Source organism: Devosia equisanguinis (assembly GCF_900631955.1).
Classification (GTDB): domain Bacteria; phylum Pseudomonadota; class Alphaproteobacteria; order Rhizobiales; family Devosiaceae; genus Devosia; species Devosia equisanguinis.
The window spans coordinates 57672-156379 of sequence record NZ_UZWD01000018.1; the positions used below are offsets into that span (position 1 = coordinate 57672).

The window sequence follows — 98708 nt, forward strand, 5'->3', positions numbered from 1 at the left end:
CTGGTCGAAGTCGCCCTGCGCTCGGGCTGCAAGATTGCCACGCTGGTGGATCGCGCCAGCGATATCGACTGGTCACTCTATGGCGATCTCAAGTCGCTGGGTGTCAGCGCCGGGGCCTCGGCGCCGGAAAGCCTTGTGGAAGAGGTGATCGACGCTTTTGCCGCCCGCTATGAGGTCAAGGTCGAGACCAAGACCACCGCCGAAGAGCATATCGCTTTCAACATTCCCAAGGTGCTGCGCAATCTGGAAGTGGCCTCGGGGCGATGAGCGATCTCGACCTGTTCGAAACCGAGCGGCTGGTGCTATCGGGCTGGCGCATGGACCAGATCGACGACCTAATGCGCCTGCACGGCAGCGAAAGTGCGACCCGTTATCTGACGTCGCGTGGCGTGCCGTTTACGCGGGCACAGTGCGAAGAGGCAATCGCGCACTGGATCGACCTGTTCGAAACCCGGCAGCTGGGCAAGCTGCGAGTGCGCCGGAAGTCGGATGGCACGCTGGTGGGTCGAGCTGGGTTTGGCGTTTACCCGCCTACTGGCGAGGCGGAGATCGGTTACACGCTTTACGAAGAGTTCTGGGGACAGGGCTTTGCCAAGGAGGCCGCCGCTGGCCTGCGCGACTGGTTCTTTGCCAACGACAAGGGCGAACACTTTATCGGCATGGCGCATGTCGACAATGCGCCGTCTCGTGCCGTCCTGGAAAAGATCGGCATGGAGAAAACGCATCAGGCCGTCGACTATTACGGCCTTCCCTGCCAGTTCCATATCCTGAGGCGCCCCTAGGCCATGTCAGAATCCGTTATCATTCATACTGACGGGGCCTGTTCCGGAAATCCCGGCCCCGGCGGCTGGGGCGCCATTCTGCAGTTCGGGCAGCACCGCAAGGAGCTCAAGGGCGGCGAGGCGCTGACCACCAATAATAAGATGGAGCTGACGGCGGCCATCGAGGCACTGAACGCGCTCAACCGTCCCTGCAAGATCGATCTGCATACCGACAGCCAATATGTGAAAAACGGCGTCCAAAGCTGGATGCATGGCTGGAAGCGCAATGGCTGGAAGACCGCCGACAAGAAGCCGGTGAAGAATGTCGACCTTTGGCAGGCGCTGGATGAGGCGACCAAGCGGCACGAGATTTCGTGGCACTGGGTCAAGGGCCATGCCGGTGACGAACTGAACGAACGGGCCGACGAACTGGCCCGCGAAGGCATGGCGCCATTCAAGGGCAAAAAGCCCGAAGGCTTCACAGCACCGTTTTAAGGCGGTGTGGTTGGGGCCGAAGCGAGCGACTGCCGGTTATATCGGGGCGCTTTCGCTGCGTCTCCGCTTGAGAGGCAGGAGCGCTTGCAGGCCGGCCAGGCTTGGATGAAATAGAACCAAAGCTTTTGGCACGACAGATGCAACGCGCATCATGCCGCCCTCTGGTCAAGCCCGAGGGCGGCGGCATGGTGGGTGTGAAGCATCAACCAGAACGGTGCCTTACGGGCTTACCCAGCTACCTTTCCGAAATCGGCGACCAGATGCATGGTGTCGCGTAGGCGGGCGAGAAGGTTGAGGCGATTGGCGCGAACGGCAGGATCGGCATCGTTGACCAGCACTGCGGTGAAGAATGCATCTACGGGCGCGCGGAGCGTGGCGAGCTCGGTCATGGCGCCCTTGTAATCGTCCTTGGCCACATGCGCCGCCACGGCGGCATGGACGCCATCCACCGCAAAGGCCAGCGCTTCTTCTTCCGCCAGCTTCAATGCGCCCTGATCGATGGCGCCACCATAGGTTTTGCCATCCTTCTTTTCCTCAGCCGCTAGAATATTGGCCGCACGCTTGTAACCGGCCAGAAGATTGGCACCATCATCACTGGCCAGCAGCGAGGACAGGGCCTCGGCGCGCTGGGTGATCTGCAGGATATCGTTGCTGTCGGCAGAAATCACGGCATCGACCAGATCGTGGCGAGCGCCGGCATCGCGCAGCGTCACCTTGAGACGGTCATGGAAGAAGGCCAGCAGATCCGGCTCCACCTGCAGCGGGAATTTGAGATTGTTCTCGCTGACGATGCGGATCACGCCCAGTGCCGCGCGACGCAGCGCGAAGGGATCGCGCGAGCCGGTTGGCTTTTCGTCGATCGACCAGAAGCCGGAGAGCACGTTGAGCTTGTCGGCCAGCGCCACGGCGATCGACACCGGCTCGGTCGGCACGCGATCGGAGGGGCCCAGCGGCTTGTAGTGCATTTCAAGCGCATTGGCGATTTCAGCCGGCTCGCCCTGCGCCGTCGCATAATAGCGGCCCATCAAGCCCTGCAGTTCGGGGAATTCCCCGACCATGCCGGTAACGAGATCAGCCTTGGCGAGCACGGCCGCGCGCTTGGTCTTTTCCACATCGGCGCCAACCTGCGGCGCAATCTCGGCCGCCAGGTTGACCAGGCGCTGCACCATGGCGAACTGGGTGCCCAGCTTGGCGTGGAACACCATGTCTTCGAGCTTGGGCAGGCCGTGCTCTAGCGGAATGGCGAGGTCGCCCTGATAGAAGAAGGCAGCGTCGGACAGGCGGGCGCGAATGACGCGCTCATTGCCCGCGACCACGACCGCGCCGCCATCGGCGGGGATGGTATTGGACGTGATGATGAAATTGGGCGCCAGCTTGCCCGAAGCATCGCGCAGGCAGAAGCACTTCTGGTTGGCGCGGATCGTGGCGATGATCACTTCCTCGGGGAGCTTGAGGAATTCGGGATCGAACGATCCCATCATCACCACCGGCCATTCGACCAGGCCGGCGACTTCCTCGAGCAAACCTTCGTCATGAATGACGCTCAGGCCCTGCGCGAAGGCCAGATTGTCGGCATCGGTGCGGATGATGTCCTTACGGCGATCGATATCGAGCACCACCTTGGCGCGTTCCAGAGCAACCAGATAGTCGTCGAACCGCTTGACGCGAATGGCGTCGGGCGACAGGAAACGATGACCGAACGTGGTCTGGCCGGATTGCAGCCCGGCGGCGGCGAAGGGCACCACGACAGGCTCGTCGTTCTCGGTGCCGAAAGTGGCGGTAATGGCGCGCAGCGGACGCACCCAGGTGAAGCTGCCAGAGCCCCAGCGCATCGGTTTGGCCCAGGCGAAGTCGGCCATCACCTTGGGCAGGATGCCGGAGAGCAGCTCGACCGCGTCAGCACCCGGCTTTTCGATCTGAGCAACGTAGAAGTCACCCTTTTTGGGATCGCTTTCCACCTTGGCCTGATCCAGCGAGCTGAGCCCGGCCGACCGCAGGAAACCGTCGATAGCCGGCTGCGGCGCACCGACCTTGGGCCCCTTCTTTTCCTCGCGCGTGTCGGGCGAGCGCACCGGCAAGCCCGACACGGTCAGCGCCAGGCGGCGCGGCGTGGCGAAGGCCTTGGCACCTTCATAGACGAGACCCGCATCGACCAGTGCATTGGTGACGGCTTTCTTGAGATCATCGGCGGCGCGACGCTGGAAGCGGGCCGGGATTTCCTCGGAGAAGAGTTCGAGCAGGAGTTCGGGCATGAAAATGTACCGGATTTGAAGGCGTGTGCGTGATTAGCGCGGGGGCGCGGGCTTGTCTATGCGCATACGCGCACGCCATTGCGGAATGGCCTCACCTACCCTTCTCACCAGCCCCCGCCGCCTCCGCCGCCACCCCCGCCACCGGAGAAGCCGCCGCCGCTCGAGCCGGAAGAGCTGGCCTGCACAGGCTGCGCGGCGACCATGGCGGCGGCCATGCCAGTGGTTGCGGTGCTGATGGCCTTGGACAGACCGCCCGATGAGAAGGAGCGGCTGCCGGCATACCAGTTGGGCGAATAGTTGTTGGCGGTGGTCTCGGGCACGGCATTGCGCGCCAGTTCCGCCTCGAAATGCTCCGACCAGGGCTTTTCCACGTCGAGCGCAATGGCATAGGGCAGGATGCGTTCGAAGCGCTCCACTGTCATTGGCGGTTCGTCATTGATGTTGAGCCGGTTCTTTTCGGCGGTCTCCAGGTAGAGCTTAAAGCCCTCGATCTGATCCATCACCTTGCGGCCCTGGATGGTCGGCGCGCGCATCAGTGCCGCGAACACCACGCTGATGATGATCAGGGACGCCGCGGCGATTGCCGCATTGTTGATGGTGATGCTGGTCAGCGATTCGATGAAGCCGCCACCCAAATTGAACAGCACGATGCCGACCCAGACCCCGACAATGACCTTCTGGATGATGCCGCTCTTGAATGCCGACATCATGAGGCTGCCGATGATCCCGGCAAAGACCCCGAAGAACGCCGCCCCGACGAGGTAGATCGGATCGAGCACGTCGAACAGCACCATCAGCCCCAGGCAGGCTGCGGAAAGGACGAAGCTGAACACCGCATATCCGGTATTGTTGCGGAACCAGAGCTGGCGGTTCTCGCTCTCGATGGCCTTGACGAATTCGGTGCGCTTGGCGCCCAGCTCAACCCCATTGGCCTTGTCGATGGTGACCGACCGCTTGGACGAAAAGTAGCCGTAGAGCACGCGCTCGCCGGCGGGCAGTTCGCCCCCGGCTTGCTTATCGGTCGCGACCACGGTCAGCGTCTTGTCTGGGTTGTAGATCGTCACCAGCCCCTTCACGCCGAGACTGAAGATCGCCGCAGTCAGCGCCGTCCAGCCGGAATTGGCGAAGCCCCAGCGATGCACATAGTGCGTGAGAGCGGGTGAGAAGCCCTCGGGCGGATGAAACAGTGGAATGATCGTGCCCTTGGGCGGGTCGCGGCCCACCTTGTTCCAGGCGATGAGATTGTAGCCCAGCACCAGCAGCACGGCCAAAATGGGCAGGATGACCTCGCGCAGATCCGATGCCGACTGCGCCAGGGCATCCACGCCCTCGGGATAACTGACGATCCCTTTCTGGAACGACACCGCGACGCTCATGCCTTCGCCGGGCTGCAGCACGGTTTGGCTGCGGAACACAGCTTCATTGTCGGAAACGCGCTTGATCGCGGCGTCCCGCGCGGTCGAGCCCAAAGGCCCGGTATAAACAGCCATGTTGGCGATGACTGCGCCAGCTGGCAGATGAACCCGCGCCTCGGCATTGAGAATGGGGAAATTCCAGTAATTGCCGGTGGCGTTCCAATAGATTTCGTCGCCATCGGCGCTCGGCCGCGCCATGCGCTCGAGCCGATAGGTGATCACGTAGCGTTGTTCGCCGGGGCGAAGCAGCGCGTCGGGATTGCCGATCCGGATCCGGCGGAAATCGCCGTCGCGCTCGACATCGAATTGCTCGGCCTGGCCATTGCGGGTGACGCTTTGCACTTCGAGCGCGATGCGGATCTTGTTTCCTGAATCGCCCAGCATGGTCACCGGAATATCGCGGAAAATGCCGCGCCGGATCTGGTCGCCCTCGGCATTGACCACCAGCGTCTCGACCACCTGTACCGATCCATCGGGCGCCAGGGTCACATCCGACACCATGCTGCGGATTTCCTCGCGCGCCAGGCTGGGCACGGCGAGGGCAAGCAGCAGAAAAAGCGAAGCGAGGATGCGCATGATCATGAACTCGGCATAAGGCCCGGACGCGGTGCCATCCCAACCCCTGGTTGGGACTACTTCGAGACCATCCTTCGATGGTCCGCCTTGCTGGCTGATTTGGCTGCGAAAGGCTTAGAACTTCACCTGCGGCACGGCCCGATCGGCCTCGTTCTCCAGCTCGAAATACTCGCTCTGGGTAAACTTGAACATGTTGGCGATGATGTTGGACGGGAAGCTCTCGACCTGAATATTCAGGTTGCGCACCGCACCATTGTAGTAGCGGCGGGCCATCTGGATTTCGTCTTCCACACCCTTGAGCGCGCTCTGGAATTCGAGAAAAGTCGTATTCGCCTTGAGATCGGGATAGGCCTCGGCAATGGCCAGCAAGCGGCCCAATGCAGCCGAGAGTTCGCCCTCGGCCTTGGCGCGAGCCTCGGGACCGGCCGCAGCGACGCTGGTGGCCTTGGCACGGGCGCTGACCACGGCCTCGAGTGTTTCGCGCTCATGGGCCATATAGCCCTTCACCGTCTCCATGAGATTGGGAATGAGGTCGGTGCGGCGCTTGAGCTGCACATCGATCCCCGACCAGCCCTCCTTGACCATCTGTCGGTTGGACACGAGGCTGTTGTAGATGACGATGGCATAGCCGACGATGCCGACCACCAGCGCGAGAATGACCCATTCCATGGCTTAGACTCCAAAGCTGTCCCCGGCTCCGGCGCGCCCCTTGGGCAGGCGCGGGCAGGCTGACGAATGGGGCGGAGACTGGCAGGTCAAGCGGCCCATTGCAACGGGCCACCAATGGGTCGGGCTTGACTTCCTGCGCGCAATCCCTAGCTTTTATGCCATGACAACGCGCCTCTTCCATCGCTGCACCATTCTGCTCGCAGGATAGACGCCCTAGGCACGCTCTCGCCGGAGCCTGTTTAGGGCTCAAGGTGCATCGCACCGAAAATCCGGCACTCGTCATTCCCATTCATAATTACCGTTCCGCATGTCGCGCTGTCGCGCGCCGGAACCTGAGGAGACTCACATGAACGACATTCGTCGCGATCTCTCGCCTGCCATTATTCTGGGCAAGGCTGATCACGCCAAACTCAACGCGCTGGCCAGCGCCGGGCTTGACCGCATGCCCGAACTGGCCGACCGCCTGCTCAACGAACTCGACCGCGCTCGTGTCGTTGATGACAAAAAGGTGCCCGAGGACGTGGCCCGCATGGGCTCGCGCGTCACCTATCGCACCAATGACGACAAGGAAATTGCGGTCACCCTGGTTTACCCGGCAGAAGCCAATATCGACGAAGGCAAGATTTCGGTGATGACGCCCATCGGCACCGCCCTCATCGGGCTGCGCAAGGGCCAGTCCATCACCTGGCGCGACCGCGCCGACAAGCGCCACATGCTGACCGTGCTGGATGTCGAAGCACCGGTCGCCGCGGAGTAGGACACGCCCCGCCTTCGCAGACACCTGCACACCGCTGGGTTACAACACAAGCCGTCACTCTCGGGCTCGACCCGAGGGTGACGATCTGCTCTTGTGCCGCGTGGGGGTGTGTAGACTAGCCTATTCCGCGCCGCCGCCGGCGGTCTGCAACCAGGCTTCGCCGCAGGCCTTGGCCAGTTCGCGGATGCGCAGGATATAGCTCTGCCGCTCGGTCACCGAGATGACGCCGCGCGCATCGAGCATATTGAAATTATGCGAGGCCTTGATCACCTGCTCATAGGCCGGGATCGCCATGGTCTGCCGGTTGCCGTCGGCGCCCTTGGCCAGGATGGCGCGGCATTCCTTTTCGGCATCGGCGAAATGCCGGAACAGGATTTCGGTGTCGGCGGCCTCGAAATTGTACTTCGAGGATTCCTGCTCGTTCTGCAGGAACACCTCGCCATAGGTGACCTTCTCGTCGCCTTCGCGGCCGTTGAAGTTGAGGTCATAGACGTTCTCTACGCCCTGCACATACATGGCCAGGCGCTCGAGCCCATAGGTGATTTCACCCGGAACCGGCGCGCATTCGAAGCCCGCGACCTGCTGGAAATAGGTGAACTGGCTGACTTCCATGCCGTCGCACCAGCACTCCCAACCCAGACCCCAGGCGCCCAGCGTCGGGCTTTCCCAGTCGTCTTCCACAAAGCGGATATCGTGCACCGAAGCGTCGAGCCCGATGGCGGCCAGCGAGTCGAGATAGAGCTGCTGGATGTTTTCCGGCGACGGCTTGAGGATCACCTGGAACTGGTAATAGTGCTGCAGCCGGTTGGGGTTCTCGCCATAGCGGCCGTCCTTGGGCCGGCGCGACGGCTGCACATAGGCGGCTTTCCACGGCTTGGGGCCCAGCGCACGCAACGTCGTGGCAGTGTGGAAGGTGCCGGCGCCCATCTGCATGTCGTAAGGCTGCAGGATCACGCAACCCTGCTCGGCCCAGAAATTCTGCAACGTCAGGATCAGACCCTGGAAGGAGTTCTTCGGGTCCATGTGAGCGGGGCGAGAGGTCATCGGGCAGTCCTACGGTCTAGAGCCGGACAAACCTCTAGTTTGGCGGGTCCGGGCGGTCAATGGCGCTTGTCGGTGTCGCGCTGATCCTGCGGGCGATAGGTGCCGTCATCGTCGCGCTTGAGATCGATCACGTCGGGGCGCTGGCGTTCGGCCGCGTCGCGCTCGCGTCTGGCGATACGCGCCTGTTCCTCGTCGGTCTTGAACTTGCCGGTCCAGTCCTTCCAGATGCGGCGGATGCCCAGATAGATCAGCACGATCAGGGCAGTGAACAGGAGAATGCGCAGCAGCATCTTGCGGGAAACCTCAGGACGGGTTCGGGCGGTGGCGCAGATTTAGGGGCTCGGTCGGATCATTACCAGTCAAGACGGGCCGCACCGCGAAAAATTGCATCGAATTCTGCCGAGAATGCCCGACCGTCAGTGCCGTGCAGCACCCGGCTGGCCAGAAGTGTCAGCGGCGCGCGCGACCCCTTGATGCCGCGAATGAGCACCCGGCTCGCAGCCTCGTCCGGCCGCGGGCAGAGCGGCAATAGCGTTATGGCCCCGAACCGCGCCGAAAAGCTTGCCAAGAGCGGCGCAAGGGCGGTGGCGGGATAAACGAAAATGACGGTGCCGCCCGCCTTTGCCGAAGCGGCAGCGCTGCGCACCCATTGGTCCAGATCCGCCTCCGGCATATGCCGCGCGCCTGCCCGGCTCGCGTCCGGCGCAGGCGTGCCGCGTCCTGCCGCAAAGAAGGGCGGATTGGCGATCACAGCGTCAAAGCCATTATCCACAAGCCCTGCCGCGCGCCGGGCCGCAGCCGGGGCGGCAATGTCGATGGCATGCGCCTCGGCTCGGGCGGCAAAGCCATTGGCCGCGATATTCTCAGCCGCCAGGGTCAAGGCCTCGGCGTCAATCTCGGCCAGAAGCGCGGTTTCAGCGAGGTCGAGCGCCAGGGCAACGAGCCCTGCGGTGCCCACCCCTGCACCCAGATCGGCAAGTCGCGCCGTGCCCTTTGGTACCGCGGCGCCAAGCAAAACACTGTCGAGCCCGGCGCGAAAGCCGTTGCGCGGCTGCGACAGAGTGAGCCGACCGCCCAAAAAGGCGTCGCGCGTCACCGTTTGGTGTTTTACAAACTCGATTGGCTGGTCTAGGGACATCGCACCCGGATGGCTGGTTCGGTGCGACCTTATATGGGTCGCAGCGATGGTCTCAACCCGATTTGCCGTTGTGGCAACAAGGACGTTACGGCGGTGTCAGTTCTGCCCCAGATGAAAGAAAAGCCGGTGGCCAACCCGGTCGAGCGCCTGATGGCTGCGACGGCCGAGGACATGGCCCGGGTCAACGCGCTGATTCTGGATCGTGCTCACAGCCATGTCGACATGGTCCCCGAACTGGCGCGCTATCTCATCGACAGCGGCGGCAAGCGCCTGCGGCCGATGCTCACCGTTGCCACGGCGATTCTCTTCGGCCGCGGCACCGGCAATGCCGTCAATTTCGCGGCCGCCGTCGAATTCATGCACAATGCCACCCTGCTGCACGACGATGTCGTCGATGAAAGCGACATGCGCCGCGGCAAGCCGGCGGCCCGCATGGTCTGGGGCAACAAAGCATCGATCCTGGTAGGTGATTTTCTGCTAGGGCAAGCCTTCATGATGATGGTGGAAACCGGCGATATCGGCGCGCTGGGCGTGCTCTCCGCTGCCTCCGCCGTGATGGCCGAGGGCGAAGTGTTTCAGCTGGCCAAGACCGGCGACCTCGCCACCACCGAGGCCGACTACGCCGAAGTCATCCGTGCCAAGACCGCCGTGTTGTTCAAGGCTGCCTGCGAAGTGGGCGCCATGTCCGGCGGTGCCGATCAGGCCGGCCGCGAAGCCCTCGCCCTATATGGGCTTGAACTGGGCAATGCTTTCCAGCTTGTCGACGATGCGCTGGATTATGGCGGGCAGTCTGGCACGCTCGGCAAGAATGTCGGCGACGATCTGCGCGAGGGCAAGATGACCCTGCCGGTCATCCTGGCGCTGGCCGACGGCACCGAGGCAGAGCGATCAGTGATCGCCGCTGCCCTGGGCAAGGTAGATGCCAGCGATCTCGAAGTGCAGCAGGTTGTGGCCATCTTCAACCGCTACGACACGCTCAAGCGCACGCTGGACAAAGCCGAGGGCCACGCCGAAGCCGCGATTGCCGCACTGTCCGAGCTCCCCGACAGCGAGATGAAATCCATCCTCGCCGACGTCGTCCGCCACAGCGTCGGCCGCGCGTCTTAGCACTCTGCCTATTGGCAATCTCAGCCTGCCTTGTGGCGATGCCGCCGCTTCAGGCCAGATCGAGCGCTGGCCTGTCGACCTGCGTCGTGGTTTCCACTTGGCACCTTTGGTTTCGCCGCGCATTATCGCGCTCAAATCACCTTGAGGCTTATCCATGTCCGTCGGTCTTCTCGCCCTTCTCGATGATGTTGCGGGGCTTGCCAAGGTGGCGGCGGCGTCGCTGGACGATATTGCCGGACAGGCCGCCAAGGCCGGGATCAAGGCCGCAGGCGCGGTGGTGGACGATGCGGCGGTGACGCCGCGCTATGTCGATGGTTTCTCCTCGGATCGCGAGTTGCCGATCGTCGGCAAGATCGCCTGGGGATCGGTGCGCAACAAGCTGCTGTTCCTGTTGCCGGCCGCGCTGATCCTCAGCCTTGTCGCGCCATGGATCATCACCCCCATCCTGATGCTGGGTGGGGCTTATCTGTGCTACGAAGGCGCAGAGAAGGTCTATCATGCGCTCAAGCCGCATGAAGCCGAGGCGCATGAGGCTAGCCTCGAGCCGGTGGCGCTCGATCCGCAGACCCTGGAAGACACCAAGGTGGCCAGCGCCATCAAGACCGACTTCATTCTCTCGGCCGAGATCATGACCATCGCGCTGGCCGCGATCGAGGTGAACAATTTCTGGACGCGCGCGGCCATATTGGCGCTGGTGGGCGTGGGGATCACAGCGCTAGTCTATGGCGCCGTGGCGCTGATCGTGAAAGCCGATGATTTCGGCGTGCTGCTGGCCCGCAGGGGACGGCTGGACCTGACGCGCAAGTTCGGACGCTGGTTGGTGCGCGCCATGCCGCTGGCGATGCAAGTTCTGGGCGTGGTCGGCACGGCTGCCATGATCTGGGTCGGCGGCGGCATCCTGATCCACGGCCTCGACAGCTTCGGCATCGCGGCGCCCGAGCATATGGTGGAGGCCGCGGCCGAATGGGCCGAGCATGCCCTGCCCGCCATTGCCGGCTTTGCCGGCTGGGCCATGACCGCATTGATTGACGGGATCGTCGGACTGATCCTGGGCCTGTTGCTGATCCCTGTCGCCGGTTATGTGCTGGCGCCGGCATGGCGGGCAATCAAGCGCCTGTTGCCCAAGCGCGCCGCGGCTTGAGGGGAGGGAGGCGAAAGAGTCCAGAGTATGCCTTGTTTGAAGAAATTAGGGCCGCAATAGCGGAGCGGCGGCGAACCAGTGTTGTGGTCGGCGCAGGCGCAATTCGTGCGCGGCGCCATGGGCCTGGCTGGCGGAGCCGAAAAGGCCGAACACCGTAGCGCCGGAGCCGGACATGCGGGCCAGAATGCAGCCCTGGGTCTGGGCGAGGTCGTCGATGAGATCGCCGATTTCAGGCACGAGCTTGATGGCGGGGGGCTGCAGGTCGTTGCGGGTTTCGGCCAGCCACAATCCCAGTTGCGCGGGGCGCGTCAGCGGCGACGGGAGGGCGGGCAGCGGATAATTGTCATGCGCCCGCAGACGACGGAACACATCGGCTGTGACCACCGGGATGAGCGGATTGGCCAAAACAATATGCAGCTCCGGAAAATCCGGGAGCGGCGAAAGGATTTCGCCAACACCGCGCGCCACCAGCGGTCGTGACAACAGGCAGGCCGGCACGTCAGCGCCTAAGGTCGCCGCCAGGTCGGCCAGATCGACCACAGGCACCTGTTCGGACGACAATTCCGCCATCAATCTCAGCGCCGCGGCGGCATCGGCCGAGCCGCCGCCGATACCGGCCGCCACCGGCAGGTTTTTCACCAGATGCATGGCGAGGCCTGCCGGCGCAATTTCAGGCCAGCGCTTCCGAAAGGCTGCCGTGGCGCGCAGGACAAGATTGGTCGGCCCGGCGCCCAGGCCGGATGCAAAAGGGCCGGAAATCTCGAGGCTATCTGCAGCCGCCGGCTTTGCCTCCAACTCGTCGGCAATGTCCGCGAAGACAATCAGGCTTTCGAGGTCGTGATAGCCGTCTTCACGCCGCCGCGTGACATGCAGCGCCAGATTGACCTTGGCCGGCGCTGCCTGAACGGATGGGGCAACCATGCTATTCGGAGGCGGTCTTTTCGGTGAGGCCTTCGGCCAGCTTGGCTTCGGCCCGATCGCGTACATGACCGCCTTCGGTATCCATGGCCTTGGCGATCTGCCACTGGAAGCCGGCCTCGAGCTTGCGCCCGGCCTCCCAATAGACATCGCCGAGATGGTCGTTGATCTCGGGATCGTTGGGGCGAAGCATGACAGCGCGTTCGAGGGTTTCGACGGCGTCGTCGAGGCGGCCGAGCTTGTAGAAGGCCCAGCCGAGCGAATCGACGATGTAGCCGTCGCGCGGCTGCATCTCGACCGCCTTCTCGATCATTTCCAGCGCCCTCTCCAGGTGCATGTCCTGGTCGATCCAGCTGTAGCCGAGATAGTTCAGCACCTGCGGCTGTTCCGGATTGAGCTCCAGCGCCTTGAGGAAATCCGCCTCGGCCTTGGGCCATTCCTTGGCGCGCTCATAGGCAATGGCGCGCACATAGTAATAGCGCCAGTCGGCCGGAGCGTCGCCGCCGGTCAGCTCGATGGCGTGGCTATAGGCGGCAGCGGCGTCGAGATATTGCTCGTCATAGCGCAGCAGATCGCCCAGCGCCGAAACCGCGTCCAGATCGTCGGGATTGGTGGCGACGATATTGCGCAGGCGGCGCAGGGCTTCGGAGCGATTGCCGATGGCATCGAGGTTTTGCGCGATGCGCACCACGGCCGCCGGCTTCATCGGTGAATTGGCGGGAACCGCATCATAGATGCGGTTGGCGGCCTCGTGCTGGCCGGCATTGTCGAGCAGTTGGGCCGCGGTGAGCGGAATGACGTCGGAGCTCGGATTGAGGTAGTTGGCCAGGCGCAGGAATACCAGCGCCAGATCGGAACTGCCATCGCGGGCCAGTGCGGCGCCGATGCCCTGATACATCTCTGCCGCGCCGATCTGCGCATTGGCGACGAAGACGCCGGGGCGCTTGCCGCTGGCAATCGTGGCCTTGACCGCCGTCAGCTCGGGATGGCTGAGCCCCTGGGCTTCGAACTCGTTGATCACATCGAGCGCCGCATCGAACTGGCCGTCATTGGCCAGCATGCGCGCATAGATTTCGACGACGCGGGGCACATAGGGTTCGACATCATAGGCTTTTTCGGCCAGTTCCAGCGCCTTGGCCTTGTTACCCGAGGCCTCGGCCATCAGCGTGCGATGGAAAACCAGAAAATCTTCGAGGCCGCGCTGCCCGAGCTTGGCGAGCAGTTGCTCGGCCTCTTCGCCGCGGCCATCGCCCACCAGGGCCCAGGCCCGCAGAATGCCGGCGGTGATGCCGCTGAACGTATCCTGAGGAACCTGCGCCAGAGCGCGTTCGGCGGCGCCATAGCGACGCTCCTTGAGAGCGACGCTGGCCTGCACCAGCTCCGCCAGTTCATTGCCCTTCTGCAGATCAAGCAGATGCTTGGCCATTTCCGCGGCCTGCGGAATTTGTCCATCGGCGGCGGCGGCGAAGAAGGCGCGCTCGGCCAGAATGGGATTGTCCCAATCGCCCTGCACGGCCTGACCGAAATAGCGCGCGGCTTCGTCGGTGCGCAGGTCTTTCATCGCCTCCTGGCCGGCAATGAACGAACCCGAAATGCTGGGGCGCAGGAGCTTCAGGAAGTCGAGGGCTCCGGTTGGCGCGGTTTCGGCCATGGTGGGCAGGCTGAATGCCGACAGCATCAGAGCCAAGGCAAATGGGCGCGCCAGTCGGTTCTTGAGCAGGATCACGTTACTGAAGTCTCCCTGTGCCGAGTACGGCAGGATTTGGCGGCAAAGATTGTCCGTTTTGCGACTGCGCCGCAAGATCGGCAAGACAAGTGCCGGTCACATTCCGCTGTAGTTGGGACCGCTGCCGCCTTCGGGCGGGACCCAGGTGATGTTTTGCGCCGGGTCCTTGATATCGCAGGTCTTGCAGTGGACGCAGTTGGCGGCCTGGATTCGGAACACCGGCGCCCCGCCTTCCTCGGCCAGTTCATAGACACCGGCGGGACAATAAAGCGGAGCTGGCTCTCCATAGACGGGCAGATTGTCACGCACCGGCACGGCGGGATCGGCCAGGCGAAGATGCACCGGCTGGTCTTCATCGTGAGAAAGATTGGCCAGGAAAACCGAGGAGGCGCGGTCGAAACGCGTGGTGCCGTCCGGGCGCTCATAGACGCGGCCCTGCACCTGATCGCGGCGCTTCAAACCGACATGGTCGGGCTTGCGGTGATGCAGGGTGCCCAGCAAGGACCGGCCAAAAATGGCCGAGGTCCACAGATCGGTGCCGATGGCGAGGCTGCCTGCGATGGTTCCCAGGCGGGACCAGAGCGGCTTGGCGTTGCGCACACCCTTGAGCTCGCGCTCGATGCCGGTCTGCATGATGCGATGGGCGAAATCGTCGATCACATCGTGTTGACGACCGGCGGCTATGGCTTCGCCCACCGCATCGGCGGCGCCGATGCCCGAGAGGATGGCGTTGTGGATTGCCTTGAGGCGCGGCGCGTTCATGAAGCCGGCCGAGCAGCCGATCAGCCCGCCACCGGCAAAGGCCAGGGTGGGAATGGACTGCCAACCGCCAGCGGTGACCACGCGCGCGCCATAGGACAGGCGCGTCGCGCCTTCCAGCAATGGCGCGATGGACTTGTGGGTCTTGAAGCGCTGAAATTCGTCGAAGGGGGAAAGGGTGGGATCGGCATAATCGAGATAGGTGACAAGGCCGAGATAGAGTTTTCGGTCCTCTGCATGATAGGCGAAGCCGCCGCCGGCGGTGGCATTGTCGAGTGGAAAGCCGAGATAGTGATCGACGCGGCCGGGCTGGTGCAGCGCCGCTGGGATTTCCCACACTTCCTTGATGCCGAGACCATATTTTTGCGGATCGTTGGCCAGCGCGTTATCGGCGATGATGTGCTTGGCCAGCGAACCGCGCGCGCCTTCGGCAATGAGGGTATATTTAGCTTCCAGGGCAATGCCTTCGGCAAAGCCGGGCTTGGGCTCGCCCCTGGCGTCGCGACCGAGATCGCCGGTGATGACGCCCCTTACGGCAGCCCCCTCCCCGCCCAGCACGTCGACAGCGGCGGTCATGGGGAAGATGTCGACGCCCAGCTCGGCGGCCTGATCGCCGAGCCACTGCACCAGTCGGCCCAGGCTGACGATCACGGCGCCCGGCGTTTTCATCTGCGGCGGCACCAGCCCATGGGGGATGGCGAAATCGCCGCCGGCGGTGAGGAAATGGAAGGTGTCGCGGGTAACGGCGGGACCGACCGGCGCACCTTTGAGCCGCCAGTCGGGAATGAGCGCGTCGAGGCCCACAGGGTCCATAACCGCGCCGGAAATGATATGGCCGCCGATCTCAGCGGATTTTTCCACGACGGTGACGGCAAGATCGGGATGGCGCTGCTTGAGGCGGATGGCGGCGGAAAGTCCGGCTGGGCCCGCTCCGACGATCAACACATCGGTGGAAAGCGTTTCGCGATTGCCCGCTTGTGCCATGGGGAAAGCATCCTCAACCTCGGGGCAAGACTGGAGCCCCCGGACGGGGTGTGACATAACGGGCCCGATGTCTCAAGATCGCAGCCTCGATAACGCCGAACTACTCGCCGTGCTGGACTGGTATCAGTCCGCCGGTGTGGACTTGGCCGTGGGTGAGGCGCCGGTGGACCGGTTTGCCCAGATCGCGCCGGCGCCGCAGGCGATTGCGCCGCGCCCAGCGCAACCGAGCCAAACCGCCGCTGCGGCGGCGCCGGTGCCTGCCGCGGCGCTGGGCGGGGACCCCAGCGAGGCACGGCAGCTGGCGGCATCGGCGCAGTCTCTCGAGCAATTGCGCGGCATTCTGGACGGATACAATGGCTGTGGTCTCAAATTCCGCGCCACCCAGCTGGTGTTTGCCGACGGCAATCCCGAGGCCAAAATCATGCTGATCGGCGAAGCGCCGGGGGCGGAAGAGGACAGACAGGGCAAGCCGTTCGTTGGACGCTCGGGGCAGCTGCTCGACCGCATGCTGGCGGCGATCGGGCTCGACCGGAGCAAGGTCTATATCGTCAACACCGTGCCATGGCGGCCGCCGGGCAATCGGACGCCGACGCCGGAAGAAATGGAACTCTGCCTGCCATTCCTCAACCGGCAGGTGGAATTGGTGGCGCCAAGCCTGGTGATGACCTTGGGCGGGCCGGCCATGCAAACGGTGTTCAAGACCACCAATGGTATCATCAAGATGCGCGGCAAGTGGCAACGGGTCGCCATTGGCGGCCATGAGGTCGACGCCGTGCCGACGCTGCATCCGGCTTACCTGCTGCGCAATCCCGCTGCCAAACAGCAGGCCTGGCGGGACCTATTGGGCTTGAAGGTCAAAATGGCGGAACTGGGACTGGGTTGATGGCGCTCCCCCGGCGCTCTATATTTGGCGCTTGGATGGAGTATTGGCCATGCCGAATACAGCCAGAACTTATACAGCCGAAGAAGAAGCAGAAATGCGAGCTGCGGGATTGCGGCCGGTGACGATTTGGGTGCCGGATTTCGATTCACCCGAGTTCAAGGAGAGGTGTGCGCAAGAAGCCCGCCTTCTCGCTCGGGCCGACGCTGAAGACCCAACGATCGACAGCTTTCTCGACGCTGCCAACCAGGAATTGGCAGAGTATCTAGACCAGTTGGAAAAGTGAAACGCGGCGATATCGTCATCGTCGCGCTTCCCGGCGATCTGGGCAAACCGCGCCCCGCATTAATTCTGCAATCGGATTTGTTTTCCGAAACAGGCAGCGTTGTCCTGGTTCCGATCACCTCCACCGTCGTTGAATCAATGATCCGACTTACCGTACAGCCCAAACCCGGCAACGGGCTGCGTGAACTTTCCCAGATCATGACGGATCGCATTACCACCACCGGCAGAGTAAAGGTGGGACAGGTCATCGGCCGGCTGGACCAGGAGACTATGCAAGAGGTCAGCAAGCGACTGACGCTCTTCCTCGGGCTGGTCTGATAAAATTCAGAGACCGGGCGCAATCGGCCCTCGCAAACGCGGAATGCCGCGTTATGGTCACGCTTGAGTGATTTGCAACGATTGATCTGCTTACAGACCCGAAAGCGCCATGGCTTCCGTTATCAAGATTTATGCTCTTTTTCTCGGTTCGGCCCTGCTCATGTTTGGCGGTGGCCTGCAGGGTTTGCTGCTTTCGGTGCGCGGCGCCGAGGAAGGGTTTTCGCTACTGTCGCTGGGCCTGATCGGTACCGGCTGGTCGGTTGGGTTCGTGGCCGGTTCGCTGTTCGTGCCGCTGATCGTGCGCAAGGTCGGCCATATCCGTGCCTTTTCGGTCATGGCGGCCATCGGCACCGTCACCATTCTGCTCAATCTGCTGCTGGTCAACGATGTCAGCTGGATCCTGCTGCGGGCCCTCTCCGGCTTCTGTTTTGCCGGTGCTGCCATGATCGTGGAAAGCTGGCTCAACGAGGTGGCGGATAACAAGAACCGCGGAACGGTGTTTTCGATCTATGTGACCATCAACATGGCCGCCTCCACCATGGGGCAGCTGGCCATGTCGGTCACAGGCACGGCGGGGTATATTCCTTTTGTTGTCGGCGCCATCAGCTTTATCTGCGCGGTTCTGCCCACTGCCCTCACCTCCAGCCCGCAGCCGCGGCCATTGCAATCGGCCAAGCTCGATCTCAAGCTGCTCTACAAGACCTCGCCGGTGGCGGCGATCGCGGCCTTTTCCTGCGGCATGGCCAATGGGGCCTTCGGCACGCTGGCGCCGGTTTACGGCTACGAACAGGGTCTAGATGCCAGTGGTATCGCGCTGCTTTTTGCCATCGCCGCCATTCTGGGCGCCGTGGCGCAGGTGCCGTTTGGACGGCTTTCCGACCGGATCGACCGCCGTCTGGTCCTCATTGGCCTATCCAGCTTCGCCGCGCTCGTCGGAGCGCTGACGGCGATCATCAATCCCGATGCGGGCTGGGCCATGTATGTGTTGTTCGCCGCCTATGGCTTTGCGGCCAACCCGATCTATGCGGTCGCGGTGGCCCATGCCAACGACTTCGCCAAGGATGGCGAATTTGCCAAGATCGCCGGAGGCATGCTGCTCATTCTGGGTACGGGCCTGGCCATTGGGCCGGCCGTCGCTTCGATGATCATGGGCGCCTGGAGCCCTGTTGGACTCTTCGTGGTCACCGCCACTTTCCACGGCGCCCTGGCCGGCACTGCCTATCTGCGCATGCGCGTACGCAAGAGCCCCGACGCTTCGAGCCGCGCGCCGTTCCAGCCAATGAGCGACAAGCAGGCGACGCCGGAAAGCTTTGCACTCGATCCGCGCGCTGATAGTGATGCCGACGATTTTCCGGTGACGCGCGAAACAGCGGTGCCGGAAGAACTGATCGAAACGGTTGAGGGCGACGACGATGTTCAAAACGGCAAGATATGAAGACCGTGATCTCAAACCCGTATCGATCGCCATCGTCGTGGTCTCAGACACGCGCACGCTGGAAACCGACAAGGGCGGAAAACTGCTGCAGTCTCTGCTGGAGGCCGATGGCCACCACTGCGCCAGCCGCCAGGTGGTTCGCGACGACATCCAGTTGATCCGCGCCGCAGTGCAGGCTCTGGTCGCAGACCCACAGGTGGATGTGGTGCTGACGACGGGCGGCACTGGTTTTACCGGCCGCGACGTGACACCAGAAGCCGTTGAGCCGCTGTTCGACAAGCGCATGGAAGGCTTCTCGGTGCTGTTCCACCAGTATTCGGCAACCACGGTCGGCACGTCCTCGCTGCAGTCGCGGGCCACGGCCGGTCTTATCGGTGAGACCTTCGTGTTCTGCCTGCCTGGCTCCAGCGGCGCCTGCCGCGATGCCTGGGAGGGGATATTGAGCCACCAATTGGACTACCGCCACAAGCCGTGCAATTTCGTTGAGATCATGCCGCGGCTCAGCGAACGGTGAGGTTTGGCGAACAACGCGTTCGTCAGCGTTCCCTTTAACATTGCAATCAGACTGGGCATCTTTGCTGAAACGGCGCTGAACCAGCGCCCGACAGGAGATTGACCATGTCCAGAACCGCGACCGCGCCCCTGCAGGTGGGCATGGTGACGCTCAATGTGCGTGACCACAACCGGGTGGCCGACTATTACCGGCATCTGCTGGGCCTCGAGAGGATCGGCCAGGATGGCACGACGGTGCAACTGGGCGTGAACGGGCTGGCCTTGCTGGAATTGCGGGGCAATGCAGCCTTGGTGCAACGCAATCCGCGCTCGGCCGGACTCTTTCATACCGCCTTCCTGATGCCGGATCGGCAAAGCCTCGGAGTCTGGCTGCGCCACGTCGCCACTGACCGGATCTCGGTGGATGGCGCATCGGACCATCTGGTCAGCGAAGCCGTCTATCTGCACGACCCCGAGGGCAATGGCATCGAGGTCTATGCCGACCGGCCCCGCGCGCAATGGGATATCGACGGCAAGCAGATAACAATGAGCACCGAACAGCTCGATATTCCCTCGTTGCTGGATCTGGCGCCTGAAAAGAGCTGGGCCGGGGCGCCGGCCGGACTGATCGTTGGTCATATGCATCTGCAGGTGGGCGACAATGCCATCGCAGAGCCGTTCTACTCGGGCGTCCTGGGCACCGACATCACGGCGCACTATCCGGGTGCCAGCTTCTATGGTGCGGGCGGCTATCATCACCAGCTGGCGACCAATATCTGGTCGAGCCGCGGCGCCGGCCCCATCCCGCAGAACCAGACCGGCCTTGTCGGCTTCGAACTTCTGGCCGACGACGACGCGCAGCGCAGCGCCATTCTCGAGCGGGCGCAATCGAACCAAACCACGATCACCGACCCTTGGGGTCTTGCGATCACCCTCAACGTCGCCAGGGAGAGCTGAGCCATGCTCGTCAACGGAAAGTGGAGCGCCAATTGGCAGCCGGTGCAGGCCAAGGACGAAAAGGGTGGTTTCGTGCGCCAGACCTCGAGCTTCCGCAACTGGATCACCCCAGACGGGAGCACCGGGCCAACCGGGGAAGGCGGATTTGCTGCCGAAGCAGGACGCTATCATCTCTATGTGGCACTGATCTGCCCCTGGGCCTCCCGCACCATCATCGCGCGGAAGCTCAAGGGCCTGGAAGACGTCATCTCCATCTCCGTGGTGGAGCCTGAACTGTCCGACCAGGGATGGCGCTTTGCCATGCCGGACCCGATCAACGGCGCAACCTACATGCACGAGATTTATACCAGGGCCGATCCGCAGATCAGCGGCCGCGCCACCGTGCCGGTGCTGTGGGACAAGCAGCGCAATACCATCGTCAACAATGAGAGCGCCGACATTCTGCGCATGCTCAATTCGGGCTTTGGCGGCCTGGCTTCCGACGCCTACGATCTCTATCCGGATACACTGCGCACCGAGATAGACGCGCTGAACGACTATATCTATCCGCGCCTCAATAACGGGGTGTACCGCGCCGGCTTTGCCACCACGCAACTGGCCTATGACGAGGCTTTCGCCGATGTGTTCACGGCACTCGATGCGCTGGAAGAGCGGCTTGCGGGCAAGGCGTACCTGTTGGGGGATGTGCTCACCGAAACCGACATTCGCGCCTTTGTAACGCTGGTGCGGTTCGACGCGGCCTATTACGGGCTGTTCAAGACCAACCTCAAGCGTATTGCCGACTACCCCAATCTGCAGGCCTATATGCTGCGCGTACTGGATATTCCGGGGGTGCGGGAAACGGTGAATATCGACCATATCAAGCGCGGCTATTATTCGATCAAGTCGCTCAATCCCAATGGCATAGTCCCGCGGGGGCCAGATATTGCCGGGCTCGATAGGGTGGCGCGCTGATCGGAGCGGGAACAGCTGCGTTCGCGGCTATCCCCACACCGCGCGAGTGGTCGGTCCCGGCGGGAACTGTCAGGCAGCGCGCTCAATGGCGAGATAGGCGTCGGGCTTGGCGAACATAACCCGATCGCGCCCATCGTCCTTGGCGGCATAGAGGGCGCTGTCGGCGCGCTTGAACGCAGCCTTCCAGTTCGGCTCCTCCGAGAGCACAAGGCTGACGCCGACGCATAGCGTCACCAACCGGTCAACGCCGCACAGCCGCCAATCGCGCTCCGAACAGGCAAGACGAATACCATGCGCCAGGGCGCCCGCCTCGGCCATGCTGAGCCGCGGAATCAACACAGCAAATTCTTCGCCGCCAAAGCGCGAGATAACAGCAGTGCCCGGCAGGATGGAGCGCAGGATATCGGCCAGCCCTGCCAGCACCAGATCGCCGGCCTCATGGCCAAAATCATCATTGATCAGCTTGAAGCGATCGACATCAACCAGCAATATAGCAGCCCCCTGTCCCATCGGGGTCATGGGGGCAGCGACCGCGTCGAAGCCGCGCCGGTTGAGCAGGCCGGTCAGCGGGTCACGTTCGGCCGCGCTGCGATAGCCGGCCAACATCTGAGAGACAATCGATCCCATGGCCGCCAAAGCAAAGCCGACGCTCAGCACGCCTACGGCGACCTGGTTGTAATAGGCATAGGACGAGGCCGCAAAATCGGACAGTGCCGGGCTGATACCCACCAGCACGTTGAAGATGAAGAGACGCACGATAATGTCGAGCACGACAATGCCTGCCACCGCGACGAGCACGCGATCGGGCAAGGTATGGGCGCGCCAAATAACGGAAGCGAGCGGCACGCCGAGCAGTATGGCAACAGAGATGTCCGCGACCGTCAGTTCCAGCGGGAGACTGGCAAAGCCCTCGACGGCCACGATGACCATGGCGTAGGCCAGGAGCGCGAAGATAATACGCGGGGCAATCATGCGCGGCGCACGGAAGTGAAGCAGCAGCGCATCGCCGTAGCAATAAAAGGAAACCAGAAAGGCCGCATTGGCAAGTAGCGATTGCAGGGCGAAAGGGAGAGGCAATATGGGCGCAATGAAGCCTAGCGCGCCGAACAGGAAAGCCAGCCCCCAGGCGCGCGCGGACTTTGGTCCTGACCAGCCAACGGCCAGAAAGGTGATCGCGAACAGGATCATCGTCGAGGGAAGCAGAAACGCGAAGTGGTCCATGGGCCCGGCCAGTGTGGTCGCAAGCCTCAAGTGCTGCCATTCAATCCTACAAACAATGCCGTTAAAAAAGCGGTTCGATGGCGATGACAACTGGCGCCAAAGCGAACGGCGCCCCGAAGGGCGCCGTCGCTGTTTTCAGTGGCCGACCGGGGCCATGCCGCCAGGCGCCACCTCCGGCTTGCGCACGAAAAAGGCGGCCACCACCATGGCCAGCGAGATGATGGCACCGCACAGGAAACCGGCGCGAATACCGGCGGCCAGCGCGTCAACGCCACCGAGCCCTTCGGCGATGCCGGATGCTGTTCGCAGGCTCATCACTGCAACGAAGAGCGCGATACCGGCAGCACCGGCAACCTGCTGGACCGAACCCAGAATGGCGCTGGCGTGGGAGTAAAGCGGCATCGGCACCGACCCCATGGACGAGGTAAAGAGCGGGGTGAATGTCAAGGCCAGGCCGAAGCTCAACGTGATGTGACCGGCAACCACGGCCCAGACCGGAGTGTACTGGCTGACGAAAGTCAGTGCCCACATGACGGCGGAGACCAGGATCACGCCCGGCACCAGCAATGGGCGCGGGCCAATCTTGTCGTAGAGCCGACCGACGATCGGCCCCATCAGCCCCATGAGCAGGCCGCCCGGCAGCAGCAGCATACCAGTCTGCAGCGTGTCGAGGCCAAGCACGCTTTGCGTATAGATCGGCAGCAGGATGGAGGAACCGAGCAGCGCCACCATGGCAATGGCCATGGTGATCAGCGCCATGGTGTAATTGCGATGCTGGAGCGTGCGCAGATCGAGGAGCGCCTTGTTGTCCTTGGCGAGATTGTTCTGACGCCGGATGAACACCACCATTGCAACGACGCCAACCACGATGGGCAGCCAGGCCGGAATGGCCGAACCATGCTCGGCGCCTTCACCAAGGCTGGAGAGGCCATAGACGATGCCACCAAAGGCAAGGGCCGAGACGATGACCGAGAACACATCCAGCGGCGCATAGCGCGGATTTGAGACATTGCGGATGCGCATGGCGCCGAGCACCAGCGCACCGATGGCGATGGGCAGCGTGAAGTAGAACATGAAGCGCCAGTCGAAATGCGCCAGGATGAAGCCGCCAATGGTCGGGCCGATAGCGGGAGCCACCGACATGACGATGGAGATATTGCCCATGGTCTTGCCACGGCCCTCTGGCGGCACCAGGGTCATGACCGTGGTCATCAGCAAGGGCATCATGATCGCGGTGCCGGTGGCCTGCACCACGCGGCCGAAAATCAACAGTTCGAGCCCCGGCGCCAGCGCACAGATCAGCGTGCCCACGGAAAACACGGACATGGCGATCATGTAGATCGGGCGAGTGTTGATGCGCTGGAGCAGGAAACCGGTGACTGGAATGACGACTGCCATGGTCAGCAGGAACGCCGTGGTCAGCCACTGCGCGGCGCTGGCTGTCACTTCGAGATCCTTCATGAGGTGGGGAATGGCCACGCTCATGATGGTCTCGTTGAGAAATACCACGAAGGTCGATACGAGCAGGATGGCGATCACCAGCCGATTGCGCGCAGCATTGTCGGGGTGGTGCGGCGCGCTGGTCGGCGCGGCGTCCATGGTTGCGTCCATTGTCATCTCAGTCCCTCATGGCTGTGCGTGTCGGCAAGACGACGGAGCGACCCATCGGCTTTCGACACCGCTTCCAAAAAATTCGTGACAGACCCTGTCAGCAACAAATCGGGCGCACGCGAAACCGAGATGGGATCGGGATCGCGGGATAAGGCGCAGGACAATGTGTTAACGGGTGGGCCGGCCCAGGCGCGGTTGTCTACGCCAGTGCGGCTGGGCCGTAAAGTCTTGTAATGCAGGCCGGCCATGCCGATATGGTAGGCAGGAAAGGTCACCCAAACAAGTTCGTTCTTGTTTTGTTCTCGTGTTGCTGTTAAGTCTTTTGCGTGTCGGAAGGCAGCGATTCTGCCGCCGTCGCAGGCAGGAGAACACGAAATGGCCCTCTATCAGGCCCCATCCTTCGAAGCCCTGGAACGCTTGAGCCGCAGCCGCGACGCCGACCTGGCGCGGCGCGAGCTGGAAAATCCGGACCGTATTCGCGGCCGCGGTGCGCAATCGAACCGCACGGGCCGGTTCGAGGTGCACCAGCGTGAAGGCTTTGACGATGGCTGGAACAATGTGGAGCCCCTGCCGGTGTTCGAGACCATCGAGCACACTGAGCGCGCCAAGAGCATCATCACCACCAATGACAGCCCCGATATCGGTTTTGATCGCTCGATCAACGCCTATCGCGGCTGCGAGCATGGCTGCTCCTACTGCTTTGCGCGGCCCACCCATGCCTATCTCGGCCATTCGGCCGGGATCGACTTCGAGCGCGATATTTATGTGAAGACCAACGCCGTGGAGGCATTGCGCGCCGAATTGGGGGCAAAGTCCTACCGGCCCAAGCCTATTGCCATGGGCACCAATACCGATCCCTATCAGCCGGCCGAGCGCAAGCACAAGCTGACGCGCGGCATTCTGGAGGTGATGCTGGAGACCAGGCATCCAGTGATGATTACCACCAAGTCAGCCCTGATCCTGCGCGATCTGGACCTGCTCACCAAGCTGGCCAAGCTCAACCTGGTGAAGGTGGCGATTTCGGTGACGTCGATGGATCACAAGCTCAGCCGCAAGATGGAGCCGCGCGCTTCCTCGCCTGCACGGCGGCTGGAAGCCATCCGCGTCTTGTCGGAGGCCGGCGTGCCCACCGCCATTTTCGCCTCGCCGATGATCCCTGCGATCAACGACATGGAGCTCGAACGCATTCTCGATGCCGGCAAGGCGCAGGGTGCCGTCAGCGCACAGATGATCCTGCTGCGGCTGCCGGGCGAAGTGCGCGACGTGTTCCGCGAATGGCTGCTGCGCCATTTCCCCGACCGGGTGCGCCATGTGCTGTCGCTGGTGCGCGACACACGCGGCGGCAAGGATTACGATTCCCGCTGGGGCACGCGCATGACCGGCGAAGGCCCTTATGCCACCCTGCTGCGCCAGCGCCTCGACAAGGCCCGGGAGCGGCTGGAACTCGACGCCAAATTGCCGCCGCTGCGCATCGACCTGTTCGAGGCCCCGACGCTGGAAAGCCGACAGATGAGCCTGTTCTGAAAAGACAAGGTCGGCGCGACTGCAAGGCTCGGGCCCGCGGGTCGGCCCTTAGTACTCCGCCACCTTTCGCGCATAGATGTCCATGAAGTCGAGCGAAGCAAGGACACCTTGCAGGGACAGGCGCACCTCGAGCGGCTGATCGCGGCCGGTAAGGGGCACAGAAAGGGTGACTGCATTGCGGTTTTTCATCTTGTCGATGATCCCGGTCTCGACCACATCATCGGTGATGAAGAACTGATTAATGGTGTTGAAACGGGTTTCGATGCCGGAGCCCATGGGCAGGCTGATGGGAGGCTCACCACCGAAGCGCAGTTCCATGGGACGGGTGGGGTCATAATCGCCCTCCTCGCCGGCAATGGTAATGGCAAGGTCGAGCTTGCCGTCGAGGCGATTGCGAACAAGGGTCAGCTTGTAGGAGGGCAAATTGGCGCCGTTGAGCGTTTGGCTACCGGTGCTGGCAAAGCAGGAATAGCCGTAGAAATCGGTGGCGTCCTCGTCGATCTTGTCGGGACAGGCCGCCAGCCAGTCGCGATTATATTCGCGCCATTCGCCATAGGGGTGGTGAAACGGGGCCGCCACGGCGGGCATGGCCATAAGCAGGCCGACGGCAAAGCATGTCGCTAGGCGCATTGTTGTCTCTCAATCGCTTTGCCCCCCGGCACGGACTCTTATATCAGGGTCAATGTGCTGGGAAAATGGAGGCGACGCCATGGACATCGAAAAGCTTGGCCCCCTGACGCTGGCCTTTTTGCCCAGTGAAGGGCCGCTGCAGGGCAGCGAAGCGGATGCTGTCGACATTATCGGCAACACCTATGGGACCGGCGCCGAGATGGTGGTGGTGCCGGTGGGCCGGCTGGTGCCGGAATTTCTCCAACTCGACACGCGCGTTGCCGGGCTGTTTTTCCAGAAGATGCAGAATTACAGCCTGCGGCTGGCCGTGATCGGCGATATTTCCGAACGCATGGCCGCCAGCAAGGCGCTTCGCGACTTCGTCGGCGAAACCAACCGCATCGGCCACCATTTATTCGTCCCTGACCGGGCGGCGCTGGTCGCCGCGCTCGAGCGAGGGCGCTGATGGCAAGGCGTTTGCGACCAGAGGGCGACGATCTTTTCGCCACCATGCCCGAGACCCCGGACTTTTCGCATGAAACCATGCTGATCGAGCGCGGCGCACGGATCGTGGCGGGCGTCGATGAGGCCGGACGCGGTCCGCTCGCGGGCCCCGTCGTGGTGGCGGCCGTGCATCTCGACCCGCACAATATTCCGGCCGGGCTCAACGATTCCAAAAAGCTCAATGCTGCCCAGCGCGAGGCACTCTATGCCGAGATCATGGCAAGCAGCGCGGTGGCCATAGCCAGCGCACCACCGGGTGAAATCCTCAGCCTTAACATTCGAGGCGCGACGCTTGCCGCCATGGCACGGGCCGTGCGCGCCCTGCCCTGTGCGGCCGATCGGGTGCTGGTCGATGGACGTGACGTGCCGCCGGGGCTGCCCTGCCCCGGCCTGGCGCTGATCGGTGGTGACGGACGTAGCGTGTCGATTGCCGCAGCCTCCATCATCGCCAAGGTGACGCGCGACCGCATGTGCGCAATCATGGATTGCGACACACCGCAATTCGGCTTTGCCGGTCACAAGGGCTATGGAACTGCCGCGCATTTGAACGCGCTCAACACACATGGACCCTGCCGCCACCACCGGAACGGGTTTGCGCCGGTTACGGCGTTGCTGATGCGGCGGACAACGGTTGTGGTTGCCGGTTAACCCCTCGCTAACCCCTTGCGAACGCTCCATTAACCCTGACGGGCTATAACGGGACTGTTAGTACTGCGTTAGGGTTAAGTGTATGTTGCGTACCGCGCGTACGGCCCGCAAGGCCGATGCGGAGAGGGAGGCGACCCGCCTTCCAATCGACACCATTCTCGTGGGCGATTGCATCGACCACATGAATGCCTTGCCGGCCGGCTCCGTCGATCTGATCTTCGCCGATCCCCCCTATAACCTGCAGCTGGCGGAGGGCCTGACCCGCCCCGACCAGTCCAAGGTTGATGCGGTGGACGACGACTGGGACAAGTTTGACAGCTTTGCCCATTACGATGCCTTTACCCGCGGCTGGCTGCGCGCTGCCCGCCGGGTGCTCAAGCCCGATGGCGCCATCTGGGTCATCGGCAGCTACCACAATATTTTCCGCGTCGGCACCGCGCTTCAGGATCTGGACTACTGGATGCTGAACGACGTCATCTGGCGCAAGGCCAATCCCATGCCCAATTTCCGTGGCACGCGCTTTACCAATGCGCATGAAACGCTGATCTGGGCGGCGAAAAGCCAGAAGAGCCGCGTCACCTTCAATTATGAAGCCATGAAGCTGGCCAATGACGACACGCAGATGCGCAGCGATTGGCTGTTTCCCATCTGCACCGGGGCCGAGCGGCTGAAAAACGAGGACGATGGCAAGGTCCATCCGACCCAGAAGCCCGAAGCGCTGCTGTTCCGCATTCTCAATGCCACGACCAAGCCGGGCGATATCGTGCTCGACCCGTTCTTCGGCACCGGCACCACCGGGGCGGTGGCGCGCAAACTGGGCCGGCATTTCATCGGCATCGAGCGTGAACCAGCATATATCGAAGCTGCCCGCACCCGCATCGCCACCATCCGTCCGGGGGTATTCGAGGCGCTGCAGTCGGTGACGCCGAAACGCAAGGAAGTGCGCATTCCCTTCGGCTCATTGGTCGAGCAAGGACTTATTGAACCGGGCGCGCAACTCTTCGACTTAACGAAACGTTACTCTGCCATGGTTCGTGCAGACGGCTCGCTCGTCTCGGGTCCACACCAGGGGTCGATCCACAAGGTCGGCGCGCTGGTCCAGGGAGCCGAGGCATGCAACGGGTGGACCTTCTGGCATCACGACTTCCTTGGCGTCGCCGAGCCCATCGACACCCTTCGGGCCAGCGTTCGTCAAAAACTTGATTTGCTTTCTGCCTGATCCTGACCTCCAATCACGTCTCAGGCTCTATCCACTGGCCGCCGGTTTGCCCCGGCGGCCTTTTTCTTTGCGCAATCGGCCAGTCAGGCGCCTTGAGCATGCGCCTCCCATTCGCGGCGCAAAATGGCGTATTGCATGGTGTTTTCGTAGATGGGCCTACCATCGGCATCGTTCATGAACGTCACATATTCGATAAACATGCCTTCACGCCGCATGCCCAGTTTTTCGCACAAACGCTGCGAGGCGACATTGTGATCCTCGACATAGGCATAGATGCGCCGCGCATTCTGCTCTTGGAAAAGCTGCGCTAAAAACGCCTTGGCCGACTCGAAGGCATAGCCCTTTCCCGAGAAAGCGGGATTGAAATTCCAGCCGACCGAGATCGTGTCCGGCACAGCAGCGAACGGGTCTTCTTCGACATGGGCGAAAAGATCGCCGATCACCTCACCGGTCTGCTTGAGACACACGGCAATATAGCCATCTTCGGCAGCGCGCTTGCTCACCTCGATTTCCGCCGCCGCCAGATCGGCAAGCTTTAGCGAGAGGAAGCAGCCGGCCGTGGGCGCCTCGAGATAGGCGAGCAGCGCCGGGGCATCACCATCGCGAAATTTCCGCAGGGTCAGGCGCTCGGTTTGGATGGCTTGCATTTCTTCGTCTTTCAATCTTTGTGAGTGACATCTCGTCACCCATCAAGCCCGGCCGCAGCCAGCACTTTCCGGAATAGCGTCGGCAAAGCCTCGCCGCCCAATAGCGCAGGTTCGCTCCACCAGCCACCGTCCAACCCTTCGGGTGGCACCACAGCCGACCACACTTCGAGTTCTAATCGAAAGTGGGTGAAAATATGGACCACCTGCCCGCGATGCCGCCAGTTTGCAGGCAGTGGGTATATGGGATCGACGAGATCGGCGCTCCATTCCGAGGTCGGCACCTCGGTCATGCCCGCCAGCAGGCCCTTGCCGGGACGCGACTGCAGATACACATCGCCCGCTGCGTCCAGCATGACAAAGGCGTGGCCTTTTCGGACGGGGCGCTCGGCCTTGGCCGGCTTGATCGGATAGAGCAGCGGATTGCCCTCGCGCGCGGCCATGCACCCTGGCTGAAGCGGACAGATGAGGCAGGAGGCGTTGCGCGGCGCGCAGATGGTGGCGCCGAGATCCATCATGGCCTGCGCGAAATCGCCGGCGCGGTGGGGCACCGCGACCTGCAAAGCCGCGCGTAACTGCTCCTTGGCATCGCGCACCGGCACGGAAAGGGCATAATAGCGGGCCAGCACACGATCGAGATTGCCGTCCAGCACGGCGACGGGCTCGTCGAAGCAGATGGCGGCGATGGCAGCGCTGGTATAGGCGCCGATCCCCGGCAGGCTCTGCAAAGCGACGGAACTTGTCGGAAACACGCCGCCATGGTCGCGAACGACAGTGACGGCACAGGCGTGGAGGTTTCGCGCCCGGGCGTAATAGCCGAGACCCGCCCATTCGCGCAGGACCGAATCCAGCGGCGCATTGGCCAGGTCAAAAACCGTCGGCCAGAGGCTGGTGAAGCGGACAAAATAGGATTTGACCGCCGCCACGGTGGTTTGCTGCAGCATGACCTCGCTCAGCCATATCTTATAGGGGTCCGGCTTGACGCCGGTTCTGCGGTCGGCAGGCGAAACGCGCCAAGGCAGATCGCGTGCATGCAGATCATACCAAGCGAGGACGGCAGACGAATCGAGGGCATGCGGGGACGAAAGGGGCATGGGCGTGGATATCGTCTTGTGGCCGCTGCCGACAAGCCGGACGCTGAGCGGACAGGATCAACCTTGCATGACATGGGCGGCAACAGTACTGCCTAGACATGGCCGAAACCCCGCCCGAACCGAAGCGCCGCAACAAATCCGTCAGCATTGCCGACGCGATTGGGCATGCGCTCGATCCGGTGCTGAAGAAGCGCGGCTTTGCCGGTCGCGACATCATCACCCATTGGGCGGCCATCGCGCCGCCGCCATTCGACAAGACCACCCTGCCCGACAAGCTCAGCTGGCCGCGCGGGGCCAGTGGCGCCGAAGGGGCGGTATTGGTATTGCGCTGCGCTCCGGGCCAGGCGCTGTTCGCCCAGCATGCAGCGCCCGAGATCGCGCAGGCGGTCAACCGCTATTTCGGCTATCTGCTGGTGGCCGATGTCAGATTGTCTGCCGAGCCGTTCAGTCCCGGTTCAGGCCAGAAGCGGCATAAACCTCATCAACCGAGCCAGAGCGAAGTCGCAAAGGTCGGCGCTGTGACCGACAAGGTCCAAGACAGCGATCTGCGGGAAGCGTTGCGGGCCCTGGGCCTGGCGCTCTCCGGCAGATCGGAACAGAACGGCGGATAGACTGTTCACCCCCAAGTGATAATTGTGCCTACTTGCCGACAAGTTCCGCCCGTGTAGTGTCGCGCACAAAGAAAAACAGGAGCCTCCCCGTGAATTTCACTCGCCGCGACACTCTAATTCTCGCTGCTGCCGCTTCGGCGCTGAGCTTGTGCGGTGTCGTCACCGCTCAAGCGGCCGAAGGTGACGTGGTCGACGTCGCCAAGCTGATGGCCCCGGCGGGCGATATTCCCGACAAGGTGCAGGGCAATCCCGACGCCCCCGTTACTGTCATCGAATATGCCTCCCCGACCTGCCCGCATTGCGCGCAGTTCCACAACGAGGTCTATGAGCCGTTCAAGGCCGCCTATGTCGATACCGGCAAGGTGAAATTCATCCTGCGCCCCTTCGTGCGCAACGTGCTCGACGCCGCCATCTTCATGCTGGCGGAAGCGGCCGGTCCCGAGCAGTACAATAATGTGCTCGCCACCTATTTCCGCACCCAGAACAATTGGGGCACCTCGGCCACGCCGCGCGACGCCATCTTCGATATTGCCAAGCAGCTCGGCTTTACCCAGGAAAGCTTCGACACCGCCTTGACGAATCAGGCCCTGTTCACCGGGATGGAAGCGCAGCGCGACCAGGCGCTCGACGAATTCGGCATGACGGGCACACCGACTTTCTATGTCAACGGCAAGACGCTTTCGGGGGCCAAGACGCTCGAGCAGCTCGCTGCCGAGATTGATCCCCTCGTGCCTGCTGACTTCGTTGCCCCGGCTGCGACCACCGAGCAGCCCGCCGCAGGTGCAATGGCTCCGGCAACCGACACGATGGCCCCTGCCAATACGATGGCGCCAGCCAACACCATGGCACCGGCGACCGACAGCATGGCCCCGGCCCCTGCGCAGCAGTAATTCCGACGTCGCCTTCTCCCCTGCATGGGGAGAAGGCAATTTCGCGGATGACGGGCTTTTCGCCGCCTCCGCCGCCAAGACCATTCATGCAATGCGCCGCGTCCCCTTGCCCCTCCCCGGAGGACGCAAGAAATGAAGTTCACGCGGCTCAAGCTTCACGGCTTCAAATCCTTTTGCGATGAGACGGTCCTGGTCATGGAACCGGGGCTGACCGGCATTGTCGGACCCAATGGCTGCGGCAAGTCCAACCTCGTCGAAGCCATGCGCTGGGTCATGGGAGAAAGCTCCTATAAGGCCATGCGCGCGTCGGGCATGGACGACGTGATCTTTTCCGGCTCGGGCAATCGCCCCGGCCGCAACAGCGCCGAAGTCACCCTGGTGCTGGACAATTCCGACCGCACCGCTCCGGCAACGCTCAACACCGCCGATGTGCTCGAGGTCACGCGCCGGATCGAGCGCGAACAGGGCTCAGTCTATCGCGTCAACGGCAAGGATGTGCGCGCCCGCGACGTGCAATTGCTGTTCGCCGATGCTTCGACCGGCTCGCGTTCCCCGTCCATGGTGCGGCAGGGGCAGATCGGCGAGCTGATTGCCGCCAAACCGACCGCTCGCCGCGCTTTGCTCGAAGAGGCGGCCGGCATTTCTGGCCTGCATTCGCGCCGGCACGAAGCCGAACTGCGCCTGCGCGCCGCCGAAGGCAATCTCGAGCGCGTCGATGACATCATTGCGCAAATTGAAACGCAGCTCGAAACGCTGAAGCGCCAGGCTCGACTGGCGACACGTTATCGCGCGCTGTCCGGCGACATCCGCCGCACCGAGGCAACGCTTTACCACATTCGCTGGGTGGCCGCCCGCGCCGCGGAAAAGGAAACCGAAGCGGCCCAGGCGGTGCTGGTGCGGCAATTGGCCGATGCTACCCATTCAGAGCACGAGGCCCAGAAACGGCTCGCTGAAGCCGAGGCGGCGCTGACGCCCCTGCGCGAAAAGGAGGCGGTGGCCGGGGCAATTCTGCAGCGCTACACGATTCTGGCCGAGCAATTGGCCGATGAAGCGCGGCGCATGAGCCAGCGCCGGGTGGAACTGGAAGAACGGTTGCGCCAGATCGCGGCCGATGGCGCACGTGAACGGGAGCTGGTGGCGGAGAGCGAATCGACGCTGGCCATTTATCTCGAGGAGCAGGAAGCGCTGCGCGAGGAGCAGGAAGAGGCGCAGGAGGCCTTCGAAGCGGCCAGCGGAGTGACCGAGGCGGCGCGCGCCGCGGTGATCGAGGCCGAGGCCGAGACGCGAAAGGCAACCGAGGCCCTGGCGCAATTGCGCAGCCGTCGGGCCCAGGCCTTGCGCGTGGCCCAGGACGCTGAAGCCCGCCTGTCTCGACTGGCGCAGGAACGCGCTGGGGTTGCCGCCGAACTCAGCCGCATTGCCGAGGTGCTGGACGCCGACGAGACGGTCACGGCCTGCCGCGAAGCGCTCGAAACCGCACGGGCAGACGCGGCCGAGGCCGAAGCCATTGCGCTGGAGGCCGAGGAAGAATCGGCCATTGCCCAGGCGCGGCTCGATGATGCCCGCCCCAGGCTGGCCGAACTCGACGCGCTGGTGAGCGGGCTCGAGGCTGAGGCATCGACCTTGGGCAAGATGCTCAATATCGGCGCCAGCCTATGGCCTGCTATTGTCGATGAATTGCAGGTGCAATCCGGCTACGAAACGGCGCTGGGTGCGGCGTTGGGCGATGATCTCGAAGCCTCATCCGATGCCGGGGCGCCGATGCACTGGTCGATCGCCATTGAGGGCTATGACGACCCGCCGCTCCCGCAGGGCGCCGAGCCGTTGTCGCGCTATGTCTCCGGCACGCCGCTGCTGAAGCGCCGGCTCGATCAGATCGGGCTGGTCGATGCAGTGGATGGGCCGGGGCTGATGACAGCGTTGTGGCCGGGCCAGCGGCTGGTGACGATCGAGGGTGCGCTCTGGCGTTGGGACGGCTTTGTCGCTGCGGCAGACGCACCGACAGCGGCAGCACAGCGCTTGGCCCAGCGCAATCGGCTGGCGGAGCTGGACGAGGAAATCGCGCGCGCCAAGGCTGAGCGCAATGCGTGGCGACGCGATATCGACATACTGACCAACGCGCTCGATGAGCGACGCCACGAAGAGCGAACGCGCCGCGAGGATTGGCGCAAGGCCCAGCATGCCATCGGCGCGGCGCAGATCGCCTTGGACCAGGCGCAGCGGGCGTTGGGCGAATTCGCCAGCCGCCGCTCGGCGCTTGAAGAAGCGTTGCAGCGGATCACCTCCAGCCAGGAGGAAGCAGAGGCCGCCCGCGCCGAGGCCGAAGACATGCTGGCAGAGGCCGGCGACGAGGACGAATTTGCGGCCGCCGCCGAAGACGGACAGCGCCGCTTGTCCGGTCTGCGGGAGCGGGCCGAGCAGGCTCGGCTCAATCTCGGCACGGTGGAGGCTGCCACGCGCATGCGAAGCGCCCGCCTTGATCAGCTAACCCGCGACGCCGCCGCCTGGCAGCGCCGCCGCGATGGCGCCCAGGCGCAGCTCGATACGCTCGACCAGCGCACCCGCGAGGTGGAGGCGCAGCTGGCCGGCATTACCGAGGCACCGGAAGGCTTTTCGAGCCGCAAGGCCCAGCTCGACGACCAGATCGAAGACGCGCAGATCGACTACAAGGAGGCCGGGGACCGGCTCTCGGCCGCGCAAACCGCCTGGCGCGACGCCGACCGTGCAGTCAAGTCAGCCGGCGATGGGCTCAACGATGTCCGTATCGAGCTGACGCGTATCGACGAGCGCCTCAAGGGCTTCATCACCCAACGCCAGCAGATCGAGCGGCAGACCGAAGAATCGCTTGGCATTCCGGCGAGCAAGACGCTCGAAGCCTCGGGTATTCGCGCGGAAGAGGCCCTGCCCCCCGAAAGCCCGACCGAGCAGAAGCTGGAACGACTCAAGGCGGAGAGGGAGCGCCTGGGCGGCGTCAATCTTTCGGCCGAAAAGGAAGCCGAAGAAGTCCAGGAAAAGCTCGACAAGATGGTGGCGGACCGCGACGACATCATCGAGGCCATCGCCAAGCTGCGCAGCGCCATTTCCTCGCTCAACCGCGAAGGCCGCGCGCGGCTCAATGAGGCTTTCGGCAAGGTCAATGCCTATTTCCAGGAGCTGTTCACGACGCTGTTCGGCGGCGGCACGGCCGAGCTGACCTTCGTGGAGAGCGACGACCCGCTGGAAGCCGGGCTGGAGATCATCGCCCGCCCGCCCGGCAAGAAGCCCCAGACCATGACGCTGCTGTCCGGCGGCGAACAGGCGCTGACCGCCATGAGCCTGATTTTTGCGGTTTTTCTCACCAATCCAGCGCCGATCTGCGTCCTCGACGAGGTCGATGCGCCGCTCGATGACGCCAATGTCGAGCGCTTCTGCAATCTGCTCGACAATATGCGCCAGCGCACCAATACGCGTTTTATGGTCATTACGCACAATCCCATCACCATGAGCCGCGTCGACCGCCTGTTCGGCGTGACCATGGCCGAACGCGGAGTGAGTCAGCTGGTGTCGGTGGATTTGACCACCGCAGAGGGTTTTCTCGAGGCGGTGTAGCCGGCGCTACAGGGTGAGGCGGGCTTCCAGTTCGGAAATGATCTGGCGCGCGTCCTGCAGTTCGGCGCGCAGTTGCGCGTTTTCCCGGCGCAGGGTTTCGATGTCTTCATGGATGGCTGTCGGCGCTGCTATATTGGCCTCCGGAGCACCGGCGGAAAGAATCCGGGCATGAAGAGCCGCGAGATAGTCGAGATCGTCCGGATAGGACTGGCCGGCACGCGCCTCGGCAAGAATGCGTTCGAGATCGGCCGAAGTGTCCTCGTTCATCTCTCCGGTAGCCAGCAACTCGCTGACCAGACGCTCGACTTCCGACAGATCCATCATGCTTTTCCTGTTTTGCTGACATTCACCTCCTGCATTGCCTCAATCGGAAGCAACACACAACCTCAACGGCGCCATGCCTTGGCTGCCTCAGGCGGCCGGCTTGCGCGCGCCGATTGCGGCGAGCAGAGAACAGATCGCAGCCGGAGGCCCACCAAGCAGGCCCCAGAACAGGACCAGCGGCGACCACAGGCCGAACAGCACGACCGGAACGGCAATCGGTACGAAGCTGAAGAGAAATCCCACCACCAGCATGATCGCTGGCCGAAATGGCAGGCTTTTCTCCTCGAGCACCTGGTCGACGCCAGCTGCAGCAATGAATGGCAGGCATCCCATGGCGAGAGCAGGTGGGTAAACAACCACGAGAAACAATGGATCGAAGGCATCCAAAGTGTCACTCGCCAGCACGAACCTAAGAACGCACAAGGATAGAAAGGGGCCAAGAAGGCAGAATAACAGCAGCCGCTTTTTGCTCATGGGGGCCTCCGCTCATGCCTTCCCTATCGCTTCGATCCTGAACGGGAGCTGACATCCGCAGACACCCAGCAGGGACCAAGAATCCCCCAAGCGCGCCATGACTCTGCCACGATCACGGTGTGGACAGCATGCCGCACCCCGGAAATGGTTCGAATACCGCTGAAAATACAAAGGCTTATGCCTTTTCAATGCGCCTTGACACCTTTTGGGGCCACCACTATGTTGCGCCCAACTTGAAGGGCAGCCCGGAATCCCCGGGGAATGCGGCCGGCCGGAGGAAGCAGCGGGTGACCAAGCCGTCTGACGACCAGGGTAAAGCCGCACATGCTCGAGAGGCGACGCGCGATCTTGCATCGCGTATTGCTTCGGCCAAGCGGGAGCGGGATCTGGAGGACAACAGAGCCTCGAGGGACGCTTCCCCGGAAATGACCGGTCTGGCGCGCGGCCTGCGCATCGGCACCGAGTTCATCGCCGCGGTTCTGGTGGGTGCCGGCATCGGCTACCTGATCGACCTTGGCCTGGGGACCAGCCCCTGGGGTTTGCTCATCCTTTTGCTGATGGGCTTCGCCGCTGGAATCCTGAACGTCATCCGCGTGGTGACGGAAATGAACGCCGCATCGCCTGCCCCGAAGGGTGCCGACCTCGGTCCCGACGCGGAAGACGAAGAGCGGAATGAGAATTGATGACGATTAGAGGGCTCCATGGCCGGTACTGACCCGATCCACCAGTTTGTCATCTATGACATTGCCAAGCTTTTCACCATTGGTGGTGACGGCACCGAAGGTTCTGGCACGACCATCGCCTTTACCAATTCGGCGCTGTTCATGGTCCTCACCGTGGCGACCATCGTCGCCTTCCTGCTGCTGACCACCTCCGGCAAGAAGCTGATCCCGACCCGTGCGCAGCTCGTGTCCGAACTGCTCTACGAGTTCGTGGCAGGAATGGTGCGAAGTTCGGCAGGCACCGCCGGCATGAAGTTCTTCCCGCTGGTGTTCTCGCTGTTCACCTTCATCTTCGTGGCAAACATGTTCGGCATGGTGCCATACTTCTTCACCGTCACCAGCCACATCATCGTCACCTTCGCCCTCTCGATGCTGGTTTTCGTGACCGTCATCGTCTATGGCTTCGTCAAGAACGGCCCGAAATTCCTCAAGCTGTTCGTGCCTGCCGGTGTTCCCGGCTATATCCTTCCCATCGTGACGCCGATCGAGGTCATCTCCTTCCTCTCGCGTCCGATCAGCCTCTCGGTCCGTCTGTTCGGCAACATTCTTGCCGGTCACATCACACTCAAGGTCTTTACCGGCTTTGCCGTGATGATGATCGCCGGACTGGGTGCCGTCGGCTGGGTCGCCTCCATCCTGCCGATCCTGATGGCAATTGCCCTCACCGGTCTCGAGTTTCTCGTCGGTTCAGTTCAGGCCTATGTCTTTGCGGTCCTGACCTGCATGTATCTCAACGACGCGATCCACCCCTCCCACTAACCACCAATCTCGGCGGATGGCCCGCCGGAACCCATAGTCGCTTGAAAGGACTTTGAAATGGAAGCTGAAGCCGCGAAGTACATCGGTGCCGGTATTGCTACCTTCGGTATGGCTGGCGCCGCCCTTGGCGTGGCCAACATCTTCGGCAACTTCCTGTCGGGTGCCCTGCGCAACCCGTCGGCTGCTCCGAGCCAGTTCGGTAACCTGATTTTCGGTTTCGCCGTGACCGAAGCTCTGGGCATCTTCTCGTTCCTGGTTGCCCTGATCCTGCTGTTCGTCGCCTAATTCGCGACAGCACGAGACTAACGCGGCCGGGCATCTCGCTCGGCTGCGCTCCCTTCTCCGGTCCTTCGGCCGGATGACCGGATTTAACGGGACCTCGACCAGATGGTAACGCAAGCCTACGCTCAAGAAGCGGAAACCCCGGCAGCAGAACATGCTGTCGATGCTGCTCACGGCACGGACGCCGCCCACGGCGACCCGACCGCTGATACGCATGCCACGACCGAAGCGCATGGCGGTGACCATGGTTCGGGCGTGTTCCCTCCTTTCGATCCCGCGACCTTCCCCAGCCAGCTGGTGTGGCTCGCCATTACCTTCGCCGCACTCTACGTGCTGCTGAGCAAGGTCGCTCTGCCGCGCATCGGCGGGATCCTGGAAAACCGCAAGGCCCTGATCGATGCCGATCTGGCTGCCGCCGACGCGGATCGCCAGAAGACCGACGCTGCCATTGCTGCCTATGAGAAGGCCTTGGCCGATGCCAAGTCCAACGCTCAGGGGATTGCCAACCAGACGCGTGACGCCATCCAGGCGGATCTCGCTGTCAAGCGCACTGCCGTCGAGGCTGATCTCAGCGCCAAGGTTACGGCGGCGGAGGCCCGCATCGCCCAGACCAAGGCCGAGGCCCTCACCCATGTGGACGAGATTGCTGCAGAGACGGCCCAGGCCGTTGTCGGGCAGATCGTCGGCGACGTGTCGGCAGACAGCGTTCGCGCTGCCGTTGCCAAGGTTAAGGGGTAATCGCCATGGCTGAATGGTTGGATAACAGCTTCTTTGCAACGGTCGGCCTCGTCCTCTTCCTGGGCCTGATGATCTATTTCGGCGTGCCGAAGATCATCGCCAAGATGCTGGACGGCAAGATCAAGCAGATCGAGACCGACATCGCGGAGGCCAAGCGCCTGCGTACTGAGGCTGCCGCCCTGCTCGTCGAATACGAACAGAAGCGCGCTGCCGCCGAACGCGAAGCCGAGGGCATCGTGACTGCCGCCAAGCAGGAGGCCGAGCGCCTCACCGTCGAAGCCAAGGCTTCGCTGGAAGATTTGGTGACCCGTCGCACCAAGGCCGTGGAAGACAAGATCGCCCAGGCCGAGGCTCAGGCGCTCGCCGAAGTGCGGTCGCGCTCTGCCGACATCGCCATCGAGGCAGCCCGTGCAGTGCTGTCCGACGAGATGAACAAGAATGGTGGCAAGGTCATCGACGCCGCCATCGCCGATGTCGCAGGCCGGCTGAACTAAGGATCGAACGGTCCACATGAATTTTAAAGGCGGGCAGCGATGCCCGCCTTTTTTGTTTGATGCGAATTGACGAGGCCCCTACCCGACCTCCCCCTCTCACGAGGAGGATAAGAACAGCAGTGGCTCCCAATTGCGAGGACAAGCTGGATGGGCTCCTCCCCCGTCTTCAGGGGGAGGCGGGGTGGGGGCACTTTGGCTGGAAGTCTGGGACTCTGCAGGCGAGTTCCCCGGGCACTGCGGGTTGGATAGCAGAACAATTCTTGACGCAGATTGACGCAAGCAAAAATCTCCACCATGGTGCCGATGACTGCGGGAGAGACTGGCCTTGTGCCGGCGCCGAAGGAGCAACCGCCCCGGAAACTCTCAGGCCAAAGGACCGCAGTCAGGTCAGAAACTCTGGAAAGCAGGCTTAACGGCCTCTCCGAAGGAGCAACCGGTGCTCAGCCGGGAAATCTCTCAGGGCAAGGACAGAGGGGGCACGCATTCCCGCCGTAAGGCGGAGCCTTGTCGTGTCGCCGTCCAGCCAGAGAGAGTTCATGGCCGAAGCCTCCACAGAAGACCTCAAGCAAACCCCACTCTACGATCGTCACGTCGCCGCCGGCGGCCGCATCGTGCCGTTTGGCGGCTATGCCCTGCCGGTGCAGTATCCCACCGGTATCATGGCCGAGCACAAATGGACGCGCGAGCAGGCCGGCCTGTTCGATGTCAGCCATATGGGACCGAGCTTTCTCACCCTCACCAATCCCTCCGGCGACGCCGAGGCGGACCACGCAGCCATCGCCGCTGTCATCGAACCGCTGATCTCTGGCGATATCGCCGGACTCAAGCCCGGCCAGATGCGCTACACGCTGCTGCTCAACGATACCGGCGGCGCTGTGGACGACCTGATGGTGGGCCGCTCGCCGACCACGCCGGGCTCGCTGTTGATCGTGGTCAATGCCGGCACCAAGGAAAACGATTTTGCCATCATAGCCAAAGCGGCGGGTGACAAGGCTATCTTGCACCGCGCGGACGACGGCGGCTTGCTGGCCCTGCAAGGGCCGGAGGCGGTCAATGTCATGTCGGCGCTGGTGCCTGACGCCGCGCAACTCGGTTTCATGCAGTATGGCCGCTATGAATGGAACGGGGTGAAAGCAACGATTTCTCGCTCCGGCTATACCGGCGAGGACGGCTTTGAAATTCTGGTGCCTGGCGACAATGCCGCAGCCCTCTGGGACGCGCTGCTCGCCGATCCGCGCGTCAAGCCGATCGGCCTCGGTGCCCGGGACAGCCTGCGGCTCGAAGCCGGACTGCCGCTCTATGGCCATGACCTCGACGAAACCGTCTCGCCGATCGAAGCCGACCTTGGCTTCGCCGTCTCCAAGCGTCGTCGCGAGGCTGCCGATTTTCCAGGCGCCTCTCGCATACTGGCCGAGCGGCAAGGGGAGTTGTCCCGCAAGCGCATCGGCCTTCTGGTCGAAGGCGCGCCGGCCCGCGAAGGGGCCGAAATTCTCGACGCCGATGGCAATGCCGTCGGCATCGTCACCAGCGGCGGCTTTGCGCCCTCTATCGGGCGGGCCATAGCCTTGGGTTTCGTGCCCCCTGCCCTGAGCGATATCGGCACGGCCCTACAGGTCTCCGTTCGCGGCCGTGCTCAGAAGGCCGAAGTCGTCGCGCTTCCCTTTGTTCCCCACCGTTACTTCCGCAAATCAGCCTGAGGCCCCCCTATGACCACCAAATTCACGCCAGACCACGAATATATCCGCGTTGAGGGTTCGACCGGGATCGTCGGCATCACCCACTATGCCCAGGAGCAGCTGGGGGACATCGTCTTCGTCGAGCTGCCCGCCCTGGGCAAGGTGCTCAAGAAGGGCGACGAAGCGGCCGTGGTCGAGTCGGTCAAGGCTGCTTCGGAAATCTACGCGCCGGTGTCAGGCACTGTCACCGAGGTGAACGAAGCCCTCAATGGTGAACCGGGTCTGGTCAATTCCGCCGCCGAGGCCGGCGGCTGGATGTTCAAGATCACCATTGCTGACGCCGGCGAAATCGACACCCTGCTCGACGCCGACGGCTATGCCGAGCTGACACTCTAAGACCTGGACATCATGCGCTATCTTCCCCATTCCGCCCATGAGCGCGCCGAGATGCTCGGTGTGATCGGTGCGCCCAGTGTCGAGGCGCTGTTCAGCGCCGTGCCGGCCAGTGCCCTCAAATCCTTCACACTCGACCTGCCGGGGCATAGCCCGGAATTTCTGGTCGAGGCGCATATGCGCGCCCTTGCCGGCAAAAACCACGCCGCCGGCGATGGTCCGTTCTTTGTCGGGGCCGGGGCCTATCGCCACCACGTCCCAGCGACGGTGGATCATCTGATCCAGCGGTCGGAATGGCTCACGGCCTATACGCCCTACCAGCCGGAAATCTCGCAGGGCACCCTGCAGATGCTGTTCGAGTTCCAGACGCAGGTGGCCAAGATCACCGGAATGGATGTGGCCAATGCCTCGCTCTATGACGGCTCCACCGGCACTGCCGAAGCCGTGTTGATGGCGCGCCGCCTCACGCGCAAAAACCGGATCATCCTTTCTGGTGGCCTGCATCCACACTACCGTGACGTGGTGAAAGCCTATCTCAAGGACGACGCGGATCTGGTCTGCCTGTCGCCGTCCCCCGAGGGCCAGGGTGATATCCTCAGCCAGATCGACGGCAACACCGCTGCGATCGTCATCCAGACGCCAGATTTCTACGGCCATTTGCGCGACCTCAGGGCAGCCGCCGATGCCATGCATGCACAGGGCGGCTTGCTGATCGTCGTCATCACTGAAGTTGTGTCGCTGGGTCTGCTGGAAGCACCGGGTGCGCTCGGCGCAGATATCGTGGTGGCCGAGGGCCAGTCCATCGGCAATGCGCTCAATTTCGGCGGTCCCTATCTCGGGCTGATGGCGACCAAGAAGGAATTCATCCGCCAGATGCCCGGGCGGCTGTGTGGCGAGACTGTCGATGCCGACGGCAATCGCGGCTTCGTGCTGACGCTCTCCACCCGCGAGCAGCATATCCGTCGCGAAAAGGCGACGTCGAACATCTGCACCAATTCCGGCCTTTGTGCGCTGGCCTTTTCAATTCACATGGCGCTACTCGGCGAGGCGGGGTTTACCCGTCTGGCGCGGCTCAACCATGCCAATGCGATAAAGCTGGCCGATGCGCTGGCCGGTGTCCCCGGTGTGCGTGTGCTCAACGACACATTTTTCAACGAAATGACAATCAGGGTGTCGCAGCCCGCTGCCGGTCTGGTCGAGCGCCTCGCCAACCGTGGCATTCTTGCCGGTGTGCCGGTCAGCCGCTTGCTGCCGGATGAGCAAAGTGTCGAAAACCTGATCATCCTTGCTGCCACTGAACTCACCACTGAGGCCGACATTGCCGCACTGGTTGCCGCCCTGACGGAGGAACTGGCATGAGCATGAACACGCAAGGCCGCCCCACCGGCATCGGCACCCTGGGCACCTCCGCCTCAGGCTCGGCGCTGCTCCCCGACGAACCGCTGCTGTTCGAAATCGGTGACACCGAACATTCCGGCGTCGACCTGCCAGAAGTCGAATTGACCAGTAACCGCCTCGGCGGGTTTGGCCGCAAGAGAAAGCTCGATCTGGCAGGCCTGACCGAGCCTGAAGCCATGCGCCATTATGTGCGCTTGTCGCGACTCAACCACTCGATCGATAGCGGCATGTATCCGTTGGGCTCATGCACGATGAAGCACAATCCGCGCCTCAACGAGAAAATGGCCCGCCTGCCCGGCTTCTCCGACATTCATCCGCTGCAGCCGGTCTCTACCGTGCAGGGCGCACTGGAGCTGATGAACGAACTCAGCCATTGGCTGATGACGCTCACCAATACGGCTGCCGTGGCGCTCTCGCCCAAGGCAGGCGCCCATGGCGAGCTTCTGGGAATGATGGCCATCAAGGCGGCACAGGAGGCAAAGGGCGAGGCGCACCGCACCGTCGTGCTCGTGCCCGAAAGCGCCCACGGCACCAACCCGGCCACCGCAGCCTTCCTCGGCTACACGGTCAAGCCCGTCCCGGCCAAGGCCGATGGCACGGTCGATGTCGAAGCAGTCAAGGCGGCGCTGTCGCCGGAGGTCGCCGCGATCATGCTGACCAATCCGAACACCTGCGGGCTGTTCGAGCCGCAGGTCATCGAGATTGCCAGGGCAGTGCATGAGGCCGGGGCGTTCTTTTACTGTGATGGCGCCAATTTCAACGCCATCATGGGCGTTGTCCGTCCGGGCGACCTCGGCATCGATGCCATGCATATCAACCTGCACAAGACCTTCTCGACGCCGCATGGCGGTGGCGGGCCGGGCGCCGGCCCTGTCGTGCTGTCCGAGGCTCTGGCGCCCTTCGCGCCGGTGCCGTTCGTCCGCAAGGGTGCCAATGGGTTGGAGCTGGTCGAGCATGTCGAAGATCAGGCCCTGGGTCGCGTCACCGCCTTCCATGGTCAGATGGGCATGTATGTGCGCGCGCTGACCTATATGCTGAGCCATGGTGCCGACGGGCTGGCGCAGGCGGCGGAAGATGCGGTGCTCAACGCCAACTATATCAAGGCGCGGCTGCAGGATGTGTTCTCGGTGCCCTTCCCTGACTATCCGACCATGCACGAGGCACTGTTCGACGACAGCTTCCTCAAGGGCACGGGCGTCACCACGCTCGACTTCGCCAAGGCGATGATCGATGAGGGTTTTCACCCCATGACCATGTATTTCCCCCTGGTGGTGCATGGCGCCATGCTGGTCGAGCCGACAGAAAGCGAGAGCAAGCAGACGCTGGATCGCTTCTGCGACGTGATGGCGGAACTGGCCAACGACGCCAAGGCCGGCAATACCGAGCGCTTTACTGCAGCCCCGCTCAAGGCCCCGCGCCGTCGCCTCGACGAGACCCGCGCGGCCCGTCAGCCGGTGTTGAAATGGGAAAAGCCCGTTGAGCTGCCGAAGGCAGCCGAGTAAACAAAAGGCCCGGAGCGATCCGGGCCTTTTTCTTGTCTGCCGCGCTGAAATCAGCCGCGCGTGTCGAACCCGACCCAGATGGTGATGTTTTCGCCACCGAGATAGGGAATATTGACGCTGTTGACGACCTTCACGAATTCAGCCGACTGGGCTGGCGGCGTGATGGCAACAGGAATGGTGTACTTTTCCGAGAAGATGGCCTGGCCGTCGCGCTCGACCGCAAAGCGGATCGGCGCATTGACCGAGGTCTGCTTGCCGGCAGGGCCGAGCAGCACGCGGCCGGTGACACCCATATTGACCGTGATCTGGCCGTTGGAGACGACGCAGTTGCGCGAGGTCTCGTCGATGACGCCCTGATATTGCAGGGACTTGGCATCGCCGGTGCGGCCGCCGCCATAATAGAACATGGCTTCGCCGCCCAGACGCACCTTGATCGGCGGGCATTCGGTGGCGATCACCGGCAGGGCGCTGGTCTGCGCCTGGGCAACGGCAGCCGGGGTGGCCGTGGCATTCTGCAGCTGCGCGGTGTCGCGCGAGCCACCGCCCATGAGGCCGCCCATGGAGCAGCCGGCGAGAAGAACGGCCATGGCGCCGAGTGAGGCAAAACGCAAGGTGGTGGTCAGGGTCGTGGTCATGTCTGTCGCTCCTGACAAATTAGGCTGCAGCGGCCTGGAGGGCCATCAGAATGGCGGGGGCGCCGCTGGCGTTGACGCCAGGCGCATCTTCGACGAACACATCGGAGAGGACGCCGTCGCGAATAATCATGGCAGAGCGCACGAAGCGCAGGCCAAGCCCGCCAAATTGCTTGTCGAGACCCATGGCCTTGGCGAGATCGCCATTGCCGTCAGCGATGAACTCGACCGCACCAAGCGCATCGCTGGCCTCGGCCCACGCCTTCATGACGAAGGCGTCGTTGACGCTGGCGCAGACGATCTTGTCGACACCGGCCGCATGCAGCTTGTCGGCATTGGCCAGGAAACCGGGCAGATGATTGACATGGCAGGTCGGGGTGAAGGCCCCAGGCACGGAGAACAGAACAACTGTGCCTTCGCCCAAAACCGCGTCGCTGGTGGTGTCGCTGGTCCCGGTCGCCGTCACAAGCTTGATCCCGATAGACGGGATCGGATTGCCACGTTCGATCATTGGTGGAAATGCCCCATGCCTCTGGCGGTCAGCGCCGCCTACTCCAAAACTCTGCACCGCGATATGCGGCTTTGCCGCCGCAAGCAAGACCCGGCGGTCTATGGGCGCGGTGCAGTTACGTCGTCCACAGGCTTACCAATGGTCCGGCTGACCTCAAAAGCTCCCATGCCGGTCATGAATGTAAGCTGAACAATCTTCCCTTGCAGGGCACTATTGTCCGTTTTTCCATGGATGGGAAGCGTGACTAGGTTGGTTTGAGGGCTTTTTTGCGGCGCACCGAACACCGGAAAACCCTCCTGGGTGGAGGCAATCAAGCTCGCGGGATCAAAGCCATCGTCATTTATCCACACCCCGATGGCCTTGCCGCCATCAAGCACTTCCACAGCGCCGATCGGCTCATCGGCTTCGGCCCACCTGGCAGGGACGCTGGCCAGGGCTTGGCGGATGCGCAGGCCATTGGCCCGGTCGGGCGCCGCATCGCGGAGGTCAAGGCTGAGACGAGCCTGGGCCGGAATGCAGATTTCGGCACAGACACCAAGGGTCACGGCCGCCTCGACGCGACCGGCGGGGTCATCCACCGTCACGGCGAAGGGCAGCACCACATGACCGAAATAGACATAATCAAGATAATCCGCCTTCTGGTCGCGCACCGGATAGGGCCAATGCATTTCGTGCCCGGAAACGCCGATGGAGCCTGTAAAGTCGATTTGCGTTGGCAGGCCGGTATCGCCGGGCACGCGCCAATAGGTCTTGGTATCGGCAGGCATGTCGATTTCGAGCGCCATCAGGGTGGTGCCGTCGGCCTTGACGATCCCGGTGCTGATCAGCCGGAGGGTCACGCCCGGCGCCAGTTCCTGCCAGGCGGTTTCGCCCGCCAAAGCGGGCGACAGGGCAAGAAACGGCACTGTGAGCAGAGCAAGAAGGGTGCGCATGGTGCTGGCATTAGCGCAGCAGAAGGTGAAGGAATAGCTGATCGGCGATCAGGCCTTCGTGATGCTCAATTGTCCGGCTGCGGCCCTGGTTCGCTTGGCAGGGCGGGCCGGGCCCTTTACACTTGGGATCATGAACTCGCTCGAAGGACATTTTCTGATCGCCATGCCTGATATGGAGGATGAGCGCTTTGCCGAAAGCGTCATCCTGATCGTCGGCCACGGCACCGAAGGCGCCATGGGACTGGTGGTCAACCACGAAATGGCCAATCTGCGCTTCGCCGATATTCTGGACGAACTGGATCTGGGCGATCCCGATGCGGTGATCCGGCTTCCAGACGCGATCCGGCAGCGTGCGGTCATGCGCGGTGGACCGGTGGAAAAGGGGCGCGGCTTCGTACTACACAGCGCCGACTACCAGAGCGGCAATACCTATCAGGTGTCTGAAGAGGTCGGGCTGACGGCGACGCTGGATGTGCTCAAGGCCATGGCATTCGGGCCGGCACCGCGCGCCTCTCTCCTGGCGCTGGGCTGTTGCGGCTGGAGTCCCGGGCAGTTGGAAGACGAGATCAGCGCCAATGGCTGGCTGACTGCGCCGTTCAGCCGTGAACTGCTGTTCGACGTGCCGGTGGAAGACCGCTACGACCATGCGCTGGCCAGCCTGCATATCACCCGCGCCAGCCTCAGCACGGAAGTCGGGCACGGTTAGCGCGGCCACTCTAGCTTGTGAGCGGGTTTACCGCCCCAGCTGCACCGCCAGCTTCTTGCCAAGCTCCACGCCGGTCATGGCCGATCCAAAGACGAAGCCCTGTGCATAGCGGCAGTTGAGGTCGCGCAGGCGATCCACTTCGTCCTGCGTTTCAACACCCTCGGCAATCACCAACAGATCGAGATCGGTGGCCAGGGCCACGACGGCACGAATGATCGGCGCCTGGGTCTGGGCAATGCCGTTTTCGGTGCTCAACCGCACGAAAGGCGCAGCAATCTTGATGGTGTCGATCGGGAAGCGGTGGAGATAGCTCAACGAGGAATGGCCAGTGCCGAAATCGTCGAGCGCCACCCCAACGCCGAGATTGCGCAGTGCCTCAAGCATATGGGCGGAATGTTCGGGATTGGTCATGGCCTGGCTCTCGGTAATCTCGAGCTTGAGGTGGGCGGCCAGTTCCTTGTCGCGGGACAATAGGTTGCGCATGTCGGTCAGCAGCGTCTCCGTCGCCAACTGGGTAGGAGAGAGGTTGACCGAGATGAAGAACCCTTCCGGCAGGCCCGGTGTGGTCATCCATTCGCGGGCCTGCGCCGCCGCCTGCTCGAAGGCCAGGCGTCCCAGCTTTTCAATCTGGCCCGAGCGCTCCGCCAGCGGCACGAATTCGTCGGGCATGACCAGACCGCGGGTGGGATGGGTCCAACGCATCAGGGCCTCGGCACCGGCCATCTGACCGGTCTGCAGATCCATGATCGGCTGGAACTGCACATGCAGCTCGCCCTGCTTCATACCGCGCTCGAGATCTTCCTCGCTGGCTTTGTTGTAGGCCGCGATAGAGCGGGCGGAAGCACGATAGGCTTCGATACGGTCGCCGCCCAGCCGCTTGGCGTAGTACATGGCCAGCTCGGCATCACGCAGCACATCCTCGGCGGTCGAGGGATTGCTGTCATAGATGGTGACGCCAATCGAGGCGGTCAGCACCAGGTCGCGGTCGCCGAAATTGAACGGGGATTTCAGCGCCTTGCGGATCTGCTCGGCGGTTTCGGCGATCTTGCTGGCAGCCTGTTCGGAAGAGAGGATAACGGCAAACTGGTCGCCAGACACCCGCGCCACCGTATCGAGCGGCCGCATGATGCGCGCGATGCGGCGGGAAATGGCAAGGAGCACGGAATCGGCTGCGGAATGGCCAATGCGTTCCTCGAGCTCCATGAAGCGGTCGATGTCTATGAGGAACACAGCCGGCTTGGTGCCGCCGGGGATGCGAGCGCGGACCAGGGCCCGCTCCAGCCGGTCGAGGAAGAGCTGGCGGTTGGGCAGGCCGGTGAGGCTGTCATGCACCGCGTCATGCAGCAGGCGTTCGCGCGCGGCGCGGTCTTCGGTAACGTCCTGCAGGGTGCCGACGATGCGGTTGACCTGACCATCGCCACCCAGCACCGGCTTTACCCGCATGCGGAAGGTGCGGTAGCTGCCGTCGTGGCTGGCGATGCGCATATCGGCGGAAACCTTGCCGCGGCGCAGTTCCACCAGTGTATCGAAGGCGGTGCGGAAACGGTCGCGGTCGTCGGGATGGACACGGTCAAGCCAGCGCTTGATGGCGCCACGCAACGTGCCACGCTTTTCGCCCAGTCTGGTGCCGAGTTCGTCGCTGACGGTGACGCGGTCGCGCTCGATGTTCCAGTCGAAGACAAAATCGCCCGAACCGGTCAGCGCCAGGGCGCGGCGCTCAACCTCACTGAGCGTACCGATAGAGACCTGCCCCTCGGCAAAGGCGTGCTGCACGGCGGTGAAGCCAAGCAGCATGACGATGAGCACGAGGCCGCCGGCCACGGCAGGCTGGGCCACGTCATTGCTCACCTGGCCTGAAATGACCAGCCAGGCGTAGAACAGCCAGGCGATATAGATGATCCAGGTGGGCACCAGGAGCACCGCGCGGTCGTAACCGCGAAGGGCCAGAAGCAGGATCAGGAAGAAACCCGAAACGCCCAGCAGCGCCAGCACCAGCCGGGCGATGCTGGCGGCAATGGCGGGCTGGAAGAAGGCAAAGGCAAAGAGCGCCAGGAACAAGGCCGCGAGGCCCAGCGCCAAATGAATGAAGCGCAGATGCCAGCGATGGAGGTTGAGGTAGATGAACAAAAATCCGGCCAGGGCCGTTGCTATGCCCGCCTCCGCCGCCGCGCGTAAAGGCTGCACGCCACCTGGGGACAGGCCGAACAGGCGCCCCATGATGCCGAAATCGATGAGCAGGTAGACCAGCACCGCCCAGGCTACGGCTGCCGTAGCGGGGAAAACACCGCGTCCCTTGACCACGAACATAATGGTGAGGAACACGGCGGCAAGCGCTGCGACCCCCAGAACCACGCCCCGGAACAGGGTGAAGGAATTCACATAGTCCCGATAGGCATTGGGTTGCCAGAGGTAGAGTTCGGGCAGATTGCCTGACGTCAGCTCAGCAACGAGGGTAACGGTGGAGCCCGGATCGAGCGTTACCTCAAAAACGTCGGCTTCCGGATCGGCGAGGCGGACCGGGCGGATGCCTGCGCTGGGCGTTACGGCAGTGACGCGGCCTTCGCCTAGATCTGGCTGGAACACGCCGGAACCCGGCAGACGGAAGAAGGGCGCGACGAGCAGACGCTCGATCTGCTGGTCGCTGTCATTGCGCAGTGCGATCAGCGCAAAGGCAGGGTTCGTGCCCTGCTCGGCCGCCAGCACTTCGATGCGACGGATGATGCCGGTCGAGTCCGGCGCGGTCGACAATTGCACGCGGCCATCCTGGCCCGGCACGATCTCGACCACGGCGGACAGATTGACGGCGTTGACGTCCTCGGGAACGGAAATGACCTCGAAGGCCCACGCTGAGGTGAGGCAGAGGAAGGCGACGGCCAGGGAGATCGCGGCGGCGAGAAAGTGACGCATCAGGGGCAGTTAAATCCTGCGCTAGGCTTCATTGTGGCGGCGGCGCAAAAGAGGCCGCACAGCCTTGGTTTTTCTTTCTCCTCCCGGAGGGCGGTAACTTGGTACGAGAGATTGCCGCTTGCGACAAGCGTCGTTTCCTGTGGCCAAACTGCCACAGTGGGTTGATGGGCGCTTAAGCCGCTAGGCCACCCAGTGGCGCACACCCATTCTTTCCGCTTCCCAGCGCTCATGGGTCAGCCCCATGAGAACGTGGTCTTCCCAGCGGCCGTTGATCTGCAGATAGCGCTCGGCATAGCCCTCTTCCACGAAACCGTTCTTTTCCAGCACCCGACGCGACGGCGTGTTGGTGGGCAGGAACGCGGCGTGGACGCGGTGCAGGCTCAGGGTGTCGAAGATGAAGGGCAGCGTGACCGAGACAGCCTCGCTCATCAGCCCCTTGCCGGCATAGGGCTGGCCCATCCAATAGCCAAGATTGACGAACTGGGCGGCGCGACGGCGAATATTGGAGAGGGTGATACCGCCCACCAGGGTTTCGGAACGACCATCGGGCAGGAAGACGAAGAAGGTGAAATCGGTGCCCTGCTCTGCTTCCTGACGCGCCCGCTTGACCCGCATGGCAAAAACCCGTCGCGCCAGATCGGCCTCGGACCAACGCGGCTCGAAGGGTTTCAGGAAATCCTGGCTCTCGCGGCGTAAACGATACCAGGGCTCATAGTCGCGCATGACCGGCAGGCGCAGCATGACCCGACCACCACGCAGAGCAACCAGAGGCAGGGGCGAGGACCAGGGCCAGGCCATGGGATCAGCGTTGCAGCGTCTCGCCGATGCTTTCGACATCGGCCAGTCGATCGATCGGGCCGATACCGGCCAGGGTCACGGCGCCCTTGGTGAAGATCTGCTCGGCGACCTCGCGCACGCGCTGGGCGGTGATGCGATTGATGCGCTCGACAGTCTCGGCCATGGGGATTGGGCGACCCCAGAGAATCTGCTGGCGCGCAAGCTGCCCGGCGCGGGCCGAGGGGCTTTCGAGCGACATCAGCAGGCCCGCCCTGATCTGGTTGCGCACGCGCACCACTTCGTCATCGGAAATGGTCTCGGTGGCACGGCGGAGCTCATCGAGCACGACAGGGATGAGCTCGGAGACTTCGTCCTCGCCGGTGGCCGCGGCAACGCCGAACACGCCGCTATCGGCAAAGGCCCAGTGGAAGGAATAGACCGAATAGCAAAGGCCCCGCTTCTCGCGGATTTCCTGGAACAGGCGCGAACTCATGCCGCCGCCAAGAACCGAGGCAAGGACCTGGGCCGCATAGAAGCCATCGGAATTATAGGCGCGACCTTCGAAGCCGAGAACGATGTGGGCCTGTTCATGGTCTGACACCAGCCGCTCCTGACCGCCCCGATATTCGGCGCGTTGCGGGGCCGGTGCGCCGCTGGGCGCGAGGTCGGCGAAGCGCTGCTTGGCCACTTCCACCAACCCATCGTGGTCGACATTGCCGGCGGCAGCGATCACCATGTGGTCGCCCACATAGTTGCGGCGCATATATTTGCGGACAGTCTCGGGCGTAAAAGCACGCACCGAATCCACGGTGCCCAGAATGGTGCGACCGATGGGCTGGGTCGGGTAGGCCGCCTCCTGGAACAGGTCGAAGACATGGTCGTCGGGATTGTCGCGGGCAGCGCCAATTTCCTGGACGATCACCTGTTTTTCGCGGGCGAGCTCATCTTCGTCGAAGGTGGAGTTCTGCAGGATATCGGCGAGAATATCAGCCGCAAGCACCACATCGTCCTTGAGGACGCGCGCGAAATAACCGGTATGCTCGATGGAGGTGGCCGCGTTGAGATCACCGCCGACATTTTCGATGGCCTCGGCGATCTGCAACGATGTGCGGGTCTTGGTGCCTTTGAAGGCCATATGTTCGAGGAGGTGCGAAATGCCGTGTTCGGCCTTGCGCTCGGACCGCGCACCGGCCTTGACCCAAACGCCCAGCGACGCGCTTTCCAGATGTGGCATGTCGTCGGTGAGAACCACCATGCCATTGTCGAGACTTGTCGATCGTACGCTCACACTGGTCCTCCTGAACCGGCGGCCATCGCGACCGCGGGTTCGCCGTGTCGTTCAGGCCGCGCGGCTACGCGCCCCGATGAAGTCTTCTATCATGCGCTGGTCATTGGCCAGCACGGTCACCCGTTCTTCGCGGGTATAGAGATCGGCCAACCAGCTCGGCAGGGCCGCATCGACACCCGAGGCTTCCTTCACCGCGGCTGGGAATTTGGCGGGATGGGCGGTGCCCAGCGTCACCATCGGCACGGCTGTGGACGGCAGGCTCTGGGCAACGCCAAGACCAACGGCGGTATGCGGATCGAGTAGGTAGCCACTCTTTTTCCAGGTCCCAGCGATGACGGCGCGCGTTGCCGCCTCGTCGGTGGTGCCGGCGGCAAAGTCGCGGCGGATCGCCGAAAGCGCCGCATCCGGCAAGGCAAAGCCGCGCGATTGCTTGAGGCTCGACATCATGCGGTTGACCGCGTCGCTGTCACGACCGGCAGATTCGAACAGCAGGCGTTCGAAATTGGAGGAAATCTGAATATCCATGGACGGGCTGATCGTCGGCTCCACCCCGGCCATTTCGTAACGCCCGGTATCGATCGTGCGGCGCAGGATATCGTTGGCATTGGTGGCGATTACCAATTGCTCGATTGGCAGGCCCATCTGCTTGGCGCAATAGCCGGCGAAGATATCGCCGAAATTGCCGGTGGGCACGGTGAAGCTCACCTTGCGGTGTGGTGCGCCCAGCGATGCGGCAGCGGTGAAATAATAGACGATTTGCGCGACGATGCGGCCCCAATTGATCGAATTGACGCCGGACAGGCGCACGCGATCGCGGAAGCCATGATTGTTGAACATGGCCTTCACCAGGTCCTGGCAATCATCGAAGGTGCCTTCGAGCGCAATGTTGTGGACATTGGCGTCGAGCACAGTGGTCATCTGCCGGCGCTGCACCTCCGAGGTGCGCCCCTTGGGATGGAGGATGAAGATATCGGTGGTGTCGCGGCCACGGAAGGCTTCGATGGCGGCAGAACCAGTATCGCCGGAGGTGGCGCCAACAATAGTGGCGCGCAGACCGCGCTGGGCCAGGATATGGTCCATCACCCGGCTGAGGAACTGCATGGCGACGTCCTTGAACGCCAGGGTCGGACCATGGAACAGCTCAAGCACAAAATGGCCAGGGGCAATCTCCACCAGCGGCGTCACCGAAGCGTGGCGGAAGCTGGCATAGGCTTCGTCGATGATGGTCTTCAGCGTCGCGTCGTCGATCTCGCCCGGGGTGAAGCGGGAGATAATCGCGAAGGCGACATCGGCATAGGGCTTACCAGCGAAACCGGCGATTTCGTCTGCACTGACCTGCGGCCAGGATGCCGGCACGTAGAGGCCGCCATCTGCGGCAAGTCCTGCCAGAACTGCGTCGGAGAAGCCAAGCGCGGGCGCCTTGCCACGCGTAGAAACAAACTGCATCGGGAAGAAGCGCCCTTTTAGAATTGTTGCAACCTAGTCAAAGCCGCGCTGAGCCGCAAGGTTTTGCCGCGATCAGCGTTTTGGCTGCCGCTGCGCCTGCCGCCACAACCAGAAGCCGAGCATAACAATGGCGACGATGGCAAAGCCATACCAGGTGTATGCATAGCCCAAATGGTTATTGGGGAAACTGATGACGGTTTCGCCGCCCTGCGGCAGTGCATCGGGCGCGCCGGCCGGAAGATCGACATAGAAAGGCGCCACCGGCACAAGGGCAGGATCGATCATGGTGGCAAGCAGCGTCGGGTCGCGGACCCAGGCTACCCGGTCGGACATGTTGGTCTCGGGGGTCATGAAGCCGGTGGGCTCCCCAGGGCGCAACAACCCCGAGACGGTCACCTGTCCCTCACTGGCATCATGAAGACCGCCCAGGATCACCTCTTCCTGATTCTGCTCCGGCACGAAGCCGCGATTGACGAAGACGGTGCCGCCCGCGTCGAGCACGAAGGGGGTCATGACCCAATAGCCGGGACCGCCATATCGACCCTTGGGATCGGCCAGGCTGGTGAAGACAGTGCTGGTCTGGTCATAGGCGAAGTGGCCGCTCAGCGACACCGGCTGGAAATTCAGCGCACCAACATCGAGATCGGGCCAGGTATCGGTGGCCGGCACCGGGATGGGTGCAGCATTCAGGCGGGCATCGACGGCGGCGATCAGCGCTTCCTTCTCCTCCAGCCGCTCCATTTGCCAGGTACCAAGGAAAACGCAGGTTGCAGCGAGGGCCAGCATCAGGACGGCAAAGACCCAATCGGTCCAACGCAGATTGGCGAGGCGAACAGTGCTCATTGATGGCCCTCATGCGCATCATGGCGGTACTGGACATTGACCAGCACGCCCTTGAATGGCGGCAGGAGGGCCAGCGACAGGATCAAGGTCGTGGGAATCCATAGCACGAGATGCATCCACGGCGGGATGGTGAAGCTGGCGCCGACAATAAGCGCCAGAATGATCACCACCGGCGCGACCAGAAATATCACGAAAACAGCCGGGCCATCGCCACTATCGGCAAAGTCGTAGTCGAGCCCGCACTGGGGGCAAGATGGGGCGAGTTGAAGATAGCCGGAAAACAACCTGCCCTTGCCGCAACGCGGGCAGCGGCAGGCAATGCCGGTCAAAATGGGATTGGGGGTGCTCATGGTATGTTCCAAAGAAAAAGGGCGCAGACCATGCCGCGCCCCTCTCCGATTGTCGTATTCGGCCTCAATGGCTCAGGGCCACGCCCCAGGAGCCCCAGACATAGACCGAGGCAAACAGGAACAGCCACACCACGTCCACGAAGTGCCAGTACCAGGCGGCGAACTCGAAGCCGAGATGCTGCTTGGGGGTGAAATCACCGCGTTCGGCACGGATCAGGCAGATCAGAAGGAAAATGGTGCCGATGATGACGTGGAAGCCGTGGAAGCCGGTCGCCATGAAGAAGGTGGCGCCATAGAGGTTGCCCGAGAACGAGAAGCCGGCATGGGTGTATTCGAGATACTGAACGAATGAGAACAGCACGCCGAGCGCCACGGTGAGCACGAGGCCCCAACGCAGGCCCTGACGATCGTTTTCAAGCAGCGCATGGTGGGCCCAGGTGACTGTCGTGCCGGAGGTCAACAGGATCAGCGTGTTGAACAGCGGCAGGTGCCAGGGGTCGAACAGTTCGATGCCAGTCGGGGGCCAATGTCCGCCAGTGAAGGCGACGCGGGCATACTGCTCGATGTCGTCGAAGCGGAAGAAGCCATCGAAATAGGCCCAGAACCAGGCCACGAAGAACATGACTTCGGAGGCAATGAACAAGAGCATGCCGTAGCGATGGTGGAGCTGGACCACCGGCGTATGGAAGCCGCCATTGGCTTCCTTGATCACATCGGCCCACCAGGCATAGAAGGTGTAGACCACACCAGCCAGGCCGATGAAGAACAGCCACGGCGTCCAATGGTGCATCCAAGCGATGCCACCGATCGCCAGCACGAAGACGGCAACCGACATGACGAACGGCCAGGGGCTCGGTTCGACCATGTGGTAGTCATGGTTCTTTTCTAAGGCGGCCATGTTCAGCTTCCCTCACTGTCTGAAGCGTAGAAGGTATAAGAGAGCGTAATCTCTTTGATGGTGTGGAGCTCAGGATTGTCGTCCAGATCGGGATCGACAAAGAAGACGATGGGCATTTCCACCGTTTCGCCCGGCTGCAGTGTCTGCTCATTGAAGCAGAAACACTGGATCTTGTTGAAATAGACACCGGCCTTTTCAGGCGTGACGTTGAACACGGCCATGCCGGTCAGCGGCTTGTCGGAATTATTTGTCGCGATGTAGTTGACCGTGTCGACAGTGCCGATGCGGTCGGTCACCGGCGCCGCAGCCTTCACCGTCCACGGCAGTGCGCGCTCGACATTGACGTCGAACCGGACCTTCATCTCGCGGGCAATGACGCCCTTGGGGTTATCGGCTGCTACCTGGGTGGTGCCACCGAAACCGGTTACTTGGCAGAACATCTGGTAGAGGGGCACTGACACGAAGGCCAGGCCCACCATGCCGGCGGCGATGCCAGCCAGCATCAGGCCCAGGCGCTTATTGTTGGGCGCTGCAGGAGCCGGATTACGATGGTGCAAGACATCGGTCATCTAGAGCGCCCTGTCGAACAGAGCCGGACCCATCTTGACGATGGTCAGCACGTAGAACGTCAGCGCAAAGAGTGCCAGCGCGGCTCCGAGGGCAATGGAGCGACGACGGCGCTGGCGCTTGAGGGCCGCCTCCTGCTCCGGGGTCATCGGCTGCATTTCAAATTCGGCTTGCGTTGCCATGATCAAAGCAGCCCCATTTTGGTGACAAAGGTATCAGCCAAAAGCGCCAGGAACAGCACGAACAGATAGCTGAGGGAGAAGGTGAAGAGGCTGCGGGCAGCCTTGCGCATGGCAACGCTTTCCGAAGCGCGCCACAGGCGAACGGCCAGCCAGAGGAAGCCCGCGCCGAAGGCGATGGCGACGGCGCCGTAAATCCACCCCGCAAAGCCGAGGAAGAGTGGCAACATGCTGGCCGCGACCAGGACAACCGAGTAGGCGAGGATCTGCCGGCGGGTCGAAACTTCACCGACCACGTTCGGCATCATTGGGATGCCCGCAGCGCCATAGTCGCTCTGCTTGTAGAGGGCGAGCGCCCAAAAATGCGGTGGGGTCCACAGGAAGATGATGAGGAAGAGCGCAAAGCCTTCCCAGCTCAGCGTGCCGGTCACGGCGGCCCAGCCCACCATGGGCGGGAAGGCGCCGGCAGCACCGCCGATAACGATGTTCTGCGGCGTCGAGCGCTTGAGCCACATCGTATAGACGACGACATAGAAGAAGATGGTGAAGGCCAGGAAACCACCGGCAACCCAATTGGTCGCGAGGCCCAGCAGCATCACGGAAAAGACCGAGAGCACCACACCGAAGACCAGCGCCTCTGAGGCAGCCATCCGACCGGCGGGAATGGGCCGGTTGATGGTCCGGCTCATCACCGCATCGATATCGGCGTCATACCACATATTGAGCGCGCCGGAGGCCCCTGCCCCGATGGCGATACAGGCAATGGCGATGAAACCGATGATCGGGTTGATCGAACCGGGAGCGATCAGCATGCCGACAAAGGCAGTGAACACGACCAGCGACATGACGCGCGGCTTGAGCAGCGCCAGGTAGTCCTCTACCCGTGCTTCGCCCGCCATGGCGGGTGTGCTCCTGCTGTCGTCGATATAAGCCACTGATACTTTCCTTGTGTGGCGGACCGCGCCTCGGGCGCGATCCGCTGATGTCGTTTCGCCTGCGGCTTAATGAGCCTTGGACGAGTCGATCTGAGGCAGGGTCGAGAACTGGTGGAACGGCGGGGGCGAGGACAGGGTCCACTCCAGGGTCGTCGCACCGTCACCCCACGGATTGTCACCGGCGACGCGCTTCTTACGGAAGGCTTCCCAGGTGGCGTAGAAGAAGATGACCATGGCAACGAAGGTGATGTAGTAGCCGATGGAGGACACGCGGTTCCACAGAGCGAAGGCATCCGGATAGTCGATGTAACGACGCGGCATGCCGGCGAGGCCGAGGAAGTGCTGCGGGAAGAAGATCAGGTTCACGCCGATGAACATGATCCAGAAGTGCAGCTTGCCGAGCAGTTCGGAGTACATGTAGCCCGACATCTTGGGGAACCAGTAGTACCAGCCCGCAAAGATCGAGAACACGGCGCCAAGCGACAGCACGTAGTGGAAGTGAGCAACCACATAATAGGTATCGTGCAGGGCACGGTCGGCACCGGCATTGGCCAGCACCACACCAGTCACACCACCGACGGTGAACAGGAAGATGAAGCCGATGGCCCAGAGCATGGGCGTACGGAAGGTGATGGAGCCGCCCCACATGGTGGCGATCCAGGAGAAGATCTTCACGCCCGTGGGCACCGCGATGACCATGGTGGCGGCCACGAAGTAGCGCTGCACGTCGAGGCTGAGGCCGGTGGTGTACATGTGGTGGGCCCACACGACGAAGCCGACGAAGCCGATGGCAACCATGGCATAGGCCATGGCCATGTAGCCGAAGACCGGCTTACGGCTGAAGGTCGCCACGATGTGGCTGATGATGCCGAAGCCCGGCAGGATCATGATGTACACTTCGGGGTGACCGAAGAACCAGAACAGGTGCTGGTAGAGCACCGGATCACCGCCGCCCTCAGGGGCGAAGAAGCTGGTGCCGAAATTGCGGTCGGTCAGCATCATGGTGATGGCGCCAGCCAGAACCGGCAGGGCGAGCAGCAGCAGGAAGGCGGTGACCAGCACCGACCAGGCGAACAGCGGCATCTTGTGGATGGTCATGCCGGGCGCGCGCATGTTCAGGATGGTCGTGATCAGGTTGATCGCGCCCAGGATCGAGGACACACCAGCGACGTGCAGCGACAGGATGACGAAGTCAGTCGCCGGACCAGGATGGCCGGAGGTCGACAGCGGCGGGTAAGCCGTCCAGCCACCACCGAAGCCGAGGGCACCAGCAGGGCCTTCGAAGAACATCGACAGGATCGTCAGCAGCAGCGCCGGCGGCAGCAGCCAGAAGGCGATGTTGTTGATACGCGGGAAGGCGGTATCAGGCGCACCGACCATCAAGGGAGCGAAATAGTTGGCAAAGCCACCCATGGTCGCCGGCATGACGGTGAAGAACACCATGATGAGGGCGTGGGCGGACACGAACACGTTGAACATGTGCTTGCCGCCATCGAGGGCAGCGTCGCCCTCGAGACCATAGGCCAGGGACGCCAGGCCATGGAAGATCTGGATGCCAGGCTCCTGCAGCTCCATGCGCATAAGGCCGGACAGGATGCCGCCGATCACACCAGCGATGATCGAAAACACCAGGTACATGATCCCGATGTCTTTGTGGTTGGTCGAGAATACCCAACGGCGCCAGCCGGTGGGCGTATGGTGATCATGCGCCGCATGATCGTGCCCGGTCGCATGGGCTTCGAGGTTTGCTGTAGTAGCCATAGATTGTCTCCCCTGACCCTATGCTTAGAGAGCCGGCAGCACGGCGGCAGCCGCGGCGTAGTCACGGTTCTCGGCGAATGCGGTAATAAAGGCCTCAAATTCTTCAGCCGTAACGACGCGGACGGCGATCGGCATGTAGGCATGATCCTTGCCACACAGCTCCGAGCACTGGCCGTAATAGATGCCGGTCTGACGGGCATTGAACCAGGTTTCGTTGAGGCGGCCCGGCACGGCGTCGACCTTGATGCCGAAGGACGGCACGGCAAAGGCGTGGATCACACCTGACGGGCTCGACGTAATCTGCAGTTGAACGGTGGTATCGACCGGAACGACGAGCTCGTTGTCGACAGCCAGGAGGCGCGGCTGACCGGGCTTGATGTCCTGATGGTAATTGGTGGCGACGCTGCCCAGAATGTTGGAATCGAAGGCAACGCCCTGATCCACATATTCGTAGTTCCAGTACCACTGCTCGCCCGAGACCTTGACGACGAGACCCGGGGCCGGGACTTCGACTTCACCGAACGAGAAGATGTTGGAGCCGAGATATTTGCGCTCCCCATCGGGCACGGTCATCTGGTCGGACAGCACCCCGAACGAGGGAATGGCGATAATGATCAGGATGACGATAGGCACGACAGTCCAGATCACCTCGATCAACGTGTTGTGGGTGAAACGCGCCGGGACCGGATTGGCCTTGGCGTTGAAACGCACCACGACGGCGACCAGAAGGGCCAGCACGAAGAGCACGATGATGGTGATGGTCCACATCAGGGGACCATCGTGGAAAGCCACGATGGAATCCATGATCGGGGTCACCGAAGGCTGGAGATGAATCTGTCCAGGCTCGGGATGCCCGGCGCTGGACTGCTGCGCGAACGCGATCGCCGGCGACATTGCCAAAGCGACCGCGGAAACGGCCCCCAACTTCTTCAAGAACTGCCCGGTCACCATAAACCCCCTATGCACTGTTCTGGCGGCTGGCACCGAGAATGAGGGTTATAGCGGCATAGCTAACGCCGCCCCGACTCAACCTCGGAGCGTAAAACTCTTGTTTGACCTAAATCACATTGGAAGAGCCGAGTCTATTGTAGGCTGATGGGTCCAGCATGCGGCAAATTGCTGCCACAATGAGGGCGCCATGCCTCACCCGCGCCCCAGTTTCCCGGCAAAACCTGCCGGAAATCCGGCCTTTGGTTGACAGGCTGGGACGCGTATCAGAAACAGGAATCGCCTGTGCGCATGCGCCGATTCGGCAGGAGAATTGATAGAGTGATTGTCTGGGCAAAGCAGTTTGGTACGGTTTGCGCTGTTGTGGCAGGCCTGTTGGCAGTACCCGCTTTGGGTCAGGGCACGGTTCGCGCCGAGCATGGCGACTGGCAGATGAGCTGCGACACGCCCCCGGGCGCCAGTTCCGAGCAATGCGCCATCATTCAAAACGTCCTTGCCGAAGACCAGCCCAATGTCGGCCTGTCGGTCATCGTGCTGCGGACCGCCGATCGCGAGGCGCGGCTGCTGCGCGTGCTGGCGCCGCTTGGCGTGCTGCTGCCCAATGGCCTGGGCCTCAATGTCGACGGCAATGATATGGGCCGCGTCGCCTTCGTGCGCTGCCTGCCCAATGGCTGCATCGCCGAGGTGGAACTCGATGACGACCTGATCAAGGTTTTGTCCGAAGGGACCACCGCAATTTTCGTGGTGTTCAAGACGCCCGAGGAAGGCGTGGGCATACCGGTGTCGCTCGATGGGTTTGCCGAGGGCTTCGCCGCCCTCCCCTGATCGGGAGTTTTTGCCATGGAAGAACGATCGAGGGCCACGCGCCACCGCACCCTCAAGGGCGGCAAGATCGTCTTTAACAATGGCTTTTCCACAATCAATTGCACAATGCGCAATTTTTCCGAGACTGGCGCCAAGCTGGTGGTGACCAGCGTGGTGGGCATTCCCGACAAGTTCGAGTTGACCATGGACGACGGGCGCCACTTTTCCTGCGCCATCGTCTGGCGAACCGCCACCGAATTGGGCGTGGCGTTTTCATCCTGACTGCAAAATAAAAAGGCCGGGCACGTGAATTTCACGGCCCGGCTAGTCATCAGGAAACGGGACCAGCGGCAAAACTGGTCCGGGAGATGGCACGAGCACTCATCGTGTTCGAACCAACGGGTCAGCAGCCGCCACGAACGGCCGCAATTCGAGAATTCAGGCGCGGGCGTTGCGAGCGCGCGCTGCACTCAGCACCATGCCCGGGGTGCGTCCATTGCGCGCCACCATGGCATCGGCAATGTCGCCGCGATCAATGCCAAGGTCTTGCAGACGATTGGCATCAAGACCCATGAGCCCTTTGAGTGCGGTGCGGCGCTGACGAGCGGCCTTGACCTGGGCGACCCAGGCAAAGAAGGCGCCAAAAATCGTCGAGTGCGAGCCAGCCGCAACTGACCGCTCGCCGGGGAGCGAGAGAGCCATGATTATCTCCAAGGACAAACAGGATGGGCGCCGGAGGGAGGCCGGCGCGGCGGCGCGTCACTGCACCGTCACCGCCAGATAGCGCTCTGGACTTCCATTCGTCCAACAAATAGATTTCATCCTCTCGATCAAAATCCGTGATGAGACCAAAATGGCTGCTCCTCTTGATCTCGACCAGTTGCAGAGTTTCTGCGCCATTGCCGATTGCGGCAGCTTCACCGAGGCGGCGCGGCGGGTGAACAAGACGCAATCCGCCGTGTCGATGCAGATCAAACGGCTTGAGGAGCGGCTGGGACATTCGCTGTTCACGCGCGATGGCCGCAGCGTTACCCTCACCCATCACGGCGAAGTGCTATACGAACGCGCCCGCAAGATGCTGCGGGCCAATGCCGAGATTCTCGACCATTTCAACGATGGCGACCTGGCTGGGTCCATTCGCTTCGGCGTGCCCGACGACTATGCGGTACGGCTTCTGCCGGTCATTCTCTCGAGCTTCCAGCGCACCCATCCACGCATTGCGGTAGACGTGTCTTGCATGGCCTCAGAAGTGTTGCTCGAGGGGATGAAGGCGGGGCGCTACGATCTCATCGTCTTCACCCAGGGCACCAATCAGAATTTCGGAGAGCTCTTCCGCACCGAAAAGATGTTCTGGGTAGCCAGCCATGGCGGGCGCGCGCTGGCCAACGAGCCGATGGCGATTGCCTGCGGCCCGCAATATTGCATCTGGCGCAAGGATGCGATGGACGCGCTCGAGCGCACCAGCAAGGACTACCGCATCGCCTATACGTCGTCCAACGCGACCGCCATATCCTCGGCAGTGCTGTCGGACCTGGCGGTGGGGTTCCTACCGGAAAGCGCGCTGCAGCCGGGTATGCGTGTCATTGGCGACGAGCATGGCCTGCCGCGTCTCGCCGACGCCCAGATTGCCCTGATGCGGGCCAGCCATGCTTATGGCGGCATCTACGACGCGCTAGCCAACCATATCGTGCAATCAATGGGCAATCTCGAGCATCCGCCGCAGGCCGAGGCGGCTGAATAGCCAGGGGGGCTGCGGCCACACGCTATGCGGCGTCTATAAGCGGGCCTCGTCGTCCCTCTTGACCTAAACCGCCCCATGCCGCACGAGAGACGCATGGCCGAACAGCTTACCAATGCCGCCGAATTTACCGTTTCCGAGATCGCCCAGGCGGTCAAGCGGACCGTTGAGGACGAGTTCGGCCATGTCCGGGTACGCGGTGAAATCTCCGGTTTCCGTGGCCAGCATTCGTCGGGACATGCCTATTTCACCCTCAAGGACGATGCCGCCTCGATCGATGCGGTGGTGTGGAAAGGCAATTACGCAAAACTCAGCTTCAAACCCGAGGAAGGACTCGAGGTCATCGCCACCGGCCGACTGACCACCTTCCCGCGTTCGTCGAAATACCAGATCGTCATCGACAATATCGAGCCGGCCGGCGCCGGGGCGCTGATGGCGCTACTCGAAGAGCGCCGCAAGAAGCTGCTGGCCGAGGGGCTCTTCGCCCGCGAGCGCAAGCGCCCCCTGCCCTATCTGCCGCGCGTCATCGGCGTCATCACCTCGCCCACAGGCGCAGTAATCCGGGATATCCTGCACCGGCTCGATGACCGGTTTCCCAGCCATGTGCTGGTGTGGCCGGTGCGCGTGCAGGGTGAGACCTGTGCACCCGAAGTGGTCAATGCCATCGAGGGGTTCAACGCGCTGCTGCCGGACGGTCCGATTCCGCGCCCCGACCTGCTGATCGTGGCGCGCGGCGGTGGCTCCATCGAAGATCTCTGGGGCTTTAACGAGGAGGCGGTGGTGCGCGCCGTTGCCGCCTCGGGCATTCCCGTCATTTCAGCGGTGGGTCACGAGACCGACACTACGCTGATCGATTATGCCTCCGACATGCGTGCGCCCACGCCGACAGCCGCAGCCGAGGCAGCGGTGCCGGTGAGGGCTGAGCTCATCGCCTATGTCGAGGACCAGGGCAGCCGTCAGCGTCAGGCGGCGCGGCGCAGTCTTTCGAGCCTGCGCGACCGCTTGCGCGCCGCCGGCGCCGGCCTGCCGCGGGCCAGCGATCTGGTCGCTACACCGCGTCAAAGCCTTGACTTGGCCTCCAGCCAATTGTCCGGGGCCCTGCGCCATTTCGTGCAGTCGCGGCGGCTGGCCTTTTCCAGCCTCGCCTCCGCCATCCAGCCACGCCTGGTGCGCCAGCGCCATCTCGAACGCGCCGAAAGAGTAGCGACGCTCAGCCGCCGGGCCGAGACAGGGCTGATCAAGACCATCGAGCGCGCGCGACTGACCTTCGACCCCGGCGCCCGTCGCCTGCCCGGTGCCGCGGCGCAACTGCTTGAACGCAAGCAATCCGGCATGGCTCGTATCACCCCGCGCCTCACCGCCCAGCCCATTCGCACCGATCTCCGCCATGCCGGGCAGCGGCTCGATACGCTGGTGCGTCGGGGGGATGCGGCAGCAAGCACAGGCATGGGATCGCGCCGCACCCAACTGGATCAGTGGGGCAAGTTGCTGGCAACGCTCAGCTATCGCAATGTGCTGGCACGCGGCTATGCATTGGTGCAGGACGATCAGGGACAGGTGGTCTCGAGCGCGGTGGCGCTGCGTCCTGGCGACGGGGTACGCCTGAGCTTTGCCGATGGTGAAGTGGCGGCGACCATTGCCGGGGCCCCACCGGCTCGGCGCAAATCGTCCCGTGCGACGCCTACGGACGACGAGTCGCAGGAAAGCCTCTTTTGAAGCAGATGCCGCTCGACTATATCGTACAAATGGCAGGGAGCCTGGGATGAACATATTCGATAAGGGCTTTTCGCCCGCCGAAGCCAGCTTGCGGTACCTCGATGGCGATTATGTCGTGCTCAAGCCCGGCACCTTCGTGCGCTGCGCCATAACCGGCAAGCCGATCCCGCTGGACGAGCTGTTCTATTGGAGTGTCGACCGGCAGGAGGCCTATGCCGATGCCGTCGCCGCCCACACCGCCTTCGAACGCTTCGGTCGGGGCAACTGACCATGAACGAGGCAGCGACGCGTCAGCGCTTCCTCTTCATTTCCAACGGCCATGGTGAAGACTGGATCGCCGCTGCCATCGTTGCCCGGTTGATGCCGGATATCTGCGTTGAAGCCTATCCCGTGGTGGGCAGCGGCACGGCCTATGCCGGCATCTGCCCGATTGTCGGCCCGCGCGGTCGTGTCGATTCCGGTGGAGCCCGCACGGCAAAGGGCTCGTTGCGGCGCGATGTCGCCAAAGGCGGCCTCGCCATGCTGCCGCCGGCGCTGAAATTCCTGCGCTCCGTGCGCGACAGCTACGATAAGGTCGTGGTGGTGGGCGATGTTACCGTGCCGGCCCTGGCCTGGCTCAGCGGCTACAAGAACCTCTTCTATATCGACTGCTACAAGACAGGGGCAGCCCGCCTTTATTCGTCCGCCGAACGCTTCATTCTCAAGCGCACTTGCGCCACTGCATTTTGCCGGGCCGACAATCTCGCCGCCATGCTGCGCGAAGACGGCATCGACGCCAAGGCAGCTGGCAATCTGATGATGGATACAATCCCGTTAGGCGACTATGACGCCCAAAGCCGGCGCCGGCACCCGCTGGCCATCACGCTGCTCCCGGGCAGCCGCGGGGAGACGGCGGATAACTTTGCGCGCCAAATCAAGGCATTGCGCAAGCTCGACACGGGGTCGGTGCCCGACATTTTCCTTGCTGTCGCCGGTGACCTCTCGGTCGAGGACCTGGCGGGTGCAGCCGACATGCAGCGCAGCAATCTCCTCAGCACCGAGGGCGACGATCTTGGTAGCCTGACCGATGGCGCGCTGGTGGTGCATTTGTTGCGCGGGCGGGCGATGGGCAATGCGCTGGCCGAGTCGGACATCGTGCTTTCGCAGGCTGGTACCGCGACGGTACAGGCCCTGGGCCTGGGCAAGCCCGTTATTCACATGACCAGTGCCAAGGACCGGCAATCGCGCTTTCTCGACGAACAGCGCCTGTTCGGGGAGGCGCGCATAGCCGTGCCAGGCGATCCCAACGCCGTGGCTGGTGCATTGTCCAAGCTCATTGCATCGCCCGAAGAGCGTCAGCGCCTCGGAGCTATCGGGCGCCAGAACATTGGTGGGCCGGGCGCCATGGAGCATGTGCTGGCCGCGTTGAAGAGGTAGGGCCTTCAGCGCAAGCCTTTGCGCTATATGTCAGACCGTTGGTGCTCGATCGAGAGTGATGAGATAGGCCAGGCCGGTGCCGAACAGCACGGTCTGGGGCAAGACGCCGAACATGGCGTTGGTCAGCCCGAGCACGCCATAACCCACCACCAGCACCAGCGCACCCAGCAGAAGCGCCGGTTTTTGACGCGCAGTTCGCAGTGCCGCCAACGGCGAGAACAGCATCAGGGCGAAGGCGGCCAGCCCCATGGCACCGCCGAGCGCGGCGAAGTCGGCGAGATCGCTGTGCAGGTTTTCGAGCGTCTGCAACTCGCCGAATTTCGGATAGAGGTCTCGCGCCAACGGCATCATCTGGCCAAAGCCGATGCCGAAGAGCGGTGAAGACTGGAAAGCGGCAATTCCGGTGTCGTACATGGCGGCGCGTGTCGCATCCTGCCCGCTTACGGCACCAAGCAATGTCGGAACCGCATCGCCGCCCGCGGTCCCGGCTGCGCCGATGGCCTGCAGGCCACCAGTGATGCGCGTCATCACCAGGCTATCACCCGCGGTGACCATGAAGATGGCTGCGCCGATGGCAACAATGGCAAGTCCCGCCAGCGCCACACGCTTCTGCCGCAGCGTCACGACAACGACCACGAAGGCCAGAGCCGCCAGCGCAGCCCAGGCGAGCAGCGGCCCGCGCGAGGCGGACAGCACGACACCGACCAATGCGAAAGCCGGACCGAGAAGGTAAATCCAGCGCCAGGGATCGCGATTGGACACCAGGCCGGTAAGGGCCAGGAAGCCGATAATGGTGGTGATCCCGGCATAATGGATGGGGTTATTGCCCACGCCCACGCGTTCCGTGCCGGTGTTCATTACCTCCCACAGGCCCAATAGGCCCGCCGAGACCGCGCCGAACAGGCAAAGCAATGGTACGGCGTGCGGCTTGAGCCAGGCACCATTGCGCAGCATGAGCGCAGCGAGGCCCGGTGCAAGCAGAAGCGGCGCGCAGGCCAGAAGCGGCAAGAGGTCCATCTCGCTGCGGTAGACGAATGGCAGGGTCAGAGCCAAGAGCGCAAGCGCGGCATAGACCATCAGCGCCGAGCGATGCACCAATATGTCGGAGCGAATGCGCACCGCCCAGGCAAGGCCAATGAGCCCACCCGCCATCACCACATAGTCGGCGATAAAGGGGGATGTGCCCATGAAGCCCAGGCCGGCAACCAAGGTCACGGCCGCAATGATGGCGAGCAAATCTTGGCTGGGGCGCCCTTGAGTCTGGCTCACGCTCAGGACTTACTGGTTTCCGGATCGAGCAGGCGATGCAGATGCACGATGAAGTAGCGGGTCTGGGCGCTGTCGACGGTCATCTGCGCCTTCTGCTTCCAGACTGCGTAGGCACTGGCATAATTGGGATAGACGCCGACTATGTCGACCTTTTCAAGGTCGGCAAATGTAACGCCTTCCAGGCTCGACAATTCGCCACCGATGACCAGATGCAGCAATTGTTTTTCGGTCGTGTCAGCCATGGGTCATTCTCGCGTTCAGGGATAAGGAGTTTCGGTCGCCTGTTCGGTTTCGGCCGGACAGCCATAGACCTTGATCAGCGCCGAATGGACCAGCGGTTTTAGGCTCATGTCGCCCAAAGCCGCAAGCGCCCCATGGCGCACATCTCGTCTGTTGAATTGTGGGAACCCGCTGCACACGTCGGCGAAGTCGAGACCGGATTCGCGCAATATCACCGCGGCACCGGCGATGTCCCAATCCTGGCTGCCGCGCCGCGCCACGGCGGCATCGAGCGTGCCGGTCGCGACCTGCACCAGCCTGTAGGCCAGCGACGGATAGGAGGGGCCACGAGTATAGTGGAGACCGGCGGCCTGCATTTCCTGGTGCACAGCGCCCGGCGCCGGAATCAGCGGCGCGGCGCCGGCCCGGCGGATACGCTGCAGCGGCTTGCCGTTGAGGCGAGCCCCACCACCGAGATAGGCCTCATAAAGTTCGTCGCGCACCGGGGCATAGACCACGCCCGCAACCGGGACGCCATGCTCCACCACGGCGAGCGAGACGGTCCAGCAATCCTCGCCGCGCAGGAAGGCCCGAGTGCCATCGATGGGATCGACGACAAATACACGGTCACAATCGAGGCGGCTGGGATTGTCGACAGTCTCTTCGCTCAACCAGCCATAGGTGGGGCGAGCATTGAGCAGGCTGCTGGCCAGAAAACGATCGACGACGATATCGGCTTCGCTGACAGGGGAAGCGTTGTCCTTGGTCCAGGACTTCACGTCCTTGCGGAAAAAGCCGCTGGCAATGATCCCCGCCACTACGGCGCTGGCGCGGAGCAATTCGAGATCATCATCATAAGGTGGGGCGGAAGCCGGCATGGCGGGCTTTTATGCTCCACACCCCCATCCCGCAAGAGGCGCGCACAGAAGGGTGTTTACATCTTGAGTGACGGCGCCTGACGCCGGCTCCATTCCGGCACCGTACGCTATCGCGCGCGAAGGCCAAGTTGCCCAGGCCCAATTCTGCTGACGCCGTTTACCGACACCGAAACGGCAGGCGCTTTGGTGGCTCAGTAGCGGTGATGAAGTGCATGGGCAGATGAGAGCGGCCTGGGTCTCCGGATCGCGCCATTGTGGCAAGTGAGAGAGTCATTTCACCTGCCGGTGCCGATTTCTTCCGCGTTCTCAGGCGCATGGCGAGAACGGGACCAACGCGCACACAAATCCTTAGGGTAAACACGGGGCAACTGCGTGAGGTTAATCGGTCATAACTAGGTGCAACATCCCGCTAACCCTCTCGGAAAACAAGATAAACTTAACCGAACCGATTAAGGTGGCGGGTAATCCCTCGCGCTAGATTGGCCTCACAAACGGAGCGGAATAACCAGCTCTCGAAGTTACAGGAAGGCATCTAAAATGGTTCATGGCGTTGCGATGGAAGGGTCTTCGGTGATTGTCGCCTTCGGCCGTCCCGCCCTGGCGGATCGCCGGTTCGTGGCGGCCAACGACAATGGTCCGCGCGATCCGGTCAAGACGGTCACTGTGCGCAAGCAGCTCGAACAGAGCGGTGTGGCCATCAAGATCAAGGTTCCGGTCACCGAGTTCATCGGCGTGGCCGTGGCCACCCGCATTTCCGAAGAAGGCATGCTGACCAGCTCAATCGAACTGGTCCACTCCGATGCCGAGCTCAACTACAAGGTGTTCGAGGAAGAAGGGAACCACAACGTCGTGGCCGAATGGCAGAACTGGGGCAAGAAACTGCGCCTGCCGCTGTTCATCAAGGCCGGCGATGGTGCCTACATGCCCTATAGCCAGCAGGTCGATGGCCTGATGGTGTCCGATCCGGCTCCCCGCCGCCGGCTCGCGGCAGAAGCCGCCCGCCGCCCCCGCTTTCTCAACCGTCGCAAGCCGGGCCAGACCGACGTGAACTGACCGCCCGCCAAACTCCAAAGTCCGACGAAAAGGGTCAACCAGTGGTGCGGTTGACCCTTTCGGCGTTTTTACCAGACCCAATCGGCCATCAGCGCCAGGGTCAGCACCACGCCGACATAGTGATTGCTGTCGAAGCGCAGCTTGGCGTTGCCCGGCTCGGTGGCATCGAGGGTCAGAAGTTGCCAGGCCAGCACACCGGCGGCCACGAGTGAAAATACCGCGAAAATCCAGCTGCCGCCGACCATCAATGACGCGATGTTCCACAGGACGAACGCCCCGGCGTAAAAGCCGGCGACCACCGGACGCACATTGTCGCCGAACAGGCGCGCGGTGGATTTGACCCCCACCAATGCGTCGTCCTCCACATCCTGCAGCGCATAGATGGTGTCATAGCCAATGACCCAGAGAATGGCGCCGGCATAAAGCAGCACCGGAGGCCAGCCGAGCCCGCCGGTCTGGCTGGTCCAGCCCAGGATGGCGCCATAGGAAAAGGCCAGGCCCAGGAAAAGCTGCGGCCACCAGGTCACCCGCTTCATGAACGGATAGATGGCGATCAGCACCAGGGAGGCGACGCCGGCCCAAACGGTGAAGCGATTGAACTGGAACAGGATCACCGAACCGAGAAGCGCCTGGGCCACGAGAAAGTAAGTGGCTTCAAGTGCCGTCACCTGCCCGGAAGGAATCGGTCGCGAGCGGGTGCGCGCCACCTTGGCGTCGATGTCGCGATCGACGATGTCGTTAAAGGTGCAGCCGGCGCCACGCATCAACAGCGCGCCCACGACCATCAAAATGGCCGCCCACCAGCCAAAGCCATATTCGGGATAAGCCACCGCCGCCAGCCCAATGCCCCAGGCGCAGGGCCAGAACAACAGGCCCACCGGGATCGGTCGGTCCCAGCGCGCCAATCGCCCATAGGGCTTCAACCATTCGGGCGCGTAACGATCCAGCCAGTTGTTCTGTTTGGCATCGGCGACGCGGGCGGATTGGGTATCGGACATGGTGCCACGACCTCGTGGTTCGACAAGCTCGCCATGAGGTCTACTCTAAAGTCAAAAGACAAAGTAGACCTCATCCAAACCAGCCCTAGGGTCAGGTCGTGGCAGAGGGCCACACGTCGAGGAATTGCCATGCCCCGTTCTCATTCTGCGCTGCCGCGCCTGTTCGTCGATACCGACCTTGCTGCCGGCGCCGCCCTGACGCTGGGCAAGGAACAGTCGCTTTACCTGGCCGCGGTCCTGCGCAAGGGCGTCGGCGACAGCGTGGTGCTGTTCAACGGCCGCGACGGCGCCTGGCTTTGCCGGCTCACCGGCGATTCTAAGAAATCGGTCGTTCTGGAAGTCGACGAGCAGATCGCGCCGCAGACTCGGCCCTCTGATCTCTGGTACGGGTTTTCGCCGCTCAAGACCGAGCGGCTGGATTATGTGATCCAGAAGGCGGTGGAGATGGGCGCGGGGATTATCCAGCCTGTGACCACCCAGTTTACCCAGGTGCATCGACTCAAACCCGAAAAGCTCGCCGCCAATGCCATGGAAGCGGCGGAGCAATGTGAAGTGCTGAGCGTGCCGGAGATCGCGCCGGAAATCGGTCTCGATGCGCTGTTGAGCCAATGGCCGCAAATGCATGGCGACCGAGTGCTGGTATTTGCCGACGAGGGTGAAGCGTCGTCGTCGCCCCTGGGCGCCCTGCAAAACCTGGTTGGCCGCAGGATAGGCCTGTTGATCGGCCCCGAAGGCGGATTTTCTGACAGCGAACGCGAACGGCTACGCAGACTGCCGTTTGTTTTGCCGATCAGCCTCGGACCGCGTATCCTGCGCGCCGATACTGCCGCCGTGGCGGCAATGGCGATTATTCAGGCGACCATCGGCGATTGGCGATAAAACGCGATTGCTTTCCGGCTTGCGCTCGTTATGTTCGCCGCCCATCTATCTGCTTGCATAGCATGAGGTCCACATGGCCGGCGCCGACACATCCTCGCCTCTCATCGAATCGCGCGCCGACCTGATCGAGGCGATGGAGCGCGGCTGCAAGCCGGCCGAGCGGTGGCGCATCGGCACCGAGCACGAAAAGCACGTCTTCCACACCGATCCGCTGCGCCCGGTGACCTATGAAGGTCCCCAAGGGGTGCGCGCCCTGCTTGATGGCGTGGCGCGAGAGACCGGCTGGGAACCCTTCTATGATGGGGAGAACCCGATCGGGCTGCGTAATGATGCCAGCGCCGGCGGCATTTCCCTTGAACCAGGCGGTCAGTTCGAGCTGTCCGGTGCCCCCATGGCCGATCTGCATGGCACGGCCGACGAAATGGCCGAGCATATGCGCGTGTCCAAGGCCGTTGCGGCGCCACTCGACATTCATTTCCTCGGTCTGGGCGTCACCCCGCTATGGGCCGTGTCCGATATCCCGGCCATGCCAAAGTCGCGCTACGGCATCATGACCAAATATATGGGCGAAGTGGGCACCCTCGGCACATCGATGATGTACCGTTCGGCAACGGTGCAGACCAATCTCGACTTTTCCAGCGAAGCCGACATGGTCAAGAAGCTGCGCGTGTCGCTGGCACTACAGCCGGTGGCCACGGCGCTTTTTGCGAATTCGCCGTTCTCGGAAGGCCGCGACACCGGCTATCTGAGTTTCCGCAGCCATATCTGGCTCAACACCGACGATGCGCGCACCGGCATGCTGCCCTTCGCCTTCGAAGATGGCTTCGGCTTCGAGCACTATGCCGACCATGCGCTCGATGTGCCGATGTATTTCGTCATCCGCGACAAGAAATATATCAATGTTGCTGGCGAGAGCTTCCGTGCCTTCCTCAAGGGTGAGTTGCCGCAGCTGCCGGGCGAAAAGCCGACAATCAAGGATTGGGAGGATCACCTCTCCACCCTGTTCCCGGAAGTGCGGCTCAAGCAGTTCCTGGAAATGCGCGGGGCCGATATGGGCAATAGCGGCCATGTGGTAGCGCTTTCAGCTTTCTGGACGGGCCTGCTTTATGACGAGGTCTCTCTGGAATCGGCCTGGGAACTGGTGAAGGGCTGGAGCGAGGAAGATCGCGACTATCTGCGCCGAGAAGTGCCGCGGCTTGGCCTGTCGACACCCTTCGATCGTTCGAGCCTCTTCGACATCGCCGCGCAGGCGGTGGGGATCGCCGAGGCGGGCCTCGTCCGCCGCAACCGGCTCAATACGGCCGGCCAGGACGAGACCATCCATCTCGCTCCGCTCGAGGAGACTATCCGCACAGGCAAGTCTCCCGCCGAACGCTGGCTGGAAAAGTTCCGCGGCGAGTGGAACGGCTCGGTTCTGCCGCTGTTCACGGAAGCGGAGATCTAGAGCGTTTCACGGTCTCCGGCCCATAACCAGCTACTGCTGGTTGAAGGGATCGAACTGCAGCAGCCAGGAGTAGAGCCAACTCTCGCCGCTGCCCACCGAGGCAACATCGTTTATTTTCCACTCGCCCTCATAGCGCATGGAAATGGTGAGGATCGTCGGCTCACCCTTGGACTCGAAGCTCACCAGCGCCACCGCACTATCGCCCTGCACTACCGGCTCGCTCACAGCGAGGCCGTCGACATGCCCTTCCGCTCCGTTCAGGAAGGGATTGAAGGCGACGATTTCCGGCGCTTGCGGATCGATCCGCGCACCTTTCGCATCGACCACATTGGCGGAAAGATTATAGGCGACGAGATCCTGAAGGTGAGCGGAGTAGTGTTGTTCGAGATTGATCTCCTGGCCGTTCTGCAGCGGCTGGTAGATGGAATCGAGCAGAGCGCGCGGGGAATCCGCCGGGGCGCCCCCGAACAGCATCGGCACAAGGCCGAACAGGGTCCAGTCCATCTCTAGGCTTCTCCAAGTGACTTTCACCCGTGGGTCGCCAAGAAAGAAGCCAAAAGTGAGGCGTTTCAGCTTGCCCTTCGCAATCGCCTCGTGCATCACGCGCAAATCGGCGATGGAGGCATGACATGCGGGTAATGGTGATCGGTTCGGGTGGTCGGGAACACGCGCTGGCCTGGAAGATCGCGCAATCACCGCTTGTTACCGCGCTGTTCGTTGCCCCCGGAAATGGCGGAACAGAGGCCATCGCCACCAATGTCGCCGTCGACATAACCGACCACGCAGCCGTCATCGCCGCCGCCCGTGCGCATGAAATCGACTTCGTCGTCGTTGGTCCCGATGCCCAGGTGGTGGCCGGATTGGGCGACGATGTGCGTGCTGCCGGGTTCACCTGCTTCTGTCCCTCCAAGGCCGCCGGCCAGCTGGAAGGCTCGAAGAGCTTCACCAAGGCGCTCTGCGACCAATTCGGCATTCCCACCGCCGCCTATGGCCGGTTTGAAGATGAAGCCTCGGCACTGGCCTATCTCTACGTCCAGGGCGCCCCCATCGTCATCAAGGCCGATGGCCTGGCTGCCGGCAAGGGCGTGACCGTGGCCATGAGCGTTGAAGAGGCCGAGGAAGCGATCATCGACTGTTTCTCGGGCGCCTTCGGCGCTTCAGGCGCGGCCGTGGTGATCGAGGAATTCATGGAGGGCGAGGAGGTCAGTCTCTTCGTGCTCACCGATGGCACGGCGGTGCTGCCGCTCACCACAGCACAGGACCACAAGCGCGCCTTCGACGGAGATACCGGTCCCAATACCGGTGGAATGGGCGCCTATTCGCCCGCCCCGGTGATGAGCGAAGAGGTGTATCGGCGCAGCATGGATGAAATCGTGCTACCGACCGTTCGCGGCATGGCCCAGCGCGGCACGCCCTATGCCGGCGTGCTCTATGCCGGCCTGATGCTCACCGAGGATGGTCCCAAGCTCGTTGAATACAATGCGCGCTTCGGCGATCCGGAAACGCAGGTGATGATGATGCGCATGCAAAGCGATATCGTGCCACTCTTGCATGCCGTCGCCACCGGCACGCTTGCAGGCCATTCGGTCGAGTGGAAGGACGCCTATGCGCTGACCGTCATCCTCGCCACCAGGGGCTATCCCGGCAACTATGGCAAGGGCAGCGAAATCGGTGGCGTCGATGGTCTCGATAGCGACACGCTGACCATATTCCACGCCGGAACGAAGCGCGATGGGGAACGTTTACTGGCCAATGGTGGGCGCGTCCTCAATGTGACGGCGCTCGGGGCATCGGTCAAAGAGGCACAAGAACGTGCTTACCACGGCGTGGACAAGATTGACTGGCCAGAAGGCTTTGCCCGCAGGGACATCGGCTGGCGCGAAATCGCCCGCGAGCAAGACTGAACCTTTTCTCAATCTTGCTGCGCTACTCTCCCCTAGACCCGTCTTTTCTGCGGCCCCGCCGCAACGCCCCCTGACGCCACTGCAGCGTCGGGGCAAGGCGCTGGCGGACAGGCTGCGCATGGGGAGTGCGGAGCGTGCGAGCATGACGACGATAAGTGGACCCCGCATTGGCGTGGCTTTGGGTGGCGGCTCGGCTCGCGGGCTGACGCATATTCCCTATATCGAGGCGATGGACGAGCTTGGTCTCAAACCTTCGGTCATTTCGGGCACCTCGATCGGCGCCTTGATCGGCGCCGGTTGGGCCGCAGGTATGACGGGCAAGGAATTGCGCGAACACTCCTTCGAGGTCTTGGGTACGCTGCGCATCATCGCGGCCAAACTCTGGGCCACGCAAATCCGCGGCATTGGCGGCCTGCTCAAGAACGGCATCTCCATGCAGCTGGACGCGGCCAGTATCGTCGACGCCTTCACACCGCCAAATTTTCCGCTCGAATTTCGACAGCTGCAAATTCCGCTCTATGTGGTGGCGACCGATTTTCAGTCCTGGCATCAGGTGGTGTTCAATTCCGGCCTGTTGCGGCCGGCGATTGCCGGGTCCATCGCAATACCGAGCTTTTTCCGTCCGGTCGTTCACAACAACCACATTCTCGTCGATGGTGGGGTGGTCAATCCGTTGCCGCTGGACCAAGCCGATATCGATACCGATTTTCTCATCGGCATAGACGTGGCGGGCGACCCCTCTGCAGGTCTCAACAAGACCGATCACAAGGCACTCGACATCTGGTTCGGCTCGGCCCAGATCATGATGCATTCTCTGACTGCCCATATGATGGCCGCCTATCCGCCCGATATCTATATCCGGCCCCATGTCGCCAATTTCGGTGCCATGGAGTTCTGGAAGGTGCGCGAGATCATCACTCATGCCGAAGCGGAAAAGGACCGCTTCAAACGCATTTTGGCGCACAAGATCGAAGACTATATCCAGGGCCGGCTGGAGCCCGTGACCGAGCTTTAGATTGCCGCAACGGCGACGCGCCGCTATATGCGAACCATGACCAATCTCCCGCCTCTCTCCGCCGAAGGTGAAACGCTTCTCGATACCATCGGGGAGAAGAAACCCACCAATCACGCCATCATGCTGGCGCTGCGCGCCGTGGTGTTTGCCTATGCGCCCAATGCCAGCGAGACGGTGAAATATGGCGGGCTGCATTACACCCATGGCCGGCCGTTCTGCGGGATTTTCAGCCACTCCGCTCATGTGACGCTGGAATTCAGTCGCGGCGCCGAATTCCATGACGGCATTCTGCTCGGCAACGGCACTTATCGCCGGCACCTGCGCTTTACCGATCCAGCCGCGATCAATGTCGAGCAGGTGGGCGCCTATGTGGCCAAGGCCTGCGAGCTGGCATAGGGTCGCAGCGGCTAGCTTCGCAGCTTTCTGAAGAACTCTACCAGCATGACCTCGGCTCGCGCGGCAGACAGCCCGCCGATGACCTCCGGCCGATGGTGGCAGGATGGTTGTTCGAACAGCCGCACACCATTTTCGACCGCGCCTGCCTTGATATCTTCGGCGGCAAAATAGACCCGCCTGAGGCGCGCATGGGCGATTGCGCCGGCGCACATGGCACAGGGTTCGAGCGTCACATAGAGATCGCAGCCATCCAGCCGGCCCGTGCCGCGCGCCTTGAGCGCCGCCCGGATGGCGAGCATTTCGGCATGTGCCGTCGGGTCGCCCAGCGCCTGCATGCGATTGCGCTCCGCAGCCAGGATGCGCGAGCCTTCCACCACCACAGCTCCCACCGGCGCCTCGCCGAGCGCCGCCGCTTCCTCGGCGAGGCGCAAGGCAAGTTCCATCGGGGCGAAGGGCTCGGTCATGGCGCCGATGTAGCGCGAGTGAGGGATAGAGGGCAATCGCGCTCATCTTCCGCCAATCGGGAACAAGGGCAGGAAGCGGGTCGGAATAGGCCGGCGCCTTGCCTATATTGAGGCCAAGGAGAATCGCCCTTGCCCATCCGCCAGCTGCCTGAAGACCTCATCAATCGCATTGCCGCCGGCGAAGTCGTCGAGCGGCCGGCCAGCGTGGTCAAGGAATTGGTGGAGAATTCCATCGATGCCGGCGCCCGCCGCATTGTCATCGCCACCGCAAATGGCGGCATGGACCTGATCCGCATTACCGATGACGGCCATGGCATGGCGCGGGACGATCTGTTGCTCTCGGTCGAGCGGCACGCCACCTCCAAGCTCGCTTCGGACGATCTCGACGATATCCGTTCTTTGGGATTTCGCGGCGAGGCCCTGGCATCGATCGGCTCGGTGGCCCGCCTGTCCGTGGCCTCGCGCCCGCTCGATGCTGAAAGCGGCCTGATCATCGTGGTCGATAATGGCCGGCGCACGGGACCGATGCCGCAGGCGATGAACCGCGGCACGGTGATCGAGGTCAAGGACCTATTTGCGCAGGTGCCGGCTCGGCGGAAGTTTCTCAAATCGGCGCGGGCGGAAACCGGAGCCATCACCGATGTGGTCAAGCGCCTAGCCATGGCCAATCCCGAAATCCACTTCATTCTGGAAGGCACGGACAGGACCATGTCGAACTGGCCCGCCGTCAGTGGCGAGGGCGCGCTGGCTGCCCGGCTGGGCCAGGTGATGGGGGCCGATTTCGTTGATAACGCCGTGCCCCTGGCCAATGCGCGCCACGGCGTCGTGGTTGCCGGCATGGCGGGACTGCCGACCTATACGCGGGCCAATTCGCTCAGCCAGTTCTACTTCGTCAATGGCCGCTCGGTGCGCGACAAGGTGCTGGTGGGCGCGGTGCGGGCCGCCTTTGCCGATTACACCTTCCGCGATCGGTTTCCGGTGGTGGCGCTTTACATCGCCATCGACCCGGCTGAGGTCGATGTCAATGTGCACCCGGCCAAGGCGGAGCTGCGGTTCCGCGACCAGGGGGCGGTGCGTAGCGCGGTGATCCGGGCCATTGGCATGGCGCTGGCTGCCGCCGGCTTCAAAGCATCGACCAGCGTGGCCGAGGATATTCTGGGCGCCTTCAATGCTCCGGAAATGGACGAACCCGCAGCACCAGCGCCTTTGCCGCCGCCGTCAGCGTCCTATCAGACACCGAGCTATGGCTGGTCTCGCGACCGGGCGCCGCTCAATTTCGACCGCAGTCCTAGCCAGTTGGCGGGCTTAACCGCCCCCAGCGCGCGTGTCGAGGAAATTGCAGCCCCGGCAGTCGTCGAGGACTTCCCGTTGGGTACGGCACGGGCGCAGATGTTCGACAACTACATCATTGCTCAAAACGGATCGGGCCTCTTGCTGGTCGACCAACACGCGGCTCATGAACGACTGGTCTATGAGCGTTTCAAGGCGCAGCTTGCATCCGGCCCCGTCGCCAGCCAGGCGCAACTCATCCCGGTCGTGGTGGAATTGCCCGAGGAAGACTGCGCAAGGCTCGAAGAGGCCGCGGAAGAGCTGGAAAAATTCGGGCTCTATCTCGACCGCTTCGGCCCACGCGCCGTCGCCGTGCGCGAAACCCCTGCCCTGTTGGGCCAGAGCGACATAGCTGGTCTGGTGCGCGACCTGGCGGATGGCCTCGCCGAATGGGACAGTACCGCCGCGCTGAGCGATCGCATGGAAGCGATTATCGGTCGCATGGCCTGCCACGGCTCGGTCCGTTCGGGCCGACGCTTGCGTGTCGACGAGATGAATGCGCTGCTCCGCGACATGGAAGCCACCCCCCATTCCGGACAATGCATCCATGGCCGGCCCACCTATGTCGAACTCAAAAAGGCCGATATCGAGCGCCTGTTCGGGAGAAGCAGATGACATCAGGCATTCACCACGTCACGCTGATTACCAAAGACGTGCAGCCCAATGTCGATTTCTATGTCGGCTTTCTCGGACTGCGCCTGGTCAAGCGCACCGGCGGCTATGAGGACGCAACGCAGTTGCACCTGTTTTACGGCGATTACGCCGCCAATCCGGGTTCGCTCCTCACCTTCCTTGTGTGGCAAGGCGGCTCGAAAGGGCAGGTCGGCGCCGGGCAGGTCAGCGAAGTGGCGCTGGCAATAGAGCCGGGGTCCATCGGCTTCTGGATCGAACGCGTGCTGCGTCTGGGGGTCAAGAGCGAAGGTACCGCGCAGGAATTCGGCGAGACCGTGCTCAAGCTGCGCGATCCCGATGGTGTGCTCATTAAGCTGGTCAGTGCCGATCTGCCGGCGCTCGACATGCCGCAGAATGACATTCCTGCCGAGCATGCCATCCGTCGCATTCGCGGGGTGACGCTGCTTTCGGAAGTCCAGGAGGAAACTACCGCTTTCCTCACCCGCTATTTCGGATTTCGCGCTGCCGCCACCGAGGGGTCCATTCAACGTCTGGTTTCCGATGTCGGCGACGTGCTCGATATTCGAGACGCAGCCGGGTTCTTCCCGGGCGCGCCTGGCGCTGGCGCGGTGGACCATGTGGCGGTGCGCGCCCATGATGCGGCTGAGGTCGAAGCGGTCGAGGCCGAACTGCGCAAGCGCAATTCCAGCCTCACCAACCTGCACGACCGCAACTATTTTACTTCGCTCTATGTGCGTGAGCCCGGCAATGTGCTGATCGAAATGGCCAGCGATGGGCCCGGCTTTTTGCAGGACGAGACGCTCGAGAGTTTGGGCAGTGCACTCTTTGTGCCGCCAGATACTGCCGATCCCGATGGGGTCAAGCTGATGCTGCCGCAATTCGGCCTGCCGGGCGAAGAGCGCGTGGTCTATCGCGACCTGATCTACACTCACCGCTTCCACGTGCCCCCCGAACCCGACGGCACGACAATTGCGCTGCTGCATGGCAGCGGCGGCAGCGAGATGGATTTGATGCCGCTGGCCCATCGTGCATCGCCTCACGCCACGCTGCTCGGCATTCGTGGCCGCAGCACCGAAGACGGCGTACAGCGCTGGTTCCGCAGTTTTGGCCCCACAATCTTCGACCAGGACGATATCCGCTTCGAATCCGGCGCGCTGGAGGCCTTTTTCGGCGAGATAGAGATCGCTTATGGCGTCAGCAGGGGTGGTCTGGTGGCGCTGGGCTATTCCAACGGCGCCAACCTGCTCGGTGCAGCCCTGTTGCTGCGCTCGGGCCTAGTGCAACGCGCGGTGCTACTACGGCCTATCATGACACTGGGCGACGTGCCCGCGTCTGATCTCTCCGATACGAAGGTTCTCATCGTGCTCGGGCAGTTCGATGCCTTCAGGACGCAGGGCGAGGCGCTGGCGCAGGCGCTCGCAGCGGCCGGCGCCGATGTGGAGGTGGTCACCGTGCTGGGCGGTCATGATCTGACCGATGCGGATACGGAAGCGGTGCGGCGATGGCTGCGCGATTCGGAAGCAGCCGGCCGCAACGCTCAAGAGTGAATCCGAGAGCGGCGGCCGGGTGTCGGAATGGCTTTCAGGCCGCCTTCGGGCCGATATAGCGCGATTGCGGCCGGATCAACCGGCCGGTGGCGATCTGCTCATGGGCGTGGGCGACCCAGCCGCCAACCCGCCCGGCCGCGAAGACACCGGTAAATGCCTCACGCGGAAAGCCCAGAGCCTCGAGCAGCAGGGCGGTGAAGAATTCCACATTGGTCTCAAGGACCCTGCCCGGCTTTGCGGCATGCAATTGCTTCAGCGCTTCTGTTTCCACCGCTTCGGCCAGGGCCAGGCGTGTGATGTCCATTCCTCCGCCCGCGCCAAGGCGGGCCAGGGCCGATTTCAACGCATCAGCACGTGGATCGCGCACCCGATAAATGCGGTGGCCAAACCCCATAAGCCGCTCGCCGCGCGCCAATTCTCCGGCAATCCAGTCTGCGGCGTGCTCTGGCCTAACCACTGCATCGAGCATGTCGAGCACCGGCCCAGGCGCGCCGCCATGCAGCGGGCCCTTCAATGCGCCCAACGCCGCCAGCACGGCGGAGCCATAGCCGGCCCGCGTCGAGGCAACCACCCGGGCGGCAAAGGTCGAGGCATTGAGACCATGGTCGGAGACGGTGACCAGATAGGTGTCCAGCGCAGCCGCCGCTTCGACATAGGGCACCTGGCCATGCAACATGGTCAACATGTCGGTGGCGTGGCCGGCATTCACATCGGGTGCGAGAGCCCCGAGACCGGCCTTGCGTCGCACCACGGCCGGCACAAAGACGGCCGGGGCTGCAATCAGCAAAAGTGCTGTTTCCGCATCCTCGCCATCCGGAAGCCGCGCCATCAGCGCCCGCAGCGCTTCTGTGATGCTGAGCGAAAGCAGAGCAGGATCGAGGTGAGCAACTTCTTCAAATGCCCGTAGGCGGGCTGTGGCCAGCGCCACGCGCACCCCTGCAGCATCGAGGTCGACGGTCTCCGCCAGCAGCAATGACAGAACCCCTTCATAGCTGGTTTTGCCCGCGAGAGCGTCGAGGCTTTGTCCGCAGATTACCAGGCGTCCATTGGCGCCATCGACCTCGGACAGGACGGTTTCGGCGGCAATGACATCATCGAGGCCAGACATGTTGCAACTCCGTGTTGTTTAGCCCTAGATTGGATTTATCAAGATTGACGTCAATCTTGATGAAAACGATCAATGTAGGATGCGATGAGCTGGATCAGTGCTGAACAGGCCTTGGCTCTTTTGGGCACAAAGCCGCAAACGCTCTACGCCAATGTCAGCCGCGGCCGCATTGCGGCACGTCCCGACCCCAGTGATCCCAGGCGCAGTCTCTATCGACGCGACGATGTCGAGCGGCTGGCAAGCCGGCACAAGGGGCGCCCACCCGCAAAAGCGGTCGCTGCCGAGGCGATTGCCTGGGGCGAGCCTGTACTGACCACGGCAATTTCAACGGTGCGCAACGGACGGCTGCTCTATCGCGGGCAGGACGCGGCACGTCTTGCGGAAACGGCCACCCTCGGGGGCGTGGCGCGGCTGTTATGGAATGCAAGCGCAGAGGTGGACTTTGCCGGTCGGGCACGCGCGCTGCAGCCGGGCATGGCTGCAGCCTATCGGGCCGTGGCCGAACTGGCTGCCACCGATCTGCCGGCGAATGGCCGCAGCCTTACGCTGCTTCTACGCGACGCAGCACGCACAGTGTCTTTCCTTGCCGGCGCGCTCGCGGCACCGGGCACGGACCCTGTGCATGAACGGCTGGCGCGGCAATGGGGGCGACCCGACGCAGCAGATCCGATTCGCCGGGCGCTCGTGCTGCTGGCCGAGCACGAACTCAACGCATCCACCTTCGCTGCGCGCGTCACCGCCTCCACCGGAGCGCCGCTCTCGGCGGCCGTGCTCGCGGGCCTCGCCGCACTATCGGGCCCTCTGCACGGGACTGCGAGCCAGAGCATGGCCGGACTGGTCGAGGAAGCGCGCCGCCTGGGGCCAGAGGCGGCGGTCAATGCCCATTTGCGACGCGGACAGCCGCTGCCCTGTTTCGGCCATCGCCTCTATCTGGACGGTGACGTGCGCGCACCCGCCCTAATGGCGTCTTTCGTCATGCCACCCCATCTTGCTGCCTTGGCAGAGGCTGGCGAGCGACTGAGCGGCGAAAAGCCGAATATCGATTTTGCACTGACCGGCCTCACCGCCGCATTCGGCCTGCCCGACGATGCTCCACTGACAATCTTTGCCCTCGCCCGCAGTGTCGGCTGGCTGGCCCATGCCTTGGAGCAGGTGGAAACCGGTGCACTGATCCGGCCGCGGGCGCATTATGTGGGTGTTGAACCCCCAGTGGAGTGACAGCGGCGGACCACCCCATTCGTGTGCGTTGAACGCGAGCCCCCTCCCCCACTAGGGGAGAAGGGAAGAGGTGCAATGGCGCGTTCTTTAGCCGAAGACGCTGGCGCCCTTGTCGGCGACGCCAACGAGGCTGCGGAAACCGGCGAAGAGTTCGCGGCCCATGCCGAAATGCTGGCTGCGCAGGTCTTCTGTCGCCGGCGTGCGGGAGAAGAATTCCTTCTCGTCGCCAAGGAAGGTCAGCGTGCCTTCATTGGCGTCGAGACGGATCATGTCGCCGTCGCGGATCTTGCTGATCGGGCCGCCGTCTACCGCCTCGGGTGTCATGTGGATGGCTGCGGGCACCTTGCCGGAAGCGCCGGACATGCGGCCATCGGTGACCAGCGCAACCTTGAAGCCACGCCCCTGCAACACGCTGAGCGGCGGAGTGAGATTGTGCAATTCGGGCATTCCGAGCGCCTTGGGGCCGGAGAAGCGCACCACGGCGATCATGTCGCTATTGAACTCACCCGCCTTGAAGGCAGCCTGCAAGCCGGCCTGGCTGTGGAAGACGCGAGCAGGCGCTTCGATGACGCGATGCTCGTCCTTGACGGCAGAGACCTTGATGACGGAGCGACCAAGATTGCCGCTGAGCAGCTTGAGGCCACCCGTTGCTGCGAAGGGCTCCTTGGCGCTGGTCAGGACCTTGGGCAGCGCGCTCTGCTCCGGCGAGGGCTCAAAGGTGAGCTGATCTTCGACCAGCTTTGCTTCGACGGTGTAATTGGACAGGCCCGAACCCCAGACAGTCCTGACATCTTCGTGCAGGTGGCCGCTTTCGAGCAGTTCCTTGATCAGATAACCCATGCCACCTGCCGCGTGGAAATGGTTCACATCGGCAACGCCATTGGGATAGACGCGCGCGAGCAGAGGTGTCGCGTCCGACAGATCGCTCATATCGTCCCAGGTGATCTGGATACCGGCGGCGGCGGCCATGGCAATCAGATGCATGGTGTGGTTGGTCGAACCGCCGGTGGCATGCAGGCCAACCAGCCCGTTGACGAAAGCCTTTTCGTCCATGATGTGGCCGATGGGCGTGTAATTGTTGCCTTCCTTGGACAGCGACAGCGCACGCTTGGCGGCTTCGCGGGTCAGAGCATCGCGCAGCGGCGTACCGGGATTGACGAAGCTGGCGCCCGGCAGGTGCAGGCCCATGATCTCCATGAGCATCTGATTGGAATTGGCGGTGCCGTAGAAGGTACAGGTGCCGGGCGAATGGTAGGATTTGCTCTCGGCTTCGAGCAGTTCGGCGCGACCGACCTTGCCCTCGGCATAGAGCTGGCGAACCTTGGACTTTTCGTCATTGGGAATGCCCGAGGGCATGGGGCCGGCGGGCACGAAGACGGCAGGCAGATGGCCGAAGGCCAAAGCGCCGATGACCAGGCCGGGCACGATCTTGTCGCAGATGCCGAGATAGACGGCAGCATCGAACATGTTGTGGCTGAGTGAGACAGCGGTGGCCATGGCGATCAGGTCGCGGGAGAACAGGCTCAGGTCCATGCCCGGCTGGCCCTGAGTGACACCGTCGCACATGGCGGGCACGCCACCGGCCACCTGGGCCGTCGCACCGATTTCGCGGGCGGCTTCCTTGATGATATCGGGATAGAATTGGTAGGGCTGATGGGCACTCAGCATGTCGTTATACGAGGTGACGATGCCCAGGTTCAGCGTCTTGTTGCCGGCCAGGGCCGCCTTTTCACTGGGGGAGCATGCCGCGAAAGCGTGGGCGAGATTGCCGCAGGAGAGGGCCGCGCGATGAACGCCCTGATCCCTGGCCGCATCGAGGCGGTTGAGATAGTCGCTGCGGGTATCGCGGCTACGCGCGGCAATACGGTCGGTCACGTCCTGGATGGCCTGACGGACTTTCATGGTTCTCGGCTCCATAGTTGGCAAGGACGCGCCAAAGGGGGGCCGCTGGCGCGGGTATTCCTTGCATCAAACAACTGATGAACCGTCAGCGGCCAGGGCGGTCGATTGGGGACCGCCCCAGGGGCCTCAGGGGCACCAGTAAACAGTAAGCGGCGCTCCCGAGCGGAGCACGGCGCGGACCGGCATCTCGGCGACGGGACCGTCGGCCAGTGCCTTGTCCAGCACCGCGGCCTTTTCGTCGCCTTCGATGTGCAGATAGAGCGCATCGGTTTCGAGCAGGCGCGGCAGGGTAAAGGTGATGCGGGGTTCGCCAGCTCCCGGCGCTTCGAGCGCCAAGGTGGGGCCCTCTGCGGTCAGCGCCTGATCCAGCGTGTCGCCACCGGGGAAGAAGCTCGCCGTATGTCCATCATTGCCCATGCCCAGGATCACGGCGGCGAAGGGCTTGGGCAGCTCTACCATCAGAGCATTGGTCTTGGCGACGGCAGCCTCGTCCGGCACCTCGCCGCCCGAATACAGCGGGAAGAAGCGCGCAATGGCCGCCGGACCCTGCAGCATCTTTTCGTTGACCAGCAGTGCATTGGAACGATCGCTGGTCTCGGGCACCCAGCGTTCGTCCACCAGGGTCACCGTGACCTTGGACCAGTCGATATCCCTGGTCTTGCCCAGGGCCTGAAAGAACTTGCCGGGAGTGGAACCACCGCTGACGGCAATCGAAGCCTCACCGCGCGTCGCGATAGCAGAACGGATGCGGTCGGCTACGGATTCGGCCAGTTCCTTGGCGAGGGTTGGCTTGTCGGCAAAGCTGCGGCGATCGAGGGTCATGAATTGGTGCCTTCGTACCAGGTGCGGCCGTCGCGTTCGATGAGGGCAATGGCGCCGCTGGGGCCCCAGGTGCCGGCGGTGTAGCTCTGCGGCGGTTCGCTGGCGCGATCCCAGGCTTCGCGGATCGGATCGACCCAGGACCAGGCGGCCTCGAGTTCGTCGCGGCGCATGAACAGCGTCTGGCTGCCGCGGATCACGTCCATCAGCAAGCGCTCATAGGCCTCAGGAGTGCGCTCGGCGAAAGTCTCGGCAAAGCTGAGGTTGAGTGGCACTTCGCGCAGGCGCATGCCACCCGGCCCCGGATCCTTGATCATCATCATGAGCTTGACGCCCTCATCGGGCTGCAGGCGGATGATCAGCTTGTTGGGCTTTGGCGCGCCTTCGGCATGATCGAAGATCGAATGCGGGATGGGCTTGAACTGTATGCAGATTTCCGAGACGCGCTCGGCCATGCGCTTGCCGGTGCGCAGGTAGAACGGCACGCCGGCCCAGCGCCAGTTGTCGATCTCGGCCTTCATGGCCACGAAGGTTTCGGTGCGGCTGCCCTTCTTGTCCTCAGGCAACTCGTCCTGGTAGCTCGCAACCGCCGCGGTTTCCGACTTCACGCCGCGATACTGGCCGCGGACCGTCATCCTGGACACGTCGCCATTGGTGATGGGACGGAGAGCGCGGAGCACTTTGAGCTTTTCGTCGCGCAGCGCATTGGCGTCGTCTGATGCCGGCGGCTCCATGGCCACGAGGCACAGCAGCTGCAGCATGTGGTTCTGGATCATGTCGCGCAGCGCGCCGCTCTCGTCGTAATAGCCGCGCGTGCCGGCGCCGACGCTTTCGGCCACAGTCAGCTGCACGTGGTCGATATGGGCGGAGTTCCAGACCGGCTCGAACAGCGTATTGGCAAAGCGCAGGGCGAGCAGGTTCTGAACCGTCTCTTTGCCCAGATAGTGGTCGATGCGATAGACCTGATCTTCCTTGAAGATCTTGGCGACGCCATCATTGATTTCCTGGCTGGAGGCCAGATCATGGCCCAGCGGCTTTTCGATCACGACGCGGGCGTCGCGGCGATAGAGCTTCTTTTTGGAGAGATATTCGGCAATCGGCTCGAACAGGTCGGGCGCCACGGCGAGGTAGAAGGCGCGCACGACCTTGGGATCATCACGTAGAGCCTTGCCGAGATCGCCCGATTCCTCAGGCTTGCTGGCATCGACTGGCACATAGGTGCAGATGCCGACAAACCTGTCGATGGTCGCCGGATCGCGATATTCGGCTTCAACGAACTGCTCGAGCGCATCGCGCACCAACTTCTGGAACTCGGCCTCGCTCAGCTTGGAGCGAGACGCACCGATGATGCGGCTCTTCTCGTCGAACTGGCCGTCCATGAAGCGATGATAAAGCGCCGGCACGAGCTTGCGCTTGGTCAGATCGCCGGTAGCCCCAAACACGACGTAATCAAAGGGCTGAACGGGAATGATACGGCTGGACAAAGCGTCGGTCCTTTTCAGGCGGAGAAGTTTTGTTTGGCGAGGATGACCGCGCCGTGGAGCGGTTCGAATTTGGGCAAGGCAACGAAGCTGCCATAACGCGCTTCGAGCCGGGGGAAAAGCCGCTGCCCCAATCCGCCGACAATAGCCATCACCTCTGCGCCATGGCTCTTGAACCAGCGGACATAGGTGTCGATGTAGCCCATCTGGATCTCAAGCAGATTGTGGGCGACCGGGTCGTCCTTTTCGAGATAGTCGAACCAGAGCGGCATCAGCTTGCCATATTCACCTGGTGCGCGGCCGATCAGCGCCTGATCTTCAGCGCCCTCATTGCCGGTAAGGCTCAATCCCAGCGTGGTGGCAAAGGACCAGGTCATCGACGCCTGGTTATTGCCGCCAAGGGCTGCGATCACCGCCTTGGTCAGCGCCGAGCCCTCGGCCAGGCCATCCTCGGCTTCGACGGCGTAGCGCGCCAATTCACGGCCCAGAATGGCGCCGCTCATCTGATCGCCGATATGAAAGCCCCAGCCGCCAGCCTGGTAGCGCTTGCCGCCGACGATGGACATGGCGGCAGAACCGGTACCGATGATCACCACACCGCCCTCGTCGCCACCCAAGGCGCCGGCATGGGCGATATCGATATCGTCATAGACCTTCACACCCGCATAGGGCCAGCTGCGCGAAGCGAAGGCGTCGCGCGCCGAGTCCATGCGGCCGCCCGCCATGCCGAAGCAGGCATAGGTATTGGCCGTATCTGAGAAGTCGACACCGGCTTCCTTAAAGACGTCGCGCGTGCCATCCATGATCGCCTTGTATGCGGGATCGCCGCCGTCAATCTGCAGATTGGAGCGGCCGTTCTTGACCTCCGCCAGCGTCACCAGGTTTTCGTCGGTCAGACGCACCCGGCAATTGGTTCCACCACCGTCGACGCCAAGATAGTATCGGGGCACGAAAGGCTTCTCCATGGGCTGTTGGGGGTCGGCAGCAGGAGCAATGGACGTTGACGCCGCCCCCGGTGCAGAACCCACCCTAAGGTGTCAAATCGGGGCGGACCATAATGCGAAAGCCGCTAAGACGAAAGTAGCATAGGGAACAAAATCGCCCTGCCAAGCCAATCGATTGCATGGCTCGCTTGCGGGGCAGGCTGCAAAACGGGAACACTTGTGCCAATTCATCGTTGGCGCAAGCATGGACGAACCGCCGGTGACTGATGGCGCCGGCCAGCGAAGAGGCGAAGATGCGACACTCTCTGGTTCTGGGCGGAGCCCGTTCGGGCAAGACTGCATTCGCGGAGCGACTGGCGCTCCGCTCGGGCAGCAGGCCGGCCTATCTGGCGACCGCGACGGTTATGGATAGCGAGATGCGCGACCGCATTTCGAGCCACCAGGCGGCGCGTGCCTCTCGCTTCGCCACGATCGAGGAGCCGATTGAACTCTCCGCTGCGATTCTACGCGCCGCCGCCCATCAGGACGTCATTCTGGTCGACTGTCTGACCCTATGGATCACCAATTTATTGATGCAGAACGGGGATGTCGCGCAGGCAGTCAGCGAACTCAGCGCTACGCTGGTCGAACTGGAGGCAGCCAAGGTGATCCTGGTATCCAACGAAGTGGGGCTGGGAATCGTGCCCGACAACGCCATGGCGCGTACCTTTCGCGACCTGGCAGGATCGGCGCATCAGCGGTTGGCTGAGGTTTGCGACGATGTCTATTTTGTCGCCGCTGGCTTGCCGCTGACCATGAAGGGCGAGCCCCCTGCCCTAGGCTGAAATCAGCTGCATGACGGCAATCACCCCGCAAAAGCAGACGAGGACGGTCAGCGTGCGGTTGTAGAGTTCAAGCGCCAGAAGAATGTCGGCTGGGCGCAATTCTGCGCGACCGTCGCCAAAAGCGGGCAGGTCGACCACCTCTCCATCATAGGCACGCGGCCCGCCGAGCTTGAAACCGAGCGCGCCGGCAAAGGCTGCCTCGGGCCAGCCGGCATTCGGCGATTCGTGCTTGCGGGCATCTCGTTGCGCGATGGCCCAGGCTTTGCCGGGGCTGGCGCCAGGCGCGAAGAAGCAGGCGATAGTGATCAGCACCAGTGTGAGCCGCGCCGGAATCCAGTTGAGTACGTCGTCGAGCTTGGCTGAAGCCCAGCCATAATCGCGATAGCGCGCGTTGAGATGGCCAATCATGGAATCGGCGGTGTTGACGGCCTTGTAGAGTGCGATCCCCGGCAGTCCGAACAGCGCCAGGAAAAACAGCGGCGCTACCACCCCATCCGAAGTGCTTTCGGCCAGCGTCTCAACGGCGGCCCGGGCCACGCCGGCTTCGTCGAGCGCTTGCGGGTCACGGCCAACGATTTGGCTCACCGCCTCTCGCCCCGCTGGCAGTGACTGGCGTAGCGCCTCGGCCACGGCGCGCACCGAACGACCCAGTTCCTTCTGCGCCAGAAGCGAGGTCGCCAGCACCATCTCGATGATCCAGCCATGCGGGATGCGGTTGGTAAGGTCGCGGATCAGCACCGTCACCACCAGCACCGTGATGAGCAGTGCGGCAAGGCCGATAATGCCGCCGCGTCGACGATGTTCCGGGCTTTGGTCGGGGTGATTGAGCCGGGTTTCGAGAGAGTCGATGAGCCGGCCGAACCACATGACCGGATGGCCGATGGCGTCGAGCAAAGGGGTTGGGTAGCCCCAGCGCCGCTCCACCAGCAAAGCCAGCGTCGATACCAGCATGTTCATCGGATTGTCTCCACTGTCTCGGCCAGCGACAGCAGATAATCGATATCGAGATGCCGTTCGAGATGATCGGCAAATCCATCCAAAGCCGATTCAATGCCGGCTTCGTAGGCGAGATCGGCACTGGCCGCCTGGCCGATAAAGGCGCGGCGAAAGCCGTCGCTAGCGAAGAGGCCGTGCAGATAGGTGCCCATCACGCGACCATCGGCGCTGACTGCACCCTCGGCCTCTGCTCCAACCATGGCGAAGGGGCGACTGCGGTCAGTACCCTCGGTGACGCCCATATGCATGTGGTATCCCGAAAGGGGCGCGCCACTCTGGACGTGATAGGCCGTCTCGAGGCGCAGTTGTTTGCGGCCCGCCAGCACTGTCTCCACGTCGAGCAGGCCGAGCCCCTCGCTTGTGCCCGGCGCGCCTTCAATGCCCTCGGGATCGGCTATGCTGCGACCCAGCATTTGATAGCCGCCACAAATGCCCAGGACCGCGCCACCAGCGCGATGGTGGGCCATGATATCGACGTCCCAGCCATTGGCGCGCAGCGCCGCAAGGTCGGCACGCGTAGCCTTGGAGCCGGGCAGCAGGATGAGGTCGGCATCGCGTGGCATGGCTTCGCCGGGCTGTACGAGACGGAGGCTGACGCCGGGTTCGGCGCGCAGTGGATCGAGATCATCAAAATTGGCGATGCGCGGCAGGCGGGGCACGGCGATGCGAAAGACGCCGCCGGCGCGGGTGGAAAAATCCTCCAGCGCCAGGGCATCTTCGGCGGGCAAGCGTGCAGCATCGGGAAAATGCGGCACGGGTCCAAGGCAGGCAATGCCGGTGCGCTCGACAAGGAAAGCCTTGCCTGCATCGAACAATGCCGGATCGCCGAAGAATTTGTTGATGAGGCTGGCGCGCACCAGCGCCGCATCGTCGGGTTCGATGACCGCTAGCGTACCGACGATTGAAGCGATGACGCCGCCACGATGGATGTCCCCCACCAGCACGACCGGCACCCTGGCTGCGCGGGCAAAGCCGAAATTGGCAATGTCATTGGCGCGCAGATTGACTTCGGAGGCGCTGCCCGCGCCCTCGACCAGCACATAATCGACGTCACCAGCCACTTCGACGAAGGCATCGAGGACCTCGGGCAGCAATTGGTCCCTCTCGGCCCAATATTGCCGCGCCGAGAGGCTCGCGCGGCGTTGCCCGCGCACCACGACCTGGGAACCGGTTTCGCCCTCGGGCTTGAGCAGAACCGGGTTCATCGCCGTCACAGGATCACGGCGCGCGGCGCGGGCTTGCAGCGCCTGGGCGCGACCGATCTCGCCACCATCGGCGGTGACGGCAGCATTGTTGCTCATGTTCTGCGGCTTGAACGGCGCGACTTTATAGCCCCGATTGGCCAAGGCGCGGCAGAGCCCGGCGACGATCAGCGATTTGCCGACATCGGAGCCCGTTCCCATGAACATCAATGCTTTGGCCATGTCGCTCCCGCCCGTTCGGCGCACTTCTCCCACACGCGCGATGACGAGTCACGCGGCCGCGATCACATGGGCATAGGATCCCATCACACGGCCGAGCATCGCGCCCATCGGCACCTGCCTGATGCCCTCGGCATCAAGCGCCTCGAACAGCGGCGGCAGGCCGGTTTGCTTGGCCGATGAATAGTGGAATTCGTGGCCATTGAGGCCAGTGGGCCACGGCAAGGGACTTTCATGCACCAGGCGTCGATAGCCGAGCACCCTTTTGGGCCGATCGATGCGGGTCACCATGGGGAGCAGACCCGCCATGGCATGCGAGTTCCCATCTTTATCGACAAGTGCTTCGCCCAACGCCATGAAGCCCCCGCATTCGCCATAAATCAGCGCGCCGCGATCCCTGGCGGCAACGAGCCCGCTGCGGAATCGCCCCGCGGCCGCAAGTGTGGCGCCATGCAGTTCCGGATAGCCGCCCGGAAGAAAGACCGCATCGGCGACCGGGCGTGGAGACTCATCTGCTAAGGGCGAAAAGAAGGACAGCTCGGCGCCTGCCGCGCGCCAGCCATCGAGCAGATGGGGGTAGAGGAACGCGCAGGCCGCGTCGCGTGCCACGGCGATGCGCTGCCCCAAGGGTGGCAAGGCCAGCGGAAGGGCGTGACTTTCCGCGACCGGCGCGGCAATTGACGCTAGCGCTCGCAGGTCGACAAAATCGCCCATCGCCTCGGCCGCGTCATCGAGAAAACTGTCGAAGGCAGCGATCTCACCCGGCATCACCAGGCCGAGATGGCGTTCGGGCAGGGCCAGTTCCGTCCGACGGGGCACGGCACCGAGCAGGGGGATGCTGGTAGCGCGGAGGGCCGTGGTCAGCATGCGCTCATGCCGCGCGGTGGCGACGCGATTGAGGATGACGCCGGCGACGCGAACATCCTCGCGCCAGCGCGCAAAGCCAGCCACAAGCGGCGCGACGGACTGGCTCTGGCGTTCGGCATCGACCACCAGCACCACGGGCAGCCGCAGCGCGGCAGCGAGATCCCCGGTGGACCCGGCGCCATCGGCGGCACCATCGAAGAGGCCCATGACCCCTTCTACGAGCAGGAGCTCGGCGCCCACGGCCTGTTGAGCCGCCAAAGCCTGAATCTGGCTGGGGCTCATCGCCCAGGGGTCGAGATTGATGGCTTCGCGCCCCGCTGCGCGACCCAGAAAGCTTGGGTCGATATAGTCAGGGCCGGTCTTGGCAGGGGCGACGACATGACCCGCGCGCCGCAAGGCGGCCAGCAGCCCCAGCGTCACCAGGGTTTTTCCCGAGCCCGAGCGCGGCGCGGCGATGACCAGCCCCCTAGCCAAAGACGTGTTTCCTCGCCTCGGTGACATACCAGTCGAGACTGTTGCGGTAGCGGGCCACGGGTCCAAGCACAACGATGGCGGGGGTGGGCACATCGGCCAGGGTATCCGCCGCGCCCAAGGTGGTTTCCACGACATGCTGTTGAGGCGTAGCGGCGCGGGAGACCAGTGTCAGCGCTTCGTCAGGACCGCGCCCCGCTGCCAGCAGATTGGCGGCGATGAGCGGCAGGTGCTTAACCGCCATGAACATGACGAGAACCGGAGCCGCCCCGGCGACGGCGGGCCAGTTGACGGCGCTGGGCACGGTGCCGGTTTCGTCGTGGCCGGTGAGGAACAAAACGGCATGATTGGTATCGCGGTGGGTGATCGGCAGACCAGCATAGGCCAGTCCGCCGAGGCCGGAGGAAATGCCGGGGACAATGCGGAATGCTATGCCCGCGCGCACAAGCCCCTCGGCCTCTTCGCCACCGCGACCGAACATGAAGGGATCGCCGCCCTTGAGGCGCAGCACGCGTTTGCCCGCCTGCGCCAGCTCGATCAGGCGGAGGGTGATGTCGGTCTGTTTCGGTGATGGCTTGCCGCCGCGCTTGCCGGCATGGATGCGCTCCACATGGGGCGGTGCGAGGGCCAGGATATCGGGCGAGACCAGCGCGTCATGCACGATGACGTCGGCCTGGCCCAGCGCGTAAAAGGCGAGCATCGTAAGCAAACCAGGTCCGCCAGGGCCAGCGCCGACCAGCCAGACGGTCCCGGGTTCAAAGACCGGAAAATCAGCCGTGTCCAGCCGTGCAAAATGCGCTTCGTTCATTGCTGCCCCTCTTGAGGACGGTCCGAGCAAAAGGCAGATTGGAACAAAGAGGCGGACACGATGCGATGAAAATCCTGATCCTGGGTGGTACGGCGGAGGCGCGCCAGCTGGCAAATCGCCTGGTGGCGGCTGGACACGAGGTTATCACCTCGCTGGCGGGGCGCACCCAGGACCCGATCCTGCCCGATGGTGGATTGCGCATGGGCAAATTCGGCGGCATTCCCGGGCTTTGCGCCTATCTGCGCGCCGCCCATATCGACTATCTGGTGGATGCGACGCACCCTTATGCCGGCCTGATGTCGATCAACGCGGTTGCCGCGGCGGAGGTCACCGGCATCCGGCTTTTGCGGCTGATGCGCCCGGCCTGGACGGCCGTAGAGGGGCAGACATGGACGCATGTCGAAACGGCGGCGGCGGCGGCGAGCGCCCTGCCCGCCGGCGCCTCGGTACTGCTGACCACCGGCCATACCGGGCTCGAAAATTTCCTGGAGCGTGACGATTGCCGCTTCCTGGTGCGCGTGATCGAGCCGCCGGACATGCCCATGCCGCGCCATGCGCAGCTGGAACTGACGCGCCCGCCCTATGACCTCGCGCATGAGCTGACGCTTATGGATCGGCATGGCATCACTCATATGGTGAGCAAGAATTCCGGCGGCCAGCAGACTGCCGCCAAGCTGGAGGCGGCCCAGCGCCTGGGTGTGGCGGTGATCATGATCGCCCGTCCGCATTATGGCCCGGCCAAAGAGGTGGGCACTGTGGACGAGGCCATGGCGGTGCTTGGCGCGGCGGACAGGTCGACGGGGGGCTGAACCATCGCCAGAGCGCAGGTGACGTTGGCCGATTTCTGCTTGGTCAGCAGCAGTGGCCCGAAGGCCATCGCGGAGGCCTCAGCCACGGAGGGACGGCCAAACAGCGCCTCAACCCGCGCCGAGGGCGTCGGCGCGGCGGCGGCCATGTCGGTGTCTTCAATGCCGGTCAGCGATACGCCCCAATGGGTAGCCGCGGCGATCAGGGCGGGATGGGCCAGCTTGTCGCGATGGGTGACGAAAGCCAACACATCGGTGCGGGTGAGGTTGCGCTGGCGCAGACACTGGCTGACCAGCGCCAGCACGTCGTCCGCGCTCGCCGACTGGCGCGCGCCAAGGCCCACGATCACAGCAGATTTGCCTGATTTATCCCCGGCCCATCGGGGACCGCTATCATGGACCGTCATAACGCCTCGCATAACCCGAGGCAGCTTCGCTCAAAAACCGGAGCAGCCTCGGACTTGGTCCCCTCCGGGGTCGACCGCACCGAGCTCTGTTTCAGTTCCATCAAGGGAACGCTGCGCTTGGGTCGGTTTTAGGTCGGGTAAAGGTCGTGGTCAATCAAGGGCTTGGCCAGAAGGTGCGCAGATAAGAATGAATATGAAAATCGTTTGCAAAAACAATGGCTTGCCAGCACTAAACCTATCCCCTAAGGCTGCCGCTCAAGCTTGTGGAGCATCTGGACATGGCCATCACCGACAAAACCGTTGCCATCGCAACGGGTAGCCTGGCCGTCGGAATCGGCGTGCTGGCGCTCAAGACCCTGGCCTGGTGGATGACCGGATCAGTAGCGCTCTATTCGGATGCGCTCGAATCTATCGTCAACGTGGTGACCGCCATCGTGGCGCTGATCGCGGTGCGGCTGGCGCAGCGTCCTGCCGATGCCGCCCTGCCCTATGGCTATCACAAGGCCGAGTATTTCTCCGCCGTGGTCGTTGGCGTGATGATCATCGTCGCCGCCATATTGATCCTGCGCGAGGCGTTTTACGGTTTTCTCGAGCCGTCCATGCCTGATGCGCCTCTTCAGGGTCTGGCTATCAGCTTTTTCGCCACCGTCATCAACGTGGTCTGGGCCCAGGTATTGATCCGGCATGGCCGCAAGGCCCGTTCGCCCGCCATCGAGGCCGACGGCAAGCATTTGATGACCGATGTGGTTTCGACCATCGGCGTTTTGATCGGGCTGGGCCTGGTCTATCTCACCGGTTTTGCCCAGCTGGACTCGGTGCTGGCGGCGCTGGTGGCGCTCAATATTTTGTGGTCGGGCTGGGGCGTGATCCGCGAAAGCGTCGGTGGGCTCATGGACGTCGCCGTCACGCCCGATACGCAAAAACTGATTCGTGCGGTGATTGCCAACAATGCCGATGGCGCCATCGAAGCCCATGATATCCGCACGCGTCAGGCGGGCAAGATGACCTTTATCGACTTTCACCTCGTGGTGCCGGGCGCCATGAGCGTGGACGAAGCGCACAGCATTTGCGACGATATCGAAGGCAAGCTGCGCGAAGCGGTGGCGGATGTGCAGATCACCATTCATGTCGAGCCGGAGAACAAGGCCAAGCATGCCGGCATCGTCGTGCTCTAGCATGCTTGCGCAACGGCACGTTCGGGCGCAGACTCACCCCATGCGCACCGCCCTTTTGCTGCTTGCACTCCTCTTCGCGACGCCTGCCCTGGCGCAATATTGGGATCATTATTCCAATGCCCGCTTCGGCTACGAGATCGATATCCCACCAGGGTTTGTCGGCAATGGTGAAAGCGACAATGGCGACGGGCAGATTTTCTACAATCTCGAGGCCGAGCAGAGCCTGACCGTCTGGGGTGGCGCCCTGCTCGGAGATTTCGAGGCCATGGTCGCTGAGGCGCGCATGGCCGACGAGCGTGTCAACTGGATGCTGTCAGAACAGGCATCGAGCCCCAAATGGGCTAGTTACGCGGCTCAACGGGATCACCGGGTGATTGCCGAGCGGCTGATCCTGCTCTGCGACGGCGAGAGTTACGCCGCCTTCCGCGCCGAGTACAATATCCGCGACCTGGTGAAGATGGACAAGGTGATCGAGGGGCTGAAACGCTCGCTTGAAGCCAGCGCCTGCTAGAATTCGATGCCCTGCTGCGCCTTCACCCCCGCGCGGAAATGGTGTTTGATTTCAGTCATTTCGGTAACGAGATCGGCGATTTCGATAAGCTCGTCCTTGGCATTGCGGCCAGTGATGATGACATGTTTCTCCGCCGGCTTGTGCTTGAGGAACTCCACCACTTCATCGAGCGGCAGGTAGTCGTAGCGCAGGCAGATATTGAGCTCGTCGAGCAGAACCATGTCGTAGCTTGGGTCTAGTATTAGGGCCTTGGCCTGTTCCCAAGCCTTCGCGGCAGCGGCGAGATCGCGCTGGCGGTCGGCAACGTCCCAGGTAAAGCCTTCGCCCATGGCGTTGATGGTCACCTGGTCGGGGAACTTGTCGAGCACGGTACGCTCGCCAGTGTTCCAGACGCCCTTGACGAACTGCACCACGCCGACCCGCATGCCATTGCCCAGCGCACGGAAGACCATGCCGAAGGCGGCGGTCGACTTGCCCTTGCCCTTGCCGGTATGAACGATCAGCAGGCCCTTCTCCTCGGTCTTCGTCGAGAGGATCTTGTCGCGCGCGGCCTTCTTTTTCTTCATCTTTTCAGCGTGATAGGCATCACGCTCGGCTTCGCTCATCAGGTCGGTTTTCTTGAGCGGCTTGTCGTTCATGGCGTGTCCTCCAGATAGGCAAAAACGGAATTTGAGCGAGGCGACCACAAGCCTCTTTGCTGGGCCTCAAGGAATTTTCCGATCAGCTCATCATAGCCGAAGCGATTGGATTGCTTGATGAATTCGCGCACTTCGTCGTTTTCGACGAAGGCTTCGAAGGCCAGGTCGAAATGATGCGTACGCACAGCCCCGGTGGTGGCGGCGAAGGCGAACATGAAGTCGAGCGTGGCGATGATCTCGAAGGCGCCGCGATAGCCGTGACGCAGGACGCCGGCGAGCCATTTGGGATTGACCACGCGGCTGCGCATGACATGGCTAACCTCCTGATCCAGCGTGCGGATTTTGGGCTTCTCGGGACGCGAATGATCGTTGTGATAGGCGGCGGGCTTGTGGCCCGATACGATCTCGGCGGCGACGGAGAGCCCACCTTCGAACTGGTAGTAATTGTCTGAATCCAGAAGGTCGTGCTCGCGATTGTCTTGGTTGTGGACGACGGCATCGATCTGGCCGAGGCGGGCGCGGAAACGGTCGTGCAACGGAGTGCCATGGGCCTTGGCACCATAGGCATATTGGCCCCAGGCGAGGGCCTGATTGGCGAGATCGGCCTTGTCGTTCCACTTGCCATTGTCGATCAGCTGACCGAGGCCGGCGCCGTAAGTGCCTGGCTTTGAACCGAAAATTCGTGCACCGGCTTCGAGGGAGGCTTCGCTTTCCGACTTGCCTGAAACCATGAGGCCCAGGGCTTCGGTGCGCATGCGGGCGGCGATGGGGTTATCGTCTTCGGGTTCGTCGAGCGCGCCGATGGCGCGGACGGCCCGGTCGAAGAGCGCGATCTGCGCGGGAAAAGCGTCGCGGAAAAAGCCAGAAATCCGGAGGGTGACGTCGACGCGCGGGCGCCCCAATTTGGGCAGCGGAATGATCTCGTAGCCGGAAACGCGGAGCGAGCCGGGGTCCCAGGTGGGTCGGGCGCCGATCAGGGCCATGGCCTGAGCAATATCGTCGCCGCCGGTGCGCATATTGGCGGTGCCCCAGACCGACAAAGCCACCGCGCGGAGGTGATGACCATGATCCTGCAGGTGTCGCAAGACCAGGCTTTCGGCGGATTTTTTGCCGAGTTCCCAAGCACTTGGCGTGGGCACGGCGCGGGCGTCGACGGAGTAGAAATTGCGCCCCGTCGGCAACACATCGAGCCGCCCACGCGAGGGCGCGCCGGAGGGGCCGGGGGTGATGAACTTGCCGTCCAGACCATTGAGGAAGGCCGACATTTCGGCTGGGCCGGAGGCGGCGAGGCGCGGTTTTATCTGCATGCGCACGGTATCGAGGACCGCCCGGGTGGCGGGCCAGTCCTCTGTAACTTCCTCTACGGATGATACCAGATCGGCGGCGACCTCTTCGAGGTGGGCGACGACGTCTCCCACCCGCCGCAGGTTTGTTTGCTGACCGCGATATGAACGATTTATGAACGGCCCGGACCATGCCGCGCCGAGATCGGCGGTCAGCGGATCGAAACCGAGCTTCATGTCGTCGGCAATGGCGCGGATGAGAGAGTTATCCCCGGGGGCATCGCCGCGCGGTATTCTTGCCAATGCGACGGTGAGGTCACGCTCGAGTGCTCCGGCGGGCGATGACCCAAACACATGCAAGCCGTCGCGTATCTGCGCTTCCTTGAGATCACACAGGAAGTTGTCGATCTTGATCAGGGCTTCGGTCTCGTCTTCGGGCAGACCGATGTCCTGGTCGAGGCGACTGTCGCGGGTAAAGTCGAGAATGCGGCGCTTGAGGTCTTTCAGTCGCCGACGATCCATGCCGGAGGCGGCATAATATTCGTCGAGCAGGGCTTCGAGGTCCTTCATCGGACCATAGGTTTCGGCGCGGGTGAGCGGGGGCACCAGATGATCGATGATGACGGCGCCGGCGCGCCGCTTGGCCTGGGTGCCCTCGCCGGGATCGTTGACGATGAAGGGGTAGAGATGGGGCAGTTGGCCCCAGAGCGCGTCGGGATAGCAATCGGCATCAAGAGCCGTCGCCTTGCCCGGCAGCCATTCCAGCGTGCCATGCTTGCCATTGTGCACCATGGCATGGGCGCCGAAGTCGTGGCGCAGCCAGAGATAGGCGGCGATATAGGCATGGGGCGGGACGAGATTGGGATCGTGGTAGTTCGCCGTCTCGTCGATCTGCCAGCCGCGCGCGGGCTGCAGCATCAGCACGACGTTGCCAAAACGATGCGCGGGCAGATGGAAGGCGTCGTCGCGGACAAAGGGATCGTTTGCCGGATCGCCCCAGCGCGCGGTGACCGCGGCGCGGGTTTCGTCGGGCAGTTTGGCGAAGAGCGCGGCGTAGCGGGACAGCGGCAGGATGGCGGATGAGGCGCCGCGCTGGGGATTGGCGTTGGTGGGGCCGCTGGTGAGAAGGGTGATGAGATCGGCGGCGGAGCGCGGGTATGTCTGCGTTTCGACTGATGGACCCCCTCCCTCGGTCCCTCCCCTCAAGGGGGAGGGAGGCGCAGGGGCCGAAAGATCGTCCAACTTTGCAGAAATGAGCGCCCAGGCCCCTTCACGACTTGTGGCCTCTGAATTTGTCAGGCGCAGAACGTCGTAGCCGATGGAGTTCAGAAAAGTGGTGCGTGCCTCGTCGTGCGCCGTGCCGGCTTCGCTGAAATGCGTTGAACCATCGAGTTCGATAACAAGTTTTGGATTGTGGCTGGCGAAATCGGCGACATACTTGCCAAGCGTCACCTGTCGGCGGAATTCTACACCGCGTTCGGCGAAGGTTTTCAGCAATGGCCAAAGCAGGCGCTCGGGAACTGTCTGATCGGCCCGCAAAGTCCTTGCCCGCTGCACGTTTTTGGCATGAGCCGTTCGGGCGTTGTTGAACACCATCGGTGTCGCCTCCCTCCCCCCTTGAGGGGGAGGGTTGGGGGGGGGGGTGGTTTTGTGATCCAC

99 protein-coding genes, 1 pseudogene and 1 riboswitch (1 of these 101 only partly in view) are annotated in these 98708 nt (G+C 62.9%); of the genes and pseudogenes, 49 read left to right on the forward strand and 51 right to left on the reverse strand.

Annotation, left to right across the window (positions count from 1 at the left end):
* The 3 genes in view from ispH to rnhA are tightly spaced (at most 3 nt apart) and all read left to right on the forward strand, a layout consistent with a single transcriptional unit that may run on beyond the window.
* On the forward strand, positions 1–267 hold the final stretch of the coding sequence (ispH, locus tag DEVEQU_RS05735; RefSeq protein WP_126149625.1) for a 4-hydroxy-3-methylbut-2-enyl diphosphate reductase. It extends 705 nt beyond the left edge of the window; 267 of the gene's 972 nt are visible here — the last part of the coding sequence; the start codon falls outside the window, past its left edge; it ends in the stop codon at positions 265–267.
* Positions 264–782 carry a GNAT family N-acetyltransferase gene (locus DEVEQU_RS05740; protein ID WP_126149626.1) on the forward strand — a complete coding sequence of 173 codons (519 nt, stop codon included), beginning with the start codon at positions 264–266 and terminating at the stop codon, positions 780–782. The genes ispH and DEVEQU_RS05740 overlap by 4 nt, the downstream gene beginning before the upstream one ends.
* 3 nt (positions 783–785) lie before the next feature.
* The gene (rnhA, locus tag DEVEQU_RS05745; protein WP_126149627.1) at positions 786–1256 is read left to right on the forward strand and encodes a ribonuclease HI; all 471 of its coding nucleotides are present in this window, start codon (positions 786–788) and stop codon (positions 1254–1256) included.
* Positions 1257–1483: 227 nt separating this feature from the next.
* On the opposite strand, the gene glyS is transcribed toward rnhA, so the two are convergent.
* The 3 genes from glyS to DEVEQU_RS05760 all read right to left on the reverse strand — a co-directional run bounded on the left by glyS (position 1484) and on the right by DEVEQU_RS05760 (position 6168).
* Positions 1484–3508 (reverse strand): glycine--tRNA ligase subunit beta, encoded by a 2025-nt coding sequence (gene glyS / locus DEVEQU_RS05750; RefSeq protein ID WP_126149628.1) that lies wholly within the window; start codon positions 3506–3508, stop codon positions 1484–1486.
* Positions 3509–3612: 104 nt separating this feature from the next.
* Positions 3613–5499: a DUF2207 domain-containing protein gene (locus DEVEQU_RS05755; protein ID WP_164550276.1), complete on the reverse strand. Its 1887-nt coding sequence runs from the start codon at positions 5497–5499 to the stop codon at positions 3613–3615.
* Between the two features lie 114 nt (positions 5500–5613).
* On the reverse strand, positions 5614–6168 hold the full coding sequence (locus tag DEVEQU_RS05760) for a LemA family protein (protein ID WP_126149630.1): 555 nt from the start codon (positions 6166–6168) through the stop codon (positions 5614–5616).
* A gap of 346 nt (positions 6169–6514) precedes the next feature.
* On the opposite strand from DEVEQU_RS05760, the gene rnk reads away from it, so the two are divergent.
* Positions 6515–6925: a nucleoside diphosphate kinase regulator gene (gene rnk / locus DEVEQU_RS05765; protein ID WP_126149631.1), complete on the forward strand. Its 411-nt coding sequence runs from the start codon at positions 6515–6517 to the stop codon at positions 6923–6925.
* A 120-nt stretch (positions 6926–7045) separates the two neighbouring features.
* Here rnk and DEVEQU_RS05770 read toward each other — a convergent pair whose 3' ends face one another.
* The 3 genes from DEVEQU_RS05770 to DEVEQU_RS05780 form a co-directional block, all read right to left on the reverse strand.
* On the reverse strand, positions 7046–7969 hold the full coding sequence (locus DEVEQU_RS05770; protein ID WP_126149632.1) for a glycine--tRNA ligase subunit alpha: 924 nt from the start codon (positions 7967–7969) through the stop codon (positions 7046–7048).
* A gap of 56 nt (positions 7970–8025) precedes the next feature.
* Positions 8026–8259, reverse strand: coding sequence for a hypothetical protein (locus tag DEVEQU_RS05775; RefSeq protein WP_126149633.1), 234 nt, complete (start codon positions 8257–8259; stop codon positions 8026–8028).
* A 62-nt stretch (positions 8260–8321) separates the two neighbouring features.
* On the reverse strand, positions 8322–9065 hold the full coding sequence (locus tag DEVEQU_RS05780) for a tRNA1(Val) (adenine(37)-N6)-methyltransferase (RefSeq protein ID WP_164550277.1): 744 nt from the start codon (positions 9063–9065) through the stop codon (positions 8322–8324).
* Between the two features lie 153 nt (positions 9066–9218).
* On the opposite strand from DEVEQU_RS05780, the gene DEVEQU_RS05785 reads away from it, so the two are divergent.
* Both DEVEQU_RS05785 and DEVEQU_RS05790 read left to right on the forward strand, forming a co-directional pair.
* Positions 9219–10214, forward strand: coding sequence for a polyprenyl synthetase family protein (locus DEVEQU_RS05785; protein WP_126149714.1), 996 nt, complete (start codon positions 9219–9221; stop codon positions 10212–10214).
* Positions 10215–10368: 154 nt separating this feature from the next.
* On the forward strand, positions 10369–11355 hold the full coding sequence (locus tag DEVEQU_RS05790; protein ID WP_126149635.1) for a DUF808 domain-containing protein: 987 nt from the start codon (positions 10369–10371) through the stop codon (positions 11353–11355).
* Between the two features lie 45 nt (positions 11356–11400).
* On the opposite strand, the gene DEVEQU_RS05795 is transcribed toward DEVEQU_RS05790, so the two are convergent.
* From DEVEQU_RS05795 to DEVEQU_RS05805, 3 genes are all read right to left on the reverse strand, one after another.
* Positions 11401–12276 (reverse strand): 4-(cytidine 5'-diphospho)-2-C-methyl-D-erythritol kinase, encoded by an 876-nt coding sequence (locus DEVEQU_RS05795; protein WP_126149636.1) that lies wholly within the window; start codon positions 12274–12276, stop codon positions 11401–11403.
* A 1-nt stretch (position 12277) separates the two neighbouring features.
* Positions 12278–13999 (reverse strand): tetratricopeptide repeat protein, encoded by a 1722-nt coding sequence (locus tag DEVEQU_RS05800; RefSeq protein WP_126149637.1) that lies wholly within the window; start codon positions 13997–13999, stop codon positions 12278–12280.
* Between the two features lie 96 nt (positions 14000–14095).
* On the reverse strand, positions 14096–15742 hold the full coding sequence (locus tag DEVEQU_RS05805; protein WP_126149638.1) for an electron transfer flavoprotein-ubiquinone oxidoreductase: 1647 nt from the start codon (positions 15740–15742) through the stop codon (positions 14096–14098).
* Between the two features lie 67 nt (positions 15743–15809).
* Here DEVEQU_RS05805 and DEVEQU_RS05810 point away from each other — a divergent pair, with 67 nt between their 5' ends.
* From DEVEQU_RS05810 to DEVEQU_RS05840, 7 genes are all read left to right on the forward strand, one after another.
* Complete coding sequence (locus tag DEVEQU_RS05810) at positions 15810–16625, forward strand: uracil-DNA glycosylase (RefSeq protein ID WP_126149639.1); 816 nt, start codon at positions 15810–15812, stop codon at positions 16623–16625.
* 49 nt (positions 16626–16674) lie between these two features.
* Positions 16675–16908: an antitoxin MazE-like protein gene (locus DEVEQU_RS05815; RefSeq protein WP_126149640.1), complete on the forward strand. Its 234-nt coding sequence runs from the start codon at positions 16675–16677 to the stop codon at positions 16906–16908.
* Entirely contained in the window at positions 16905–17225 is a 321-nt protein-coding gene (locus tag DEVEQU_RS05820; RefSeq protein ID WP_126149641.1) for a type II toxin-antitoxin system PemK/MazF family toxin, read from the forward strand. The genes DEVEQU_RS05815 and DEVEQU_RS05820 overlap by 4 nt, the downstream gene beginning before the upstream one ends.
* Positions 17226–17334: 109 nt before the next feature.
* Positions 17335–18660, forward strand: coding sequence for an MFS transporter (locus tag DEVEQU_RS05825; protein WP_126149642.1), 1326 nt, complete (start codon positions 17335–17337; stop codon positions 18658–18660).
* Positions 18638–19174 carry a molybdenum cofactor biosynthesis protein B gene (moaB, locus tag DEVEQU_RS05830; protein ID WP_126149643.1) on the forward strand — a complete coding sequence of 179 codons (537 nt, stop codon included), beginning with the start codon at positions 18638–18640 and terminating at the stop codon, positions 19172–19174. Before DEVEQU_RS05825 ends, moaB begins: the two co-directional genes overlap by 23 nt.
* Before the next feature lie 104 nt (positions 19175–19278).
* Positions 19279–20109 carry a VOC family protein gene (locus DEVEQU_RS05835; protein ID WP_126149644.1) on the forward strand — a complete coding sequence of 277 codons (831 nt, stop codon included), beginning with the start codon at positions 19279–19281 and terminating at the stop codon, positions 20107–20109.
* A gap of 3 nt (positions 20110–20112) precedes the next feature.
* The gene (locus DEVEQU_RS05840; RefSeq protein ID WP_126149645.1) at positions 20113–21063 is read left to right on the forward strand and encodes a glutathione S-transferase family protein; all 951 of its coding nucleotides are present in this window, start codon (positions 20113–20115) and stop codon (positions 21061–21063) included.
* 69 nt (positions 21064–21132) lie between these two features.
* Here the strand turns inward: DEVEQU_RS05840 and DEVEQU_RS05845 are convergent, their stop codons facing one another.
* Positions 21133–22284, reverse strand: coding sequence for a GGDEF domain-containing protein (locus tag DEVEQU_RS05845; RefSeq protein WP_126149646.1), 1152 nt, complete (start codon positions 22282–22284; stop codon positions 21133–21135).
* A gap of 135 nt (positions 22285–22419) precedes the next feature.
* Positions 22420–23901 (reverse strand): MDR family MFS transporter, encoded by a 1482-nt coding sequence (locus DEVEQU_RS05850; protein ID WP_126149647.1) that lies wholly within the window; start codon positions 23899–23901, stop codon positions 22420–22422.
* A 369-nt stretch (positions 23902–24270) separates the two neighbouring features.
* On the opposite strand from DEVEQU_RS05850, the gene DEVEQU_RS05855 reads away from it, so the two are divergent.
* Positions 24271–25419: a PA0069 family radical SAM protein gene (locus tag DEVEQU_RS05855; RefSeq protein ID WP_126149648.1), complete on the forward strand. Its 1149-nt coding sequence runs from the start codon at positions 24271–24273 to the stop codon at positions 25417–25419.
* Positions 25420–25467: 48 nt separating this feature from the next.
* Here the strand turns inward: DEVEQU_RS05855 and DEVEQU_RS05860 are convergent, their stop codons facing one another.
* Entirely contained in the window at positions 25468–26049 is a 582-nt protein-coding gene (locus tag DEVEQU_RS05860) for a hypothetical protein (protein ID WP_126149649.1), read from the reverse strand.
* 79 nt (positions 26050–26128) lie between these two features.
* Here DEVEQU_RS05860 and DEVEQU_RS05865 point away from each other — a divergent pair, with 79 nt between their 5' ends.
* The 3 genes from DEVEQU_RS05865 to DEVEQU_RS05875 all read left to right on the forward strand — a co-directional run bounded on the left by DEVEQU_RS05865 (position 26129) and on the right by DEVEQU_RS05875 (position 28399).
* Positions 26129–26494, forward strand: coding sequence for a DUF4180 domain-containing protein (locus tag DEVEQU_RS05865; RefSeq protein ID WP_126149650.1), 366 nt, complete (start codon positions 26129–26131; stop codon positions 26492–26494).
* The gene (locus DEVEQU_RS05870; RefSeq protein WP_126149651.1) at positions 26494–27180 is read left to right on the forward strand and encodes a ribonuclease HII; all 687 of its coding nucleotides are present in this window, start codon (positions 26494–26496) and stop codon (positions 27178–27180) included. Before DEVEQU_RS05865 ends, DEVEQU_RS05870 begins: the two co-directional genes overlap by 1 nt.
* Positions 27181–27262: 82 nt before the next feature.
* Complete coding sequence (locus DEVEQU_RS05875; RefSeq protein WP_126149652.1) at positions 27263–28399, forward strand: site-specific DNA-methyltransferase; 1137 nt, start codon at positions 27263–27265, stop codon at positions 28397–28399.
* 83 nt (positions 28400–28482) lie between these two features.
* Here the strand turns inward: DEVEQU_RS05875 and DEVEQU_RS05880 are convergent, their stop codons facing one another.
* Both DEVEQU_RS05880 and DEVEQU_RS05885 read right to left on the reverse strand, forming a co-directional pair.
* Complete coding sequence (locus DEVEQU_RS05880) at positions 28483–29046, reverse strand: GNAT family N-acetyltransferase (RefSeq protein ID WP_126149653.1); 564 nt, start codon at positions 29044–29046, stop codon at positions 28483–28485.
* A gap of 35 nt (positions 29047–29081) precedes the next feature.
* Positions 29082–30137 carry an A/G-specific adenine glycosylase gene (locus DEVEQU_RS05885; RefSeq protein WP_126149654.1) on the reverse strand — a complete coding sequence of 352 codons (1056 nt, stop codon included), beginning with the start codon at positions 30135–30137 and terminating at the stop codon, positions 29082–29084.
* A gap of 98 nt (positions 30138–30235) precedes the next feature.
* Here DEVEQU_RS05885 and DEVEQU_RS05890 point away from each other — a divergent pair, with 98 nt between their 5' ends.
* The 3 genes from DEVEQU_RS05890 (at position 30236) to DEVEQU_RS05900 (ending at position 35226) form a co-directional block, all read left to right on the forward strand.
* Positions 30236–30748, forward strand: coding sequence for a DUF721 domain-containing protein (locus DEVEQU_RS05890; RefSeq protein WP_126149655.1), 513 nt, complete (start codon positions 30236–30238; stop codon positions 30746–30748).
* Positions 30749–30837: 89 nt separating this feature from the next.
* On the forward strand, positions 30838–31638 hold the full coding sequence (locus DEVEQU_RS05895; RefSeq protein ID WP_126149656.1) for a thioredoxin domain-containing protein: 801 nt from the start codon (positions 30838–30840) through the stop codon (positions 31636–31638).
* Between the two features lie 132 nt (positions 31639–31770).
* Positions 31771–35226 carry a chromosome segregation SMC family protein gene (locus tag DEVEQU_RS05900; RefSeq protein WP_126149657.1) on the forward strand — a complete coding sequence of 1152 codons (3456 nt, stop codon included), beginning with the start codon at positions 31771–31773 and terminating at the stop codon, positions 35224–35226.
* Positions 35227–35232: 6 nt separating this feature from the next.
* On the opposite strand, the gene DEVEQU_RS05905 is transcribed toward DEVEQU_RS05900, so the two are convergent.
* Together DEVEQU_RS05905 and DEVEQU_RS05910 are read right to left on the reverse strand one after the other, a co-directional pair.
* The gene (locus DEVEQU_RS05905) at positions 35233–35547 is read right to left on the reverse strand and encodes a hypothetical protein (RefSeq protein ID WP_164550278.1); all 315 of its coding nucleotides are present in this window, start codon (positions 35545–35547) and stop codon (positions 35233–35235) included.
* Between the two features lie 90 nt (positions 35548–35637).
* Complete coding sequence (locus DEVEQU_RS05910; RefSeq protein ID WP_126149659.1) at positions 35638–36024, reverse strand: hypothetical protein; 387 nt, start codon at positions 36022–36024, stop codon at positions 35638–35640.
* A gap of 287 nt (positions 36025–36311) precedes the next feature.
* Here DEVEQU_RS05910 and DEVEQU_RS05915 point away from each other — a divergent pair, with 287 nt between their 5' ends.
* The 9 genes from DEVEQU_RS05915 to gcvPB all read left to right on the forward strand — a co-directional run bounded on the left by DEVEQU_RS05915 (position 36312) and on the right by gcvPB (position 43988).
* Positions 36312–36707, forward strand: coding sequence for an AtpZ/AtpI family protein (locus DEVEQU_RS05915; RefSeq protein WP_223214113.1), 396 nt, complete (start codon positions 36312–36314; stop codon positions 36705–36707).
* 18 nt (positions 36708–36725) lie between these two features.
* On the forward strand, positions 36726–37505 hold the full coding sequence (locus DEVEQU_RS05920; protein WP_126149660.1) for a F0F1 ATP synthase subunit A: 780 nt from the start codon (positions 36726–36728) through the stop codon (positions 37503–37505).
* Positions 37506–37562: 57 nt separating this feature from the next.
* Positions 37563–37790 (forward strand): F0F1 ATP synthase subunit C, encoded by a 228-nt coding sequence (locus tag DEVEQU_RS05925; protein ID WP_116589250.1) that lies wholly within the window; start codon positions 37563–37565, stop codon positions 37788–37790.
* Between the two features lie 102 nt (positions 37791–37892).
* Complete coding sequence (locus DEVEQU_RS05930; protein WP_126149661.1) at positions 37893–38525, forward strand: F0F1 ATP synthase subunit B; 633 nt, start codon at positions 37893–37895, stop codon at positions 38523–38525.
* 5 nt (positions 38526–38530) lie between these two features.
* Positions 38531–39019, forward strand: a complete 489-nt coding sequence (locus tag DEVEQU_RS05935; protein WP_126149662.1) for a F0F1 ATP synthase subunit B family protein — start codon at positions 38531–38533, stop codon at positions 39017–39019.
* Between the two features lie 300 nt (positions 39020–39319).
* Positions 39320–39408, forward strand: a riboswitch (glycine riboswitch).
* Between the two features lie 147 nt (positions 39409–39555).
* Positions 39556–40716 carry a glycine cleavage system aminomethyltransferase GcvT gene (gene gcvT / locus DEVEQU_RS05940; RefSeq protein ID WP_126149663.1) on the forward strand — a complete coding sequence of 387 codons (1161 nt, stop codon included), beginning with the start codon at positions 39556–39558 and terminating at the stop codon, positions 40714–40716.
* A gap of 9 nt (positions 40717–40725) precedes the next feature.
* Entirely contained in the window at positions 40726–41091 is a 366-nt protein-coding gene (gene gcvH / locus DEVEQU_RS05945) for a glycine cleavage system protein GcvH (protein ID WP_126149664.1), read from the forward strand.
* A gap of 12 nt (positions 41092–41103) precedes the next feature.
* Positions 41104–42447 (forward strand): aminomethyl-transferring glycine dehydrogenase subunit GcvPA, encoded by a 1344-nt coding sequence (gene gcvPA, locus DEVEQU_RS05950; protein WP_126149665.1) that lies wholly within the window; start codon positions 41104–41106, stop codon positions 42445–42447.
* Entirely contained in the window at positions 42444–43988 is a 1545-nt protein-coding gene (gene gcvPB / locus DEVEQU_RS05955; protein ID WP_126149666.1) for an aminomethyl-transferring glycine dehydrogenase subunit GcvPB, read from the forward strand. Before gcvPA ends, gcvPB begins: the two co-directional genes overlap by 4 nt.
* 50 nt (positions 43989–44038) lie before the next feature.
* Here the strand turns inward: gcvPB and DEVEQU_RS05960 are convergent, their stop codons facing one another.
* The 3 genes from DEVEQU_RS05960 to DEVEQU_RS05970 all read right to left on the reverse strand — a co-directional run bounded on the left by DEVEQU_RS05960 (position 44039) and on the right by DEVEQU_RS05970 (position 46063).
* On the reverse strand, positions 44039–44623 hold the full coding sequence (locus tag DEVEQU_RS05960) for a hypothetical protein (protein ID WP_126149667.1): 585 nt from the start codon (positions 44621–44623) through the stop codon (positions 44039–44041).
* A 19-nt stretch (positions 44624–44642) separates the two neighbouring features.
* Positions 44643–45131 carry a peroxiredoxin family protein gene (locus DEVEQU_RS05965; protein WP_126149668.1) on the reverse strand — a complete coding sequence of 163 codons (489 nt, stop codon included), beginning with the start codon at positions 45129–45131 and terminating at the stop codon, positions 44643–44645.
* Between the two features lie 98 nt (positions 45132–45229).
* Positions 45230–46063 carry a protein-disulfide reductase DsbD domain-containing protein gene (locus DEVEQU_RS05970; RefSeq protein ID WP_126149669.1) on the reverse strand — a complete coding sequence of 278 codons (834 nt, stop codon included), beginning with the start codon at positions 46061–46063 and terminating at the stop codon, positions 45230–45232.
* Between the two features lie 130 nt (positions 46064–46193).
* On the opposite strand from DEVEQU_RS05970, the gene DEVEQU_RS05975 reads away from it, so the two are divergent.
* Positions 46194–46769 carry a YqgE/AlgH family protein gene (locus tag DEVEQU_RS05975; RefSeq protein WP_126149670.1) on the forward strand — a complete coding sequence of 192 codons (576 nt, stop codon included), beginning with the start codon at positions 46194–46196 and terminating at the stop codon, positions 46767–46769.
* Positions 46770–46796: 27 nt separating this feature from the next.
* On the opposite strand, the gene DEVEQU_RS05980 is transcribed toward DEVEQU_RS05975, so the two are convergent.
* The 12 genes from DEVEQU_RS05980 to coxB form a co-directional block, all read right to left on the reverse strand.
* Positions 46797–49676, reverse strand: a complete 2880-nt coding sequence (locus tag DEVEQU_RS05980) for an EAL domain-containing protein (protein WP_126149671.1) — start codon at positions 49674–49676, stop codon at positions 46797–46799.
* 180 nt (positions 49677–49856) lie between these two features.
* Positions 49857–50474: a GNAT family N-acetyltransferase gene (locus DEVEQU_RS05985; protein WP_126149716.1), complete on the reverse strand. Its 618-nt coding sequence runs from the start codon at positions 50472–50474 to the stop codon at positions 49857–49859.
* A 4-nt stretch (positions 50475–50478) separates the two neighbouring features.
* Positions 50479–51741, reverse strand: coding sequence for a M16 family metallopeptidase (locus DEVEQU_RS05990; RefSeq protein WP_126149672.1), 1263 nt, complete (start codon positions 51739–51741; stop codon positions 50479–50481).
* A gap of 51 nt (positions 51742–51792) precedes the next feature.
* Positions 51793–53187, reverse strand: coding sequence for a threonine synthase (gene thrC, locus DEVEQU_RS05995; RefSeq protein ID WP_126149673.1), 1395 nt, complete (start codon positions 53185–53187; stop codon positions 51793–51795).
* A 72-nt stretch (positions 53188–53259) separates the two neighbouring features.
* Positions 53260–54030, reverse strand: coding sequence for an SURF1 family protein (locus DEVEQU_RS06000; protein ID WP_126149674.1), 771 nt, complete (start codon positions 54028–54030; stop codon positions 53260–53262).
* Positions 54027–54380: a DUF983 domain-containing protein gene (locus DEVEQU_RS06005; protein WP_126149675.1), complete on the reverse strand. Its 354-nt coding sequence runs from the start codon at positions 54378–54380 to the stop codon at positions 54027–54029. Before DEVEQU_RS06005 ends, DEVEQU_RS06000 begins: the two co-directional genes overlap by 4 nt.
* Positions 54381–54444: 64 nt before the next feature.
* The gene (locus DEVEQU_RS06010) at positions 54445–55278 is read right to left on the reverse strand and encodes a cytochrome c oxidase subunit 3 (RefSeq protein WP_126149676.1); all 834 of its coding nucleotides are present in this window, start codon (positions 55276–55278) and stop codon (positions 54445–54447) included.
* Positions 55279–55280: 2 nt separating this feature from the next.
* Positions 55281–55847 carry a cytochrome c oxidase assembly protein gene (locus DEVEQU_RS06015; protein ID WP_126149677.1) on the reverse strand — a complete coding sequence of 189 codons (567 nt, stop codon included), beginning with the start codon at positions 55845–55847 and terminating at the stop codon, positions 55281–55283.
* Positions 55848–56027, reverse strand: coding sequence for a hypothetical protein (locus tag DEVEQU_RS06020; protein WP_126149678.1), 180 nt, complete (start codon positions 56025–56027; stop codon positions 55848–55850).
* Positions 56028–56029: 2 nt separating this feature from the next.
* Entirely contained in the window at positions 56030–56923 is an 894-nt protein-coding gene (locus DEVEQU_RS06025) for a heme o synthase (RefSeq protein WP_126149717.1), read from the reverse strand.
* A 102-nt stretch (positions 56924–57025) separates the two neighbouring features.
* On the reverse strand, positions 57026–58720 hold the full coding sequence (gene ctaD / locus DEVEQU_RS06030) for a cytochrome c oxidase subunit I (protein WP_126149679.1): 1695 nt from the start codon (positions 58718–58720) through the stop codon (positions 57026–57028).
* A gap of 24 nt (positions 58721–58744) precedes the next feature.
* Positions 58745–59614, reverse strand: coding sequence for a cytochrome c oxidase subunit II (gene coxB / locus DEVEQU_RS06035; protein WP_223214114.1), 870 nt, complete (start codon positions 59612–59614; stop codon positions 58745–58747).
* Positions 59615–59989: 375 nt separating this feature from the next.
* On the opposite strand from coxB, the gene DEVEQU_RS06040 reads away from it, so the two are divergent.
* Both DEVEQU_RS06040 and DEVEQU_RS06045 read left to right on the forward strand, forming a co-directional pair.
* On the forward strand, positions 59990–60493 hold the full coding sequence (locus tag DEVEQU_RS06040; protein WP_386849527.1) for an invasion associated locus B family protein: 504 nt from the start codon (positions 59990–59992) through the stop codon (positions 60491–60493).
* A 15-nt stretch (positions 60494–60508) separates the two neighbouring features.
* Positions 60509–60754, forward strand: a complete 246-nt coding sequence (locus tag DEVEQU_RS06045; RefSeq protein ID WP_126149681.1) for a PilZ domain-containing protein — start codon at positions 60509–60511, stop codon at positions 60752–60754.
* Between the two features lie 156 nt (positions 60755–60910).
* Here the strand turns inward: DEVEQU_RS06045 and DEVEQU_RS06050 are convergent, their stop codons facing one another.
* Complete coding sequence (locus tag DEVEQU_RS06050; RefSeq protein ID WP_126149682.1) at positions 60911–61174, reverse strand: DUF1127 domain-containing protein; 264 nt, start codon at positions 61172–61174, stop codon at positions 60911–60913.
* 151 nt (positions 61175–61325) lie between these two features.
* On the opposite strand from DEVEQU_RS06050, the gene DEVEQU_RS06055 reads away from it, so the two are divergent.
* From DEVEQU_RS06055 to DEVEQU_RS06070, 4 genes are all read left to right on the forward strand, one after another.
* Positions 61326–62213: a LysR family transcriptional regulator gene (locus DEVEQU_RS06055; RefSeq protein WP_126149683.1), complete on the forward strand. Its 888-nt coding sequence runs from the start codon at positions 61326–61328 to the stop codon at positions 62211–62213.
* A gap of 93 nt (positions 62214–62306) precedes the next feature.
* Positions 62307–63926 (forward strand): exodeoxyribonuclease VII large subunit, encoded by a 1620-nt coding sequence (gene xseA, locus DEVEQU_RS06060; protein WP_126149684.1) that lies wholly within the window; start codon positions 62307–62309, stop codon positions 63924–63926.
* A gap of 46 nt (positions 63927–63972) precedes the next feature.
* Positions 63973–64194, forward strand: coding sequence for a DUF2093 domain-containing protein (locus tag DEVEQU_RS06065; protein ID WP_126149685.1), 222 nt, complete (start codon positions 63973–63975; stop codon positions 64192–64194).
* Between the two features lie 2 nt (positions 64195–64196).
* Positions 64197–65342: a glycosyltransferase family protein gene (locus DEVEQU_RS06070; protein WP_126149686.1), complete on the forward strand. Its 1146-nt coding sequence runs from the start codon at positions 64197–64199 to the stop codon at positions 65340–65342.
* 30 nt (positions 65343–65372) lie between these two features.
* Here DEVEQU_RS06070 and DEVEQU_RS06075 read toward each other — a convergent pair whose 3' ends face one another.
* The 3 genes from DEVEQU_RS06075 to DEVEQU_RS06085 are packed head-to-tail and all read right to left on the reverse strand — an operon-like array spanning position 65373 to position 67708.
* On the reverse strand, positions 65373–66611 hold the full coding sequence (locus tag DEVEQU_RS06075) for an O-antigen ligase family protein (protein ID WP_126149687.1): 1239 nt from the start codon (positions 66609–66611) through the stop codon (positions 65373–65375).
* Between the two features lie 2 nt (positions 66612–66613).
* On the reverse strand, positions 66614–66853 hold the full coding sequence (locus tag DEVEQU_RS06080) for a DUF4170 domain-containing protein (protein ID WP_126149688.1): 240 nt from the start codon (positions 66851–66853) through the stop codon (positions 66614–66616).
* A gap of 15 nt (positions 66854–66868) precedes the next feature.
* Positions 66869–67708, reverse strand: coding sequence for a 3'(2'),5'-bisphosphate nucleotidase CysQ (locus DEVEQU_RS06085; RefSeq protein ID WP_126149689.1), 840 nt, complete (start codon positions 67706–67708; stop codon positions 66869–66871).
* A gap of 537 nt (positions 67709–68245) precedes the next feature.
* On the opposite strand from DEVEQU_RS06085, the gene DEVEQU_RS06090 reads away from it, so the two are divergent.
* Complete coding sequence (locus tag DEVEQU_RS06090) at positions 68246–68761, forward strand: DUF6101 family protein (RefSeq protein ID WP_126149690.1); 516 nt, start codon at positions 68246–68248, stop codon at positions 68759–68761.
* A 68-nt stretch (positions 68762–68829) separates the two neighbouring features.
* Here DEVEQU_RS06090 and ubiA read toward each other — a convergent pair whose 3' ends face one another.
* Positions 68830–69759: a 4-hydroxybenzoate octaprenyltransferase gene (ubiA, locus tag DEVEQU_RS06095; protein WP_126149691.1), complete on the reverse strand. Its 930-nt coding sequence runs from the start codon at positions 69757–69759 to the stop codon at positions 68830–68832.
* Positions 69760–69888: 129 nt separating this feature from the next.
* On the opposite strand from ubiA, the gene DEVEQU_RS06100 reads away from it, so the two are divergent.
* Positions 69889–70638, forward strand: a complete 750-nt coding sequence (locus DEVEQU_RS06100; RefSeq protein ID WP_223214115.1) for a 16S rRNA (uracil(1498)-N(3))-methyltransferase — start codon at positions 69889–69891, stop codon at positions 70636–70638.
* A 73-nt stretch (positions 70639–70711) separates the two neighbouring features.
* The gene (locus DEVEQU_RS06105; RefSeq protein WP_126149692.1) at positions 70712–72082 is read left to right on the forward strand and encodes a glutamate--cysteine ligase; all 1371 of its coding nucleotides are present in this window, start codon (positions 70712–70714) and stop codon (positions 72080–72082) included.
* 30 nt (positions 72083–72112) lie between these two features.
* On the opposite strand, the gene DEVEQU_RS06110 is transcribed toward DEVEQU_RS06105, so the two are convergent.
* Positions 72113–72586 (reverse strand): hypothetical protein, encoded by a 474-nt coding sequence (locus tag DEVEQU_RS06110; protein ID WP_126149693.1) that lies wholly within the window; start codon positions 72584–72586, stop codon positions 72113–72115.
* Between the two features lie 125 nt (positions 72587–72711).
* On the opposite strand from DEVEQU_RS06110, the gene purD reads away from it, so the two are divergent.
* The 3 genes from purD (at position 72712) to DEVEQU_RS06125 (ending at position 75397) form a co-directional block, all read left to right on the forward strand.
* On the forward strand, positions 72712–73986 hold the full coding sequence (gene purD, locus DEVEQU_RS06115; protein ID WP_126149694.1) for a phosphoribosylamine--glycine ligase: 1275 nt from the start codon (positions 72712–72714) through the stop codon (positions 73984–73986).
* Between the two features lie 142 nt (positions 73987–74128).
* Entirely contained in the window at positions 74129–75001 is an 873-nt protein-coding gene (locus DEVEQU_RS06120) for a patatin-like phospholipase family protein (protein WP_164550279.1), read from the forward strand.
* A 36-nt stretch (positions 75002–75037) separates the two neighbouring features.
* Positions 75038–75397 carry a DUF1801 domain-containing protein gene (locus DEVEQU_RS06125; RefSeq protein ID WP_164550280.1) on the forward strand — a complete coding sequence of 120 codons (360 nt, stop codon included), beginning with the start codon at positions 75038–75040 and terminating at the stop codon, positions 75395–75397.
* Between the two features lie 11 nt (positions 75398–75408).
* On the opposite strand, the gene DEVEQU_RS06130 is transcribed toward DEVEQU_RS06125, so the two are convergent.
* Entirely contained in the window at positions 75409–75861 is a 453-nt protein-coding gene (locus DEVEQU_RS06130) for a nucleoside deaminase (protein WP_126149720.1), read from the reverse strand.
* A gap of 129 nt (positions 75862–75990) precedes the next feature.
* Between DEVEQU_RS06130 and mutL the strand changes: the two genes are divergently transcribed.
* Together mutL and DEVEQU_RS06140 are read left to right on the forward strand one after the other, a co-directional pair.
* Positions 75991–77805, forward strand: coding sequence for a DNA mismatch repair endonuclease MutL (gene mutL, locus DEVEQU_RS06135; protein WP_126149697.1), 1815 nt, complete (start codon positions 75991–75993; stop codon positions 77803–77805).
* Positions 77802–79370, forward strand: coding sequence for a VOC family protein (locus DEVEQU_RS06140; protein WP_126149698.1), 1569 nt, complete (start codon positions 77802–77804; stop codon positions 79368–79370). The genes mutL and DEVEQU_RS06140 overlap by 4 nt, the downstream gene beginning before the upstream one ends.
* A gap of 34 nt (positions 79371–79404) precedes the next feature.
* On the opposite strand, the gene DEVEQU_RS06145 is transcribed toward DEVEQU_RS06140, so the two are convergent.
* The gene (locus DEVEQU_RS06145) at positions 79405–80478 is read right to left on the reverse strand and encodes a citrate synthase/methylcitrate synthase (protein WP_126149699.1); all 1074 of its coding nucleotides are present in this window, start codon (positions 80476–80478) and stop codon (positions 79405–79407) included.
* Positions 80479–80562: 84 nt separating this feature from the next.
* Here DEVEQU_RS06145 and DEVEQU_RS06150 point away from each other — a divergent pair, with 84 nt between their 5' ends.
* On the forward strand, positions 80563–81696 hold the full coding sequence (locus DEVEQU_RS06150; protein ID WP_126149700.1) for a citrate synthase: 1134 nt from the start codon (positions 80563–80565) through the stop codon (positions 81694–81696).
* An 87-nt stretch (positions 81697–81783) separates the two neighbouring features.
* On the opposite strand, the gene edd is transcribed toward DEVEQU_RS06150, so the two are convergent.
* The 4 genes from edd to DEVEQU_RS06170 form a co-directional block, all read right to left on the reverse strand.
* Positions 81784–83598, reverse strand: coding sequence for a phosphogluconate dehydratase (edd, locus tag DEVEQU_RS06155; protein ID WP_126149701.1), 1815 nt, complete (start codon positions 83596–83598; stop codon positions 81784–81786).
* Positions 83599–83724: 126 nt separating this feature from the next.
* Complete coding sequence (pgl, locus tag DEVEQU_RS06160; RefSeq protein ID WP_126149702.1) at positions 83725–84420, reverse strand: 6-phosphogluconolactonase; 696 nt, start codon at positions 84418–84420, stop codon at positions 83725–83727.
* Positions 84417–85901 carry a glucose-6-phosphate dehydrogenase gene (zwf, locus tag DEVEQU_RS06165; protein WP_126149703.1) on the reverse strand — a complete coding sequence of 495 codons (1485 nt, stop codon included), beginning with the start codon at positions 85899–85901 and terminating at the stop codon, positions 84417–84419. The genes pgl and zwf overlap by 4 nt, the downstream gene beginning before the upstream one ends.
* Positions 85902–85915: 14 nt before the next feature.
* Positions 85916–86848, reverse strand: coding sequence for a BadF/BadG/BcrA/BcrD ATPase family protein (locus DEVEQU_RS06170; protein ID WP_164550281.1), 933 nt, complete (start codon positions 86846–86848; stop codon positions 85916–85918).
* Between the two features lie 287 nt (positions 86849–87135).
* Between DEVEQU_RS06170 and cobU the strand changes: the two genes are divergently transcribed.
* Positions 87136–87666 (forward strand): bifunctional adenosylcobinamide kinase/adenosylcobinamide-phosphate guanylyltransferase, encoded by a 531-nt coding sequence (cobU, locus tag DEVEQU_RS06175; protein ID WP_223214116.1) that lies wholly within the window; start codon positions 87136–87138, stop codon positions 87664–87666.
* On the opposite strand, the gene cbiB is transcribed toward cobU, so the two are convergent.
* From cbiB to cobA, 4 genes are read right to left on the reverse strand one after another with little or no spacing between them, the layout of a single operon-like run.
* Positions 87658–88623, reverse strand: a complete 966-nt coding sequence (gene cbiB, locus DEVEQU_RS06180) for an adenosylcobinamide-phosphate synthase CbiB (RefSeq protein ID WP_164550282.1) — start codon at positions 88621–88623, stop codon at positions 87658–87660. The two genes, cobU and cbiB, sit on opposite strands and share 9 nt — an antisense overlap.
* The gene (locus tag DEVEQU_RS06185; RefSeq protein ID WP_126149706.1) at positions 88620–90086 is read right to left on the reverse strand and encodes a cobyric acid synthase; all 1467 of its coding nucleotides are present in this window, start codon (positions 90084–90086) and stop codon (positions 88620–88622) included. Before DEVEQU_RS06185 ends, cbiB begins: the two co-directional genes overlap by 4 nt.
* A gap of 48 nt (positions 90087–90134) precedes the next feature.
* Positions 90135–91424 carry a cobyrinate a,c-diamide synthase gene (locus DEVEQU_RS06190; RefSeq protein WP_329601449.1) on the reverse strand — a complete coding sequence of 430 codons (1290 nt, stop codon included), beginning with the start codon at positions 91422–91424 and terminating at the stop codon, positions 90135–90137.
* The gene (cobA, locus tag DEVEQU_RS06195; protein ID WP_126149708.1) at positions 91417–92229 is read right to left on the reverse strand and encodes a uroporphyrinogen-III C-methyltransferase; all 813 of its coding nucleotides are present in this window, start codon (positions 92227–92229) and stop codon (positions 91417–91419) included. Before cobA ends, DEVEQU_RS06190 begins: the two co-directional genes overlap by 8 nt.
* 65 nt (positions 92230–92294) lie before the next feature.
* On the opposite strand from cobA, the gene DEVEQU_RS06200 reads away from it, so the two are divergent.
* The gene (locus DEVEQU_RS06200; RefSeq protein WP_126149709.1) at positions 92295–93038 is read left to right on the forward strand and encodes a cobalt-precorrin-6A reductase; all 744 of its coding nucleotides are present in this window, start codon (positions 92295–92297) and stop codon (positions 93036–93038) included.
* On the opposite strand, the gene DEVEQU_RS06205 is transcribed toward DEVEQU_RS06200, so the two are convergent.
* Positions 92957–93385, reverse strand: coding sequence for a cobalamin biosynthesis protein (locus DEVEQU_RS06205; protein ID WP_164550283.1), 429 nt, complete (start codon positions 93383–93385; stop codon positions 92957–92959). The genes DEVEQU_RS06200 and DEVEQU_RS06205 overlap by 82 nt on opposite strands.
* Positions 93386–93720: 335 nt before the next feature.
* Here DEVEQU_RS06205 and DEVEQU_RS06210 point away from each other — a divergent pair, with 335 nt between their 5' ends.
* Together DEVEQU_RS06210 and DEVEQU_RS06215 are read left to right on the forward strand one after the other, a co-directional pair.
* Positions 93721–94617 carry a cation diffusion facilitator family transporter gene (locus tag DEVEQU_RS06210; protein ID WP_126149711.1) on the forward strand — a complete coding sequence of 299 codons (897 nt, stop codon included), beginning with the start codon at positions 93721–93723 and terminating at the stop codon, positions 94615–94617.
* Positions 94618–94657: 40 nt separating this feature from the next.
* Positions 94658–95128, forward strand: coding sequence for a hypothetical protein (locus DEVEQU_RS06215; RefSeq protein WP_126149712.1), 471 nt, complete (start codon positions 94658–94660; stop codon positions 95126–95128).
* Here DEVEQU_RS06215 and cobO read toward each other — a convergent pair.
* The 3 genes and pseudogenes from cobO to DEVEQU_RS20100 all read right to left on the reverse strand — a co-directional run.
* On the reverse strand, positions 95125–95733 hold the full coding sequence (gene cobO, locus DEVEQU_RS06220) for a cob(I)yrinic acid a,c-diamide adenosyltransferase (protein WP_126149722.1): 609 nt from the start codon (positions 95731–95733) through the stop codon (positions 95125–95127). The two genes, DEVEQU_RS06215 and cobO, sit on opposite strands and share 4 nt — an antisense overlap.
* Before the next feature lie 29 nt (positions 95734–95762).
* Positions 95763–98291 (reverse strand): cobaltochelatase subunit CobN, encoded by a 2529-nt coding sequence (gene cobN / locus DEVEQU_RS06225; protein WP_223214121.1) that lies wholly within the window; start codon positions 98289–98291, stop codon positions 95763–95765.
* A gap of 45 nt (positions 98292–98336) precedes the next feature.
* A pseudogene (locus tag DEVEQU_RS20100) lies at positions 98337–98645 on the reverse strand (endonuclease domain-containing protein); the annotation flags it as partial.
* Positions 98646–98708: the final 63 nt, after the last annotated feature.

What these genes read in the sequence shown, in the direction of transcription:
- DEVEQU_RS05740 (WP_126149626.1), top strand. Translation starts at nt 264, where the DNA reads ATGAGCGATCTCGACCTGTTCGAAACCGAGCGGCTGGTGCTATCGGGC.
- rnhA (WP_126149627.1), top strand. Translation starts at nt 786, where the DNA reads ATGTCAGAATCCGTTATCATTCATACTGACGGGGCCTGTTCCGGAAAT.
- glyS (WP_126149628.1), bottom strand. Translation starts at nt 3,508, where the DNA reads ATGCCCGAACTCCTGCTCGAACTCTTCTCCGAGGAAATCCCGGCCCGC.
- DEVEQU_RS05755 (WP_164550276.1), bottom strand. Translation starts at nt 5,499, where the DNA reads ATGCGCATCCTCGCTTCGCTTTTTCTGCTGCTTGCCCTCGCCGTGCCC.
- DEVEQU_RS05760 (WP_126149630.1), bottom strand. Translation starts at nt 6,168, where the DNA reads ATGGAATGGGTCATTCTCGCGCTGGTGGTCGGCATCGTCGGCTATGCC.
- rnk (WP_126149631.1), top strand. Translation starts at nt 6,515, where the DNA reads ATGAACGACATTCGTCGCGATCTCTCGCCTGCCATTATTCTGGGCAAG.
- DEVEQU_RS05770 (WP_126149632.1), bottom strand. Translation starts at nt 7,969, where the DNA reads ATGACCTCTCGCCCCGCTCACATGGACCCGAAGAACTCCTTCCAGGGT.
- DEVEQU_RS05775 (WP_126149633.1), bottom strand. Translation starts at nt 8,259, where the DNA reads ATGCTGCTGCGCATTCTCCTGTTCACTGCCCTGATCGTGCTGATCTAT.
- DEVEQU_RS05785 (WP_126149714.1), top strand. Translation starts at nt 9,219, where the DNA reads ATGAAAGAAAAGCCGGTGGCCAACCCGGTCGAGCGCCTGATGGCTGCG.
- DEVEQU_RS05790 (WP_126149635.1), top strand. Translation starts at nt 10,369, where the DNA reads ATGTCCGTCGGTCTTCTCGCCCTTCTCGATGATGTTGCGGGGCTTGCC.
- DEVEQU_RS05795 (WP_126149636.1), bottom strand. Translation starts at nt 12,276, where the DNA reads ATGGTTGCCCCATCCGTTCAGGCAGCGCCGGCCAAGGTCAATCTGGCG.
- DEVEQU_RS05805 (WP_126149638.1), bottom strand. Translation starts at nt 15,742, where the DNA reads ATGGCACAAGCGGGCAATCGCGAAACGCTTTCCACCGATGTGTTGATC.
- DEVEQU_RS05810 (WP_126149639.1), top strand. Translation starts at nt 15,810, where the DNA reads ATGTCTCAAGATCGCAGCCTCGATAACGCCGAACTACTCGCCGTGCTG.
- DEVEQU_RS05815 (WP_126149640.1), top strand. Translation starts at nt 16,675, where the DNA reads ATGCCGAATACAGCCAGAACTTATACAGCCGAAGAAGAAGCAGAAATG.
- DEVEQU_RS05825 (WP_126149642.1), top strand. Translation starts at nt 17,335, where the DNA reads ATGGCTTCCGTTATCAAGATTTATGCTCTTTTTCTCGGTTCGGCCCTG.
- moaB (WP_126149643.1), top strand. Translation starts at nt 18,638, where the DNA reads ATGTTCAAAACGGCAAGATATGAAGACCGTGATCTCAAACCCGTATCG.
- DEVEQU_RS05835 (WP_126149644.1), top strand. Translation starts at nt 19,279, where the DNA reads ATGTCCAGAACCGCGACCGCGCCCCTGCAGGTGGGCATGGTGACGCTC.
- DEVEQU_RS05840 (WP_126149645.1), top strand. Translation starts at nt 20,113, where the DNA reads ATGCTCGTCAACGGAAAGTGGAGCGCCAATTGGCAGCCGGTGCAGGCC.
- DEVEQU_RS05845 (WP_126149646.1), bottom strand. Translation starts at nt 22,284, where the DNA reads ATGGACCACTTCGCGTTTCTGCTTCCCTCGACGATGATCCTGTTCGCG.
- DEVEQU_RS05850 (WP_126149647.1), bottom strand. Translation starts at nt 23,901, where the DNA reads ATGACAATGGACGCAACCATGGACGCCGCGCCGACCAGCGCGCCGCAC.
- DEVEQU_RS05855 (WP_126149648.1), top strand. Translation starts at nt 24,271, where the DNA reads ATGGCCCTCTATCAGGCCCCATCCTTCGAAGCCCTGGAACGCTTGAGC.
- DEVEQU_RS05860 (WP_126149649.1), bottom strand. Translation starts at nt 26,049, where the DNA reads ATGCGCCTAGCGACATGCTTTGCCGTCGGCCTGCTTATGGCCATGCCC.
- DEVEQU_RS05865 (WP_126149650.1), top strand. Translation starts at nt 26,129, where the DNA reads ATGGACATCGAAAAGCTTGGCCCCCTGACGCTGGCCTTTTTGCCCAGT.
- DEVEQU_RS05870 (WP_126149651.1), top strand. Translation starts at nt 26,494, where the DNA reads ATGGCAAGGCGTTTGCGACCAGAGGGCGACGATCTTTTCGCCACCATG.
- DEVEQU_RS05875 (WP_126149652.1), top strand. Translation starts at nt 27,263, where the DNA reads ATGTTGCGTACCGCGCGTACGGCCCGCAAGGCCGATGCGGAGAGGGAG.
- DEVEQU_RS05880 (WP_126149653.1), bottom strand. Translation starts at nt 29,046, where the DNA reads ATGCAAGCCATCCAAACCGAGCGCCTGACCCTGCGGAAATTTCGCGAT.
- DEVEQU_RS05885 (WP_126149654.1), bottom strand. Translation starts at nt 30,137, where the DNA reads ATGCCCCTTTCGTCCCCGCATGCCCTCGATTCGTCTGCCGTCCTCGCT.
- DEVEQU_RS05890 (WP_126149655.1), top strand. Translation starts at nt 30,236, where the DNA reads ATGGCCGAAACCCCGCCCGAACCGAAGCGCCGCAACAAATCCGTCAGC.
- DEVEQU_RS05900 (WP_126149657.1), top strand. Translation starts at nt 31,771, where the DNA reads ATGAAGTTCACGCGGCTCAAGCTTCACGGCTTCAAATCCTTTTGCGAT.
- DEVEQU_RS05905 (WP_164550278.1), bottom strand. Translation starts at nt 35,547, where the DNA reads ATGGATCTGTCGGAAGTCGAGCGTCTGGTCAGCGAGTTGCTGGCTACC.
- DEVEQU_RS05910 (WP_126149659.1), bottom strand. Translation starts at nt 36,024, where the DNA reads ATGAGCAAAAAGCGGCTGCTGTTATTCTGCCTTCTTGGCCCCTTTCTA.
- DEVEQU_RS05920 (WP_126149660.1), top strand. Translation starts at nt 36,726, where the DNA reads ATGGCCGGTACTGACCCGATCCACCAGTTTGTCATCTATGACATTGCC.
- DEVEQU_RS05925 (WP_116589250.1), top strand. Translation starts at nt 37,563, where the DNA reads ATGGAAGCTGAAGCCGCGAAGTACATCGGTGCCGGTATTGCTACCTTC.
- DEVEQU_RS05930 (WP_126149661.1), top strand. Translation starts at nt 37,893, where the DNA reads ATGGTAACGCAAGCCTACGCTCAAGAAGCGGAAACCCCGGCAGCAGAA.
- DEVEQU_RS05935 (WP_126149662.1), top strand. Translation starts at nt 38,531, where the DNA reads ATGGCTGAATGGTTGGATAACAGCTTCTTTGCAACGGTCGGCCTCGTC.
- gcvT (WP_126149663.1), top strand. Translation starts at nt 39,556, where the DNA reads ATGGCCGAAGCCTCCACAGAAGACCTCAAGCAAACCCCACTCTACGAT.
- gcvH (WP_126149664.1), top strand. Translation starts at nt 40,726, where the DNA reads ATGACCACCAAATTCACGCCAGACCACGAATATATCCGCGTTGAGGGT.
- gcvPA (WP_126149665.1), top strand. Translation starts at nt 41,104, where the DNA reads ATGCGCTATCTTCCCCATTCCGCCCATGAGCGCGCCGAGATGCTCGGT.
- gcvPB (WP_126149666.1), top strand. Translation starts at nt 42,444, where the DNA reads ATGAGCATGAACACGCAAGGCCGCCCCACCGGCATCGGCACCCTGGGC.
- DEVEQU_RS05960 (WP_126149667.1), bottom strand. Translation starts at nt 44,623, where the DNA reads ATGACCACGACCCTGACCACCACCTTGCGTTTTGCCTCACTCGGCGCC.
- DEVEQU_RS05965 (WP_126149668.1), bottom strand. Translation starts at nt 45,131, where the DNA reads ATGATCGAACGTGGCAATCCGATCCCGTCTATCGGGATCAAGCTTGTG.
- DEVEQU_RS05970 (WP_126149669.1), bottom strand. Translation starts at nt 46,063, where the DNA reads ATGCGCACCCTTCTTGCTCTGCTCACAGTGCCGTTTCTTGCCCTGTCG.
- DEVEQU_RS05975 (WP_126149670.1), top strand. Translation starts at nt 46,194, where the DNA reads ATGAACTCGCTCGAAGGACATTTTCTGATCGCCATGCCTGATATGGAG.
- DEVEQU_RS05980 (WP_126149671.1), bottom strand. Translation starts at nt 49,676, where the DNA reads ATGCGTCACTTTCTCGCCGCCGCGATCTCCCTGGCCGTCGCCTTCCTC.
- DEVEQU_RS05985 (WP_126149716.1), bottom strand. Translation starts at nt 50,474, where the DNA reads ATGGCCTGGCCCTGGTCCTCGCCCCTGCCTCTGGTTGCTCTGCGTGGT.
- thrC (WP_126149673.1), bottom strand. Translation starts at nt 53,187, where the DNA reads ATGCAGTTTGTTTCTACGCGTGGCAAGGCGCCCGCGCTTGGCTTCTCC.
- DEVEQU_RS06000 (WP_126149674.1), bottom strand. Translation starts at nt 54,030, where the DNA reads ATGAGCACTGTTCGCCTCGCCAATCTGCGTTGGACCGATTGGGTCTTT.
- DEVEQU_RS06005 (WP_126149675.1), bottom strand. Translation starts at nt 54,380, where the DNA reads ATGAGCACCCCCAATCCCATTTTGACCGGCATTGCCTGCCGCTGCCCG.
- DEVEQU_RS06010 (WP_126149676.1), bottom strand. Translation starts at nt 55,278, where the DNA reads ATGGCCGCCTTAGAAAAGAACCATGACTACCACATGGTCGAACCGAGC.
- DEVEQU_RS06015 (WP_126149677.1), bottom strand. Translation starts at nt 55,847, where the DNA reads ATGACCGATGTCTTGCACCATCGTAATCCGGCTCCTGCAGCGCCCAAC.
- DEVEQU_RS06020 (WP_126149678.1), bottom strand. Translation starts at nt 56,027, where the DNA reads ATGGCAACGCAAGCCGAATTTGAAATGCAGCCGATGACCCCGGAGCAG.
- DEVEQU_RS06025 (WP_126149717.1), bottom strand. Translation starts at nt 56,923, where the DNA reads ATGGCGGGCGAAGCACGGGTAGAGGACTACCTGGCGCTGCTCAAGCCG.
- ctaD (WP_126149679.1), bottom strand. Translation starts at nt 58,720, where the DNA reads ATGGCTACTACAGCAAACCTCGAAGCCCATGCGACCGGGCACGATCAT.
- coxB (WP_223214114.1), bottom strand. Translation starts at nt 59,614, where the DNA reads ATGTCGCCGGCGATCGCGTTCGCGCAGCAGTCCAGCGCCGGGCATCCC.
- DEVEQU_RS06045 (WP_126149681.1), top strand. Translation starts at nt 60,509, where the DNA reads ATGGAAGAACGATCGAGGGCCACGCGCCACCGCACCCTCAAGGGCGGC.
- DEVEQU_RS06050 (WP_126149682.1), bottom strand. Translation starts at nt 61,174, where the DNA reads ATGGCTCTCTCGCTCCCCGGCGAGCGGTCAGTTGCGGCTGGCTCGCAC.
- DEVEQU_RS06055 (WP_126149683.1), top strand. Translation starts at nt 61,326, where the DNA reads ATGGCTGCTCCTCTTGATCTCGACCAGTTGCAGAGTTTCTGCGCCATT.
- xseA (WP_126149684.1), top strand. Translation starts at nt 62,307, where the DNA reads ATGGCCGAACAGCTTACCAATGCCGCCGAATTTACCGTTTCCGAGATC.
- DEVEQU_RS06065 (WP_126149685.1), top strand. Translation starts at nt 63,973, where the DNA reads ATGAACATATTCGATAAGGGCTTTTCGCCCGCCGAAGCCAGCTTGCGG.
- DEVEQU_RS06070 (WP_126149686.1), top strand. Translation starts at nt 64,197, where the DNA reads ATGAACGAGGCAGCGACGCGTCAGCGCTTCCTCTTCATTTCCAACGGC.
- DEVEQU_RS06080 (WP_126149688.1), bottom strand. Translation starts at nt 66,853, where the DNA reads ATGGCTGACACGACCGAAAAACAATTGCTGCATCTGGTCATCGGTGGC.
- DEVEQU_RS06085 (WP_126149689.1), bottom strand. Translation starts at nt 67,708, where the DNA reads ATGCCGGCTTCCGCCCCACCTTATGATGATGATCTCGAATTGCTCCGC.
- DEVEQU_RS06090 (WP_126149690.1), top strand. Translation starts at nt 68,246, where the DNA reads ATGGTTCATGGCGTTGCGATGGAAGGGTCTTCGGTGATTGTCGCCTTC.
- ubiA (WP_126149691.1), bottom strand. Translation starts at nt 69,759, where the DNA reads ATGTCCGATACCCAATCCGCCCGCGTCGCCGATGCCAAACAGAACAAC.
- DEVEQU_RS06100 (WP_223214115.1), top strand. Translation starts at nt 69,889, where the DNA reads ATGCCCCGTTCTCATTCTGCGCTGCCGCGCCTGTTCGTCGATACCGAC.
- DEVEQU_RS06105 (WP_126149692.1), top strand. Translation starts at nt 70,712, where the DNA reads ATGGCCGGCGCCGACACATCCTCGCCTCTCATCGAATCGCGCGCCGAC.
- DEVEQU_RS06110 (WP_126149693.1), bottom strand. Translation starts at nt 72,586, where the DNA reads ATGGACTGGACCCTGTTCGGCCTTGTGCCGATGCTGTTCGGGGGCGCC.
- purD (WP_126149694.1), top strand. Translation starts at nt 72,712, where the DNA reads ATGCGGGTAATGGTGATCGGTTCGGGTGGTCGGGAACACGCGCTGGCC.
- DEVEQU_RS06120 (WP_164550279.1), top strand. Translation starts at nt 74,129, where the DNA reads ATGACGACGATAAGTGGACCCCGCATTGGCGTGGCTTTGGGTGGCGGC.
- DEVEQU_RS06125 (WP_164550280.1), top strand. Translation starts at nt 75,038, where the DNA reads ATGACCAATCTCCCGCCTCTCTCCGCCGAAGGTGAAACGCTTCTCGAT.
- DEVEQU_RS06130 (WP_126149720.1), bottom strand. Translation starts at nt 75,861, where the DNA reads ATGACCGAGCCCTTCGCCCCGATGGAACTTGCCTTGCGCCTCGCCGAG.
- DEVEQU_RS06140 (WP_126149698.1), top strand. Translation starts at nt 77,802, where the DNA reads ATGACATCAGGCATTCACCACGTCACGCTGATTACCAAAGACGTGCAG.
- DEVEQU_RS06145 (WP_126149699.1), bottom strand. Translation starts at nt 80,478, where the DNA reads ATGTCTGGCCTCGATGATGTCATTGCCGCCGAAACCGTCCTGTCCGAG.
- DEVEQU_RS06150 (WP_126149700.1), top strand. Translation starts at nt 80,563, where the DNA reads ATGAGCTGGATCAGTGCTGAACAGGCCTTGGCTCTTTTGGGCACAAAG.
- edd (WP_126149701.1), bottom strand. Translation starts at nt 83,598, where the DNA reads ATGAAAGTCCGTCAGGCCATCCAGGACGTGACCGACCGTATTGCCGCG.
- pgl (WP_126149702.1), bottom strand. Translation starts at nt 84,420, where the DNA reads ATGACCCTCGATCGCCGCAGCTTTGCCGACAAGCCAACCCTCGCCAAG.
- cobU (WP_223214116.1), top strand. Translation starts at nt 87,136, where the DNA reads ATGCGACACTCTCTGGTTCTGGGCGGAGCCCGTTCGGGCAAGACTGCA.
- cbiB (WP_164550282.1), bottom strand. Translation starts at nt 88,623, where the DNA reads ATGAACATGCTGGTATCGACGCTGGCTTTGCTGGTGGAGCGGCGCTGG.
- DEVEQU_RS06185 (WP_126149706.1), bottom strand. Translation starts at nt 90,086, where the DNA reads ATGGCCAAAGCATTGATGTTCATGGGAACGGGCTCCGATGTCGGCAAA.
- cobA (WP_126149708.1), bottom strand. Translation starts at nt 92,229, where the DNA reads ATGAACGAAGCGCATTTTGCACGGCTGGACACGGCTGATTTTCCGGTC.
- DEVEQU_RS06200 (WP_126149709.1), top strand. Translation starts at nt 92,295, where the DNA reads ATGAAAATCCTGATCCTGGGTGGTACGGCGGAGGCGCGCCAGCTGGCA.
- DEVEQU_RS06210 (WP_126149711.1), top strand. Translation starts at nt 93,721, where the DNA reads ATGGCCATCACCGACAAAACCGTTGCCATCGCAACGGGTAGCCTGGCC.
- DEVEQU_RS06215 (WP_126149712.1), top strand. Translation starts at nt 94,658, where the DNA reads ATGCGCACCGCCCTTTTGCTGCTTGCACTCCTCTTCGCGACGCCTGCC.
- cobO (WP_126149722.1), bottom strand. Translation starts at nt 95,733, where the DNA reads ATGAGCGAAGCCGAGCGTGATGCCTATCACGCTGAAAAGATGAAGAAA.